The organism is Streptomyces sp. NPDC002795, from assembly GCF_042888725.1.
Lineage (GTDB): Bacteria > Actinomycetota > Actinomycetes > Streptomycetales > Streptomycetaceae > Streptomyces.
This window is the reverse complement of the sequence record NZ_JBIAQB010000015.1, coordinates 57672-167623: the sequence shown is the minus strand read 5'-3', so window position 1 is coordinate 167623 and position 109952 is coordinate 57672. Positions and strand designations below refer to the sequence as shown.

109 protein-coding genes and 3 tRNA genes (2 of these 112 cut by a window edge) are annotated in these 109952 nt (G+C 70.0%); 35 read left to right on the top strand and 77 right to left on the bottom strand.

Translation table 11 applies throughout. The annotated features are described in order from the left end of the window. From ACFYWS_RS35720 to ACFYWS_RS35705, 4 genes are all read right to left on the bottom strand, one after another. On the bottom strand, window positions 1-780 hold the start of the coding sequence (locus ACFYWS_RS35720) for an AMP-binding protein (RefSeq protein ID WP_389283408.1). 891 nt of this gene lie to the left of the window's left edge; the window shows 780 of its 1671 coding nt (coding positions 1-780); the start codon lies at window positions 778-780; its stop codon lies off the left edge, out of view. 174 nt (window positions 781-954) lie between these two features. Further along, window positions 955-1566, bottom strand: coding sequence for a lytic polysaccharide monooxygenase (locus ACFYWS_RS35715; RefSeq protein ID WP_389283406.1), 612 nt, complete (start codon window positions 1564-1566; stop codon window positions 955-957). Between the two features lie 152 nt (window positions 1567-1718). Next, window positions 1719-2837: an SPFH domain-containing protein gene (locus ACFYWS_RS35710; RefSeq protein ID WP_389283404.1), complete on the bottom strand. Its 1119-nt coding sequence runs from the start codon at window positions 2835-2837 to the stop codon at window positions 1719-1721. Window positions 2838-2857: 20 nt separating this feature from the next. Next, window positions 2858-4150, bottom strand: a complete 1293-nt coding sequence (locus tag ACFYWS_RS35705) for a peptidoglycan-binding protein (RefSeq protein WP_389283469.1) — start codon at window positions 4148-4150, stop codon at window positions 2858-2860. A gap of 234 nt (window positions 4151-4384) precedes the next feature. Here ACFYWS_RS35705 and ACFYWS_RS35700 point away from each other — a divergent pair. The 3 genes from ACFYWS_RS35700 (at window position 4385) to ACFYWS_RS35690 (ending at window position 8845) form a co-directional block, all read left to right on the top strand. Next, window positions 4385-4458 (top strand) — tRNA-Lys (locus ACFYWS_RS35700). Between the two features lie 482 nt (window positions 4459-4940). Continuing rightward, complete coding sequence (locus tag ACFYWS_RS35695; protein ID WP_389283402.1) at window positions 4941-6911, top strand: glycosyltransferase family 2 protein; 1971 nt, start codon at window positions 4941-4943, stop codon at window positions 6909-6911. After that, on the top strand, window positions 6908-8845 hold the full coding sequence (locus ACFYWS_RS35690) for a galactose oxidase-like domain-containing protein (protein WP_389283401.1): 1938 nt from the start codon (window positions 6908-6910) through the stop codon (window positions 8843-8845). The genes ACFYWS_RS35695 and ACFYWS_RS35690 overlap by 4 nt, the downstream gene beginning before the upstream one ends. A 55-nt stretch (window positions 8846-8900) precedes the next feature. On the opposite strand, the gene ACFYWS_RS35685 is transcribed toward ACFYWS_RS35690, so the two are convergent. The 3 genes from ACFYWS_RS35685 to ACFYWS_RS35675 form a co-directional block, all read right to left on the bottom strand. Beyond that, window positions 8901-9914 carry a glycoside hydrolase family 6 protein gene (locus tag ACFYWS_RS35685; protein WP_389283400.1) on the bottom strand — a complete coding sequence of 338 codons (1014 nt, stop codon included), beginning with the start codon at window positions 9912-9914 and terminating at the stop codon, window positions 8901-8903. A 403-nt stretch (window positions 9915-10317) separates the two neighbouring features. Then, window positions 10318-10989 (bottom strand): class F sortase, encoded by a 672-nt coding sequence (locus ACFYWS_RS35680; RefSeq protein WP_389283398.1) that lies wholly within the window; start codon window positions 10987-10989, stop codon window positions 10318-10320. Window positions 10990-10996: 7 nt separating this feature from the next. Continuing rightward, window positions 10997-11584: a hypothetical protein gene (locus tag ACFYWS_RS35675; protein WP_389283396.1), complete on the bottom strand. Its 588-nt coding sequence runs from the start codon at window positions 11582-11584 to the stop codon at window positions 10997-10999. A 135-nt stretch (window positions 11585-11719) separates the two neighbouring features. Here ACFYWS_RS35675 and ACFYWS_RS35670 point away from each other — a divergent pair, with 135 nt between their 5' ends. Next, window positions 11720-12499 (top strand): HAD-IIA family hydrolase, encoded by a 780-nt coding sequence (locus ACFYWS_RS35670; protein ID WP_389283394.1) that lies wholly within the window; start codon window positions 11720-11722, stop codon window positions 12497-12499. A gap of 6 nt (window positions 12500-12505) precedes the next feature. Here ACFYWS_RS35670 and ACFYWS_RS35665 read toward each other — a convergent pair whose 3' ends face one another. The 7 genes from ACFYWS_RS35665 to ACFYWS_RS35635 all read right to left on the bottom strand — a co-directional run bounded on the left by ACFYWS_RS35665 (window position 12506) and on the right by ACFYWS_RS35635 (window position 19869). Beyond that, window positions 12506-13567 carry a 2-aminoethylphosphonate ABC transporter substrate-binding protein gene (locus tag ACFYWS_RS35665; RefSeq protein ID WP_389283392.1) on the bottom strand — a complete coding sequence of 354 codons (1062 nt, stop codon included), beginning with the start codon at window positions 13565-13567 and terminating at the stop codon, window positions 12506-12508. Window positions 13568-13610: 43 nt separating this feature from the next. After that, window positions 13611-14408 carry an ABC transporter permease gene (locus ACFYWS_RS35660; RefSeq protein ID WP_389283390.1) on the bottom strand — a complete coding sequence of 266 codons (798 nt, stop codon included), beginning with the start codon at window positions 14406-14408 and terminating at the stop codon, window positions 13611-13613. Between the two features lie 98 nt (window positions 14409-14506). Beyond that, on the bottom strand, window positions 14507-15379 hold the full coding sequence (locus ACFYWS_RS35655; protein ID WP_389283388.1) for a 2-aminoethylphosphonate ABC transporter permease subunit: 873 nt from the start codon (window positions 15377-15379) through the stop codon (window positions 14507-14509). Further along, complete coding sequence (locus tag ACFYWS_RS35650) at window positions 15372-16469, bottom strand: ABC transporter ATP-binding protein (protein ID WP_389283386.1); 1098 nt, start codon at window positions 16467-16469, stop codon at window positions 15372-15374. Before ACFYWS_RS35650 ends, ACFYWS_RS35655 begins: the two co-directional genes overlap by 8 nt. 147 nt (window positions 16470-16616) lie before the next feature. Continuing rightward, entirely contained in the window at window positions 16617-17381 is a 765-nt protein-coding gene (locus ACFYWS_RS35645) for a GntR family transcriptional regulator (RefSeq protein WP_389283384.1), read from the bottom strand. 135 nt (window positions 17382-17516) lie between these two features. After that, entirely contained in the window at window positions 17517-18224 is a 708-nt protein-coding gene (locus ACFYWS_RS35640; RefSeq protein ID WP_389283382.1) for a hypothetical protein, read from the bottom strand. Between the two features lie 541 nt (window positions 18225-18765). Beyond that, window positions 18766-19869, bottom strand: coding sequence for an ROK family protein (locus ACFYWS_RS35635; protein WP_389283381.1), 1104 nt, complete (start codon window positions 19867-19869; stop codon window positions 18766-18768). Window positions 19870-20003: 134 nt separating this feature from the next. On the opposite strand from ACFYWS_RS35635, the gene ACFYWS_RS35630 reads away from it, so the two are divergent. Next, window positions 20004-21086, top strand: coding sequence for a Gfo/Idh/MocA family oxidoreductase (locus tag ACFYWS_RS35630; RefSeq protein ID WP_389283379.1), 1083 nt, complete (start codon window positions 20004-20006; stop codon window positions 21084-21086). Window positions 21087-21097: 11 nt separating this feature from the next. Then, on the top strand, window positions 21098-21577 hold the full coding sequence (locus ACFYWS_RS35625) for a heme-degrading domain-containing protein (RefSeq protein ID WP_389283377.1): 480 nt from the start codon (window positions 21098-21100) through the stop codon (window positions 21575-21577). Window positions 21578-21589: 12 nt separating this feature from the next. On the opposite strand, the gene ACFYWS_RS35620 is transcribed toward ACFYWS_RS35625, so the two are convergent. From ACFYWS_RS35620 to ACFYWS_RS35595, 6 genes are all read right to left on the bottom strand, one after another. Further along, window positions 21590-22447: a fumarylacetoacetate hydrolase family protein gene (locus ACFYWS_RS35620; RefSeq protein WP_389283375.1), complete on the bottom strand. Its 858-nt coding sequence runs from the start codon at window positions 22445-22447 to the stop codon at window positions 21590-21592. A gap of 143 nt (window positions 22448-22590) precedes the next feature. Next, a complete protein-coding gene (locus ACFYWS_RS35615) occupies window positions 22591-23358 on the bottom strand; it encodes a YidC/Oxa1 family membrane protein insertase (protein ID WP_389283373.1) in 768 nt (255 codons plus the stop codon). Between the two features lie 87 nt (window positions 23359-23445). Next, window positions 23446-23760, bottom strand: a complete 315-nt coding sequence (locus ACFYWS_RS35610) for a DUF6412 domain-containing protein (RefSeq protein ID WP_389283371.1) — start codon at window positions 23758-23760, stop codon at window positions 23446-23448. Window positions 23761-23896: 136 nt separating this feature from the next. Then, a complete protein-coding gene (locus ACFYWS_RS35605) occupies window positions 23897-25348 on the bottom strand; it encodes a sodium:solute symporter (RefSeq protein ID WP_389283467.1) in 1452 nt (483 codons plus the stop codon). Window positions 25349-25386: 38 nt separating this feature from the next. After that, window positions 25387-25590, bottom strand: a complete 204-nt coding sequence (locus ACFYWS_RS35600) for a DUF3311 domain-containing protein (protein WP_389283369.1) — start codon at window positions 25588-25590, stop codon at window positions 25387-25389. A gap of 55 nt (window positions 25591-25645) precedes the next feature. After that, entirely contained in the window at window positions 25646-26464 is an 819-nt protein-coding gene (locus ACFYWS_RS35595) for a class E sortase (protein WP_389283367.1), read from the bottom strand. A gap of 199 nt (window positions 26465-26663) precedes the next feature. Here ACFYWS_RS35595 and ACFYWS_RS35590 point away from each other — a divergent pair, with 199 nt between their 5' ends. The 3 genes from ACFYWS_RS35590 to ACFYWS_RS35580 all read left to right on the top strand — a co-directional run bounded on the left by ACFYWS_RS35590 (window position 26664) and on the right by ACFYWS_RS35580 (window position 29309). Further along, a complete protein-coding gene (locus ACFYWS_RS35590) occupies window positions 26664-27701 on the top strand; it encodes an SEC-C metal-binding domain-containing protein (protein WP_389283366.1) in 1038 nt (345 codons plus the stop codon). An 87-nt stretch (window positions 27702-27788) separates the two neighbouring features. After that, on the top strand, window positions 27789-28805 hold the full coding sequence (locus ACFYWS_RS35585; RefSeq protein ID WP_389283365.1) for a NaeI family type II restriction endonuclease: 1017 nt from the start codon (window positions 27789-27791) through the stop codon (window positions 28803-28805). 27 nt (window positions 28806-28832) lie between these two features. Beyond that, window positions 28833-29309 (top strand): very short patch repair endonuclease, encoded by a 477-nt coding sequence (locus ACFYWS_RS35580; RefSeq protein WP_389283363.1) that lies wholly within the window; start codon window positions 28833-28835, stop codon window positions 29307-29309. Here ACFYWS_RS35580 and ACFYWS_RS35575 read toward each other — a convergent pair. Continuing rightward, window positions 29306-30439, bottom strand: a complete 1134-nt coding sequence (locus ACFYWS_RS35575; protein WP_389283361.1) for a DNA cytosine methyltransferase — start codon at window positions 30437-30439, stop codon at window positions 29306-29308. The two genes, ACFYWS_RS35580 and ACFYWS_RS35575, sit on opposite strands and share 4 nt — an antisense overlap. Window positions 30440-30611: 172 nt before the next feature. Here ACFYWS_RS35575 and ACFYWS_RS35570 point away from each other — a divergent pair, with 172 nt between their 5' ends. After that, a complete protein-coding gene (locus tag ACFYWS_RS35570) occupies window positions 30612-31355 on the top strand; it encodes an HNH endonuclease (protein WP_389283360.1) in 744 nt (247 codons plus the stop codon). 43 nt (window positions 31356-31398) lie between these two features. Here ACFYWS_RS35570 and ACFYWS_RS35565 read toward each other — a convergent pair whose 3' ends face one another. Both ACFYWS_RS35565 and ACFYWS_RS35560 read right to left on the bottom strand, forming a co-directional pair. Further along, the gene (locus ACFYWS_RS35565) at window positions 31399-31629 is read right to left on the bottom strand and encodes a hypothetical protein (protein ID WP_389283358.1); all 231 of its coding nucleotides are present in this window, start codon (window positions 31627-31629) and stop codon (window positions 31399-31401) included. Window positions 31630-31736: 107 nt separating this feature from the next. Beyond that, window positions 31737-32366 carry an ATP-binding protein gene (locus ACFYWS_RS35560; protein WP_389283356.1) on the bottom strand — a complete coding sequence of 210 codons (630 nt, stop codon included), beginning with the start codon at window positions 32364-32366 and terminating at the stop codon, window positions 31737-31739. 215 nt (window positions 32367-32581) lie between these two features. Between ACFYWS_RS35560 and ACFYWS_RS35555 the strand changes: the two genes are divergently transcribed. Together ACFYWS_RS35555 and ACFYWS_RS35550 are read left to right on the top strand one after the other, a co-directional pair. Next, complete coding sequence (locus ACFYWS_RS35555; protein ID WP_389283354.1) at window positions 32582-33430, top strand: helix-turn-helix domain-containing protein; 849 nt, start codon at window positions 32582-32584, stop codon at window positions 33428-33430. Then, complete coding sequence (locus tag ACFYWS_RS35550) at window positions 33430-33657, top strand: DUF397 domain-containing protein (RefSeq protein WP_389283352.1); 228 nt, start codon at window positions 33430-33432, stop codon at window positions 33655-33657. The genes ACFYWS_RS35555 and ACFYWS_RS35550 overlap by 1 nt, the downstream gene beginning before the upstream one ends. Here ACFYWS_RS35550 and ACFYWS_RS35545 read toward each other — a convergent pair. Next, window positions 33575-34678, bottom strand: a complete 1104-nt coding sequence (locus ACFYWS_RS35545; RefSeq protein WP_389283350.1) for a hypothetical protein — start codon at window positions 34676-34678, stop codon at window positions 33575-33577. The genes ACFYWS_RS35550 and ACFYWS_RS35545 overlap by 83 nt on opposite strands. A 244-nt stretch (window positions 34679-34922) precedes the next feature. On the opposite strand from ACFYWS_RS35545, the gene ACFYWS_RS35540 reads away from it, so the two are divergent. Continuing rightward, window positions 34923-35396 (top strand): carboxymuconolactone decarboxylase family protein, encoded by a 474-nt coding sequence (locus ACFYWS_RS35540; protein ID WP_389283348.1) that lies wholly within the window; start codon window positions 34923-34925, stop codon window positions 35394-35396. Window positions 35397-35510: 114 nt separating this feature from the next. Continuing rightward, window positions 35511-35819: a hypothetical protein gene (locus tag ACFYWS_RS35535; protein WP_389283346.1), complete on the top strand. Its 309-nt coding sequence runs from the start codon at window positions 35511-35513 to the stop codon at window positions 35817-35819. A 4-nt stretch (window positions 35820-35823) separates the two neighbouring features. Here the strand turns inward: ACFYWS_RS35535 and ACFYWS_RS35530 are convergent, their stop codons facing one another. From ACFYWS_RS35530 to ACFYWS_RS35520, 3 genes are all read right to left on the bottom strand, one after another. Next, a complete protein-coding gene (locus tag ACFYWS_RS35530; RefSeq protein ID WP_389283344.1) occupies window positions 35824-36219 on the bottom strand; it encodes a VOC family protein in 396 nt (131 codons plus the stop codon). A gap of 39 nt (window positions 36220-36258) precedes the next feature. Continuing rightward, entirely contained in the window at window positions 36259-37248 is a 990-nt protein-coding gene (locus ACFYWS_RS35525; protein WP_389283342.1) for a GlxA family transcriptional regulator, read from the bottom strand. 106 nt (window positions 37249-37354) lie between these two features. Then, window positions 37355-38821, bottom strand: a complete 1467-nt coding sequence (locus ACFYWS_RS35520) for a DUF445 domain-containing protein (protein ID WP_389283340.1) — start codon at window positions 38819-38821, stop codon at window positions 37355-37357. Window positions 38822-39072: 251 nt separating this feature from the next. On the opposite strand from ACFYWS_RS35520, the gene ACFYWS_RS35515 reads away from it, so the two are divergent. Then, window positions 39073-40392 carry an SGNH/GDSL hydrolase family protein gene (locus tag ACFYWS_RS35515; protein WP_389283338.1) on the top strand — a complete coding sequence of 440 codons (1320 nt, stop codon included), beginning with the start codon at window positions 39073-39075 and terminating at the stop codon, window positions 40390-40392. Between the two features lie 68 nt (window positions 40393-40460). On the opposite strand, the gene ACFYWS_RS35510 is transcribed toward ACFYWS_RS35515, so the two are convergent. The 3 genes from ACFYWS_RS35510 to bcp form a co-directional block, all read right to left on the bottom strand. Next, window positions 40461-40544 (bottom strand) — tRNA-Leu (locus ACFYWS_RS35510). A gap of 180 nt (window positions 40545-40724) precedes the next feature. After that, a complete protein-coding gene (gene proP / locus ACFYWS_RS35505) occupies window positions 40725-42227 on the bottom strand; it encodes a glycine betaine/L-proline transporter ProP (RefSeq protein ID WP_389283336.1) in 1503 nt (500 codons plus the stop codon). Window positions 42228-42400: 173 nt separating this feature from the next. Next, a complete protein-coding gene (bcp, locus tag ACFYWS_RS35500; RefSeq protein ID WP_266710760.1) occupies window positions 42401-42868 on the bottom strand; it encodes a thioredoxin-dependent thiol peroxidase in 468 nt (155 codons plus the stop codon). A 135-nt stretch (window positions 42869-43003) separates the two neighbouring features. Between bcp and ACFYWS_RS35495 the strand changes: the two genes are divergently transcribed. Both ACFYWS_RS35495 and ACFYWS_RS35490 read left to right on the top strand, forming a co-directional pair. Further along, on the top strand, window positions 43004-43351 hold the full coding sequence (locus ACFYWS_RS35495; protein WP_389283335.1) for a DUF3618 domain-containing protein: 348 nt from the start codon (window positions 43004-43006) through the stop codon (window positions 43349-43351). 101 nt (window positions 43352-43452) lie between these two features. Next, window positions 43453-43755 (top strand): co-chaperone GroES, encoded by a 303-nt coding sequence (locus ACFYWS_RS35490; RefSeq protein WP_326015685.1) that lies wholly within the window; start codon window positions 43453-43455, stop codon window positions 43753-43755. Window positions 43756-43781: 26 nt separating this feature from the next. Here ACFYWS_RS35490 and ACFYWS_RS35485 read toward each other — a convergent pair whose 3' ends face one another. Further along, complete coding sequence (locus tag ACFYWS_RS35485; RefSeq protein ID WP_389283333.1) at window positions 43782-46046, bottom strand: transglycosylase domain-containing protein; 2265 nt, start codon at window positions 46044-46046, stop codon at window positions 43782-43784. Window positions 46047-46201: 155 nt separating this feature from the next. On the opposite strand from ACFYWS_RS35485, the gene ACFYWS_RS35480 reads away from it, so the two are divergent. From ACFYWS_RS35480 to ACFYWS_RS35465, 4 genes are read left to right on the top strand one after another with little or no spacing between them, the layout of a single operon-like run. Then, window positions 46202-47005 carry an ABC transporter permease gene (locus ACFYWS_RS35480; RefSeq protein WP_389283331.1) on the top strand — a complete coding sequence of 268 codons (804 nt, stop codon included), beginning with the start codon at window positions 46202-46204 and terminating at the stop codon, window positions 47003-47005. Between the two features lie 49 nt (window positions 47006-47054). Further along, window positions 47055-47819 (top strand): ABC transporter permease, encoded by a 765-nt coding sequence (locus ACFYWS_RS35475; RefSeq protein WP_389283465.1) that lies wholly within the window; start codon window positions 47055-47057, stop codon window positions 47817-47819. A gap of 17 nt (window positions 47820-47836) precedes the next feature. Next, complete coding sequence (locus ACFYWS_RS35470) at window positions 47837-48814, top strand: ATP-binding cassette domain-containing protein (protein WP_389283329.1); 978 nt, start codon at window positions 47837-47839, stop codon at window positions 48812-48814. Between the two features lie 26 nt (window positions 48815-48840). Continuing rightward, on the top strand, window positions 48841-49554 hold the full coding sequence (locus ACFYWS_RS35465; RefSeq protein WP_389283328.1) for a DUF1707 domain-containing protein: 714 nt from the start codon (window positions 48841-48843) through the stop codon (window positions 49552-49554). Between the two features lie 143 nt (window positions 49555-49697). On the opposite strand, the gene rdgB is transcribed toward ACFYWS_RS35465, so the two are convergent. The 4 genes from rdgB to ACFYWS_RS35445 all read right to left on the bottom strand — a co-directional run bounded on the left by rdgB (window position 49698) and on the right by ACFYWS_RS35445 (window position 51922). Then, window positions 49698-50303, bottom strand: coding sequence for an RdgB/HAM1 family non-canonical purine NTP pyrophosphatase (gene rdgB / locus ACFYWS_RS35460; RefSeq protein ID WP_389283326.1), 606 nt, complete (start codon window positions 50301-50303; stop codon window positions 49698-49700). Between the two features lie 25 nt (window positions 50304-50328). Further along, the gene (locus ACFYWS_RS35455; protein ID WP_389283324.1) at window positions 50329-50718 is read right to left on the bottom strand and encodes a hypothetical protein; all 390 of its coding nucleotides are present in this window, start codon (window positions 50716-50718) and stop codon (window positions 50329-50331) included. Between the two features lie 154 nt (window positions 50719-50872). Beyond that, window positions 50873-51607, bottom strand: coding sequence for a ribonuclease PH (gene rph, locus ACFYWS_RS35450; protein WP_389283322.1), 735 nt, complete (start codon window positions 51605-51607; stop codon window positions 50873-50875). A gap of 81 nt (window positions 51608-51688) precedes the next feature. After that, entirely contained in the window at window positions 51689-51922 is a 234-nt protein-coding gene (locus ACFYWS_RS35445; protein WP_389283320.1) for a glucose PTS transporter subunit EIIB, read from the bottom strand. A 190-nt stretch (window positions 51923-52112) separates the two neighbouring features. Between ACFYWS_RS35445 and ACFYWS_RS35440 the strand changes: the two genes are divergently transcribed. Both ACFYWS_RS35440 and ACFYWS_RS35435 read left to right on the top strand, forming a co-directional pair. After that, complete coding sequence (locus tag ACFYWS_RS35440; RefSeq protein WP_389283318.1) at window positions 52113-53399, top strand: PTS transporter subunit EIIC; 1287 nt, start codon at window positions 52113-52115, stop codon at window positions 53397-53399. Window positions 53400-53565: 166 nt separating this feature from the next. Further along, window positions 53566-54816: a PTS transporter subunit EIIC gene (locus tag ACFYWS_RS35435; RefSeq protein ID WP_389283316.1), complete on the top strand. Its 1251-nt coding sequence runs from the start codon at window positions 53566-53568 to the stop codon at window positions 54814-54816. Window positions 54817-54905: 89 nt separating this feature from the next. On the opposite strand, the gene ACFYWS_RS35430 is transcribed toward ACFYWS_RS35435, so the two are convergent. After that, window positions 54906-55658, bottom strand: coding sequence for an MBL fold metallo-hydrolase (locus ACFYWS_RS35430; protein WP_389283314.1), 753 nt, complete (start codon window positions 55656-55658; stop codon window positions 54906-54908). Between the two features lie 213 nt (window positions 55659-55871). Between ACFYWS_RS35430 and ACFYWS_RS35425 the strand changes: the two genes are divergently transcribed. Further along, complete coding sequence (locus ACFYWS_RS35425; RefSeq protein WP_389283312.1) at window positions 55872-56315, top strand: type II toxin-antitoxin system PemK/MazF family toxin; 444 nt, start codon at window positions 55872-55874, stop codon at window positions 56313-56315. A gap of 94 nt (window positions 56316-56409) precedes the next feature. Here the strand turns inward: ACFYWS_RS35425 and ACFYWS_RS35420 are convergent, their stop codons facing one another. From ACFYWS_RS35420 to clpS, 7 genes are all read right to left on the bottom strand, one after another. Continuing rightward, window positions 56410-57360: a PLP-dependent cysteine synthase family protein gene (locus ACFYWS_RS35420; RefSeq protein WP_389283310.1), complete on the bottom strand. Its 951-nt coding sequence runs from the start codon at window positions 57358-57360 to the stop codon at window positions 56410-56412. A gap of 8 nt (window positions 57361-57368) precedes the next feature. Next, window positions 57369-57647 (bottom strand): MoaD/ThiS family protein, encoded by a 279-nt coding sequence (locus tag ACFYWS_RS35415; protein ID WP_389283308.1) that lies wholly within the window; start codon window positions 57645-57647, stop codon window positions 57369-57371. Between the two features lie 124 nt (window positions 57648-57771). After that, on the bottom strand, window positions 57772-57873 hold the full coding sequence (locus ACFYWS_RS35410) for a putative leader peptide (RefSeq protein ID WP_018531834.1): 102 nt from the start codon (window positions 57871-57873) through the stop codon (window positions 57772-57774). 103 nt (window positions 57874-57976) lie between these two features. Further along, window positions 57977-58393: a Mov34/MPN/PAD-1 family protein gene (locus ACFYWS_RS35405; RefSeq protein ID WP_389283305.1), complete on the bottom strand. Its 417-nt coding sequence runs from the start codon at window positions 58391-58393 to the stop codon at window positions 57977-57979. An 88-nt stretch (window positions 58394-58481) separates the two neighbouring features. Beyond that, complete coding sequence (locus tag ACFYWS_RS35400; RefSeq protein ID WP_389283304.1) at window positions 58482-59918, bottom strand: amino acid permease; 1437 nt, start codon at window positions 59916-59918, stop codon at window positions 58482-58484. Between the two features lie 333 nt (window positions 59919-60251). Further along, window positions 60252-60857, bottom strand: coding sequence for a DUF2017 domain-containing protein (locus ACFYWS_RS35395; RefSeq protein ID WP_389283302.1), 606 nt, complete (start codon window positions 60855-60857; stop codon window positions 60252-60254). 10 nt (window positions 60858-60867) lie between these two features. Continuing rightward, window positions 60868-61185, bottom strand: coding sequence for an ATP-dependent Clp protease adapter ClpS (gene clpS, locus ACFYWS_RS35390; protein ID WP_326015606.1), 318 nt, complete (start codon window positions 61183-61185; stop codon window positions 60868-60870). 164 nt (window positions 61186-61349) lie between these two features. Here clpS and ACFYWS_RS35385 point away from each other — a divergent pair, with 164 nt between their 5' ends. Both ACFYWS_RS35385 and ACFYWS_RS35380 read left to right on the top strand, forming a co-directional pair. Continuing rightward, window positions 61350-62678 (top strand): nicotinate phosphoribosyltransferase, encoded by a 1329-nt coding sequence (locus ACFYWS_RS35385; RefSeq protein ID WP_389283300.1) that lies wholly within the window; start codon window positions 61350-61352, stop codon window positions 62676-62678. 92 nt (window positions 62679-62770) lie between these two features. Beyond that, window positions 62771-63361 (top strand): isochorismatase family protein, encoded by a 591-nt coding sequence (locus ACFYWS_RS35380; RefSeq protein ID WP_389283298.1) that lies wholly within the window; start codon window positions 62771-62773, stop codon window positions 63359-63361. A gap of 259 nt (window positions 63362-63620) precedes the next feature. Here ACFYWS_RS35380 and ACFYWS_RS35375 read toward each other — a convergent pair whose 3' ends face one another. Beyond that, on the bottom strand, window positions 63621-63947 hold the full coding sequence (locus ACFYWS_RS35375; RefSeq protein ID WP_389283296.1) for a hypothetical protein: 327 nt from the start codon (window positions 63945-63947) through the stop codon (window positions 63621-63623). 124 nt (window positions 63948-64071) lie between these two features. Then, entirely contained in the window at window positions 64072-66480 is a 2409-nt protein-coding gene (locus ACFYWS_RS35370; RefSeq protein ID WP_389283295.1) for an immune inhibitor A domain-containing protein, read from the bottom strand. Between the two features lie 315 nt (window positions 66481-66795). Here ACFYWS_RS35370 and ACFYWS_RS35365 point away from each other — a divergent pair, with 315 nt between their 5' ends. Next, window positions 66796-67086 carry a hypothetical protein gene (locus tag ACFYWS_RS35365; RefSeq protein ID WP_389283293.1) on the top strand — a complete coding sequence of 97 codons (291 nt, stop codon included), beginning with the start codon at window positions 66796-66798 and terminating at the stop codon, window positions 67084-67086. A 36-nt stretch (window positions 67087-67122) separates the two neighbouring features. On the opposite strand, the gene ACFYWS_RS35360 is transcribed toward ACFYWS_RS35365, so the two are convergent. Further along, on the bottom strand, window positions 67123-67773 hold the full coding sequence (locus ACFYWS_RS35360; RefSeq protein ID WP_389283291.1) for an RDD family protein: 651 nt from the start codon (window positions 67771-67773) through the stop codon (window positions 67123-67125). A 66-nt stretch (window positions 67774-67839) separates the two neighbouring features. After that, window positions 67840-69270, bottom strand: coding sequence for an RDD family protein (locus ACFYWS_RS35355; protein WP_389283290.1), 1431 nt, complete (start codon window positions 69268-69270; stop codon window positions 67840-67842). Window positions 69271-69502: 232 nt separating this feature from the next. On the opposite strand from ACFYWS_RS35355, the gene ACFYWS_RS35350 reads away from it, so the two are divergent. Next, window positions 69503-69982, top strand: coding sequence for an SsgA family sporulation/cell division regulator (locus tag ACFYWS_RS35350; protein ID WP_389283288.1), 480 nt, complete (start codon window positions 69503-69505; stop codon window positions 69980-69982). A 22-nt stretch (window positions 69983-70004) separates the two neighbouring features. Here the strand turns inward: ACFYWS_RS35350 and ACFYWS_RS35345 are convergent, their stop codons facing one another. The 6 genes from ACFYWS_RS35345 to hppD all read right to left on the bottom strand — a co-directional run bounded on the left by ACFYWS_RS35345 (window position 70005) and on the right by hppD (window position 74218). Beyond that, complete coding sequence (locus tag ACFYWS_RS35345) at window positions 70005-70202, bottom strand: hypothetical protein (RefSeq protein WP_389283287.1); 198 nt, start codon at window positions 70200-70202, stop codon at window positions 70005-70007. Between the two features lie 150 nt (window positions 70203-70352). Then, the gene (locus tag ACFYWS_RS35340) at window positions 70353-71723 is read right to left on the bottom strand and encodes an FAD-binding oxidoreductase (RefSeq protein ID WP_389283285.1); all 1371 of its coding nucleotides are present in this window, start codon (window positions 71721-71723) and stop codon (window positions 70353-70355) included. A gap of 173 nt (window positions 71724-71896) precedes the next feature. Next, window positions 71897-72484 carry a nitrile hydratase subunit alpha gene (gene nthA, locus ACFYWS_RS35335; protein ID WP_389283283.1) on the bottom strand — a complete coding sequence of 196 codons (588 nt, stop codon included), beginning with the start codon at window positions 72482-72484 and terminating at the stop codon, window positions 71897-71899. After that, the gene (locus ACFYWS_RS35330; protein WP_389283282.1) at window positions 72474-72773 is read right to left on the bottom strand and encodes an SH3-like domain-containing protein; all 300 of its coding nucleotides are present in this window, start codon (window positions 72771-72773) and stop codon (window positions 72474-72476) included. The genes nthA and ACFYWS_RS35330 overlap by 11 nt, the downstream gene beginning before the upstream one ends. Then, window positions 72766-73050: a hypothetical protein gene (locus ACFYWS_RS35325; protein ID WP_389283280.1), complete on the bottom strand. Its 285-nt coding sequence runs from the start codon at window positions 73048-73050 to the stop codon at window positions 72766-72768. The genes ACFYWS_RS35330 and ACFYWS_RS35325 overlap by 8 nt, the downstream gene beginning before the upstream one ends. Before the next feature lie 22 nt (window positions 73051-73072). Then, window positions 73073-74218 (bottom strand): 4-hydroxyphenylpyruvate dioxygenase, encoded by a 1146-nt coding sequence (gene hppD / locus ACFYWS_RS35320; protein ID WP_389283278.1) that lies wholly within the window; start codon window positions 74216-74218, stop codon window positions 73073-73075. A 141-nt stretch (window positions 74219-74359) separates the two neighbouring features. Between hppD and ACFYWS_RS35315 the strand changes: the two genes are divergently transcribed. Genes ACFYWS_RS35315 through ACFYWS_RS35295 form a run of 5 tightly spaced genes read left to right on the top strand, consistent with a single transcriptional unit; the run spans window position 74360 to window position 78622 of the window. Next, window positions 74360-74830, top strand: coding sequence for an Lrp/AsnC family transcriptional regulator (locus tag ACFYWS_RS35315; RefSeq protein ID WP_389283276.1), 471 nt, complete (start codon window positions 74360-74362; stop codon window positions 74828-74830). A gap of 34 nt (window positions 74831-74864) precedes the next feature. Then, entirely contained in the window at window positions 74865-75512 is a 648-nt protein-coding gene (locus tag ACFYWS_RS35310; RefSeq protein WP_389283274.1) for an ABC transporter permease, read from the top strand. Then, window positions 75505-76770 carry a betaine/proline/choline family ABC transporter ATP-binding protein gene (locus tag ACFYWS_RS35305; RefSeq protein ID WP_389283272.1) on the top strand — a complete coding sequence of 422 codons (1266 nt, stop codon included), beginning with the start codon at window positions 75505-75507 and terminating at the stop codon, window positions 76768-76770. Before ACFYWS_RS35310 ends, ACFYWS_RS35305 begins: the two co-directional genes overlap by 8 nt. Next, entirely contained in the window at window positions 76767-77645 is an 879-nt protein-coding gene (locus ACFYWS_RS35300; protein WP_389283271.1) for an ABC transporter permease, read from the top strand. The genes ACFYWS_RS35305 and ACFYWS_RS35300 overlap by 4 nt, the downstream gene beginning before the upstream one ends. Further along, entirely contained in the window at window positions 77642-78622 is a 981-nt protein-coding gene (locus tag ACFYWS_RS35295; protein WP_389283269.1) for a glycine betaine ABC transporter substrate-binding protein, read from the top strand. The genes ACFYWS_RS35300 and ACFYWS_RS35295 overlap by 4 nt, the downstream gene beginning before the upstream one ends. 10 nt (window positions 78623-78632) lie before the next feature. Here the strand turns inward: ACFYWS_RS35295 and ACFYWS_RS35290 are convergent, their stop codons facing one another. The 4 genes from ACFYWS_RS35290 to ACFYWS_RS35275 form a co-directional block, all read right to left on the bottom strand. Next, window positions 78633-79424 (bottom strand): PDZ domain-containing protein, encoded by a 792-nt coding sequence (locus ACFYWS_RS35290; RefSeq protein ID WP_389283267.1) that lies wholly within the window; start codon window positions 79422-79424, stop codon window positions 78633-78635. Window positions 79425-79558: 134 nt separating this feature from the next. Further along, window positions 79559-80200, bottom strand: a complete 642-nt coding sequence (locus tag ACFYWS_RS35285) for an IclR family transcriptional regulator (RefSeq protein ID WP_389283265.1) — start codon at window positions 80198-80200, stop codon at window positions 79559-79561. Between the two features lie 282 nt (window positions 80201-80482). Beyond that, window positions 80483-82285 (bottom strand): DEAD/DEAH box helicase, encoded by a 1803-nt coding sequence (locus ACFYWS_RS35280; protein WP_389283264.1) that lies wholly within the window; start codon window positions 82283-82285, stop codon window positions 80483-80485. A gap of 162 nt (window positions 82286-82447) precedes the next feature. Beyond that, window positions 82448-83887, bottom strand: coding sequence for an MFS transporter (locus ACFYWS_RS35275; RefSeq protein WP_389283262.1), 1440 nt, complete (start codon window positions 83885-83887; stop codon window positions 82448-82450). 90 nt (window positions 83888-83977) lie between these two features. On the opposite strand from ACFYWS_RS35275, the gene ACFYWS_RS35270 reads away from it, so the two are divergent. Beyond that, window positions 83978-84077 (top strand) — tRNA-OTHER (locus ACFYWS_RS35270). A 62-nt stretch (window positions 84078-84139) separates the two neighbouring features. Here the strand turns inward: ACFYWS_RS35270 and ACFYWS_RS35265 are convergent. The 6 genes from ACFYWS_RS35265 to ACFYWS_RS35240 all read right to left on the bottom strand — a co-directional run bounded on the left by ACFYWS_RS35265 (window position 84140) and on the right by ACFYWS_RS35240 (window position 91965). Further along, the gene (locus ACFYWS_RS35265) at window positions 84140-86449 is read right to left on the bottom strand and encodes a xanthine dehydrogenase family protein molybdopterin-binding subunit (protein WP_389283261.1); all 2310 of its coding nucleotides are present in this window, start codon (window positions 86447-86449) and stop codon (window positions 84140-84142) included. Continuing rightward, on the bottom strand, window positions 86446-87138 hold the full coding sequence (locus tag ACFYWS_RS35260) for a (2Fe-2S)-binding protein (RefSeq protein WP_389283259.1): 693 nt from the start codon (window positions 87136-87138) through the stop codon (window positions 86446-86448). Before ACFYWS_RS35260 ends, ACFYWS_RS35265 begins: the two co-directional genes overlap by 4 nt. A 962-nt stretch (window positions 87139-88100) precedes the next feature. Then, a complete protein-coding gene (locus ACFYWS_RS35255) occupies window positions 88101-89000 on the bottom strand; it encodes an FAD binding domain-containing protein (protein ID WP_389283257.1) in 900 nt (299 codons plus the stop codon). A gap of 310 nt (window positions 89001-89310) precedes the next feature. Continuing rightward, window positions 89311-90924 carry a beta-N-acetylhexosaminidase gene (locus ACFYWS_RS35250; protein ID WP_389283256.1) on the bottom strand — a complete coding sequence of 538 codons (1614 nt, stop codon included), beginning with the start codon at window positions 90922-90924 and terminating at the stop codon, window positions 89311-89313. 120 nt (window positions 90925-91044) lie between these two features. Then, window positions 91045-91353 carry a DUF3039 domain-containing protein gene (locus ACFYWS_RS35245; RefSeq protein ID WP_389283254.1) on the bottom strand — a complete coding sequence of 103 codons (309 nt, stop codon included), beginning with the start codon at window positions 91351-91353 and terminating at the stop codon, window positions 91045-91047. Between the two features lie 42 nt (window positions 91354-91395). Further along, window positions 91396-91965: a YqgE/AlgH family protein gene (locus ACFYWS_RS35240; RefSeq protein ID WP_389283253.1), complete on the bottom strand. Its 570-nt coding sequence runs from the start codon at window positions 91963-91965 to the stop codon at window positions 91396-91398. Window positions 91966-92215: 250 nt separating this feature from the next. Between ACFYWS_RS35240 and murA the strand changes: the two genes are divergently transcribed. Beyond that, on the top strand, window positions 92216-93556 hold the full coding sequence (murA, locus tag ACFYWS_RS35235) for a UDP-N-acetylglucosamine 1-carboxyvinyltransferase (RefSeq protein ID WP_389283252.1): 1341 nt from the start codon (window positions 92216-92218) through the stop codon (window positions 93554-93556). A gap of 147 nt (window positions 93557-93703) precedes the next feature. On the opposite strand, the gene ACFYWS_RS35230 is transcribed toward murA, so the two are convergent. From ACFYWS_RS35230 to ACFYWS_RS35165, 14 genes are all read right to left on the bottom strand, one after another. Continuing rightward, window positions 93704-93985, bottom strand: coding sequence for an HU family DNA-binding protein (locus ACFYWS_RS35230; RefSeq protein ID WP_016645140.1), 282 nt, complete (start codon window positions 93983-93985; stop codon window positions 93704-93706). 297 nt (window positions 93986-94282) lie between these two features. Further along, window positions 94283-95716, bottom strand: coding sequence for an NAD-dependent malic enzyme (locus tag ACFYWS_RS35225; protein ID WP_389283250.1), 1434 nt, complete (start codon window positions 95714-95716; stop codon window positions 94283-94285). Between the two features lie 337 nt (window positions 95717-96053). Next, complete coding sequence (locus ACFYWS_RS35220; protein ID WP_389283248.1) at window positions 96054-98471, bottom strand: HelD family protein; 2418 nt, start codon at window positions 98469-98471, stop codon at window positions 96054-96056. Between the two features lie 81 nt (window positions 98472-98552). Continuing rightward, window positions 98553-99371, bottom strand: coding sequence for a zf-HC2 domain-containing protein (locus ACFYWS_RS35215; RefSeq protein ID WP_389283247.1), 819 nt, complete (start codon window positions 99369-99371; stop codon window positions 98553-98555). Further along, a complete protein-coding gene (locus tag ACFYWS_RS35210; protein WP_266710860.1) occupies window positions 99368-99973 on the bottom strand; it encodes a sigma-70 family RNA polymerase sigma factor in 606 nt (201 codons plus the stop codon). The genes ACFYWS_RS35215 and ACFYWS_RS35210 overlap by 4 nt, the downstream gene beginning before the upstream one ends. A 74-nt stretch (window positions 99974-100047) precedes the next feature. Beyond that, window positions 100048-100656: a CGNR zinc finger domain-containing protein gene (locus ACFYWS_RS35205; RefSeq protein WP_389283244.1), complete on the bottom strand. Its 609-nt coding sequence runs from the start codon at window positions 100654-100656 to the stop codon at window positions 100048-100050. A 65-nt stretch (window positions 100657-100721) separates the two neighbouring features. Then, the gene (locus ACFYWS_RS35200; RefSeq protein WP_389283242.1) at window positions 100722-101264 is read right to left on the bottom strand and encodes a GNAT family N-acetyltransferase; all 543 of its coding nucleotides are present in this window, start codon (window positions 101262-101264) and stop codon (window positions 100722-100724) included. Between the two features lie 135 nt (window positions 101265-101399). Next, window positions 101400-102566, bottom strand: coding sequence for a uroporphyrinogen-III synthase (locus ACFYWS_RS35195; protein WP_389283240.1), 1167 nt, complete (start codon window positions 102564-102566; stop codon window positions 101400-101402). A 125-nt stretch (window positions 102567-102691) separates the two neighbouring features. Continuing rightward, complete coding sequence (locus ACFYWS_RS35190) at window positions 102692-104062, bottom strand: nitrate/nitrite transporter (RefSeq protein ID WP_389283238.1); 1371 nt, start codon at window positions 104060-104062, stop codon at window positions 102692-102694. Window positions 104063-104202: 140 nt separating this feature from the next. After that, window positions 104203-104886: an MHYT domain-containing protein gene (locus ACFYWS_RS35185; RefSeq protein ID WP_389283236.1), complete on the bottom strand. Its 684-nt coding sequence runs from the start codon at window positions 104884-104886 to the stop codon at window positions 104203-104205. Between the two features lie 197 nt (window positions 104887-105083). After that, window positions 105084-106316, bottom strand: a complete 1233-nt coding sequence (locus ACFYWS_RS35180; protein WP_389283234.1) for an acyltransferase — start codon at window positions 106314-106316, stop codon at window positions 105084-105086. After that, window positions 106313-108502, bottom strand: coding sequence for a glycosyltransferase (locus ACFYWS_RS35175; protein WP_389283232.1), 2190 nt, complete (start codon window positions 108500-108502; stop codon window positions 106313-106315). Before ACFYWS_RS35175 ends, ACFYWS_RS35180 begins: the two co-directional genes overlap by 4 nt. Next, the gene (locus ACFYWS_RS35170) at window positions 108503-109303 is read right to left on the bottom strand and encodes a hypothetical protein (RefSeq protein WP_389283230.1); all 801 of its coding nucleotides are present in this window, start codon (window positions 109301-109303) and stop codon (window positions 108503-108505) included. It lies immediately after the preceding gene. A 159-nt stretch (window positions 109304-109462) separates the two neighbouring features. Continuing rightward, on the bottom strand, window positions 109463-109952 hold the final stretch of the coding sequence (locus tag ACFYWS_RS35165) for a LysR family transcriptional regulator (RefSeq protein WP_389283229.1). 491 nt of this gene lie beyond the right edge of the window; the window shows 490 of its 981 coding nt (coding positions 492-981); its start codon lies off the right edge, out of view; the stop codon is at window positions 109463-109465.

Sequence of the window (109952 nt, the reverse complement as noted above, 5' to 3'; positions counted from 1 at the left end):
CAGGATGTACTGGACGGCCCGGCCCACGTAGGTGAAGTACGTGGCGCCGTAGGTACGTACGTCGGCCAGGAACCGGGACGCCGAGAAGCGGCGGCGGAGCGCGACCCCGGCGCCCGCCGCGACGGCCGGCGCCCAGTCCGCGATGACCGCGTTGCCGTGGAAGAGGGGCATGCAGATGTAGTGCACGTCGTCCGCGCGGACCCCGAAGTTCGACACCAGGGACTGCCCCGCCGCCGCGAGCCGCCCCTGCGTGCACAGCGCCGCCTTCGGTGCCCCGGTCGACCCGGAGGTGAAGTAGAGCAGCATGCGAGTGTCGGGGCCGACCCGCTCGTCGGCCTCCGGCTTCGCCCCTTCGTACGGCGTGAGCAGCTCCTCGTACGCGCCGGTGTCGGTCACCAGGATCCGGATGCCCGGCAGGTCGAGGCCGTCGAGCAGCGGGAGGTGGGCCCGCTCGGTGACCAGGACGCGGCATTCGGTGTGCGTGATGTCTCGGGCGAGTTCGGCGCCGCGCCGGGTCGGGTTGAGGCCCGCGACGGCGGCGCCGGAGAGCGCGGCCGCGCCCAGCCACTGGGGGAATTCGGGAGTGTTGTCGAGGAGCAGGCCGATGTGGGGGTCCGCGGCCCGCGGCAGCAGCTCACCGAGGAGCGCCGCGCGGGTCGCCGCCCCGGCCGCGACCTGGTGGTGGCTGAGCACCTGGTCCTCGTACGCGAGTCCGGGCCTGTGGTCGCCCCAGCGCGCCTGGATGAGCTCCGCGAAGGTGTGCGTCGTCATGGATCCCATGCGGGTGCACGGTAATTGACGCCCCGTCAGATGTGGAGAGCGCCGACACCGTATCAAGCCAATCAAGCCCCGCCGGCGATTGAGGCGCGGGGTCCGGGGCGGAGCCCCGAGGCGTGGGGCCCCGGCGACCGGAGCCCCCGGCGCGCCATGGGGCAGCGCGCCGGGGGCACTGGCTCAGAACGTGACGTCCGAGCACGCATAGAAAGCGTTCGCCGTGTCCGCGACGGTCCACACCGCGAGGATCACGTGATGCCCGGACTTCCCGGAGGGCAACGTGCCGGAGTGCGAGAGCGTCGCCGGCGGCTGCCCGCTGAACGGGACGGTGAGGAACGGCGCGGTCTGCAGCGCCGACCGGGTCAGCGGCTTGCTCTGGTCCCAGCCGTCCTTGGTGATGTAGTAACGGAAGTCCGTGGTGGAGTGCCGCGCGGTGAACTGCCAGCGGAACGTCTGGCTCTGACCGCCCGTCACCTTCGTGGCCGGCCAGGCGTTCCCGTTCGGTTGCTTGGCGGCGTCGAGCGAGCTGAAGCTGCCGTGCCCGGCCGAACAGATCTTGCCGTCGGCGGGGCCTGCCGCCGGGAAGCCCTTCGCGCCCTCGACGCTCTGCGGCTCCCACTGGATGCTGCCGCAGCCGCTGACGCCGCTGTTGGCGCAGAGCTTCTGCCTGCTGACGGGCAGGTCGGTGTAGCCGTGGCCGCTGGCGCCGCCCGCGGAGAGCGCGAACGCTCCCGCGGTCGTCAGGCCGAGCAGGGCCGCGTACGCCTTCGTACGCTTCGAGGTTTTTCGCATGCTGCCGCTCCTGGGGGGTGTTGGGGGTGCCGGAAGCCGTGCGCACAGCGATAGTTCAGGTCTAGACCAACGCACAATGTAGGACCGCGAGTTGGGCATGTCCAGACCAATCGCAATTCCCGGCCCGAGCACCTCCGCTCACCCCCAGGCGCTTACTCCCCCCGACCCGTGTAGAACGCGACCGTCAGATCCTTCACGAGCAGCTTGCGCTCGTAGTCGTCGAGATCCACGAGCCCCCGCGCGGTCAGCCGCGTCACCGTGTCCTCCACCGAGTCCACGACCGTGGTGAGGACGCTGTCCCGGCGCCGCGCGTCGAGGGCCGCGATCCGGCGGCGCCGCATCGCCGCGGCCACCTCCGGCTCGTACTCGATCCGCGTGGGCTGCGCCGAGAACACCTCGATGCCGACCGGTTCCGCGTCCTCGGCGAGGCGACGGGTGAGCAGATCACCGAGGGCCTCCGCGTTGCGCAGCACCGGCGCGTCCCGGTCGCCGACCACGGCGGGCAGCCGCGACAGCACCCTCGCGAGGCCCGCCTCCACGCACTCGCGCAGATACGCCTCGTGGTCCTCGGTCCCGAGCGTCGCCCGCGCCGTGTCCTTGATCCGCCAGGCGACGAGCACGACGACGCGCAGCGCCTCGCCATTGGTGTCGACCGCCGGCATCGGCTCGCTGCGCCAGTGCCGCAGCCGCAGGTCGACCCGGCGGCGCACGAGCAGCGGGTTGAGCCACAGCAGCCCCGCCCTGCGCACACTCCCCCGGTAGCGGCCGAAGCGCGTGAGCACCCAGGCCCCGCCCGTCCGCCCGCGCGCGAGCCCGCCGACGCCGAACAGGGCGAGCGCGCCGGACCCGGCGAGCGCCGCCCACTGCGCGGGCCCGAACCCGGCGCCCGCGTATCCGTCGAGGCCCGCGAGGTCGGTCATGATCCGGGGCAGCGCGCCCGCCCAGCCGAGCGAGGCCGCGGTCCCGGCCGCGCCCACCGCCCCGCCGAACACTCCGAGGGCGCCGGGCAGCGCCCGCCAGGACCGCTCCTCCAGGCCGGGGTCGACGGAGGGGACGGGCCTGCGCGGGGTGCGGGCCGGAGCGGGGCGGGATGTCCGGCCCATGGGCGTCGCGGTGGTGCGCTCGACCTGGGCCTTGGTGACCACCGCGGGCCGCAGCGGCACGGCCATCGGGTCCGGGTCGTCGCGGAAGAGGAGGTGGACCGGGATCTCGGTGGTGGACTCGTTGCGGATGAGCCGCGCGGCGCGCGTCCCTCCGTCGGTTTCGCTCATGGAACCCTCCGCGTTGCGCGTCAAGAGAACAGCCGGCGCCAGGTCTCGGGGCCGGGGTAGCCGTCGGCGGCCTTGCCCCGCCAGCCCTGGGCCCGCTGGAAGGCCTCGACATTGCGCCGGTCCGCCTCGCTCCAGCGCGGCCCGGGGCCCTGGCGGTAGAACTTGCCGAATCCTTTCTTCACGAGCTGCTTGCCGAGCCGCGTGACGTCGGAGTTCTCCGCGCCGGGCCGGAACTTCGCCTTGCCGGGGAAACCGGAGGGGGACGGGGCCCGCTCGCCGCCGCCGCTGCCGGCGGACGGGATGCTCCGCCCTTGCCCCGTCGACAGATACGACCAGGTCGTGGGCCCCGGGATGCCGTCCGCCGCCTTGCCGCGCCAGCCCTGCGCACGCTGGAACGCGCGCGTGGCCTTACGGTCGGCCTCGCTCCACTTCGGCCCCGGCCCGACCCGGTAGAACCGCTTGCCGCCCCGCTCGACGAGCATCTTGCCGAGCCGTGTGACGTACGCGTTGTTCTTGCCGGGGCCGAAGTACTTGGCGCCGGGGAACTTCGTCGACGACGCGCTCGAACCGGAACTGCCGTCGGTGACCGCCCTGTAGCGGTACGCGAGGTACTTGCTGGAGTGGCTCCAGTACGCGTACGGGGTGGCCTGCACGCGCGCGCCCGGCTTGGTCTGCTCGTACGCGATGTACCGGGTGCGGGACGCGTCCGTCCAGCCGCCGAAGATCGTGACGTGCGAGCCCTTCTCCGGGTTGGCCGGGTTGTGGAAGAGCAGCATGTCGCCGGGCTGGAGCTGCGACTTGGTGATCCGGGTGCCGTACTGGGAGAGGCTGCCGGTCCACTCGTTGCCCGGCAGGCCCCACGCCATGGAGACGAAGCCGGAGCAGTCCTGGCGGTAGCCGTCCTTCCAGTACTTGTTCATGTTGTACGGGACCTTGGCCTCGACCCACGTCCTGGCGCGGTCGAGGATCGCGGCCCGGGAGGTCTTGCGCAGGGCCGCGGACTGGACCAGTGACACGGACCCCGCGGCCTGGCCCGGCGATCCGTGCAGCGGACCCGACCCGCCCTGCGGTGTCGTGCCTCCCGCATCGACCGGGGGCGGGGTCAGTGGCCTGGCCTCGTGGTGTTCGGCCGCGGCCGCCGGGGTGGTCTGGAGGCCGCCGACGACGGTGCCCGCGGCGGCGGCGAGGACGAGGGCGTGCCGGGCGCCCACCTTGGTGCGCACCGGGTGCGGCACCGCGCGCCGCCACTCGGCGCAGCCCGCGCAGCCGCAGTCCTCCGCCGGGTCCACGTCCTCGAAGACCGGGACGCCCATCGGCTCCGCCGTGTCCCCGCGCTCCATCCGCTCCATGCGATTCCCCTCACACTCCGGTGCCGGATTTTGGAATAACGAGCCTCGATTCCGCACGCAGGAAGCGTCTCAACTGTCATGACAAATCGCATGTTGACGGTCCAAAAGATTGAAATACCCAGAATTCACCCCTCGCCCCGGCGTGTCGAGTGGTCAGAAGCACCACCGAGGGTCGGGTAAAGTTCTGTTGGTCGACAGGCGCCATTAGCTCAGTTGGTTAGAGCAGCGGACTCTTAATCCGCGTGTCCGGGGTTCGAGTCCCTGATGGCGCACAAGACACAAGGCCTCCCGCAACAGCGGGGGGCCTTCGTCGTGCGTTGAGCTCGGGTGGGCAAGATCAAGCCCCTGCGGCGATTGAGCAGCGGGGTCCGGGGCAGCGCCCCGCGGCCGCAACCCCGGAGCGGTGCAACCCTCATTAAGGCCGGTAAACACCACGTATCGGCCTTGCGATCATGAACCGGGTCACAGCACTCTGTCATGGAGCCATTGGCTCCCAAGATGCTTACGGTACAAGGCACTTGAAATGGGCACCGTGTCACGCCGGGCCCGAGCCGGTTGCCGAGCGCGCGGGGAGGGGGCCCCGCTCATGAAGCGATGTCGAGGGGGGCATCATGCAACCGGAAGGCCGCCGTACCAGTCTTAGGTAAGGGTGGGACGGTGGCCCGCCAGTGATACGTCCGGGGGCACGGTCAGGGGGCCCGTTCCCGGGCGCAGGACCGACGACCACGCGGTGACGCGTGCGGGGGGATGACTCATGACGTCGACGCCGACGGGCGCCCGGCCGGAATTCGACCCGTCCGAGACGACCCAGCTGCGAGTGCCACCGCACCGCACTGGCGGTTTCCGGCGCATCAGGAAATCGTTGCCGCGCTACGACTACGAGCACTACAGCCGGCTCGCCGGGCCACTGACCCAGCCCGATCCGGACAAGCCGTACAAGGTGCGCTACCGCTCACTGCTCTCACAGGAACCGCACAGGCTCCGGGCCGCGCTGATGCTGGGCGCCGCCCCGCTGCTCTCGCTCGTCCTGCTGTTCTGGCTGATGCAGCCCACGCACTGGACCGAACGGGACTACCCCGCCTACGACTTCCTGCCCGCTCTCGACATCGTGATGCTCGTGGCGATCGGGCTCATCGAGTTCTTCCGCTGCATGAACGTGCTGTCGAACGCGCACGCAACGCTGGTCGCGAGAGACCCGGTCCCGGTCGTGCCCGAGACCGGGACGCGCGTCGCGTTCCTCACCTCGTTCGTACCCGGCAAGGAACCGCTGGGGATGGTGACGAAGACCCTGGAGGCGGCCGTGAAGCTGCGCCACCGGGGCCTGCTGCACGTCTGGCTGCTCGACGAGGGCGACGACCCCGAGGTCAAGGAGGTCTGCGAGCGGCTCGGCGTGCACCACTTCTCCCGCAAGGGCGTCGCGAAGTGGAACCAGCCGAAGGGCCCGCACCGCGCCAAGACCAAGCACGGCAACTACAACGCCTGGCTGGACGCGCACGGGAGCGAGTACGACTTCTTCGCCTCCGTCGACACCGACCACGTCCCGCTGCCCAACTACCTGGAGCGGATGCTCGGCTTCTTCCGCGACCCCGACGTGGGGTTCGTGATCGGCCCTCAGGTCTACGGCAACTACGACAACTTCATCACCAAGGCCGCCGAGTCGCAGCAGTTCCTCTTCCACGCGCTGATCCAGCGCGCGGGCAACCGCTACGGCTCGCCCATGTTCGTCGGCACGTCCAACGCCGTGCGCATCAGCGCGCTCAAGCAGATCGGCGGCCTGTACGACTCCATCACGGAGGACATGGCGACCGGCTTCGAGATCCACCGGCACCGCAACCCCGCCACCGGCAAGAAGTGGCGCTCCGTGTACACGCCGGACGTGCTCGCGGTCGGTGAGGGCCCCAGCGCCTGGACGGACTTCTTCACCCAGCAGATGCGCTGGTCGCGCGGTACGTACGAGACGATCCTCAAGCAGTACTGGAAGGGCTTCTTCACGCTCCCGCCGAGCAAGCTCTTCAACTACACGATGATGATCATCTTCTACCCGATGGCGGCGATGAACTGGATCCTGGCGGCGCTGAGTTGTGCGCTGTTCCTGGGTCTCGGCGCCTCGGGTGTGAACATCGACCCGACGATCTGGCTGATGCTGTACGGCAACGCGTCGGCGCTGCAGATCGGCCTCTACGTCTGGAACCGCCGGCACAACGTCTCGCCGCACGAGCCGGAGGGCTCCGGCGGTGTGGCCGGCATGGTGATGTCCGCGCTGTCGGCGCCGCTGTACGCGAAGGCGCTCTTCGACGCCGTGCTGCGCCGCAAGAGCAAGTTCGTGGTGACACCCAAGGGCGATTCGGCAAGCCCCGACCGCTGGTTCGGGACCTTCCGCTACCACTGGTACTTCATCCTCATCTTCGGCGGCTCGATCGGCGCGGGCTTCTACTTCGGCCACTCCCACCCGGCGATGATCACGTGGGCCTGCTTCGCGCTGCTGATCACCGCGGCCCCGATGTTCGCGTGGCGCTACATGCTCCGCCAGGACAAGAAAAAGCCGAAGCCGCCCGCGCAGGCCCCGCAGCCTGAGCGTCCGGAGCAGCCGGCTCCAGCGCCGCGGGCGCACACCGCGCCCCAGCAGAAGCCGAGTTGGGCCGCGCAGCCGAGCGGCAGGAACGACGTGGTCAAGTGGGGCAATGACCAGACCGCGCAGATATCCCTGGGGGGACATAACAAGTGAAAGACGGTGCGAGCCGCCGCCGTGCCCGGCGCATAGTCATCGGCACGGTGGTGGTCCTGGCGCTGGCCGGGATGAACGGGCCCTGGCTGTATCGCTTCGGGTCGGCCAAGTATCACGAGTACAAGATCAACAAACCGGAGTACAAGGCCGAGAACGGGCACTGGGACGTCATCGATTTCCCCCAGAACATGCGCCTGAACACGATTCACGCGGCGCTGTTGCACACCGGGAAGATCCTGCTCGTCGCCGGGTCGGGGAACAACCAGAAGAACTTCGACGCCAAGAAGTTCGACACCCGGCTCTACGACCCGGTGAAGAAGACCATCAAGAAGATTCCCACGCCGACGGACCTGTTCTGCACGGGACATACGCAGCTGGCGAACGGGAATCTGCTGATCGCGGGCGGCACCAAGCGCTACGAGAAGCTGAAGGGCGATGTCACCAAGGCCGGCGGCCTGATGATCGTGCACAACGAGGACCCGGACGCGCCCAAGACCATCAAGGCAGGCACGGTCTTCACCGGCAAGGAGAACGGCAAGTCGTTCGTCGCCAAGGACAACATCACGGTCGAGCGCGCCAAGAAGGTCTTCGACAAGGCGACCGGCAGGTTCCTGCGCAATGAGCCGGGCCTCGGCCGGGTGTACGTCGAGGCGCAGCGCCGCGGCGCCAAGTACGAGACCGGTACGCAGGACAACTACCGATTGCAGGGCCTGACCGGCCAGGACGCGCGCAATCTGTACGGCATCGCGCAGAAGCTCGCCCTGGACAAGAAGGACTTCCAGGGGATCAGGGACAGTTACGAGTTCGATCCGGTCGCCGAGAAGTACATCAAGGTCGACCCGATGAACGAGGCGCGCTGGTATCCGACGCTGACCACGCTCTCCGACGGCAAGGTCCTCTCCGTTTCCGGGCTCGACGAGATCGGGCAGCTGGTACCGGGCAAGAACGAGGTGTACGACCCGAAGACGAAGAAGTGGACGTATCTGAAGGACGTCCGCCAGTTCCCGACGTATCCCGCGCTGTTCCAGATGGAGAACGGGAAGATCTTCTACTCGGGCGCGAATGCCGGTTACGGGCCCGACAACGTCGGCCGTAAGCCCGGTATTTGGGATCTGACGGACAACAAGTTCCAGAAGATTCCCGGGCTTTCCGACCCGGACATGCTGGAGACGGCCAACACCGTCGAACTGCCGCCCGCGCAGAACCAGAAGTACATGGTGGTCGGCGGCGGTGGCGTCGGCGAGTCCAAGCTCGCCAGCGAGAAGACCCGGCTCGTCGACCTGGAGGACAAGAACCCGAGGTTCGTCGACGGTCCGAAGCTGGACAAGGGGACGCGTTATCCGCAGGCCTCGATCCTGCCCGACGACTCGATCCTCGTCTCCGGCGGCTCGGAGGACTACCGCGGGCGCGGCGACACGAACATCCTTGAGGCGCGGCTCTACGACACGAAGAAGAACTCGTTCAAGCGGGTCGCCGATCCGAACGTGGGCCGCAACTACCACTCGGGCTCGCTGCTCCTGCCCGACGGGCGCGTGCTGTTCTTCGGCTCGGACTCGCTCTACGCCGACAAGGCCAACACCAAGCCGGGCACGTTCGAGCAGCGCATCGAGATGTACACGCCGCCGTATCTGTACCGGGACTCGCGGCCGACCCTGGAGGGCGGCAAGAAGACGATCCGGCGCGGCGGTTCGGCGACGTACAAGACGGAGCACGCGTCGTCCATCAAGACGGCGCGGCTGATCCGGCCGAGCGCCTCGACGCATGTGACGGACGTGGATCAGACGTCCATCGCGCTCGACCTGAAGAAGTCGGCCGACTCGGTGTCGGTGACCGTGCCGAGGAGCCGGTCGCTGGTGGAGTCGGGCTGGTACATGCTGTTCGTGACGGACGATCAGGGGACGCCCAGCAAGGCGCAGTGGGTTCAGGTCCCGTAACCGGCGAAGGCGTGGCAGGTGAGAGGGCGGGAGGGGAACCTCCCGCCCTCTTGGGCTACTTGGCCCCCGCCAGCTTCATGGCGTACTCGCCCCACCACTCGCCGGCCTTCGGGCCGCCCTTGCACGTGCCGTCGGACTCTCCCGGCCGCTTGACCCACAGGTAGGCCTTCACCTGCTCGTCGCCGGTCTTGGTGGTCGGCTCCTCGCCGAGGGCCCGGCCCGGCGGGTTGCACCAGCGCTCGTCCGCGGCGCCGCCCGTGTACGGCCCGTTCCCGTTCCGGCTCGTGTCGACCACGAACGGCTTGTTGCCGACCTTCGCCGAGAGTTCCTTGCCGTACTTGACCGACTCCTCGGTCGTGTAGAAGTTCGACACGTTGACCGAGAACCCGTCGGCCTGGTCGATGCCCGACCACTTCAGCGGCTCGTAGATCTGGTCGGGCTTGCCCCAGCCCGCGTTGCCCGCGTCGAGGTAGACCTTCGTGTCCTTCAGGGACTTGAACTTCGCGATGGCGCCCTTGAGCAGGTCGTAGCGCTCCTCGTGGAACTGCTCCGGCGTGCAGTTGTCCACCATGTGCTGCACCGCGTCGGGCTCCAGGATCACCGTCGCGGGGCGGTCTTCGATGCCCGCGGCGACCTGGTCGATGAACTCCCGGTACGCGTTGCCGTCCGCGGCGCCGCCGCCCGAGTACTGGCCGCAGTCGCGGTGCGGGATGTTGTAGACGACGAGCAGCGCGTCCCGGTCCGCCTTCTGTGCGGCCTCGGTGTAGCCGCGCGCCTGCTCCCTGGCGTTCTCCGGCAGGAGCCATTCGCCGCTGGGCTGTTCGGCGATCTTGCGGACCTTCGCGGCCTCGTCGTCCTTGCCGTCCTTCTCAAGGCTCGCGACGGCTTTCGCCGCCTTGCTCTCGGGGTTGACCCAGAACGGGTCCGCGCCCTTGGGCTGCTGCTTCACAGGCCCCGTCGACTCGCCCCCCTCGTCCTTGTCCCCACCGCCGGAAGAGCACGACGAACACGCCGCCGCGAGCAGCGCCGCCCCCACGACGACCGCTCCAGCCCTCAGTTTCCGGTACATCCACTCCCCCTTGGGTGCACTGCCTGGCTCTCAATCGTGGCATACGCCCCTGCCGTGCCACGAGCGCGTACGCCGCTTGTCAAGGACCTGTTACAGCGTGCGCGGCCCGGGTGGGCGGCGACCACGTCGCGTACGCGGGGATCCGCCGGCCCCTGCCCGACGGGCGGGTGCGGTCGAACCCCTCGTGAACTCTCGACCACACTCTGTGCTGTTCCGCCCAAGCGTTCTAAAGTCGTGATGAGTGGCCCAAGACCCCGGCCGATCCGATCCAACGGACCATCCATGAAGCCTCCCGTGCCCGGGCCGGGCCCTCCCGCAGCCCGCAGCCCGCGCGGTCGAGGACCAGTCCGGCCGGCGGCTCCGGGGGGAGCGGGCCGCCGGCCGGACCAGGTGGCTCGCACGCTCAACTCGCCTTCTGGGGCGCGCTGTCCACGTCCGTCAGGTACGCGGACACGACGACGTTCGCGGAGTACGTGCCCGAGGCCTTGTCGAAGTCGCCTCCGCAGGTGATCAGGCGGAGTTCGGCGCGCTCGGAGCGGTGCGGCCCGTACGCCTTGGCCGGGTCGAAGTTCTCGCGGGAGAACACCCGGACGTCGTCCACGGTGAATGCGGCGACGGAGCCGTCGGCCCGCGTCACGCGCACCGTGTCGCCGGGCTCGGCCTCGCTGAGGTGGTAGAAGACGGCGGGCCTGCTCTCGGTGTCGAGGTGCCCGACGAACAGGGAGGTGCCGCGCTCCCCCGGCCGCACCCCGTCGCCGTACCAGCCGACGACTCCGGCCCGCGCGTACGGCGGCGGGTCGATGGCGCCGCCCGCGTCCAGGCCGCGGGCCACGACGGGGGCCTGGACGCGCAGCGCCGCGATGTCGACGCGCCGCGGGTCCGCGCCCTGGACCGGCTGGTGAGCGGCCGGCAGGTCGACGTCCGCGGGGCGGCCGACGGCGGCCGCGTCCCCGGTCGTCGGCGAGGACAGGTTCAGGTCGGTGGCGCCGTGGCCCCACAGCCACAGGCCGAGCAGCAGCACCACCCAGGCGACCCCCGTGAGGAGCCGCCCGGCCCCTTGTGACCGGTTGTTCATGGCGGGCTCAGCGCCTCGTCGGTGAATCGGGTGCCCTGCGGCGGCGCACGCTGCGGACGGCCACGGCGACGGCGGCGATCGCGGCGAGGCCCAGGCCGATGAGGGCGTGCCGGGTGCCGGGGCCCTCGCTGGGGGCGGCTTCCGGGGCGCGGTGGACGGCGAGCGCCTGCCGTTCGGCGGTGCCGCCGCCGCCCGCGTGCACGGCGGCGGTCGGGGACGCGGCGGGTGAGGCGCCGGCGGCGGATCCCTCGACGACCCGGAGGGTGCCGGTGACCTTGCCTTCCACTCCGTCGCAGGTCACCGAGACCGGGTAGGCGTCGGGCGCGGCGGATGACTTCACGCGGGCCTCGGCGAACAGGGTGGGGTCGTCGGCGGAGGGCGCGAGCCGGGCCGGGGATACGAAGGCGGCGGAAGCGGCGCTGCCCGTGGCGCCGTCGCAGCCGGTCACCCGCAGGTCGACGTCGGTGCCCGCGGGCGCGGCACGCGGGGTGACGGTGATCGCCGCGCCGCCTTCGGCCGCCGCGGCGGGGGTGGCCGGTGCGGTCACCAGGACGGCCACCCCCGCGACACCGACAGCAAGCAGTCCTGCACGCATCGTGAACCTCCTCTAGGCAGGGTCACGCTTTCTGCCGCTGTCCGCATCCCGAGAGGCTCCCGTGCCACGTCACACCTGCCGGGGCAGGTGAATACGATGGCAGTCAGTCGATCCTGAGCCGAGGAGTCCGCACACATGGCAGAGCCCAAGCCCATCGAATCGTGGCTGACCGACATGGACGGGGTCCTCATGCACGAGGGGGTGCCGATCCCGGGCGCGGACGCGTTCATCAAGAAGCTTCGGGACTCCGGCAAGCCGTTCCTCGTCCTGACGAACAATTCCATGTACACGGCCCGTGACCTGCACGCCCGCCTGAACCGGATCGGTCTGGAGGTCCCGGTCGAGAACATCTGGACCTCCGCCCTCGCCACCGCCCGGTTCGTCGACAGCCAGCGGCCGAACGGCACGGCGTACGTGATCGGCGAGGCGGGTCTGACGACGGCGCTGCACGAGGTCGGTTACATCCTCAGCGACTCGGACCCCGACTTCGTGATCCTCGGGGAGACCCGTACGTATTCGTTCGAGGCGCTCACCAAGGCGATCCGGCTGATCAACAACGGGGCCCGGTTCATCGCCACCAACCCCGACAACACGGGTCCCTCCACGGAGGGCGTGCTGCCCGCGACGGGCTCGGTGGCGGCGCTGATCACCAAGGCGACCGGCAAGGACCCGTACTTCGTCGGGAAGCCGAATCCGCTGATGATGCGGACCGGGCTCAATGCCATCGGGGCGCACTCGGAGTCCAGCGCGATGATCGGCGACCGGATGGACACGGACGTGCTCGCGGGTCTGGAGGCCGGGATGACGACGTATCTCGTGCTGACCGGGCTGACCAGCAAGTCGGACATCGACCGCTTCCCGTTCCGGCCGACCACGGTGACCGACTCGATCGCGGATCTCGTCGACCTGGTCTGAGGCCCGTCAGCTGTCGGTCGCCGTCTTCCAGTCGTCCACGTACGTCTGGAGGTTCTTGGCGATGTCGTTCCAGTCCGGCTCGAAGATCTGCACACCGTCCATGATCTTGGCGAGTTCGACGGCGTTGTCGTCGGTGGCCTTCACGTCGGCGCGCGGCGAGAAGCCGCCGCCGACGGAGCTGACCTGCTTCTGCTGCTTCGCGGCGAGCATGAAGTCCAGGAGCTTCTTGCCGTTGGCGGTGTGCGGGGCGTCCTTCACGAGGCCGCCCGCGTACGGCAGGGCGAAGGAGGTCGGCTTCCCCGAGCCCTTCTTCGGGAACCAGATGCCGAGGTTCGGCATGTCCTTGGACTGGGCGTAGTTCATCTGCACGTCCCCGTTGGCGACGAGGAGTTCGCCCTTGTCGACCTTGGGGGCGAGCTTGCCGGTGGAGGCGGACGGGCCGACGTTGTTGGCCTGCAGCTTCTTCAGGTAGGCCATGGCCTGTTCCTTGCCGCCGAAGTCGTGCATGGCCTTGACGAGCAGGGCGGTGCCGTCGCCCGCGATGCCGGGCGTGGAGTACTGGAGCTTGTTCTTGTACTTGGCGTCGAGGAGCTGCTCCCAGGTGGTGGGCGGGGTCTTCAGCTCCTTCGTGTTGTGGAGGAAGCCGAAGTAGTTGTTGACGACGGAGGTCCAGGTGCCGTTCGCCGCCTTGTCGGCGCCGTCGACCTGGTCCGAGCCCTTGGGCTTGTACTTCGCCAACAGGCCCTTGCTGTCGGCCTGCTGGATGAACGGGGGCAGCGTGACGAGGACGTCGGCCTGGGTGTTGACCTTCTCGCGGGCGGCGCGCTGCACCATTTCGCCGGAGCCGCCCTCCACGTAGTTGACCTTGATGCCGGTCTTCTTGGTGAAGTCCTTGAAGACCTTGTCGTACCAGCCGTCGCCGTTCTCGCCCTTGAGGCCGTCGGCGCTGTAGACGGTGACGGTCTTCTTGTCGGAGGCGGCGGAGCTGCCGCCGCAGCCGGTGAGGGTCGCGGCGAGGGCGAGAGCGCCGGTGGCGGCGGCGACGGTGGTGAGCGTGTTCTTGCGCATGGCGTGGTGAACTCCCGTAGTACGTAAGCGTTTTGAGGGGTCTTCAGCGGTACGCGGCCTTGGTGCGGATCCGCGAGACGGCGAGCAGGACGAGCAGCGTGGCGGCCATCAGGACCACCGCGATCGCGGAGCCGGTGAAGAGGGAGCCGCGGTCGGTGGTGGCGTAGATCTGCACCGGGAGCGGCATCCAGTCCGGCGGGTACAGCATCATCGTGGCGCTCAACTCACCCATGGACAGGGCGAAGCAGAGGCCGGCGGCGGCGTTCAGGGAGGGCAGGAGCAGTGGCAGCTTCACCTTCCACAGGACGTACGCGGGGCGGGCCCCGAGGGAGGCCGCGGCCTGTTCGTACGCCGGGTCGAGGCGCTGGAGGGCGGCCGAGACGGACTGGTAGGCGAACGCGGTGACCAGGATCGTGTGGGCGATGATCACGATCCAGCGGGTGCCGTTGAGCAGCATCGGCGGTTTGCTGAACGCCACGAGGACGGCGAGGCCGACGACCACGGACGGCACGGCGACCGGCAGCATGAACAGCGCGTCCATGACGCGGCGCCCGCGCTTCTTCTGCGCGGCGGCGGCGAGCGCGGCCCACCCGCCGACGACCAGCGCGAGCACGCTCGCGGTGACGGCCGTGACCAGGCTGGTGGTCAGGGCGGTGAGGGAGTCGCCGCTGGTGGCAGCGGAGTAGTGCCCGCCGGTGACGCCGGACGGCAGGGCGCCGGACCAGTTCGTGGCGAAGGACGCGGCGAGGACGACGAGGAGCGGAAGGGCGAAGAGCGGCAGGAAGAGGACGAAGAAGACCGTCCAGGCGGCCCACCGGCCCGGCTTGCTATGCACCAGCACGAGGATTCGCCTCCCGGTGGAGAGCGCGCCCGAGGGGCGCGGGACTGTGTCGATCGGGGGTCGCGCGGCCGTGGGGCGCGGCCTCCGAAGCGGAGCGCCTACGCACGAGCACGGCGGCTCACCACCCGGTACAGGCCGTAGAGGCTCACGGAGACAAGGACGTTGACGACCGCGACGACGCACGCGCCCGGGTAGTCGGATTCGAGGATCGCCTTGCTGTAGACGAGGGTCGGCAGCGTCGTAACGCCCTTGGCGCCGGTGAACAGGACGATCCCGAACTCGTTGAGGCACAGGACGAGGACCAGCGAACCGCCGGCGGCGAGCGCGGGGAGTGCCTCGGGGAGGATCACCTGCCGCACGATCCGCGCGGGCCGCGCCCCGAGCGACGCGGCGACCTCCAGCTGACCCGTGTCGACCTGCGAGAACGCGGCGAGCAGCGGGCGCATCACGAACGGCGTGAAGTAGGTGATCTCGGCGAGCAGCACGCCCCACGGCGTGGCCAGGAAGTCGAAGGGCCCGGTGGCGGCGCCCGTGACGTCCGTCCACAGCCCGTTGGCCATGCCCACCTGCCCGTACACGAACAGCAGGGCGAGCGTGATCAGGAAGGACGGGAAGGACAGGAACACGTCGATGAAGCGGGCGACCGCCTTCGCGCCGGGGAACGGCACGAACGCGACGATCAGCGCGAGCGCGAACCCGAGGACGAGGCAGCCGACCGTGGACCCGACGGCGAGCCACACCGTCGTGCCGAGCGCCTCGCGGAACGCGGAGGACGAGAAGACGTCGGCGTACGGCTTGAGGGAGGTGCCGCCGGTGTCGGGGGTGAGCGACTGCTGGACGACGAGGAAGAGCGGGTAGAGGAAGACGACAGCGAGGGCGGCGACGGGCGGCAGGGCCCATATCCAACCGCCGTTGCGCCTACGGGACTTGGCGACGCCCTGGCGGGGCGCGGCGAGCGTGGCGCTAGCCATGAGCACCCACCTCCGACGAGACCCCGGCGCCGAGCAGGACCGCGTCCTCGGGCGCGAAGTGCACCGTGATCCGCTCCCCGAGGGACGGCGGCTCGCGCAGTTCGCGCAGGTCGGCCTTGACGCGATGGCCTTCGACGTCGACGTAGAGGCGGTGCGTGGAGCCCCGCCACTGGACCTCGGCGACCTCTCCCGTAAGGGAGTTGGGGCCTTCGCCGAGGCCGACGAGGTGCGGGCGGACGCACAGCGTGGCCGTGGCTCCCGCCGCCGCGTCGCCCTGTGCCGGGACCTTCAGTTCGGTCGAGCCGAAGGAGACGGTGTCCCGGCCGGCCGCGCCCACCCGCACCGGCAGGAGGTTCGCGTTGCCGACGAAGGAGGCGGTGAACTCGGTGCGCGGGCGCCGGTACAGCTCCTGCGGTGTGCCGACGTCCTGGAGGCGGGCCTTGTCCATGACGGCTATTCGGTCGGCGAGGGTGAGCGCCTCGACCTGGTCGTGGGTGACGTACAGGATCGATACGTCGGGCAACTCGCGGTGCAGCCTGGCCAGTTCGGCGAGCATTCCGGAGCGGAGCGTCGCGTCGAGCGCGGACAGCGGCTCGTCGAGCAGCAGCACACCGGGCCGGACGGCGAGTGCGCGCGCGATGGCGACGCGCTGCTGCTGGCCGCCGGAGAGTTCGCGCGGGTAGCGCTTGGCGTAGGAGGCCATGCCGGTCAGTTCGAGCGCTTCGGCGACGCGGGCGGGGATCTCGCCCTTCGGCACCTTCTGCGCCCGCATCCCGAAGGCGACGTTGTCCTCGACGCGCAGATGCGGGAAGAGCGCGTAACTCTGCACGACCATGCCGATGCCGCGCCGGTGCGGCGGCAGGTCGGTGACATCGCGCCCGCCGAGGAACACTCTCCCGGACGCGGGCCGCACGAACCCGGCGACGGCGCGCAGCGCGGTGGTCTTCCCCGAGCCCGAGGGGCCGAGCAGGGCCATCACCTCGCCGGGCTCGACGGTCAGGTCGAGGGAGTCGAGAACGGTGGCGGCGCCGTACGCGACCGACACCCGGTCGAACCGGATGCCGCTCAGCTTCTGGTCGTTGTCTCTCACGGCGGCAACGCTGCTGGCGTCGGGTGTCCCGCACGGAGCGGTCCGGCAACGGGACGGTGAACGGGCACCCAAGCTTGGACCAGACCCGTTATGGTTCTGTTATGCGAGCGAGGCATGTGGGGTCAACTCCCGGCGGACTGCGGCGTGTTACCAGCCGTCCGAGCCCAAACGCGCGGTGAACGAGAAGCGGTCCCCCCGGTAAAGCGTCCGCACCCGCTCCGTGGCGCGGCCCCCCGTGTCGTACGAGATCCGGTGGATCAGCAGCATCGGCAGCGCGGGCGGCGTGCCGATGAGCAGGGCCTCGCGCGGGGTCGCGAGCACCGTCTCGATGCGCTCGTCGGCCGAGCCGAACTCGATGCCGAGGCGGTGGACGTAGGAGTAGAACGAGGAGTCCGGGTCGAACTCGGCGTCCAGGCGCGGCACCCGGGCCACGGACACGTAGGTCGACTCCAGGCCGACGCGCTCGTCGTCGGCGAGCAGCACGCGCTCCATGTGCCAGACGGGTTCGCCGCGTTCGAGGCCGATCTCGGCGGCGAGCGCGGGCGGGCACGGGAAGCGTTCGAGGCCGATGAGGGCGCGCCCCGGGCGCCGGCCCTGTCTGCGCACGCCCTCCGTGTACGAGGCGAGGGACAGCGGCTGCGCCAGCTTCGGGCCCGCGACGACGGTGCCCCTGCCGTGGCGCCGCAGCCGCCCTTCGAGCAGCAGCTCGCGCAGCGCCTGCCGCACGGTCTCGCGCGCCACTTCGTAGCGCAGGGCGAGTTCGCGCTCGGCGGGAAGGGGTTCGCCTTCGGTCAACTCGTCGAGCAGCGCGGCGATCTGGGCCTTCACGGCGTAGTACTTCGGTATGCGCCCGTGCTCGGGGATGCCGTCGCGCACGGGGGCGCCGGGGGCCTGGTCGTTCGGGTAGTCCACGCGGGGATGGTCGCAGATGTGGGTGAACATCTGCCGTACGTCCCCTGCCTTACGTCCCCTGCCCCGCGTTCCCTGGGGCCCGGCCGCCGCGCTTGTTCGGCTGGGGCGGCGGCCGGGCCGGTGGTGGGGCGGGGCTCAGCGTCCGCCGACGCGGAGCCGCCGGGCTCCCACCACGAGGGTCGTGCCGGCCAGGAGGAGGGTGCCGGCCGCGACCCCCAGTCCGAGCAGGGCGCGCGGGCCGGTCCGGGCGAGCTCGTCCGCGAGCGTCGGGCCCGCGGCCTCTTCGATGGAGAACGGGTAGTCGCCGGACTCGCCCACCCAGTCGCCGTCGTCGTCCTTGCGGCGGACGAGCGCGGCGGTGGCGACGACGTCGTCGGGACCGGTGCCGTCGGCGAACGCGAGGCGGACGTCGACGGTGACCTTGTCGCCCGCGCCGACCGAGAATCCGGGGAAGCCGTCGAAGACGCCGATGTTCTCGTCCCGGGCCGTCCGCTCGACCGTCACGGGGCGCCAGCGGCCCCCGTCGCGGAACTCCAGCGCGATGCGCTTCGGCGTCAGCTTCCGGGTCTTGTCGACCAGTACGAGGACGGGGTGGAGGTCGGCGCAGCGGGTGGCGGTGGTGTTGGTGAGGTCGAGCGAGAAGTGCCGGGGGGCGTCGCCGGGGTGGTAGGTGGCGGGGCCGTCGTCGATGCGGGTGTCGATCGGGAAGTCGCCGCGCTTGTCGGCGGCGCAGGCCCGGGTGCCGGGGTCGGCGGCGGCGGTCGCGTGCGTGGGGCCGAGCGAGGTGAGGGCGGAGGCGGCGATGGCCGTGGCGGCGAGGGCGAGTGGGCGGCGCGGTCGCATGAAGGCCCTTCACTGGTCGCGGAGTTGACGACAGTCGTGGGCCAGTACTTTTCCATTGCGGTTCGGTGGGGCGGGGATTGCGCGTCGCGGCGCGCGTGCGAATCCCCCGATCGGCCGAGCGGAGTGTTTCGGCGGCACCGGCGTTACGGCCTCGGGGCTCCGCCCCGGACCCCGCGCCTCAAGCGCCGGCGGGGCTGATCTTGCCGAACCGGCGTTGCGGTCTCGGGGCTCCGCCCCGGACCCCGCGCCTCAAACGCCGGCGGGGCTGATCTTGCCGAACCGGCGTTGCGGTCTCGGGGCTCCGCCCCGGACCCCGCTGCTCAAACGCCGCAGGGGCTTGATGTGCCGGACCCCCGCGTCTCAAACGCCGCAGGGGCTTGATTTACCCCGCCCATCTCCCACCACCCGCCCCCTCCGGGGGCGTCGGCCTCGCGGGGTGCCGTCGCCCCGCCTTGGGCAATCTGCCGCCTTGGGCGGCAGGGTGGGCAAGGCGGCGCCCCGGTGCCGCGCGCCCAGGACGGCGGCCCCGGCCACGGGAGCGTTACGACGTGGCCTCCCGGCCGAAGAGGGGGGCCAGGATCATGTGGGCCGCGCCCTCGACGGCCTGGGTATCGCCGCCGGGTGCTGCCCGGACGGGGATCGTGGGGCCGCCGCCCTCGCGGCGGGCGCGGGCCGCGACGACCCGTTCCACCCCGCGTACGAAACGCCGCTCGTGCGCCGCCACCGTGCGCCCGCCGAGCAGCACCGCGTCGATGTCGAGCAGGCTCACCAGGTTCGCCGCCCCCTCGCCGAGCACCCGCGCCGCCTCGTCCAGGCCCCGGTCCGTGCCGGAGGCCACCGCCGCGAGGCAGAGCGCCTCGATGCAGCCCCGGTTGCCGCAGCCGCACCGCGGACCGTCCAGCTGGATCACCTGGTGGCCGAATTCGCCCGCGCCGGTGCGCGCGCCGCGGTAGAGCGCACCGTCGAGGACGAGGCCCGCGCCGAGCCCGGTGCCGAGGTGGAGGTAGGCGAAGGAGCGTTCCCCCTCGCCCTCCAGTGCGAGGCCGAGCGCCGCCGCGTTCGTGTCCTTGTCCACGACCACCGGGAGACCGAGTCGCTCCGCGAGCGCGTCGCGCAGCGGGAAGCCGTCCCACTGCGGGAAGCCGGTGACCCGGTGCAGCACCCCGTCGGTGTGGTCGAGCGGCCCCGGCACGGCGACGCCGACGCCGAGGACCCGCCGGCCGCCGTCCGCGTCGAGCAGCGCGTCGACCTCGCAGGCGGCGGCCGCGAGCACCGCGTCGGAGCCCGCGCCGAGGTCGAGCGGGGCGCGCCGGGCCGCGACGACCGCGCCCGACAGATCGGCGAGCACGGTGCGCAGCTCGTCGCGGTCCAGGTGCAGGCCGACCGCGTGCGCGGCGCCCGCGAGCAGTCGCAGCACGGTGCGCGGCTTGCCCCCGGTGGAGGCCCGGCGGCCGGCCTCGACGGCGAGGCCTTCACCCCTGAGCCGCCCCGTGATCTTGCTGACGGCCTGCGGGGTGAGCCCGGTGCGCTCGGCGAGCTCCAGGCGGCTTATGCCCGCCTCCCCCGCCGTACGCAGCAGATCGAGCACGAGCGCCGCGTTGTGCCCGCGCAGGGCGCTCAGGTTCGCGCCCACCGTCGCCGCCATGGTCCTCCTCACATCTATTGCCACCAGCCCATTGTCCCTCGCGCTTGCACTTTGGCAACACCGTTGCTTAAGTGGGACGCATGGATGCGCCTGGATCGCCTGGATCGCATGGAACGTATGGAAGGTTGGAACGTATGACCGGTACAAGTGTCCCCCTGCGCGTGGGCCTGGTCGGCTACGGCCTGGCGGGCTCCGTCTTCCACGCCCCGCTGATCGCCGCGACCGAGGGCCTCACCCTGGACACGGTCGTCACCTCGAACCCCGAGCGGCAGGCCCAGGCGCGCGCCGAGCACGGCGACGACCTGCGCTTCGTGGCCTCCCCCGACGAGCTGTGGCAGCACGCGGACGAGCTCGACCTGATCGTCATCGCGTCGCCGAACAAGACCCACGTATCGCTCGCGAAGGCCGCCATCGCCGCGGGCCTCCCGGTCGTCGTCGACAAGCCGGTCGCGGGCACCGCCGCCGAGGCGCGTGAGCTCGCGGAGCTGGCCGAGAAGCAGGGCGTCCTCCTGGCGGTCTTCCAGAACCGCCGCTGGGACAACGACTTCCTGACCCTCCAAAAGCTGCTCGCGGACGGCGAGTTGGGCGACGTCTGGCGCTTCGAGTCCCGCTTCGAGCGCTGGCGCCCGCACCCCAAGGGCGGCTGGCGCGAGTCCGGCGACCCGGAGGAGATCGGCGGCCTGCTGTACGACCTCGGCAGCCACGTCGTCGACCAGGCCCTGGTCCTGTTCGGCCCGGCCGTCTCCGTCTACGCCGAGTCGGACGTGCGCCGCCCCGGCGCCGAGGCCGACGACGACACGTTCATCGCGATCACCCACGCGAACGGGGTGCGCTCGCACCTGTACGTCTCCGCCACCACCGCCCAGCTCGGCCCGCGCTTCCGCGTGCTCGGCTCGCAGGCGGGCTACGTGAAATACGGGCTCGACCCGCAGGAGGCCGCGCTGCGCGACGGCAAGCGCCCGACGGCCGGTGAGCCGTGGGGTGTGGAGGGCGAGTCGCTGTGGGGCCGCGTCGGCTCCGGCGAGTCCCCGCTGACGGGTGGCGGCCGACCGCTCGCGACGGTCGACGGCGACTACCCGGCGTACTACGCCGCCATCGCCGCGGCGCTGCGCGACGGCACCCCGAACCCGGTCCCCGCCACGCAGGCCGCCGAAGCGCTCGACGTCCTGGAGGCGGCGCGCGTCTCCGCCCGCGACGGAGTGACGGTGACCCTGTGACGGACATGGTGATGGCAAACCCCGAAAACGCCCCGCAGATCCCCGAGTTGGAGGACCAGGAGCGCCGTCTCGTCCTGGACTCCTTCACGTACGACGACGCCTGGGCTCTCGGGAACCTGCTCGTGGACCTCGCGCGCGAGCGCCGTGCGCCGGTCGCGATCGACATCACGCGCGGCGGCCAGCAGCTGTTCCACGCGGCGCTGCCGGGTTCGGCCCCGGACAACGACGCGTGGATCGCCCGCAAGCGCCGCGTCGTGGAGCGCTACCACGCCTCGTCCTACCTGGTCGGCAGCCGCTTCCGGGCCAAGGGCACGACGTTCGAGAACGCCTCGCGCCTCGACCCGGACACGTACGCGGCACATGGCGGCGCGTTTCCACTGACCGTTCGGGGAGCGGGAGTCGTGGGTGCGGTCGTGGTGTCCGGCCTCCCCCAGATCGAGGACCACGAGCTGGTGGTCGAGGCCCTGGAGCGGTTCAGCTCCGCGGCGTGACCACCAGAGCACCTACGCCCCCTTGAGCTCCTGCCGCTGGCGGCCGAGGCCGTCGATCTCCAGCTCGACCACGTCGCCCGCCCGCAGGTACGGCTTCGGTTCGGGCTGGCCCATGGCGACGCCCGCCGGTGTGCCGGTGTTGATGATGTCGCCGGGGTACAGGGTCATGAACTGGCTTACGTAGCGGACGACTTCGGCGACCGGGAAGATCTGGTCGGCGGTGGAGCCGTCCTGCTTGAGTTCGCCGTTCACCCACAGGCGCAGGCCGAGCGCCTGCGGGTCGGGGACCTCGTCGGCGGTCACGAGCCACGGGCCGAGCGGGTTGAACGTCTCGCAGTTCTTGCCCTTGTCCCAGGTGCCGCCGCGCTCGATCTGGAACTCGCGCTCGGACACGTCGTGCGCGACCGCGTACCCGGCGACGCACGCGAGAGCGGCCTCGTGGGACTCGACGTAGCGGGCGGTACGGCCGATGACGATGGCCAGCTCCACCTCCCAGTCGGTCTTCACGGAGCCCCGCGGTACGAGGACCGTGTCGTCGGGCCCGACGACCGTGTCGGCCGCCTTGAAGAACACGACCGGCTCGGCGGGCGGCTGGGCGCCGGTCTCCGCCGCGTGGTCGTGGTAGTTCAGCCCGATGCACACGACCTTGCCGATGCGGGCCACCGGCGGGCCGATCCGCAGCCCCGACGCGTCGAGGACGGGCAGGTCCCCGGCCGCGGCCGCGGCCCGTACGCGCTCGATCGCGGCGTCTTCGGCGAGCAGCGCCCCGTCGACGTCCGTGACGAGTTCCGACAGGTCGCGCAGGGTTCCCCCGGCGTCGAGCAGCGCGGGGCGCTCGGCTCCGGCGGGACCGACTCGCAGCAGCTTCATGGTGTAACTCCCTCTGCAGTAGGAGGAGCCTCCACGGCCCGGTGCGGCGTGCGACCGTCGGAGGACTGGTCGATCCTCCAAGGTGAACGTCCAGTCCGCAATACCTCGTTCACGGACTGGACCCGCACCGCCGCCGAGAGGGTTCAGAGCGCCGGCGCGGCCGCCGCCCCTCCCGCGTACGGCATGTCCCGGTAGAGCACCGCCCGCTCGATCGAACTCCACGTCGTCGACGTGACGACGTACAGCGCGGCGGCGAGCGGCACGAAGGCCACCGTGAAGAGGGTGAAGAAGGACATCAGCGGCATGAACCTGCCCATCGCCGCCATGCCCGGCACCGGCTGACCCGCATCGGCCCCCGGCTTCGGGGCCTGCGCCATCTGCTGCTTCGTACGCCGGTAGTTGAAGCTCGCGACGGCGGCGACGAGCGCGAACAGCGCCACGTAGACGAGTCCCTGCTCCCCGAAGAGTCCGCCGTGCGCGAGCGCGTCGTGGAACCGGCCGCCGAGCGGCGCCGCGCCGAGGGTGTGGCCGAGCAGCGCGTTGGGCTCGCCGCCGATGCTCTGGTTGGAGAACAGGTGGTAGAGCAGGAAGAACGCCGGCATCTGGAAGAGCATCGGCAGGCAGCCGGTCAGCGGGGAGACCTTCTCCTCGCGGTGCAGCTCCATGATCGCCTTCTGCGTCGCCTCGGGGCTGTTCTTGTGCTTCTTGCGCAGTTCCGCGATACGCGGCTGGAGCTTGGCCCGTTCACGCTGCCCACGGGCCGCGGCCCGCGACAGGGGGTGGACGAGGAGGCGTACGAACGCGGTGAACAGGACGATCGCCGCGGCCGTGGCGGAGGCGTGCAGCAGCGGCTGGAGAAGGTCGGCCAGATGCTCGACCAGACTGGCGAAAACGGACATGAACGACGACATGGGTGAGCCCTCCGGGGGGTCTCGTCGTGCCTGACATCAAGGAGATCGGGAGATGTGTCGGCGTGACGGACCGCTGACCGGAAGAGGTCAGCAGGCCGTCGGGACGAGGCGTCCGGGAGCTCGGGGCCTGGGTCGGCCGGAGGCGTCGGGATCGCGCTGCGGCAGGAACGCGGTGCGCCGCTCACGGTCGCGGATGGCGGTGCGGACGCGGGTACGCGCCACGGTGGGCACGGAGCGCGCGGTCAGGACGGCGCAGGCGGCGAGCGCGGAGCCCGCGGCCGCGGTGGCGAGCGCGACGGCGCCGACGAGGCTGCCGGTGTCGGCGAGCGCCGCACCGAGGAGGACGAAGAGCAGCAGGGCGACGGGTCGCAGCGTCACGGACCCGTTGGTCGTGCGTGCCATGCGCCTGCCTCCTCTCCCGCTCCCGGGTCTTTCCGATTCGGGGCTCCCCGCCAGTTATACAGGCTCGGTCACGACCGGCCGGTGGTGACGTACGCGTTCCCGTCCGACCGGACCGGCGGCCGGGCGCCCGGAGGCGCTACGCCGCCGCCCCGACCGGATCCCGGGCCAGCACGTCCTCGTCCGCCCGCTCGTCCCGGTCCGCCGGGAACGCGTACGTCACCACCAGCGTCACCACGAGATTGACGGCGAGCGCGACGATCCCGGCGTTCACCCCGAACACCGGATCGTGCCCGCTGAACACGAGCCCGCACACGACGCCCACCCCCACCACGAGCCCGCTCAACGCCCCGACGAGACTCAGCCTCCGCCACACCAGGCCGACCAGCAGCATCGGCACGAGCTGCGCCATCCCCTCGTACGAGATGAGGGAGAGCCGTACGAGGGTGTTGGGCGCGGCATACGTGAGGACGAGCGCGAGCGACCCGGCCACCACGACGACGACCTGCGCCCCGGCCTTCTGGGCCCGGGACGAACCCCGCCACCGCGGCACGAGCGACATCACGCTGCTCCCCCACATCGTGCCGATGACCAGCATGAAGACGGCCATCGGCACGATCGACGACAGCGCGGCCGCGACCCCGACGATCCCCACGATCCACGCGGGAAGGGAGTCGACGACGAGCTTGAAGAGCGCGAGGTTCGAGTCGGCCCCGGTGAGCCCGGGAACGACGAACAGGGCCGCCATCCCGAGCAGCATCGGCACGAACAGCAGGACGTTGTAGGCGGGCAGCCACATGGCATTGCGCCGCAACGCGTCGGCGCTGCGGGCGCCCAGATACCCGGCGACGGTGGTCGGGAAGATGACGACGGTGAGCGCGTTCAGGAAGGTGGTGGTCGCGAACCACCCACCCCCGTAAGGCGATCCCCCGTTCCCCGGCAACGTCAGCCACTCGCTCTTCTCCTCGACAAGCCGGCCGAGGAACGGCCCGTAGCCGTCGAAGTAATGCAGCGGCACATAGAAGGCGAGAAAAGCGAGCGTCACGATGACGAGCAGGTCTTTCATCACCGACACCCAGGCGCTCCCCCGCAGCCCGCTCACCACGACGAAGAGCGTGGTGACGGCGAAGCCGATGAAATAGGCCCAGTTGAGGCTGACGGCACCGTAGGAGATCGTCGAGACGACGACGCCCATCCCCGTGATCTGCAACTGGATGTACGGGAGCAGGAACACGGTGACGAGGATCGCGACGGCGGCACCCAGCCAGGGCCGCCCGAACCGGTGCGCGACCATGTCGGTGATGCTCACGAGCCCGTGCTGCCGCGCGTACGACCAGAGCATCGGCCCGACGACGTACCCGATGGCGTACCCGCAGGACATGTAGGCGACGACGTACAGCACAGGCGCGCCGTAGTTGTACCCCCACCCGGCAGCACCGAGATAGCTGAAGCTGGTGTAGCCCTCCCCCGCCATCAGCACCCACACGAACACGGCCCCCAGCGACCGCCCGCCCACCGACCACTCGGCGAGCCCGCCGCCGCTGCCCTTTCCGCGTACGGCGAGCAGTCCGAGAGCGACGGTGGCGACCATGAAGACGCCGAAGAGGGTGGTGGCGACGGCGGCATCGCTCACTTCGAGGCCTCGCGCATCCTGCGGTCCCCGCGCCAGGTGAGCCAGGTGGCGACGGGAGTGAGCAGCGTCGCGCCGAGCAGCCACGCGAACAGGAACGGCAGCCCGAACACGACGGGTTCGACGCGGTTCACGAAGGGCAGCGCGCCGATGTAGAGCACGAACGGGACGAGGAGCCAGAGCAGATGGGGCCGTTTGATCACGAAACGGCAGCCTATCGGTGGCGCACTCGCTCACTCGCATCCCTCGCGTACTCGCCTACCTCGGACGCATGGCGCTGAGCTTCCCCCACACCACGAGTCGGTACTTGGAGGTGAATTCGGGGGTGCAGGTGGTGAGGGTGATGTAGTACCCGGGATCGCGATACCCGGCGCCCGGAACCACCCGGCTCCGCGGCACGGGATTGATCACGCCCCCGTCACCGGCCGAGGTCTGCGCGAGCGTCTTGTCGACGATGTACGTGTACGAGGCGGTCTTCGTCCGGACGGTGAGGGTGTCGCCGCTGCGCAGCCGATTGATGTACCGGAACGGTTCCCCGTGCGTGTTCCGGTGCCCCGCGAGCGCGAAGTTCCCGGCGCCGCCGGGCTGGGCGGTGCCCGGATAGTGGCCTACGTACCCCTGGTTCAGGACGCCGGACTTGCTGATGCCCTGGGCGACGGGGGCGCGCAGGCCGAGGCGGGGGATGCCGAGGATGGCGTAGGCCTGGTCCCAGTTCGGCCGAGGTGCGGGCTTGGCGCGAGTGTCGTCAGGGGTGACGGAGGGATCGTCGCCCGGGGTGCCGGTCGGAGTGTCGGTGGGCTCGGCGGTCCCGGCGGCGGGCTCGGTGCCTTCGGAGGTCCCTGCGGCCGGACCACCCTGCCACTGCCGCTCAAGGGCCTGCACCTCCCGGTCGGCGCCGGCCCTGGCCTGCCGATTGGTCCACCACAACTGGTGCACGACGAGCAGCAGCACGACGAGGCCGAGGGTGACGGCGACCTCGGCGCCGTTCCACAGCACACGCAGGGCGGTAGACCTGCGGGACCGTCCTTGAGTGACGACAGCAGGCCGATGGGTCCGCCTACGTTGCCTACGTCGCATACGTTGCCTACCTTGCATACGTTGCAGCAGCACGCGCGCAAGATAGATCGCGGGGCGCGAAGTCACCAGAGGCAGGGCGAGGCGGTGGCGATAGCATTGGCGATGGCGATGGCGATGGCGATGGCGATGGCGGGCAACGGGTGCAACGGCCCCCCTCGGGCGGGTCCCCTGTCAAGGTTCCGGCAGTACGGTGTCCCCCATGCGCCCCGACACCCCTGCCACGCCCGCCGAGACCGACCGTGCGAACCATGTCGCGGAAGCCGAGCGCCTGGAGCGCACGGCGGCGATGTACCCGGAGGACGCGGAGCACCTGCTCCTCCAGGCCGCGGCCCACTACGAACTGGCCGAGGCCCGCGACCGCGCGACGACCCTCTACGACGGCCTGCTGTCCGCCGAGGCCCCCCAGTCCCCCGCCCTCATCCGCGCGCTCAAGGCCGCGAACCTGTGGGAGTACGGCCACGAGGCGGAGGCCCGGGCCATCATCACGGGCGTCCGCACGGCGGCCCCGCGGGACCCGGCCCCGTGGGTGATCGTGGCGGAATCCCTCGAAGCCCACGACGAGCTGGAAGAGGCCCACGCCACCTTCACGGAGGGCCTGGAACTCCTGGTCCCGGACTCGGAACGGGAGGCCGGGGTCCCACTCCCGAAACACCCCTTGCTCCTGGGCCGCCACCGCGTGCGCCGCATGCTCGGATCGGAACACGACGCGTGGGACGCCCTCGCCGACCAGGCCAACCGCACGCCCGTCTCCCTCGACGAACTCCACGACCCCAAGCGCACCTGGGCGCTCGGCTCGGAGAACCCGGTGGAACTCCAGGCGGAGATCTCCCGCATCCGGGCGGAGTTGGGCACGTACAGGGAGGCCCTGTCGCGCCCGTTCCCGGTGGCGGTCCTCCACTGGCCGTCGTCCGAATACACGGAACTCCTGTCGGCGTATCCGTCCCTGTCCGCCGAATACCCGTCGTACGAGGCCCACTTGGCCGCCACGGAGGCCTCCCTGAGGGAACTGTCGTCATCCGGCACAGCCAACCTCGGCATCGTCACGGGTACGGTCCCCTCCTACGAGGCGTTCGCGGCGTCGGAGGGCTCGTCACCGGAGGACGTGTCGCTCTTGCCGCAGTACGCGACGACGTTGGCGGCGCGGGGGCGGGCGGTGGGGTGGCCTCCGGCGGTGGACGCGGAGTGCTGGTGTGGGTCGGGGGTGGCGTATGGGGCGTGCCACGGGGGCGCCGCGTGACACCGCGGAACAGGCACTCGACGCCGAACTGGTGCGGATTCGCCTGCCTGGCAACCCCATAACCAACTCGCTGAACAGGAACGACTCTTGCTCCCCTTCGAAAGAGACAGAGCTGCGGCCTCCTGGGTAGTCAGCCAGGAGCTCATCAAGCAGGACCCGGAACTAGTAGCTGTCGCCGAACACATCTGGTCCCTTGACCCTTCAGGAAAGCGCTTCGCCCGCGTACTCCGCGAAACCATCGACCAATTACTCAATGGTGAATCAACAGGACGCTACGCATGGAAGTCCCTGTACAAGACAGAAAAGACCCATGCCGGGACGCTAGTTGAAATTAATCTACAGCGCGAGTTTAAATTCGAGGACGGCCGCGACCTTGCGGGCGGCCACCCCATGGACTACCAGATCCAGGGGATCGACGTCGACTGCAAATTCTCGCAAGAATTCGGGGGCTGGATGATCCCCCCGGAGGCCGTTGGCCACCTCTGCCTAGTCGTATGGGCCGATGACTATCAAAGCCAATGGAGTGCCGGGCTACTGCGCGCCCGAGAGGAGTGGCTAAACACTGGCGGAAATCGCGACAAGAAACTGACGGTGAAAGCTGAACACAGAAAAGACAAAATCCTGTGGCTGTGGCGCAACTCCCCTCTCCCCGAGAACGTACTGCTTCACATTCCCGAGGAGCTACGGAAAAAAATCCTCCTCGAAGGGCCCCGAAAGGGTCAGCGTCGCGTGATCGAACTCTTCCGCAGGGTGCAGAATCGCCCAATCGGTCGCGGCGCCGTAAGGACTGCCGCCAGGCAGCTCGACTACATGGCACGACTGCGAGAAGGAAAAGGGCGCGCAAGAACCGTACTTCGCGAGGAAGGTTTACTGATCGTAGGACCCTACAGAAAACACCAGGAAATCGCACGCCTGCTTGGCGCTGAAGTCCCCCGCCGCGGCGAGTTCGTAAGCTTTCGAGTCGCCAAGGTGAAAGCACACCACGGCGATCAGCCGCAAGTCGAGCTTGACGGAAACTCCTGGGTTTTAGCCGAACAAACCGACCCCGTTGAAATAGCTCCTCGGCTACCCAAGGTATCCAACGAAGAGCAAGAAGTAGACTAGACCGAAGCGAGTGAGAGAGAACGGGGAATGCGTGATAACGGAAACGCCTGGGTTCCCCCCGCAGGCTCCTGGGCATCCTCCGCAGCCCGCCGCCGCAACATGCAGGCGATCCGCAACCGCGACACCACACCTGAGCGCTCAATCCGGCACCTCGTTCATGCGCAAGGTTTGCGGTACCGCATCGCGGCCCGCCCACTTCCCAACCTCCGACGCACCGCCGACCTAGTCTTCCGCCCGACCAAAATCGCAGTATTCATCGATGGCTGCTACTGGCATGGCTGCCCGGAGCACTACGTGCCGCCGAAGACCAACTCAGGCTACTGGTCCGACAAAGTGGCCCGAAACATGGCGCGCGATCGAGACACTGGCCAGCACCTCGAAAAAGCCGGATGGCTCGTACTCCGGTTCTGGGAGCACGAACCACCCGCCGAATGCGCGGAACAGATTGCAGCTGCTGTCAGACAACGGCGAGATGCACTCGGTCGCAAGAATGAGCCAGGTTAACCCTTAGATTTATCCCGCTCGCGAGCCGCCGCCAGAACGTCGATGATCGACTTCCCGATGGCCGCCGCGACCGGAGGCGGGAACGCATTACCCACCTGTCGGTAGCTCGCGGTCTTCCCGCCTGTGAACTCCCAGTACTCCGGGAATCCCTGGATGGTGGCAGCCTGCCGAACGGTTAGCATCGGACCGTCCTCGCCGAATAGATCCCGGTCTTCGGTGCTCTTCACCCGGCACACCTCAGGATCGTTGGCGACACCCATGCCGGAAACACCCAGCGCTCGCCAAGCCTTCTTCGCGCGGCTCGGGCCGAGGTCGGCACCTCCATGCTTCTTCGAACCACCGACGAGCGTCGGCGCTACCCCCCTGGCCGCATCGCGCGACCACTCATCAAGAATGCGCTTGGCCTCGGCTGCACGGGGCCCATTGAGGAAAGGCTTGAAACGTTCCTCCATCGACTCCCCTAGCGCATCGAATACTGTACGCACCTCAGTCTCTGGCACTGGCTCCTCGTACTTCAGGTCCTGGAGCACATCGGTCCGGAACGCAACGAGAATCGACCGTGGCCGAAGCTGAGGCACCGAGAAGTCGGCAGCCTCGAAGACCTTCCACACCTCGACCTTGTACCCGGGCAGCCCGTCAGCGTCCGGCTTCATTTTCTCCAGGGAGGTCTGAATCTTTTCGCGGTAGGCCTCGAACTTTGCATCCATGAGGCCGCGCACGTTCTCGATCATCACGGCCTTGGGTCGGATCCGCTCCGCCAGCTCCAGGATGCGCGGGAAGAGATCGCGCTCGTCGTCCGCCCCGAGCTGTTTGCCCGCATGGGAGAACGGCGGGCACGGAACACCGCCAGCGAGCAAATCCAGCTCGCCCTTGCGGTAGACCCCCTTGCTCTTCTTCAGGTTCTCTTCGGGCTCGAAGTCGTTTACGTCCATGGGCAGCACATCACAGTGCTTGTGCTCCCACTCCCATTTCGGGTGGACATCGATGTTGCTACTCAACGTAGCCGCCGCGTACCTGTCGATCTCGACAAGTGCGAGATGCCGGAAGCCGGCTGCATGCAGGCCAATTGCCTGACCGCCCGCACCCGCGCAGATCTCGATCGACGTGAACTCCCGGTCAGTGCCGGTCATGGACCCTCCTCTTACACGAACCCTGCTGACGCCCCGTACCGCCAGCCATTACAGAGGGTGACAGACGCCACTGACATCGCGACTGACTTCGCGGTCTACCCCAGTTTGCGCCATCACTTACCCGACTCCAGCCACTCCCGACACGCCATCGAATACCCGTACGATATCGCTCGTGGCGAGGACACCCTGGAGTCAAGACGAACTGCTGCTGGCCTGCGCGCTCGTTGCACAGAACGGCTGGCATGAACTGCGTCAGACCGACGAGCGAGTACATGAGCTGTCCGGCCTGCTCCGCTCGCTCCCGACCCGTCGTGATGCGGCTGCTAGCGACCCCCGCTTCCGCTCGGTGAACAGCGTCAGCCGGAAGACCACTGACATCGCTACAGCTCACCCTGACTACCGGGGCACTCGCACTCGCGGCGGCCAGCCGACCCAAGCCGTGGTGAACGACTTCTTGGAGCGCCCGGCCGAGATGGCGGATCTCGCTGAAGCCATTCGCATCGGCATGGGCTCCGGGGAGCTCCACGATCTGCCACCGCTGGGTGAGGGTGCTGACGAAGGCGAGGAAACCGTCGGCCGCGAGGGGCAGCTCATCCCGCGACTGGTTCGCCGGCGGGAACGGGACCCCAAGCTGCGTCGCCTCAAGATTGAACAGGCTCGCCGACGCAGGCAGGCGATCCGATGCGAGGTGTGCCTCTTCGATTTCCACACGGCGTACGGCCAGCTCGGCAGTGGATACATCGAGGTGCATCACCGGCTCCCTCTCCACATATCCGGCCGCACCGAGACTAGGCTCGACGACCTGGCCTTCCTGTGTGCCAACTGCCACCGCATGTGCCACAAGAGCTTCCGCAACAAATCCTGGCGCACTCCCGACGAGGTGAAGGCCGAGATAGCGAACTCCACCGACGGCTGATCTCTGCCGGGCCCTGAAACATACGCATTTCACGGGCCCCGCCTTAGACCGCCGCGCCGACCACATGTTCGTCCAAGTCGACTCCGAAATCGGCAGCCAGGGTCAGCGACACGCGCCGGTGCGCCTGTACCTCACATCCGCACCGTTCCTCGACCGCGGCCAGATACGGCCGAACCAGCGCGTTCTCCTCACCTTTGATCGGCGTCTCGAAACCGTACGGAGAACGATGCGACGGCAGGCTCAGCAGCCGACTCGGTGCCGACTTCACCGCCACCGGGACGCCCTCAGAGCCTGACACCCCGCCTCTCACCGACCGCCTACGTCCCACCCCTGGCCCGACCAGGCCCCTCACCCGCCGGAAGAGCCCCCGAACCCGACCCATCACGCGGCCTCCCCCTCATACCGCACCACAGCCTGGTCCAGCAGATCGTCCGGATCGCACCCTCGCGCCGCAGCCCAGTGCAACAAGTCGGCGATCAGCTCGACGGCAGGTTGCGCGAGCCCCGTCGGAGCCTTCACCGCGAACAGAAGCGGGCGCCCTCGACGTTCCTGATAGGTCTGCAGCACGTCGTTAGCGCGCCGCACGCCGGAGGTGAACTGGTAGCCCGGGAGGGCCAGTTCACACCACACCGCCTTACCCGAAGACGTGAGCAGGGTCCCCCACTCCGCCACAAGCGCGGCGATCAGATGGAGCCCCCGACCGCACTCCGCACCACAGCCCGCTTCTGTCGCCAGTGGGATCGCGTAGCTCTGGTCATGGACCTCGACACGGAAGCGGCCGCCCCGCAGTTCCAGAATCAGCGTGGCCGCCGCGCCCAATCCCACATGGTGCAGGACGTTCGTCGCGAGTTCCGTCACGACGAGCTGGACCTCCTCCACGAGAGGCATTAGCTCCCAGCGTTCAAGCAGGCCGACGACCTCCTGGCGCAGGCGCCGCATTTCTCTCGGGGCCGCCTCAAAGAGCAGCACGTAACGGAGTTGGAGTTCAGAAGAGACGTCGTAGTCGGCCATGGCCGCACTCCCTCCCAGGCCACACAGCGCTGCGCCCGCCGCATCCGTACGGCTGCACTGCGTAGCGGTTCGCTCACGAGAATGGCACAGAGAAGTCTCGCTGTGTAACTTCTCACGAGAATCCATCGAGTGAATCCGCTGGTACGCCAACTCCCGCCATGCCTAGCCTGTTTGGGATCTCCGGGAACTTCCCGGCCCACACGGGGAGGAACCCCATGCCCGCCGTCCGGACCACCACGCGCCGTCGCCAGCTCGGCGCCACGATGCGGAAGCTCCGTGCCCGCAAAGGGCTCACTCTTGAGGAAGCCGGGAATCTGGCCGGCGTCTCCAAGGCGACCGTCAGTCGGTACGAGACCCAGTCGGGCCCCGTGAAGTGGATCGTGGTGGATGCCCTTTGCCGCGCCTACGAGGCAACTGAGTCTGAACGGGACGCGGTTGTCGGGCTGGCCAAGGATGCCAAGCAGCAGGGCTGGTGGAGTTCCTTCACCGACTCCATCCCGGAGAGCATGAACCTGCTGCTCACGCTGGAGGACGAGGCCGTACGCGAGGACCACTTCTGCTCGGTCTACGTTCCTGGGCTGCTCCAGACCCGCGAGTACAGCACCGCCCTCCAGAAGGCCAACGAAGTGCGGCTCGCCCAGCCCGAGATCGAACGGCTCGTGGACATCCGCATGAAGCGGCAGGCCATCCTGGACCGCCCGACGCCTCCGCACCTGTGGGCCGTCCTGGACGAGTCCGTGATCCGCCGCGTCGTCGGCTCGCCCAGAATCATGAAGGCGCAGCTCGACCGGCTCCTCGAAGCGAGTGAATCGGCGCACATCACGCTGCAGATCCTGCCGTTCGCCAAAGGGGCGCACGGGGCGGCTCTGGGAAGCTTCGTGATCCTGGGGGCCGCCGAGACAGCCCTCGACGTCGTGTACGTAGACCTCCATAGCGGCTCGCTCTTCCTGGAGAAGGAGGAGGAACTCGCGCGCTACCGGCTTGCGTTCGAATACCTTCGCGCACAAGCGTTGGACATGGAGGCATCCGCCGCTGTGATCCAGAACGTACGCAAGGAGCTCTAATGCAAGGTGGGCCCGCGCTTCCAGCGGCTCAGAAATGGTTCAAGTCGTCGTACAGCGGCGCCAATACGACTGAGTGCGTGGAAGCCTGCCCCGTCACCGGCGGAATGGCGATACGTGACTCCAAGGCCCCCGACGGGAACGTCGCTACGTTCGGCGCCCGCCCCTGGGGCGACTTCCTGCTCTCCCTTCGGGCCGCAGGCCCCCGCGGCCCTCTGGGCGTGAGGTAGAACTCGCGCCCCGCGGCGGCGGGTTGACGAGAAGTGGTGGCGCCGGACGGCGGCGCGCCGCGGCCAACGCCCCCCGAATCTCCCCCGCCACCCCCTCCGCCCGCCACCGCAGGTCCTCCGCCGTGACGGCCAGGACCGGGAGGCCCGCGTGGGCGAGGCGGTTGCGTTGGGAGAGGGTGCGGCGCCAGGAGGCCGGGTCCAGGTGGTACTCACGGGAGTCGACCTCCAGGGCCAGGCCCTCCGCCGCCCAGTACGCGTCCGGGCGGGCCAGAAACATGCCGGTCACAGGGTCGTGGAGGTTCGGGTTCCACAGGGGTTCCGGGAGGTCGTAGGCGTGGACCACCGTACGGGCGTCCGCCTCCAACGCTGAGTGCACGCCCGCCACCAGGTGGCCCTTCGCCCTCGCCACGTACGGGGCGTAGCCGCGATGGGACGCGCCGAGTTCGGCCATGAGCGCCTCCGGTGTGCAGAAGCCGCGCTGCACCGCCTCCGCCAGGACCGCCGTCACATCGCGTTCGCAGGCGAGTGCGGGCACCGCGTCCGCCACCGCCCGCACGACGGCCGCGGCCCCGAGCCCCGCCACCGGGAAGTCCTCCGGCATACGGCGCGTGCGGTGCACCCTCACGTACGACGAGGACGCACCACGCGCGCCCACGCCCTCGTACGGGACCAGCACATCGACGTAGCGCAGCCGCTCCGGGCGCGGCGCCGCCCGGAAGTTGTGCAGGGACAGTGCCGCGAGTCCCGTGAGCAGCGCGCACTCACCCGCGTACAGGAGTGCCGCGCGCATGCGTTGGCGCGGGGTCGGCGTGCCGGAGTGGAGGAGGTGCACCCGCGGCAGCACCCGCTGCCAGGGGCCGCTGGGGCGGCAACGGTGGCTGGTGGTCGAATCCGCGCAGCCGAGCGCCATCAGTTGGGCGCGGGTGAGGAGTTGGTCCTGGGTGAGGGCCAGTGGGTGGCGCGTCAGTGCCGCCATGGAGGGGGCGGATGAGGTGCGCTGTGTGTGGGGCTGGGTTTTCATGGGGTTCTTCTGCCCCTCTCAGCCGGGTTGTTACTCTCCGTAGTGGAAGCGTCTTGGGCTGTGACGCTCAGCCACGATCTCTTCGTAGTTTCGCGTCACGGACCCCCTCTCCCGTGAGACCCACATCACGCTTCCCCATGTCACACCCCCACCCCCCGCTCCGTCACATCTACGTAGCCGCAAGCGCGGCGCCGCACCGAGCGCGCCACACCAACCGCCCCACCCACCACCACAGGAGCCCGCCATGGAAGCCCGTATCAACCCCTTCACCAGCCCCATCGCCGGGAAGGTCATCAAGCACATCAACTCCGCCGGGAAGGTCGTCGCCGACTCCACCCTCCCCGCCGCGACGCAGGAGCTCGTGAAGATCCGGGCCAGCCAGATCAACGGCTGCGGGTTCTGCACCGACATGCACACCAAGGACGCCGCGCACGCCGGCGAGACCGTGCAGCGGCTGCACCTCGTCGCGGCCTGGCGCGAGGCCACCGTGTTCACCGACGCCGAGCGCGCCGCGCTCGAACTGACCGAGCAGGGCACGCGGATCGCCGACGCCGCCGGCGGCGTTCCGGACGAGGTGTGGGCGAACGCCGCGAAGTACTACGACGAGGAGCAGCTCACCGCCCTCGTCTCGCTGATCGCCATCATCAACCTCTACAACCGCGTGAACGTCATCGCGCAGATGCCCGCCGGTTCCTACCAGCCCGGCCAGTTCGGCTGAGCCGCCCTCCCCGCGCGGGCGCGGCCCTCACCCCCGAGGGCCGCGCCCGTACCGCCGGGCGTAACCTCACAAAAGAGACGCACCCCGAGACATCAGACGCCGGAGGTTCACCCCATGGCCCGCGCCCTCCCCACCGCCCCGATAGCCGCAGCCGGACTCGTCGGGGGCTACGCCACCGCCCGTTTCACCAAGAAGCGGCCGCTGGGCGGGGCCGTGCTCGCCGTGGCCGGGGCCGCCGCCGCGACGCAGTGGACGAAGACGCGGGGCGGGAAGGTCGCGGGGGCGCTGACGGGCGCGTACGTCGCCGCGTTCGCCGGGTCGCACCCGCTGGCCAAGAAGGTGGGGGCCTGGCCTGCGGTGTTCGGGGTCGCGGGGGCTGTCGCCGCCGCCTCCTACGTACTCGTGGACCGCAAGGCCGGCTGAGGCCCTACGGCCGGGCGTGCGTCAGGACGTTCACGACCTTTCCCTGCGGGTCCCGTACGAAGAAGCGGCGCACGCCCCACTCCTCGTCCCGCAGGTCGTGGACGATGTCGGCGCCAGCCGCGCGCATCGCCGCGTACACCGCGTCGACGTCGTCGACCTCCACGCTGATGTCCGGCACCACCGGAGCCGTCGCCTCGTGCGTGAAGAACTGGATCTGTGCGGTGGGGTCGGAGGGTGAGACCAGGGTCATGATCCAGCCCATGTTCATCGCCTCACGGAAGCCGAGTGCCCCGTAGAAGGTGCGGTTCGTCGCCATCGCCGCCTCGTCGGGCACCGTGACGTTCGGGACTGCTCTGCGGATGTGCGCGGGCGCGTGCGCGTGCGCGTCGTCGGTTGCCATGCCGCTCATGGTCGCTCAGAGTCGCTGATGGTCGCTCGCTCACCGTCCCCGGAACGTCGTCCTGTACGTCCCCGGCGACACCCCCAGCAGCGCCTGGAAGTGCTGGCGCAGCGACGTTCCGGAGCCGAAGCCCGTCTCCGCCGCGACCCGGTCCACCGTGTGGTCCGTCTGTTCCAGCAACTCCCTTGCCCGGTCCACCCGTTGGCGGTTCAGCCAGGTCATCGGGGTCAGGCCCGTCTCCTCGCGGAAGCGGCGGTTGTAGGTGCGGATCGACATGGCGTCGCGGGACGCCAGTTGCGCGAGGGACAAGGGCTCCGCCAGTCGTCCCAGCGCCCACTCCCGCGAGCGGGACGTCGACGCCGGGCCGCCCGTGCCCTCCGACGGAACCGGGCGCTGGATGTACTGCGCCTGGCCGCCCTCCCGGTGCGGGGGCACCACCGTGCGGCGAGCCAGCTCCGTCGCCACCGCCGCGCCGTGGTCCTCGCGGATCATGTGCAGGCACAGGTCGATGCCCGCGGCCTCCCCCGCCGAGGTCAGCACCCGGCCCTCGTCGACGTAGAGGACGTCCGCGTCGACCGTCACGGAGGGGAACGTACGGGCGAACCGGTCCGAGGACATCCAGTGCGTCGTCGCCCGGCGGCCGTCCAGGAGGCCCGCCGCCGCCAGGACGAACGAACCCGTACAGATGGATGCGACCCGGCCGCGGACCGCCGACAGCGACTCCTCCAATTCGGCGTCCAGATCCCCCTTCCGGAGTTCCTCGTCCGTCTCGTGCGACGCCGGGACCAGCACCGTGTCCGCCGCCGCCACCGCCTCCAGGCCGTGCTCGGCGTAGACCGGGAAGTCGGCGTCCGTGCGGATGCGGCCGGGGCGGGGAGCGCACGTCGTCACCTTGTAGAGGCGCTCGCCCGTGGAGGGATCCCGGGCCGTACCGAAGAGCTGATGGACCAGGCCCAGCTCCATGGGCAGGACACCGTCCCGTACGAGGACCGCCACCGGCGTCGGGCCATGCGCACGTCGCGTACTCATGGCCAGATTCTTTCACTACGCGGTCGTCCGGCCAGCCGGGTGGCCAGGTGCGCGTCTCGCGTCTGGGGCGGCGCGAGGGCCGTACCGGGCCCCCGTACAGAGAGCGCTACGCTCCCAGCGCCCGCGACACCGTAAAGATCAGCAGGCCCGCCAGCGAACCCACCACCGTGCCGTTGATCCGGATGAACTGCAGGTCACGGCCGATGTGCGCCTCGATCTTGCGGGTCGTGTGCTCGGCGTCCCAGCCCGCGACCGTGTCCGTGATGAGGGACGTGATCTCCGCGCGGTACGTCGTCACGACATACACCGCCGCGCCCTCCACCCAGCCGTCGACCTTGGAGCTCACATCCGGCTCCGTCGACATCCGGCGGCCGAGCGAGAGCAGCGAGGCCCGCACCCGAAGACGCAGCTCACTGCGCTCGTCCTCGGCCGCAGCGACGATCATCCGGCGGACCGCGGACCAGGCCGAGGCGATGATGTCCTGCACCTCGGAACGGCCCAGGATCTCCGACTTCAGACGCTCCACCCGGTCCCGCGTGTCGGAGTCGGACTGAAGGTCGGCGGCGAAGTCGGCGAGGAAACGGTCGAGCGCGCCGCGCGCCGGGTGGTCCGGCATGTCGCGCATCTCCGTGACGAAGCGCAGCAGCTCCTTGTAGACGCGCTCGCCCACCCGCTTGTCGACGAAACGGGGCGTCCAGCCGGGGGCGCCGCCCTCCACCGCGTCCATCACCGAGTCGGAGTGCAGCACCAGCCAGTCGTGGGCGCGGGCGCACACCAGGTCGACGATCCGCTTGTGGCCGCCGTCGCCCACGACCTTCTCCAGCATCTTGCCGAGCCCCGGCGCGATCTCCGCGTTGTCCGCCCGACGCGTGATGGCCTCGCCGACGATCGCCTGCACGTCGGAGTCGCGCAGCACCGTCAGGGCGCCCCGCAGCGCCGTCGCCAGCTCCGCCGTCACCCGATCGGCGTGATCCGGCTCCGCGAGCCACGCACCGAGGCGGCTGCCGATGCCGACCGCGCGCAACCGCTCCCGTACGACATCGCCCGACAGGAAGTTCTCGCCGACGAACTCGCCCAGCGAGACCCCCAGCTGGTCCTTCTTGGTCGGGATGATCGCCGTATGCGGAATGCGCAGGCCCAGCGGGTGGCGGAACAGGGCGGTGACCGCGAACCAGTCGGCCAGCGCACCGACCATGCCGGCCTCCGCGGCCGCCGCGACGTAACCCGTCCAGGCGCCCGCGCCCGCGTGCCCCGCCCACGTGGCCAGTACGTAGACGAGCGCGACGAAGACCAGCAGCCCGACCGCCGTCAGCTTCATCCGGCGCACGCCGCGCCGCTTCTCCTCGTCCGCCGCCGTGAACTCGGCGACGAAGCGGCGGGCGGGGTGGGTGGGGTGAGCGGGGTGAGCGGGCCGGGATTGGCCCGTTGTGGCGCGGGAATGCTCCTCGGTGTCCGCTTCAGCCGCTTCGACCCCTTCAACCTCTTCGGCTGCTTCAGCTGCTTTGTCCCCTGTGCCGTAAGCCCCCTGGCGCCCCTGGGGCCCCTGCGCCCCGCGCTTCACGTCGCCGTCCACTCAGCCCACTCCGCATCGGTCATCGGCCCGACTGTCACCGGCCATCACTCCCGACTCTCGTCGGCTTCGACTTCGGCTGTCATTCGCCTCACACATTGTCCCTTCATGACCTACTCCCGGAACGAACCAAAGGTTCCCGGCGTCTGAATGTCCGGAGGGGGGCAGTGTCGGCCCCCTCCCGTCCCATGACGCATCATGGGTTCATCGCATCGGAGCCTCGGGCTCCCCCTGCCCGAGGAGACACACACCGCATGACCAAGCGTCACGGTTATGCCTTGTTGACCGCGCTCGTCGCGGTCGTCGTGACGATCTCTGCCGCCATCTACGTGGGCTTCTCCGGAGTCCTGGGCGGCGACGACGACATACAGGCCGGCGGCGCACACCCGCGCAGCTCCGCCGCCCCCGCCTCCACCGGCACCTGGGCCGGCAGCTGGTCCGCCTCCCCCGCCGGCGGAGAGCCCGGCACGGAGACGAACGGGTTCTACGGCCACTCCATCCGCAACATCGTGCACACCAGCGTGGGCGGCAGCGCCGCGCGCATCACCCTGTCGAACCTGTACGGACAGTCACCGCTGCGCATCACGCACGCCTCTATCGCCGTGGCCTCGGCGCCCAACAACCCGACGGCCCTGTCCGACACGATGCGGCGCCTGACGTTCTCCGGAAACTCCTCGGTCGTCATCCAGCCCGGCCAGCAGGCCGTCAGCGACGCGCTGCGGATCACCGTGCCGAGCGACTCGGACATGCTGGTCACCACGTACTCGCCGACACCGTCCGGGCCGGTCACGTACCACCCGCAGGCCCGCCAGATGTCGTACGTCGCCCGGGGCGACCGCACCGAGGAGTCCAGCGGCACGCTCTACAACCAGCAGAGCCCGTACTGGCGCTACCTCAGCGCCCTCGACGTGCTCAGCAACGAGGCGCAGGGCACCGTCGTCGTCATCGGCGACTCCCTCACCGACGGCATAACCTCCACCATGGGCGCCAACCGCCGGTGGACGGACATACTCGCCGAGCGACTGCGCACGGAGTCGGGCGCCCCGCGCTACGGCGTCGTCAACCAGGGCATCAGCGGCAACCGGATACTGGCCGACGGCTTCGGCCGCCCCGCCAACAACCCCAGCGGCCTCTCCCGCTTCGAACGTGACGCGCTCAGCCGCTCCGGCGCCCGCGCCGTCATCATCGACCTCGGTATCAACGACATCCTGCGCACGCCGCAGCAGACCGACCCCGCGAAGATCGTCGACGGTCTGCGCGAGATGACCCGGCAGGCGCACACGCGCGGCCTGCGGGTCGTCGGCGCGACGCTCATGCCGTTCCAGGGCCACCCCGGCTACCGCCCGAACCTGGAGGCGGTCCGCCAGTCCGTGAACGAGCAGATCCGCGCCGGCAAGGTCTTCGACAGCCACGTCGACTTCGACCGCGCCCTGCGCGACCCGTACAACCCGCGCCGCCTCCTCGACCAGTACGACTCCGGCGACCACCTCCACCCCAGCGACGCGGGCTACCGCAAGATGGCGGAGTCCTTGAACCTGTCGTCGCTGCGGGGGTCGACGGGGGCGGAGCTGTAAGGCGTGTCCGGCTGAGTCCGGCGACATACGAAAGGGCGCCCCGCTACCGGGGCGCCCTTTCGTATGTGTGCGGTCGAAGGGACTCGAACCCTCACGGGATTTCTCCCACCGGGACCTAAACCCGACACGTCTGCCAATTCCGTCACGACCGCATCAAAACGGGCAGATCACCTTCCGGGCCTGTTCCGCCTCGTCAGTGTACGACGGTGCTCCCCGACCGAGAGGCTTACCTGCCGACCGGGCATCAAGTCCTGGCCAGTGCATGGCAGTTGAGGCAGAGACGAACCGCCCCGCGCCACAGGGCAACGGAGCGGTTCGACGAGCAGGGCGAGTCAGAACTTCGGTGTCGGGGCCTGGGATTCGACCATTTCCGCGGCCTCCTCGTCCGTCTCCACCGAGGGCGGGGAGCCGGCCAGGGGCTTCTGGGCCGTTTCCTTCATGCAGGCGACCGCGATGACGCCGACGAGTGCCGCGGCCATCGAGTAGTACGCGGGCATCATGTCGGAGCCGGTCAGGCCGATCAGGGCGGTGATGACCAGGGGGGTCGTGCCGCCGAAGATCGAGGCCGAGAGGTTGTAGCCGACCGAGAGGGAGCCGTAGCGGACCTGCGTCGGGAAGAGTGCCGGGAGGGCCGCCGACATGGTGCCGAGGAGGCAGACCAGGGAGAGGCCGAGCAGCAGCATGCCGAGCGAGACCGCCCACAGGGCGCCGTTCTTGACCAGGAGGAAGGACGGGATCGAGAGGACGAAGAAGCTGAGCATGCCGGTCATGAGGAGCGGCTTGCGGCCGAAGCGGTCGGAGAGCTTGCCGACCTGGCTGATGATGCACATCAGGACGACCATCGTGATGATCAGGATCAGCAGGCCGTGCGTCTCCGAGTAGCCCATCTCGTCCGACAGGTACGTCGGCATGTACGAGAGAAGCATGTAGTCGGTGATGTTGTACGCGCCGACGAGGCAGATGCAGAGGATCAGCGTCGGCCAGTGGTCGCGGAAGATCTTGGCCAGGTCGCCCTTGGCCGTCGTCTCCACGGAGGAGGCGGCGTCGGAGGCGCGGTGCGAGGACTCGTCCTCCAGCTTCTGGAACGCGGGGGTCTCGTCGAGGCGGAGCCGGAGGTAGAGGCCGACCAGGCCGATGGGGCCCGCCACCAGGAACGGGATGCGCCAGCCCCAGGACTCCATGCCGTCGCTGCCGAGCACGGACGTCAGGATCGTGACGAGGCCGGCCGCGCCGACGTAGCCGGCGAGGGTGCCGAATTCGAGGAAGCTGCCGAAGTAACCGCGGCGCTTGTCGGGGGCGTACTCGGCGATGAAGGTGGAGGCACCGCCGTACTCACCGCCGGTGGAGAAGCCCTGGACGAGGCGGAAGAAGATCAGCAGGACCGGCGCCCAGAAGCCGATCGTCGCGTAGGACGGGATCAGGCCGATCGCGAAGGTGCCGATGGCCATGAGGATCATGGTCAGCGCGAGGACCTTCTTGCGGCCGACCTTGTCACCCATGGGGCCGAAGACCATGCCGCCGATCGGGCGCACGAGGAACGAGACCGCGAAGGTCGCGAACGACGAGATCAGCTGGACCGTGTCGTTCCCGGAGGGGAAGAAGACGTGGCCGATGGTGACGGCCAGGTACGAGTAGATCCCGAAGTCGAACCATTCCATGGCGTTACCGAGCGACGCCGCCTTCACCGCCCGCTTCACAGCGGAGTCGTCGGTGACGGTGATGTCGGTGCGGCGCAGCGGCGGGTTCTTGCGCCGCTTGACTGCGCGGAACAAGGCGCGGTGACGCTTGACCGCCTCCGGGTCGGGCACCAGCCCTTCCTCGGTGTCGGTGGTCATGGGGTGGATCCCTTCTCTGACTGCAAAGCGCTTCCAGGTTCCACCTGCTCACGGACGTTCGTTGCAAACGAAAGTCCCAAGCTTTCGGGACTTTCGTCACAACCTTTCGTCCCTAACTTCCGCCAATGCCCGAACTTTCGCACGTGGAGGCGGTCCAGGAGGTGCGGGAATTCTCAGATGCCGAGATCCTTGATGATCTTCGCTACGTGGCCGGTCGCCTTCACGTTGTAGAGGGCGCGCTCGACCTTTCCTTCCTCGTCGACGACCACCGTGGAGCGGATGACTCCGGTGACGACCTTCCCGTACAGCTTCTTCTCGCCGAAGGCGCCGTAGGCCTCCAGGACCTTCTTCTCGGGGTCGCCCACCAGGGTGACCTTGAGGTTCTCCTTCTCGCGGAACTTGGCGAGCTTCTCCGGCTTGTCGGGGGAAACGCCGATGACGTCGTAGCCGGCCTCGGCGAGGACGTCGAGGTTGTCGGTGAAGTCGCAGGCCTGCTTGGTGCAGCCCGGGGTGAGGGCAGCGGGGTAGAAGTAGACGATCGTCTTGCGGCCCTTGTGGTCGGCGAGGGAGACCTCGTTGCCGTCGGCGTCGGGCAGGGTGAAGGCGGGCGCGGTGTCGCCGGGCTGCAGTCGCTCGCTCATGGGGGCCTCCTGGGGCGTCGTGACAAGTGGACTCGGTTGAGCGTAATGGGGGTGCCGGGGGGTGGTGTGGGCGGTGAACTGACAGACTGTCCATTACTCATACGCAGTGAGAGCAGCGACCTTGGAGGCAGCGCGGTGTCGCACACGTCCAGTACGCCGGATACCCCGGACACGCGGACCCCGGCCCAGATCGAGGCGGACATCAAGCGCCGTCGCGAGACCCTGGCCGAGACGCTCGACGAGATCGGGATCCGGGTCCACCCGAAGACGATCGTCGGCGACGCGAAGGCCAAGGTCGCCTCGCAGGTCGACCACACGCTCGGTCGGGCATACGTCGGGGCGAACCGGCTGGTCTCCGAGGTGAAGGGGCAGTTGGTCTCGGAGGAGGGCGCGCCACGTCTGGAGCGGATCGTGCCGGTCGCGCTCGTGGTGGTGGGTGTCGTGGGGCTCGTCACGGTGCGTTCGCGGCGCCGTAAGCGCTGACCCGGCGGCCCACAAGTGCGCGTGGGGCAGGTAGGTTCGTCGGCGTGAGCGCCAATCCCGATAAGCACAGCACCCGCCATGACGACAAGCTGCCCATCCGCATGCTGCACGACCGTGTGCTCGTGCGGCAGGACACCTCCGAGGGTGAGCGGCGCAGTGGTGGCGGCATCCTGATTCCCGCGACGGCGGCCGTCGGCAAGCGACTTGCCTGGGCCGAGGTCGTCGCGGTCGGGCAGAACGTGCGGGCCGTGGAGCCGGGTGACCGGGTGCTGTTCGATCCGGAGGACCGGGCGGAGGTCGAGGTGCGGGGTGTCGCGTACGTGCTGATGCGCGAGCGGGATCTGCACGCGGTGGCGGCCGACCGGTTCGAGGGTTCCGAGGATTCGACGGGCCTGTACCTGTAGCCGTTCGGCCGGGTGGGCCCGCGGGCTCACGGTGACTTCGGGGCGCTGAGGGGGTTCAGGCCCGAGTCGCCGGGGCTCGGGGAATCGGTGGGCTCATCTTCGCCGCCCGTCGGGTCCTGCGAGGGAGGTGTCTCGCTCGACGGTTCGTCGGACGGGGTCTCCTCGTCCGAGGGTGTCGCGGAGGCGGTGTCCGAGGGGGATTCGGTCGCGGATTCCGATGCGGATTCCGAGGTCGAGGGCAGCGGTTCCTGTTCGGCTCCGCTCTGGAGGTCCAGGTCGAAGTCGCTCGCCGGAGTGCCGGAGAGGGCCGCCTGCGTGAACTGGGCCCAGATCTGTGCCGGGTACCCGCCGCCGTTGATCCGGGCGAGGCCCGTCGCCCCGTACAGCGGGGTCTGCGCGCCGGAGACCGGGTCCTGGCCCATCACCGAGACGACGGTCGCGAGGTCGGGGGTGTAGCCCGCGAACCATGCCGCCTTGTCCTCCTCCGCGGTGCCGGTCTTGCCGGCGGCGGGGCGTCCCGCGGCCTTGGCGGCGGTGCCGGTGCCGCCGTCGACGACCGACTTGAGGATCGACGTGGTGGTGTCGGCGGCCGCGCGGGGGACGGCCTGCCGGGTCTCCTTCTTGGGGAGCGTGACGTCCTCGCCGTTCTTGGTGACCGCGTCGAGCAGCGTGTACGTGCCGTGTTCGCCGTGGTTGGCGAGCGTCGCGTACGCCTCGGTCATGTCGAGGACGGAGGCGGTGGAGGGGCCGAGCGCGATCGACGGGGAGGCGGTCAGGTCCGGGGTGTCGGAGGGGATGCCGAGGTCGAGGGCGGTCTGCTTGACCTTGTCGGAGCCGACGTCGACGGCCATCTGCGCGTACACCGCGTTGACGGACTTGTCGGTGGCCTCGCTGACCGTGATGTTGCCGTAGGAGCGGTCGTCCTCGTTGGCGGGGGCGTACCGGCCGCCGTCCCAGCCCTGTACGGCGCGCTTGTTGGTGCCGTCGTAGATGGTGCTGGGGGTGATCCTGCGGCCGTCCTGCGTGGTCGAGGCGTTCTCGACGGCGGACGTGAACACGAACGGCTTGAACGTGGAGCCGACCTGGTAGTCGCGGCGCGTGGCGTTGTTGACGTACTGCTTGGTGTAGTCGACGCCGCCGTACATGGCGCGCACCTTGCCGTTCGACGGGTCGATGGCGGCGCCGCCCGCGCGGACGTTCTTGTCGATGTCCCGGGCGTCCTTGTCGAGTTTCGACATCAGCTGGTCGTCGACGGCCTTCTCGAAGGCGCTCTGCTTCTTCTTTTGCAGCGTGGTCGTGATCCGGTAGCCGCCGCCTGCGAGGGTGTCCTCGTCGAGGATCTTGTTGTCGGTGATGTAGTCCTTCACGGCCTGCACGAGGTAGCCGCGCTGTCCGGAGAGGCCCGACGGTGCCTTCGCCTGGTCGGGCGGGGGGAACTTCATGTTCTTGCGGTCGGAGGCGTCGAGCCAGCCCTCCTTGACCATGCCGTCGAGCACGTAGTTCCAGCGGGCGGTCGCGGCCGTCTTGTTCTCGGGGTGTGCGGCCACGTCGTACGCGCTCGGGGCGTTCACGAGGGCCGCGAGATAGGCGCCCTGAGCGGTCGACAGGTCCTGGACGTCCTCGCCGTAGTACGCCTGGGCGGCGGCCTGGATGCCGTACGCGTTGCGCCCGAAGTAGCTGGTGTTGAGGTAGCCCTCAAGGATGTCGTCCTTGGACTTCTCGCGGTCCAGCTTGATGGAGATGAAGAACTCCTTGGCCTTCCGGGTGACCGTCTGCTCCTGGCCCAGGTAGTAGTTCTTCACGTACTGCTGGGTGATCGTGGAGCCGCCCTGTTTGCCCTTGCCGGTGAGCGTGGACCAGGCGGCGCGGAGCATGGCCTGCGGGTCGACGGCGGATTCGGAGTAGAAGTCGCGGTCCTCGGCGGCGAGCACCGCGTGCTGCACCGACTTGGGGATCTGGGTGAGGCTCACGTTCTCCCGGTTGACCTCGCCGTCGCGGGCGATCTGGCTGCCGTCCGCGTACAGGTACACGTTGCTCTGCGCGGTCGCCGCCGAGTTGGCGGCGGGGATGTCCACGAGGAAGTAGCCGAGGGCGAACAGGCCGACGCACAGCAGGATGAAGCCGACGAGGCCGCCGAGCAGCATCCGCCAGGTGGGGATCAGGCGGCGCCAGCCGGTGCGCCTGGGCCGCTTGGCCTTGCCGGTGGCGGCGGGCGTGGCGCCTGCGTCGGGCGTGCCCGGCTCCTGGGGCCGCGTCGGCTGCTCGGGCTGCTCCGGCTCGTCGCTGCTCATGTCCTGTGGAACTCCTGATCCGCGTCGTACATCACGTACGCCCTGTATGACACATATGACCTCCAAGACTGCTACATGGAGCCGAAAATCTGTGGCAGGCGACGCGCGGGGGCCCTAAGCTCCTGCGCTTCGGCCTGTTTTCGGGAGGGGGATCGGTGGGAGCAGTGCGGCTGTACGCGACCGTCGCCGCAGGAGGTTTCCGCAGATACGCCACCTATCGCGGCGCGACGCTCGCCGGGGTCTTCACGAACACCGTGTTCGGCCTGATCATCGCCTGCACCTATATCGCGCTGTGGGACGAGCGGCCGCGGCTCGGCGGATACGACCAGGCGCAGGCGCTGACGTTCGTGTGGGTCGGGCAGGCGATGTTCGCGGTGATGGTGCTGCAGATCGGCGGTGGCTTCGAGACCGATCTGATGGAGCGGATCCGCAGCGGGGACATCGCCGTCGACCTGTACCGGCCGGTGGATCTGCAGTGCTGGTGGCTGGCGCAGGATCTCGGCCGGGCGGCCTTCCAGTTCCTGGGGCGCGGTGTCGTACCGATGGCGGTGGGGTCACTGATCTTCCAACTCGCGCTGCCCACCGACCCGTTGAGGTGGCTGGCATTCCTGCTGACGCTGCTGGCCGGGGCGGCGGTGAGTTTCGCGATCCGCTATCTGGTGGCACTGTCGGCGTTCTGGCTGCTGGACGGCAGCGGGATCGTGCAGATGTCGGGGCTCGTGTCGACGTTCCTCTCGGGGATGCTGCTGCCGCTGAACGTGTTCCCGGGCGCCTTCGGCGAGGTCGCCCGCGCCCTGCCGTGGTCGGCGCTCCTCCAGGTTCCGGCGGATGTGCTGCTCGGTGAGCGGGGCGTGGGCGGGGCGCTGCTGTTCCAGGGGGCGTGGGCGGTGGTGCTGCTCGGCGCCGGGCGGCTGTTGCAGTCCGCCGCGACACGGAGGGTGGTGGTGCAGGGTGGCTGAGCGGAACGCTCTCGGGGAGGCGGCGCGGACGTACCGGCTGGTGGGCGGGATGTGGATCCGGTCCACGATGACGTACCGGGCGTCGTTCCTGATGACGGTCTTCGGGAACTTCGCGGTGACAGGCCTTGAGTTCGTCGGGATCCTGCTGATGTTCTCGCAGGTGGACCGGCTCGGCGGGTACGGCCTCGCGGAGATCGCCTTCCTGTACGGGGCGGCGGGCACGTCCTTCGGGCTCGCGGACCTGGCGTTCGGGTCGGTGGGGCGGCTCGGGCAGCGGGTGCGGGACGGCACGCTCGACACGTTCCTGGTGCGGCCCGCGCCGGTGCTCGCGCAGGTCGCGGCGGACCGGTTCGCGCTGCGCAGGCTGGGGCGGGTCACGCAGGGCGTGGTGGTGCTCGGGTACGGCCTCACCGCGATCGACGTGGCGTGGACGCCGCTGAAGGTGCTGCTCGTCCCGGCCCTCGTGATCAGCGGCGGCGCCATCTTCACGGCCGTGTTCATCGCGGGCGCGGCCTTCCAGATCGTCGCGCAGGACGCCTCCGAGGTGCAGAACGCGGCGACGTTCGGCGGCAACGCCATGCTCAGCTACCCGCCCACGGTTTTCGGTGACACTTTGCTGAAAAGTGTCACGTTCGTTCTGCCCCTCGCCTTCGTGAACTGGCTGCCCGGCCTCTACATCCTGGGCCGCCCCTATCCGCTCGACCTGCCGCGGTGGGTGGCGTTCGCGCCGCCGCTGGTGGCGGCCGCCTGTCTGGCCCTCGCGCTGTCCGCCTGGCGGGCGGCGCTTCGTACGTACCGCAGCACGGGGAGTTGACGTTGGAAGTGGGGCCTATGGGAGACGAGTTCATCCGGCTCGACGAGGTCGAGAAGGTCTTCGACGTACGGCGCAAGACGGGCTTCATGCGGCGGGAGCGGCGTGAGGTGCGGGCCGTGGACTCGCTGAGCTTCACGGTGCGGCGCGGCGAGATGGTCGGCTACATCGGGCCGAACGGCGCGGGGAAGTCGACGACGATCAAGATGCTGACGGGCATCCTCACCCCGAGCGGCGGCCGGCTCCGGGTCGCGGGCATCGACCCCTCCCGCGAGCGGGCCCGCCTGGCGCAGCGGATGGGCGTGGTCTTCGGGCAGCGGACGACACTGTGGTGGGACCTGCCACTGATCGACTCGTACCGCCTGATGCGGCGCATGTACCGCATCGAGGAGAGCCGCTACGAGCAGAACCTGGCACGCTGCGTAGAACTCCTCGAACTGGGCGACCTGTTGGACGTCCCCGTACGCCAGCTCTCACTCGGTCAGCGGATGCGCGGGGACATCACGGCGGCGCTCCTCCATGACCCCGAGGTGCTGTACCTGGACGAGCCGACGATCGGCCTGGATGTCGTATCGAAGGTCAAAGTACGCGGATTCCTCAGGGACTTGAACGCCGAGCACGGCACGACGGTACTGCTCACGACGCACGACCTCACCGACATCGAGCAGCTGTGCCGCCGTGTGATGGTCATCGACCACGGGAAGCTCATGTACGACGGTGAGCTGGAGGGCCTGCACGCGACGGGCGGCGCGGCGGCCGAGCGGACGCTCGTCGTGGACCTGGAGCGTGAACTGCCGCCGCTGGACGTGGAGTTCGCGCGAGTGGTGAAGGTGGAGGGGGCGCGGCAGTGGCTGGCGTTCCCGGCCGGGCAGTCGGCGGCGCCGCTCGTGGCGCGGATCGCCGAGCGGTATCCGATGGTCGACCTGTCGGTGCGCGAGCCGGACATCGAGGCGGTCATCGCGCGGATGTACGCGAGGGACACATCCGTAGCGCCTTGACGTGAGTCGTCCGTACGCTGACACCCATGACGGACGAATCCGGCCGACCCAGGCCCTCCGCTGGCACCCCCGAACTACGCGCGTCCGACGCCGATCGCGAGCTCGTCGCCGAGCGCCTGCGGGACGCGCTCGCGGAGGGACGCCTCGACATGGAGGAGTTCGGCGAGCGGCTCGACGCGACGTATCAGGCGCGTACGTACGGGGAGCTGGCGCCGCTGACGAAGGACCTGCCGGTCGGGGCGGGGGCTTCGGGGGCCGTGAGTTTCGTGAAGGAGCCGCTGCCGGAGGGGGCCGTCGACTGGGCTTCGCGGATCCGGGGCGAGGCGAGTTCCACGTGGGGCGTCGGGATCATGTCCGGGTTCCAGCGCAAGGGGCGGTGGACGGCGCCGCGGCGGTTCAACTGTTTCGCGTTCTGGGGCGGCGGTGAGATCGATCTGCGCGAGGCGGACTTCGAGGCGCGCGAGGTCGTGATCAACTGCGTGGCGGTCATGGGCGGGATGAACGTGGTCGTGCCGCCGGGCGTGGAGGTCGTGGTGCGCGGCATCGGCATCATGGGCGGCTTCGACCACAGCGAGGAAGGTGTGCCGGGTGACGCGGGCGCGCCGCGCGTGGTGGTCACCGGTTTCGCGTTCTGGGGCGGAGTCGGCGTAGAACGCAAGGTCACCCGCGCGGAACGCCAACGCCTCAAGGAGGCCCGCCGCCGCGCCAAGCGGCGGGGCCTTGACCGGGGGGACGGCTGACGCCCACCAGCGGTTCACCGTCACGGGGCTCCGCCCCGGACCCCGCTGCTCAATCGCCGCAGGGGCTTGAAATACCCACATCAAGCCCCGCCGGCGATTGAGGCGCGGGGTCCGGGGCGGAGCCCCGTGGCCGCAACGCCGGTTCAGCCCAACAGCTCCCGCACCACCGGCACCAACGCCCGAAACGCCTTCCCCCGGTGGGAAATCGCGTTCTTCTCGTCCGCCGTGAGCTCCGCCGCCGTCCGCCCATCCCCCTCGACCTGCAGAATCGGGTCGTACCCGAACCCACCCGCCCCCGCAGGCGCATGCCGCAGCACTCCACGCATCTGCCCCTCGACCACCCGCTCCGTACCATCCGGAAGCGCGAGCGCCGCCGCGCAGGCGAAATGCGCCGTACGGTGCCGGTCGTCGTCGATGTCACCGAGCTGCGCGAGCAGCAGCTCCAGGTTCGCCCGGTCGTCACCGTGCTTGCCGGCCCAGCGCGCCGAGAAGATGCCGGGTGCGCCGCCGAGTACGTCGACGCAGAGGCCGGAGTCGTCGGCGACGGCGGGCAGACCGGTGGCCTGGGCGAGGGCGTGGGCCTTGAGGAGCGCGTTCTCGGCGAACGTCACGCCGGTCTCGCGGACGTCCGGGACCTCGGGGTAGGCGTCGGCGCCGACCAGCTCGTGGGGCAGGCCGGCGTCGGCGAGGATGGAGCGGAGCTCGACGATCTTGCCGTTGTTACGGGTGGCGAGAATGAGGCGGGTCATGCCTCCAGTATCCAGGCCGCCCGAGCTACGAGGTGCAGACCTTGGTCAGCTCGCCCGCGGAGTCGGTGACCGGGGTGACGTCCGGGGCCGCGTCACCGTTCTTGATCGACGTACGGACGTTGTCCACCGCCTTGTTGAGGTCGTCGACGGCCTTCGAGACATCGGCGTTGTCGGTCTTGTCGCCGATGTCGTCGAGGTTCTTGTCGATCTTGTCGAGGGACTCGCCGGCCTGCGTCGGGTCGTTGGACGCGTTCTCCACGGCCTGCTGGAGGTCGGTCACGCTGTCGGCGATGGAGTCGGCCGTGCGGGCACAGTCGAGTGCCTTGTCGACGGCCGAGCAGCCGACGGTGGCCGGAATCGCGACGAGTGCCGCGGTGGCGGCCAGTATGGCGAGACGTCGGTGGCGCGCGGGCATGGAAGGGTCCTCCCCTGAAGTACGGACGGCTGGACGGCAGTTGGTGTCGTGCGCCGTCCACCCACCCGTAGTGACGCAGTCGATGGCTGTGCGGTTGCTGTGCCCTGCCACCCTACTTGGGGAGTTCTTTACCTGGTCACGGACTTGGTGAGGCCTAGGAGAGGGTCTCTTCCAGGGCCTTGCGCTGGATCACGGCGAGCTCGTCGCAGCCCGCGACGGCCAGGTCCAGAAGGGCGTTGAGCTCGTCGCGGGCGAAGGGCTCGGCCTCGGCGGTGCCCTGGATCTCGACGAAGCGGCCGTCGCCGGTGCAGACGACGTTCATGTCGGTGTCGGCGCGCACATCCTCCTCGTAGGGGAGGTCGAGCATCGGGACGCCGTCGATGATGCCGACGGAGACGGCGCTCACGGTGCCGGTCAGCGGCTTGCGGCCGGCCTTGATGAGCTTCTTGCCCTGGGCCCAGGAGATGGCGTCGGCGAGCGCCACGTACGCGCCGGTGATGGCGGCCGTGCGGGTGCCGCCGTCGGCCTGGAGGACGTCGCAGTCGAGCACGATGGTGTTCTCGCCGAGGGCCTTGTAGTCGATGACGGCGCGCAGCGAGCGGCCGATCAGGCGGCTGATCTCGTGCGTGCGCCCGCCGATCTTCCCGCGGACGGCCTCGCGGTCGCCGCGGGTGTTCGTGGAGCGCGGGAGCATCGAGTACTCGGCGGTGACCCAGCCCTCTCCGCTGCCCTTGCGCCAGCGCGGGACGCCCTCGGTGAAGGAGGCGGTGCAGAAGACCTTGGTGTCTCCGAAGGAGACGAGGACGGAGCCTTCGGCGTGCTTGCTCCAGCCGCGTTCGATGGTGATCGGGCGGAGCTGTTCGGGGGTGCGGCCGTCGATGCGAGACATAGGGAGGAGCGTATCGGGTGCGGCGAAGGCCCCACCCTCCGCGTGGGAGTGTGGGGCCTTCGCGCGCGCGGCCTCAGCGGCTCACATCATGTCTTCGATGTCCGCGGCAATGGGGTCCGCGTCGGTGCCGATGACGACCTGGATCGCGGTGCCCATCTTGACGACGCCGTGGGCGCCGGCGGCCTTGAGCGCGGCCTCGTCGACCAGGGCCGGGTCCTTGACCTCGGTACGCAGGCGGGTGATGCAGCCCTCGACCTCTTCGATGTTGTCGAGTCCGCCGAGGCCGGCGACGATCTTCTCTGCCTTCGTGGCCATTTCGTTCTCCCTGTGTTCTCCGGGCCCGCCTATGGGCCGCTTTGTCACGGTAACCCACGGTTGGCCCAACTTCGCGAGCGGTGACCCCACCCGTGACGAAAGATGACGAGCACGGACCGACCCGTCCCCGCAACTGGTCTACACCAGTATCCAACGACCGCCAAACGTGGCTTGTTCCGGGAGGACGCCCATGAGCGCCAACGCTGCCGCCGCACCGCGACCGAGCCCCTGGAGCAACTTCTTCCAGGGGCTCCAGAAGATGGGGCGCAGCCTTCAACTGCCCATCGCCGTGCTCCCGGCGGCGGGCATCGTCAACCGTCTCGGCCAGCCCGACGTCTTCGGCGAGGACGGGCTCGGCTGGACCAATGTCGCCAAGGTCTTCTCGGGCGCGGGCGGCGCACTGCTCGACGCCGACCTCGGTCTGCCGCTGCTCTTCTGCATCGGTGTCGCGATCGGCATGGCGAAGAAGGCGGACGGTTCGACGGCTCTCGCGGCGGTCGCGGGTTTCCTCGTCTACCGGGGCGTACTGCACCAGTTCCCGATCGACTGCGAGGGCGGCGCGAAGGCGGTGGCGACGGGCTGTCAGGCGGCGGACGGTGCCGTGGCGGCCTTCACGTACCAGAACCCGGGTGTGTTCGGCGGCATCATCATGGGCTTCCTGGCCTCGTTCTTCTGGGTCCGCTACCACCGCACCAAGCTGGTCTCCTGGCTCGGCTTCTTCAACGGCCGCCGGCTCGTCCCGATCATCATGGCCTTCGTCGGCATCGTCTTCGCGGCGCTGTGCCTGTGGATCTGGCCCGCGATCGGCAGCGGCCTGGAGAGCTTCTCGAACTGGCTGGAGAGCCTGGGCGCGATCGGCTCCGGGATCTTCGGTGTCGCCAACCGCGCGCTGCTCGTGATCGGCCTGCACCAGTTCCTCAACGTCCCGCTGTGGTTCCAGTTCGGCTCGTACACGAAGCCCGACGGCACGACCGTGCACGGCGACATCAACATGTTCCTGAGCGGCGACCCGACCGCGGGCATCTACCAGTCGGGCTTCTTCCCGATCATGATGTTCGCGCTCCCGGCGGCCTGTCTGGCGATCGTCCACTGCGCACGGCCCGAGCGGCGCAAGGTGGTCGCGGGCATGATGCTGTCGCTCGCGCTGACCTCGTTCGTCACCGGTATCACCGAGCCGATCGAGTACTCCTTCGTCTTCATCGCGCCGGCGCTGTACGCGGTGCACGCGGTGCTGACCGGTGTGTCGATGGCGGTGACCTGGGCGCTCGGCGTCAAGGACGGCTTCAGCTTCTCCGCGGGTCTGATCGACTACCTGATCAACTGGAACCTGGCCACCAAGCCATGGCTGATCATTCCGATCGGCCTCGCCTTCGCCGTCCTCTATTACGTGATCTTCCGGTTCGCGATCACGAAGTGGGACATCAAGACGCCGGGCCGTGAGCCCGAGGAAGAAGTCGAGGACATCACCAAGGCATAACGCTTTCGGCGCCGCCGCGAGCGCCTGCGGCAATGGGCCCCCGGACCACTTGGTCCGGGGGCCCATTGCTGCGGGAATCGAGGGTTCCTTATCCCGCCTTCACCGTGCTACAACAGGTCTACACCACTGAGTGGTGTAGACCATCTGCTTTTCATGGAGGAAGTTGATGAGCACCGCCAGCGCTACGGCGGCCCCCGCAAAGAAGCGGGGTTCCGGCCTTTTCCAGGGCCTCCAAAAGGTGGGCCGCAGCCTGCAGTTGCCGATCGCGGTGCTTCCTGCCGCCGGCATCATGGTGCGGCTCGGCCAGGACGACATCTTCGGCAAGGACGGCCTCGGCTGGGACAAGGTCGCCGCGGTCTTCAACAACGCGGGCGGCGCCCTCACCGGCAGCCTTCCCCTTCTGTTCTGCATAGGCGTCGCCATCGGCTTCGCCAAGAAGTCCGATGGCTCGACGGCGCTCGCCGCCGTCGTCGGATTCCTCGTCTACAGCAAGGTCCTCGAGGCCTTCCCGGTCACCGAGGCGGTGGTCAAGAAGGGCGAGGACGCCGCGGCGACGTACAACGACCCGGGTGTCCTCGGCGGCATCATCATGGGTCTGCTCGCCGCCGTCCTGTGGCAGCGCTTCTACCGCACCAAGCTGGTGGACTGGCTCGGCTTCTTCAACGGCCGCCGGCTCGTCCCGATCATCATGGCCTTCGTCGGCATCGTCGTCGGCGTCTTCTTCGGCCTGGTCTGGGAGCCCATCGGCAGCGGCATCTCCAGCTTCGGCGAGTGGATGACGGGCCTCGGCGCCGGTGGCGCGGGCCTGTTCGGCGCCGTGAACCGTGCGCTGATCCCGATCGGCATGCACCAGTTCGTGAACACCGTCGCCTGGTTCCAGCTCGGTGACTTCACCAACGCCGCGGGCGACGTCGTGCACGGCGACATCCCGCGCTTCCTGGCCGGTGACCCCTCGGCCGGCATGTTCCAGTCCGGCTTCTTCCCGATCATGATGTTCGGCCTGCCGGCCGCCGCGATCGCGATGGCGCACTGCGCACGCCCCGAGCGCCGCAAGGCCGTGATGGGCATGATGGTCTCGCTCGCGCTGACCTCGTTCGTCACCGGTGTGACCGAGCCGATCGAGTTCTCGTTCATGTTCATCGCGCCGGTCCTGTACGTGCTGCACGCGGTGCTCACCGCCGTCTCGATGGCGGTCACCTGGGCCCTCGGTGTGCACGCCGGCTTCAACTTCTCGGCCGGGTTCATCGATTACGCGCTGAACTGGACCCATGCCACCAAGCCATGGATGATCATCCCGGTCGGCCTGGTCTTCGCGGTGATCTACTACGTGACCTTCCGGTTCGCGATCATCAAGTTCAACCTCACCACCCCGGGCCGCGAGCCCGAGGAGGAGGTCGAGGACCTCACCAAGGCGTGAGCGACTCCCCCGTGTGACCGTACGAGCGTGTGCCCGTACGAGGAAGGCCCCGGAACCGCTGAGGTTCCGGGGCCTTCCTCGTACCGCTCTCAGACCGTGTACGACACTCCCGGCGCCGCCAGCTCCACCGGCCCGTCGTACACCGCGCGCGCGTCCGCGAGGTTCACCTGCGGGTCCGTCCACGGCGGGATGTGCGTCAGGACGAGCTTGCGGGTGCCGGAGCGCTGCGCCACCTCCCCCGCCTCCCGGCCGTTGAGGTGCAGCGCCGGGATGTTCTCCTTGCCGTGCGTGAACGCGGCCTCGCACAGGAACAGATCGCTGTCCTGGGCCAGTTCGTCCAGCGCGGCGCACGGCCCGGTGTCCCCGGAGTACGTCAGGGAGCGCCCGCCGTGCTCGACCCGGATCGCGTACGACTCCACCGGGTGGCACACCTTCTCCATGCGGACGGAGAAGGGCCCGATCTCGTACGAGCCCGGCTTCACGGTGTGGAAGTCGAAGACCTCGCTGAACGCGGAGGCCGAGGGCGTGTCGGCGTGCGCGGTGGTCAGGCGCTGCTCGGTGCCCTCGGGGCCGTAGACGGGCATGGGACCGCAACGGCCGCCGTCGTGGCGGTAGTAGCGCACGACGAAGTACGCGCACATGTCGATGCAGTGGTCCGCGTGCAGATGCGAGAGGAAGATCGCGTCGAGGTCGTAGAGACCGACATGGCGCTGCAGCTCGCCCAGGGCGCCATTGCCCATGTCGAGGAGCAGCCGGTAGCCGTCGGCCTCGACGAGGTAGCTCGAGCAGGCCGAATCCGCGGACGGGAACGACCCCGAGCAGCCGACGACGGTGAGCTTCATAAGAGCCTTCAACCTCCGCGCTGGCGGTCGGAAATGCGGGGTGGAGTCATGGGCCACAGGGCCCCAAGGGGGTCTGTCGAGCGTAAGGCGCAAAAGGGCGGGTGGCTCCTCCGTCACGGGCCGTTGTGGGCGAACTCACCTGCACTGTCACCGGTTCGGAGGGCTCCGGGGCCGCGGAAGCACCCCGCGCGCCTCACCGGTACCGTCATGCCTATGGACACGTCCTGGTGGCTCGCGCTCGCTGCCGTCGTACTGCTCGCGCTCGTCGCGACGCTGGTCGACGGGTGGGGGCGCGGCACGCGGCACCGCCGCCGGGAGCGGCATGTGCCGCGGGACGGGCACGCCCGCGGGCCCGAGCCGGGGGACATCTGGTGGGCGCTCGTGCCGTACGAGGACGGGCCCGGCGGGAAGGACCGGCCGTGCCTGGTCCTTTCGGTGCGGCGGGGCGTGGCCACGGTCGCCAAGATCACCAGTCGGTATCACGACGAGCGGCCTGGCGTGATCGCGTTGCCGCCGGGGACCGTGGGGGATGCGCGCGGGCGGGCGAGCTTTTTGGAGACGGATGAGCTCCGTACGGTGCCGGTGAGTGATTTCCGGCGGCGGGCGGGGATCATCGACCCCGGGCTGTGGGACCAGGTGCGACACCTGGGGCACTGAAAAGCCCCTCCGGCGTTGCGGTCCCGGGGCTCTGCCCCGGACCCCGCTCCTCAAACGCCGGAGGGGCTGAAGATGAACGGCTCGAACTGAAGCGTCACGCCCAGAGCTGGCCGTGCAGGACCTCGATGGCCTCTTCCGTGGTCGCGGCCGTGTAGACCCCCGTCGACAGGTACTTCCACCCGCCGTCGGCGACGACGAACACGATGTCGGCGGACTCCCCCGACTTCACCGCCTTCTTGCCCACGCCGATCGCGGCATGCAGCGCCGCCCCCGTGGAGACGCCCGCGAAGATGCCCTCCTGCTGGAGGAGCTCACGCGTGCGGGTCACCGCGTCGGCCGAGCCGACGGAGAACCGGGTGGTGAGGACGGACGCGTCATAGAGCTCCGGGACGAAGCCCTCGTCGAGGTTGCGCAGCCCGTAGACGAGGTCGTCGTAGCGCGGCTCGGCCGCGACGATCTTGACGTCGGGCTTGTGCTCGCGCAGGTAGCGGCCGACGCCCATGAGCGTGCCGGTGGTGCCGAGCCCCGCCACGAAGTGCGTGACGGACGGGAGGTCGGTGAGGATCTCCGGGCCGGTCGTGGCGTAGTGCGCGCCCGCGTTGTCCGGGTTGCCGTACTGGTAGAGCATCACCCAGTCCGGGTGCTGCTCGGCCAGCTCCTTGGCGATGCGGACCGCCGTGTTGGAGCCGCCCGCGGCCGGCGAGGGGATGATCTCCGCGCCCCACATGGCGAGCAGGTCGCGACGCTCCTGCGAGGTGTTCTCCGGCATGACGCAGACGATGTTGTAGCCCTTGAGGCGGGCGGCCATCGCGAGCGAGATGCCGGTGTTGCCGGAGGTGGGTTCGAGGATGGTGTCCCCGGCCTTGATCCGGCCTTCCTTCTCGGCCTGTTCGATCATGTGGAGCGCGGGGCGGTCCTTGATCGAGCCGGTCGGGTTGCGGTCCTCCAGCTTCGCCCAGATCCGCACGTCGTCGGAGGGCGAGAGCCGCGGCAGGCGCACCAGGGGGGTGTTGCCCACCGCGGCCAGCGGACTGTCGTAGCGCATGAGCCCGCTCAGCGCATTCCGCCGGCCACGGCCGGCAGGATCGTGATGCTGTCGCCGTCGGCGAGCTTGGTGCTGATGCCGTCGAGGAAGCGGACGTCCTCGTCGTTCAGGTAGACGTTCACGAAGCGGCGCAGCTGGCCGTTGTCCACGATGCGGTCGGCGATGCCCGTGTGCCGGGTGTCCAGGTCGGCGAAGAGTTCGCTGAGGTTGTCCCCGGCGCCTTCGACGGCCTTCGCGCCGTCGGTGTAGGTGCGGAGGATGGTCGGGATGCGGACCTCGATGGCCATGCTGGGCTCCTGTCGGGAGTCGGAAGTCGTGTGGGTGAGCGCGCCGGGGCGCGGGCGTTTCCGGTCAGGTGCGTGGGTGGCGGGAGCCGCGGGCCCTCGGTCGAGGGGCGCCCGGCGATCCGGCTCAGCGCGGACAGATGGCGCTGGCGAGGCGGCACAGGTCGACGTGCAGCCGCGCCACGAGCAGCGTGCCCGGCGTCTTTTCGCTCACGTCGTGGGAAACCATGGGCTCATCGTATCGATTCCCGGTCCGGATCCCGGAATGTGATCTCACCATGCGGTCGAAATGCGTCCGGTGACTGAGAACCGCGTGGTCGGGAGTGTGCCGTTCAGGCGGTGATCTCGACCTCTTCCTCGGTGATCTCGCCCTCGACGATGCGGTACGAGCGGAACTGGAAGGGGCCCGCGTCGTCGGCGTCGGCGGTGGAGACCAGGACGTAGTGGGCGTTCGGCTCGTTCGCGTACGTGACGTCGGTGCGCGAGGGGTACGCCTCGGTGGCCGTGTGCGAGTGGTAGATGACCACCGGCTCTTCGTCGCGGTCGTCCATCTCGCGGTAGAGCTTCAGCAGGTCACCGGAGTCGAACTCGTAGAACGTGGGCGAGCGGGCGGCGTTCAGCATCGGGATGAAGCGCTCGGGGCGGCCCTCGCCGACCGGGCCCGCGACGACGCCGCAGGCCTCGTCGGGGTGGTCCTTGCGGGCATGCTCGACGATCTGGTCGACCAGGGTCTGGGAAATCTTCAACATGCGGCCAGCATAAGCAAATGGGCCCTGCCGTACCGGAGTGCGGTACAGCGGGGCCCACTTGGTGAGACGTGGCGTGAGACGTGGTGCGTCAGTTGCGCTTCGCGAAGGAGGCGCTGTCCGGGTTCCGCTTCTTCAGGAAGAAGTACGAGACACCCAGGACCGCGGCCCAGACCGGAGCGGCGTACAGGGAGACGCGCGCGTCGGGGTCGATGCCCATCAGGACGATGACCATGAAGATGAACGCCAGCGCGAGGCCGCTGACCCAGACGCCCCACGGCGCGCGGAACTCGGACTTCGGGAGCTCGCCGCGGTCGGACTTGAGGCGGTAGCGGATCTGGCAGATCAGGATGATGATCCAGGCCCACATGCCGGAGATGGTGGCGAAGGAGACGACGTAGTTGAACGCCTCGCCGGGCCACTGGTAGTTGATCCAGACGCCGACCATCATCATCGCGGCGGAGAACGTGGTGCCGACGACCGGCAGACCGTTCTTGCTCAGCTTGGTGAAGAACTGCGGGCCCTGGCCGTTCTGCGCGAGGTCGCGCAGCATGCGGCCGGTGGAGTACATGCCCGAGTTGCAGGAGGACAGCGCGGCGGTCAGCACGACGAAGTTGACGATGGCGGCGCCGACGCCGAGGCCCATCTTGTCGAAGGCGTGGACGAACGGGCTCTCGCCGGCCTTGAAGGACGTCCACGGCACGACGGAGAGGATCATGATCAGGGCGCCGACGTAGAAGACGGCGATGCGCCACGGCACGGTGTTGATGGCCTTCGGCAGGACCTTCTTGGCGTCCTTGGCCTCGCCCGCGGTGACGCCGACGAGCTCGACCGCGAGGAACGCGAACATCACCATCTGGAGGGTCATCAGCGTCGAGCCGATGCCGTTCTCGCCGGCGAAGAAGCCGCCGATGTCCCACAGGTGCGAGATGGAGGCGGTGTCACCGGCGTCGGAGAAGCCGATGGTGAGGATGCCGGCGCAGATCAGGATCATGCCGATGATGGCGGTGACCTTGACGGTGGAGAACCAGAACTCCAGCTCACCGAAGAGCTTCACGGAGATCAGGTTGGCGCCGTAGAGGATGACGGTGAAGACGAGTGCGGACACCCATTGCGGGATGTCCCACCAGAACGTCATATAGGTGGCCGCCGCGGTGACCTCGGTCATTCCGGTGATGACCCAGAACAGCCAGTACGTCCAGCCGGTCGCGAAGCCCGCGAAGGGGCCGATGAACTCGCGCGCGTACTCCGAGAAGGAGCCGGACACGGGGCGGTACATGAGGAGCTCGCCGAGAGCTCGCATGATGCAGAAGATGACCACGCCGGCGACCGCGTACGCCAGGATCAGGCTGGGCCCCGCCTTGGAGATGCCCTTGCCCGCGCCGAGAAAGAGGCCGGTCCCGATGGCGCCGCCGATGGCGATCATCTGGATCTGCCGGGCCCCGAGTCCCCGCTTGTAACCCTCGTCGGTCTCGGCCTGCGCGGCCTCATTGCCGTCGTGCTGCTCGTCGACCTGCACTGAGGTCATGGTGTGCGCCTTTCTCCATGCCGATCCGTGCCGTACTCGGCTCGGATCGACTGTGACGATCCTTCGGGGTCTGGGCCCCTGGATGGATGGAGCTTGTGCCTACCGGCGGTCGGCCGGTCGGGGCGCCCTCCGACAGGACAGGGGTGGCGTCCTTCGGGTGGTCGTGAAGATTTATCACGGCGTTCACCGGGGTCGGCCGAGGCGCGTGTGGCGTACGCCACGAGCAAAACGGGACAAAACAAATCACCGCGCCGCAAGCTGGGTGGGCGCGGTGACGGGATCGTTATACGGATTTGAGGGCCCGCTGAGCGAACAGGCCAACCTGACCGGCGGTCAGGCCGTCAGGGTCTCGACGAGGGTCTCCTGGAGCCCGCCGAGCCACAGGTACGCCATCACCATCGGCTTGCGCGCGTCGTCGTCCGGGAGCCGGTAGAGGAGGTCCGTGTCCTCCTCGTCGGTGATGTCGAGGCGGGTGCCGATCGCGAGGCGCAGATCGTTGAGCGCCCGCATCCACTGGATGGACTCGCCCTGAGACAGCTTGAGGACCGCTCCCCCGTCTCCCGCCGGGCTGAGCGTGTCGAGCGTGCGGATCACCGCGAGGGCGTCCTCGCGCTTGCCGGCCCGCAGGTCGTTCTCGGTGAAGCGGCGGAACTCCGAGGAGTGGGCGCGCAGTTCGTCGGCGCCCTCGGGGGTCTCGTCCTCGGTGCCCGGGCCGCCGTACGCGTCGGGGAAGAGGCGGCGCAGCACCGCGTCGGAGGGCGGTTCGCTCGGTCCGTCGGCGAAGAGCTCCGCGAGCGGGTCGTCGCTCACCTCGCCGCCGGGGCCCGGCCCGATCAGCTCGAGGAGCTGGACCGCGAGCGAGCGGATGATGGAGATCTCGACGTCGTCGAGGGCGACGGCCGCGCCGCCGCCGGGGATCGGTTCGAAATGTCCTGGCATCGGGATGCTGCTACTTCCGATCCTGTTGAAGCGTGGCCCACAGGCCGTACCCGTGCATCGCCTGCACGTCGCGTTCCATCTCCTCGCGGCTGCCCGCGGAGACGACGGCCCGGCCCTTCTGGTGCACGTCCATCATGAGCTTGGTGGCCTTGTCCTTCGAGTACCCGAAGTACGCCTGGAAGACATACGTCACGTAACTCATGAGGTTCACCGGATCGTTGTGGACGAGCGTGATCCAGGGGACGTCCGGCTCAGGGACGACGGATACCTCCTCCGTCGTCTCGGGCCTTTCGATCTCAAGGGGTGTTGGCGCCGTCACAGGGCCCATGCTGCCACCACCACCCGGCCCACGCACAAACGGGCGCAGAAATCGTCACCCTGACGTTAATCGGGGGTAGCATCCATTCCATGCTCCAGCTTCCGGGGGACAACCCCCGGACCCCCGGCCGACAATCGGCGTCGGCCCCGACGATGCATGCGAGGTAGACCGCTGTGAACGTAGCGGACCTGGGCCTGCCGGTGGACGTTCCGTCGACTGCGCTCTTCACCGACCACTATGAGCTGACGATGCTGCAGGCGGCCCTCCGCGGCGGCACCGCCGACCGGCACTCCGTCTTCGAGGTCTTCACCCGGCGCCTGCCCGAGGGGCGCCGCTACGGCGTCGTCGCGGGCACCGGGCGCGTCCTGGACGCGGTGGAGAACTTCCGCTTCGACACGGACGTGCTCGACTTCCTGCGCGAGCGCGACGTCGTCGACGAGCCGACGCTCCAGTGGCTCGCGGACTACCGCTTCTCCGGCGACATCTGGGGCTACCCCGAGGGCGAGGTCTACTTCCCCGGCTCCCCCGTGCTGCGCGTCGAGGGCTCCTTCGCCGAGTGCGTGCTCCTGGAGACGGTGATCCTCTCGATCCTCAACCACGACTCGGCGATCGCCGCCGCGGCGTCCCGGATGTCGTCGGCCGCGGGCGAGCGGCCGCTGATCGAGATGGGCGCGCGCCGCACGCACGAGCTGGCCGCCGTGGCCGCCTCGCGCGCCGCGTACGTGGGCGGCTTCGCGACGACCTCGGACCTGGCCGCGGGGTTCCGGTACGGGATCCCGACCGTCGGCACCAGCGCGCACGCCTTCACGCTGATCCACGACACCGAGCGGGACGCCTTCCGCGCCCAGGTCGACTCCCTGGGCAAGGGGACGACGCTGTTGGTGGACACGTACGACGTACAGGAGGCGGTCGCGACGGCCGTCGAGATCGCGGGGCCCGAGCTCGGCGCCGTCCGGATCGACTCCGGCGACCTGCTGCTCGTCGCGCACCGGGTGCGCCAGCAGCTGGACGATCTCGGCGCCACGAACACCAAGATCGTCGTCACCTCCGACCTCGACGAGTACGCCATCGCCTCGCTCGCCGCCTCACCCGTGGACGCGTACGGGGTGGGTACGCAGCTGGTGACCGGGTCCGGGCACCCCACCTGCTCGATGGTCTACAAGCTGGTCGCGCGCGCCGAGTCCGCCGACCCGAAGGCGCCGCTGGTGCCCGTGGCGAAGAAGTCGGCGGGCGGGAAGACGTCGATCGGCGGCCGCAAGTGGGCCGCGCGCCGGCCGGACGCGGACGGGGTCGCGGAGGCCGAGGTCGTCGGCACGGGGGCCGTCCCGGCGGAGCTCGCAGACCGGCAGCTCCTCGTCGAGCTGGTCAAGGGCGGCGAGGTGGTCTCCCGTGAGCCGCTCGACGCGGTGCGCGAGCGGCACATCGCGGCGCGCGATCTGCTGCCGCTGTCGGCCACGCAGCTGTCCAGGGGCGAGCCGGTCATCCCGACCGAGTACGTCTGAGGGCGGCCGCCGCACGACTGCGCCCCATGCCCTCTCCCGCAACGCACTTGAAGCTTCTACGCTCGTAGTCTCCAAGCAGAAGGACAGCAATCATGCGTCGCGCCCTGATCGTCGTGGATGTGCAGAACGACTTCTGCGAGGGCGGCAGCCTCGCGGTGGCGGGGGGTGCCGATGTCGCTGCCGCGATCACCGATCTCGTCGGGCAGACCGGGGGCGGGTGCTACCAGCACGTCGTCGCCACGCGTGACCATCACGTCGACCCCGGTGAGCACTTCTCGGAGGCGCCGGACTTCGTGCGCAGCTGGCCGCGGCACTGTGTCGCCGGGACCGAGGGGGTGGGGTTCCATCCGAACTTCGCCCCCGCGGTCGCCTCCGGCGCGGTCGATGCCGTGTTCGACAAGGGGGCGTACTCGGCGGCGTACAGCGGGTTCGAGGGGGCGGACGAGAACGGGGTGCCGTTGGCGGAGTGGCTCCGTGCGCGGGAGGTGTCCGAGGTGGATGTGGTCGGGATCGCGACGGATCACTGCGTTCGCGCTACCGCGCTCGACTCGGCTCGGGACGGGTTCCGTACGAAGGTGTTGCTTGACCTGACGGCCGGGGTTGCGGCGGCCTCCACCGAGGCGGCGCTGGATGAGCTGCGCTCGGCTGGGGTCGAGCTGAGTGGTAAGCCCGTCGTGGCTTGACGCCGCGGGGCGCTGCCCCGGACCCCGCGCCTCAATCGCCGGCGGGGCTTGATTGGCTCGACTGCCGCAGGGCTTGAGCGGCTCAATCGCCGCAGGGGCTTGAGCAGCTCTATCACCGCAGGGGCTTGATCTGCTCAATCGCCGCAGGGGCTTGAGCAGCTCTATCACCGCAGGGGCTTGATCTGCTCAATCGCCGCAGGGGCTTCAGCGGCTCTGTCGCCGCAGGGCTTGATGGGCTTGATCGTCGGTGGGGCTCCGGTTAGACGCCTGACGGGCTCGCTCTGCCCGGGAGGAGGGCGCGTATCGGGTGCCACAGTTCGCCCGATCTCGTGTCCGGGGCCGTGCGCCAGATGAGGCCGTCCGGGTGGTGGAGGACCGCTGTTATCTCGTCCGGGGTCGGCGGCTGGGCGTTGCCCCGGAGGTAGACCGCGCGCAGGCCCAGGTTGCGCAGGCGGGTCAGCGCCCGGGGGCGGGTCGCGGCGTGCACCAGGACCCGCACGGCGCCGTCGGCGGAGCCGGGCGCGGGCAGGGTCAGAGCGACCACCACGGTGCCTCCCGGCAGCTTGCAGAACCCTCCTGCGGACATGACTGTCACACCCCCGTGAGACGTAGTGTCAATAAGGAACTCACAGGACGCACCTAAACACGACCGGCCGCGACCCCGCTAGAGGGTCGCGGCCGATACGTTTCTGACCTGCGGTTTTACCGGGCTACTTGGTCGAGGGGCCCACCTTGACCGTCATCGAGGAGCCGTCGAGCGGCTGCTTCACGATGCTGATCTTGGTGTTGGTGTCAGTTGTGCGCACGCTCCCCGTGGGGTTCTCCTCGTACCAGTACGTGCCCTTGTGATCGTCGAAGACGGGCGTCCCCGACTGCGCCGGGATCTTCGTTTCGACGCCCAGCTTGTGGAGCTTCATGCCGGGGACCGGGTAGCGGCCGAAGGCGGCGTCGTACGGCGTGATCTTGTTGGTGATCAGCTTGCCGTCGGACCACTTCAGCGGCTTCGCGTGCGCGTCGACCGGGAGGATCAGACCCTTGCCGGGGTGCTGGCCGACGTTGTTGTTGCGCTGCGAGGTGTCCCACTGCCAGATCATGAGGCCGGGGCGGTACGCGTAGTGCTCGACCCAGTTCTGCTTGGCCCCGCCGTCGCGCCAGCCGAAGTTGTACGGTCCGACCTTGAGGGTCTTGTCGTACGACACGTACTGGCGGTTCTCCGCGATGTAGAACTGCGGGTAGTCGCCGGAGATGGACGCTCCCACGCGGGAGAAGCCGCGCGTGGTCCAACCCGCCTGCTCCGTCTCGGCGTTGTCGGAGAAGAGCGTCGCGCCGTCCGCCTTGACCGTGAAGTCGTCGAAGGCGAAGCCCATTTGGGCCACTCCGCCGTCGGTCTTGTAGCGGAAGCGGACGTCGATCTTCTGGCCGGCGAAGGCGTCGAGCGAGTAACTCAGCTGCTGGAACGTGCCGTTGGTGCCCGTGAGGGCCGGCTTGTCGCCGCCGTCGCGCGGGATCGGGGAGCCGTCGGCGGTGCCGTCGATCGTCTTCCAGCTCGCGCCGCCGTCGGTGGACACCTGCGTGTACAGGTAGTCGTAGTCCTTCTCGATGTCGTACCAGCCGTCGAGTTCGAGGGCCGCCGACGTCTTGCCGGTCAGGTCGACCGTGCGCGAGAGCGTGTTGTCGAGGTCGTCGCCGTAGTCCGACCACCACTGCTTCGTGCCCTCGGCGGGCTTCACGATGTCCGTGGTGACGTTCTTCTTCGGCAGTTCGACGACGAGCGCCTGCTTGAGCTTGGTGTTGTACTCCGCGACACCCAGCTTGTGCGTCGACCTGGTGGCGGCCTTCGCCTTGTCGTAGTTCAGCCAGCCGAGCTGGAGCTTGTCCCAGGCGGTCATGTCGCCCGGCATGTCGCCGATCGAGTCCTTGCCGGTGCCGAGCCAGGAGCCCGCCGACATCAGCGACCAGAAGCCCACCGAGTTCTCGCCGGAGTACGTCGTGTCGTACAGGTCGGGCAGGCCCAGGTCGTGGCCGTACTCGTGGGCGAAGACGCCGAGGCCGCCGTTCTCCGGCTGCATCGTGTAGTCGCCGACCCAGATGCCGGTGTCGCCGATCGGGGTGCCGCCCGCCTTGAAGCCGGACGGGCCCGTGTCGCCGTCGTCACGGGAGAAGGCGTAACCGCGGTGCGCCCAGAGGGAGTCGCCGCCCTGCGCGCCGCCGCCGGCCGAGCCGTCCTCGCCCGCGTGCACGATCTGGAAGTGGTCGATGTAGCCGTCGGCCTCGTTGAAGTCCCCGTCGTTGTCGTGGTCCGTGCGGTCCCACTGGTCGTACTGGGCCATGTCGGCCTTGATGTCGGCGTCCGACTTGCCGGCCGCCTTCTGCTGCGCGACCCAGGCGTTGACGCCGTCGCGGACCAGGTCCTCGACGTTCGGGCAGTTGTCGGCGCCGCAGTAGTTGGAGCCGTAGCGGGCCTCGTTCCAGTCGACCTTGACCCAGTCGGAGACCTCGCCCTCGACCGAGTAGCGGCCCGAGGAGGTCTTCTCGTAATAGGTCTTGAGGGACTCGGCGCCCTTGCCCGACGCGGTCTTGCCGGACCCGAAGTAGAGGTCCTTGTAGTGCTGGGAGTTGTAGTCCTTCTGCCAGGCCGTGCTGTTGTCCTTCGCACGGTCCGGCTCGGCTATCTGGTTGTGCAGCGGGCCCGGCGTGCCGCCGTACTTGGGCTTCAGATCGGGGGTGTCGTCGTCCGCGCGGTCGACGAGCGTCGTGTTGTCGACCTTGTCGCCGAACTCGGCCAGGATCGTGAAGATCTTGTCCGTGCGCTCGCGGCCCAGCTCGACGTACTTGCCCTTCGCCAGCTCCACGACCTTGGAGCCGTGCTTCTCCTGGACCTTCGACGTGCCCTGGAGGACCTGCTGAAGCGCGGCCTGCCGCTGCTTCTCCTGCTGCTTGCTGAACGGGCCGTCGAAGACGTGCCCCTTACCGCCGTACGTCTTTCCGTCGGCGGTCGCACTCGTAGCGGCCGGAGTGTCGGCCTGGGCGGTGGTCGCCGCGAGCGAGCCCGTGGCCGCGGTGGCGGCGAGGGTCGCGAACACGGCGACCGATCTCAACGCCCGTCTCTTGGTGGTCACTTGAGAGATCCCCTCCTCCGTGGCATGAGCGCCACGCGTCACAAGTGACGTCATTCGACCGGAAGTGGAGGAGAAATAACAGACCTTGACTGGGACATTCAATTGGCACTATGCAGAGCGTCCGGTTCGGAATGCGGACGCGTCGGCCGAGGCCGCGACCACGAGCAACAGGCGCACCCTGACGTCCCCTTGGCAGCCCCGGTGACTCCGTGCGCCCCCCATGCTCCGGCGGCATTGCTTAGGGCATGCTTACCGAGTGCTCTGCTCGGGCACAGGTCCGAATAGTCCCCCGATGTCACGAGGACGGATCTCACCATGCCTCGCCCGACTGTCGCTCAGCTCGCCTACGGTTCGGCCACCGTCGTCTGCTCCACCATCGCCATGGTCCTGCTGTCCCGGACGGAGTCGGGCCCAGGCATCCCCGTCATCGCCGTCTCGGCGCTCATCCTGGGCCTGTTCGTGGCGATGTCGGTGCCGACCCGCAAGCGAGGGACCGCCGCCGCGAAGGAGCGGGTGCCGGCGCAGCGTCTCAGCACCACGGTCCCCTCCCCTTCCGCCCCGACCTCGGCCGAGGCCGCACGCGCACGCGAACCGGCGGGCCCGTGAGACACGGGCCCGCCGGTTGTCCGGTGTGGGGTTCGGTCAGGCGGCGCTGACCACCACGGTTTTCGCCGCCTTGTCGTGCAGACCCTGCTTGTAGGGCTTGTCGAAGAAGCTCCAGCCGCCGCAGATGGCTGTCCAGATGCAGGCGCAGCAGAACACTGCGGGCACCCACAGGACGGCCGCGCGCAACAAGTTGGTCTGCATGCTGGGCGTCGCGCCGTCACTCAGGTTGGCGACGCGCAGCTTCAGCAACTTCTTGCCGAGCGTCTGCCCGGTCTTCGCCGTCATGATCGTGTCGTAGCCGATGTAGAGAATGGCTCCGATCAGCGACTGGGCGAGCCGCTTGCCCGCGTCCATCTCGTCGGTGTCGATGTTGTACTGGCCGACCCCGAAGAGCCACGACAGCAGGCCCACGACGATCGTGATGATGATGATGTCGATGATCCGCGCGAGGACGCGCTTGCCGCTGTCGGCCAGCGGCGGCATCCCCGAGAGCGGGTCGGCGGCGCCGTAGCCACCACCGTAGGGATCACCGCCGTACGGGGGCGGTGGCGGTGGGGGCGCCGAGCCGTAGGGGTTCTGGGGGTTGTCGTACGGCGAGCCGCCGCCCTGGTCGGTGGGCGGCGGCTTACGGAACGGGTCGTCGTCCGGCGGCTGGCCGGACCCGGAGGGCGGCGGTTCGGTGCTCATGGCCCGAGTCGAACGCGAACCCGGCCGCCCTGCACGTGGCGGGCCGCCGTCCGGATGACCCGGCCGTCACTCGGCCGCCACGAACGTGCGCGCCACCTTGTCGTGCAGGCACTGGCGCCACGGGCGGTCGAAGGCGCCCCACAGGACTCCGAGGACGCCCACCCCGAGGAGGCCGGGCACGCTGTAGGCGAGCCAGCGCTTGAGGGCCGAGACGAACGTCGGGGCCTCGTGCTCCTCGATGTCACGGACCGTCAGGCCGAGCAGCTTCTTGCCGAGGGTGTGGCCCCACTTCGACGTCGGCAGCGCCTCGTAGAGCGTGCCGACCACGAGCAGCACCGCGAGCACGATGCCGAGGTACGTGCCGGTCGTGCCGTCGAGCAGCCAGACCGTGACCTGGCGCCCCGACTCCTTCGCCTCGTCGATCTTGCCGTTGATGTGGTCGGCGGCCTTGGTGCCGAGCGGCACTGCGGCGATCGCGGTGATCCCGCCGACGACGACCGAGTCGATGAGCCGGGCCGCGAACCGCTTGCCGAGACCTGCCGGGCGGGCTGCCGCTGCGGCCTGCGCCGCGGCGAGGAACGGGTCGCTGGCCACCGGCTTGAACGGGGCCACCGGACCGTTCGGATCGGCCGCGGGTGCGGGTGCCTGGCCCTGCATCGGAGCCTGTCCCTGGCCCGCCAGCTGGTGCACCTGCTGCGGCCACGAAGGGGAGCCGCCGCCGGGCCCCTGCGTCATGGGGCTCTGGAGATGCGCCTGCGCCTGGGGCGGCTGGTGGTGCTGCTGTTGCTGCGGCTGCTGGGGCTGGTGCTGCTGCGGCTGCTGTTGCGGGACGTTCGGCTGGGCCGGGGCGGCCGGCGCCTGCGGTGCGGGCTGCGGGTTGAGCCCCGCGCGGGCCTGCGCCTGGGACTGCCCCGGGGTGGCCGCCCCACTCTGCCCGCTCTGCCCGTCCTGCTTCGGCAGCGCGCGGAACGCCATCGTGCCGTCGGCGGGGGCCGGCTGCCCGGCTCCCGGCTGCTGCATGGCGCGGAGCTTGACCGTGCCGTCCGTGCGCTCCGGCGGCGCGGACGCCTCCGGGGAGGCCTGCTCGGGGGTCTCCGCGCCCGGCTCCGAGCCCCAGGAGACCCGATGGGCCTGTTCGGCGCCGAAGCCCGTCTGCCGGGCGGTGTTGGCCTGCCAGGCGGACGCGGGCTCGGGCGCCGCGGGTGCAGGTGCGGCGTGCTCCGAGGGCCCCATCTCCGTACGTACGGAGGGCTCCTCGTCGAGGAAGACGGGGCCCGTCTCCTCCGCGGGAGGGGGTTCGGACACCGAGGTGGGGGCGGGGGCGGCGCCCGCTCCGGGCCGCACCGGAAGGGAGGTTCCGTCGGAGGGGGCGGGGCGACTGGTGCCCGGAACCCACGCAGCCCCGTTCCAGTACCGGACATATCCGGGAATGGACGGATCGGGGTAGTAGCCTTCGCGGGGCCTGTCGTCGCCGGGGGCCGGGGTTGGCGCACTCATGTCCGTCGTCCCGTATCTGCTCGGGGGTCTTGTTGTGGGTTCCACATCTATCAGACCGCCGCACCCGCCCGTGCCGCTCCGCCGTTACGGACCACTTTCCGGGGAACGTGGGGCCCCTGCCGCAACACGGAGAAATATCTTCGTCGAACTCGCGTAATGATCCCGGCAGATCGTGCTCTCACCTTCCAACGGGCCCGCTCCGGGCCCGTACGACGGAGAGGAAACGCACGACATGCACACCGTGGTGGAACGCGAACTGGAACTGAAGCTCGTGCTCTCGCCGGAGCGGAGCATCCCCGTCCCGGCCCGACTGGCCTACCGAACCGACGACCCCTACGCCGTCCACGTCACGTTCCACATCGGCTCGCATCACCCGGTCAACTGGACGTTCGCCCGCGAGCTGCTCGTGGAGGGCGTGTTCCGGCCGTGCGGGCACGGGGACGTGCGGGTGTGGCCGACGAAGGTGGGCGGGCGCAGCGTGGTTCTGGTGGCGCTGAGTTCGCCGGACGGGGACGCGCTGCTCGAAATGCCGACCGCGCAGGTCTCCGCCTGGCTGGAGCGGACGCTCCGGGCGGTGCCGCCCGGCACGGAGACGGAGCAGCTCGGCATCGACGACGCCCTGGCCGCCCTGCTCACCCCGACGCCGGCCGCCGACGACCTGTACCTGTGCGACCCGTGGCCGGGGGACGAGTCGTCCTCCGAGGACCTGTGAGGGCCCTCGCGCGGGGGCGGGGTCACGCGGAAGGTGCGCCCGGGTCCGGCGTGCCGGTGAGCGAGGGGGCCGCGGGCGCGGGGCCCGGGTCGGCGACCGCGGCGCCGACCCCGAGGCCGACGGAGGAGAGCGCGATGGCGCCGACCAGTACGGCGGCGGTCGTCCTGCGGCGGCGGGCGGACTTGTCGTGGTTACGGCTGGCGTTGCTGGTGGTGCTCATCGGCGGGACCTCATCGGGATGCAGGATGCCGGCCGGCGCCCTGACGGCCGGCCGTGCGACCCCTTCAGGATCCCGCCGCAGGGCCCCTCGCCACATGAGGCTTTCGTCCTTTATGCGGGCCGTACGTCACCGGGGCCGCACTCCCCGCGATCAGAACAGCTTGCCGGGGTTGAGCAGGCCGTGCGGGTCGAAGGCCGCCTTCACCGACTGCTGCATCTCGACGCCGACCGGGCCGAGCTCGCGGGCCAGCCACTCCTTCTTCAGCACTCCGACGCCGTGCTCGCCGGTGATGGTGCCGCCGAGTTCGAGGCCGAGCGCCATGATCTCGTCGAAGGACTCGCGGGCTCGGCGCCCCTCGTCGGCGTCCTGTGCGTCGAAGCAGACGGTGGGGTGCGTGTTGCCGTCGCCCGCGTGCGCGCAGACGCCGATGGTCAGGGCGTACTTGTCGGCGATCCGCTCGACGCCTTCGAGCAGCTCGCCGAGCTTGGAGCGCGGCACGCACACGTCGTCGATCATCGTGGTGCCCTTGACCGCTTCGAGGGCGGTGAGCGACAGGCGCCTTGCCTGGAGCAGCAGTTCGGACTCGGCGGCGTCCTCGGCGGGCACGACCTGGGTGGCGCCCGCGGCCTCGCACAGCGCGCCGACGGCCGCGAGGTCCGCGGTGGGGTCCGGGGTGTCGAAGGCGGCGAGGAGCAGCGCCTCCGTGGTCTCCGGCAGGCCCATGTTGGCCATGTCGTTGACGGCCTTCACCGTCGTACGGTCCATGAGTTCGAGCAGGGACGGAACGTGCCCGCCCTCCATGATCCGGCAGACCGCATCGCACGCGGCCTCCGCCGAGGCGAACTCGGCTGCCAGTACCAGCTGTTGGGGCGGCTGCGGCTTCAGCGCGAGCGTCGCCTTCACCACGATACCGAGGCTGCCCTCGGAGCCGACGAAGAGCCGCGTCAGGTCGTAGCCGGCGACGCCCTTCGCGGTGCGCCTGCCCGTCTGCAAGAGCCGTCCGTCGGAGAGGACGACGTCGAGCCCGAGGACGTACTCCGCCGTTACTCCGTACTTCACGCAGCACAGGCCGCCGGAGGCCGTGCCGATGTTGCCGCCGATGGTGCACATCTCCCAGCTGGAGGGGTCCGGCGGGTAGTAGAGCCCCCGCTCGTTGACCGCGCGGGAGAGCGTGGCGTTGATGACACCCGGTTCGACGACGGCGATCCGGTCGACCGGGTTGATCTCCAGGATGCGGTCCATCTTGACGAGCGAGAGGACGATGCAGCCCTCGCTCGCGTTGGCCCCGCCCGACAGGCCCGTGCGGGCGCCCTGCGGGACGACCGGGACGCGCAGCGCGGTCGCCGTGCGCATCACGTGCTGGACCTCTTCGACGGTGCGCGGCAGCACGACGACGGCGGGGGTGCCCGCGTCGCAGAAGCTCGCCATGTCGTGGGCGTACGAGGCGGTGACGTCGGCGTCGACGATGATCGCTTCCGCGGGCAGGCCCGTGCGGAGCTCTTCCATGAGGGTGCGGCTCATGATCACACCTTTGCACTCCGTGCCACCGGTGTGAACCCCCAACCATGCGACTCCCTTCAGCCCGGTGCAGCCACATCAAGCCCCTGCGGCGATTGAGCAGCAGGGTCCGGGGCAGAGCCCCGAGGCCGCAACACCGAAGCCGCCTGCTCAAGCGCCGCAGGGGCTTGAAGGCGTCACACCAGCGCCGTGCCGATCAGGCCGTTGCGGGTGACCAGGGAGGCCAAATCCGCCTCGCTCAACCCACCCGTCCCGGCGGGACGCCGTGGCAGCACCATGTAGCGGGTCTCCGCGCTGGAGTCCCAGACCGTGACCTCGACGTCGTCCGGGAGCGTCACCCCGAACTCGCCCAGTACCGCCCGGGGTTCACGCACCACGCGCGAGCGATACGCCTCGCTCTTGTACCAGCCGGGGGACGGGCCGAGGAGCCGCAGCGGGTAGCAGGAGCAGAGCGTGCACACGATCATGTTGTGCACGTCCTCCGTGTTCTCGGCGACCCGCAGCCGCTGGGGCTGAACTCCCCCGGAGGAGAAGCCGAGTTCGGCCACCGCCGCCGAGCCGTCCGCGAGCAGCCGCTCCTTGAACGCCGGGTCGGTCCAGGCGCGGGCCACCACCTTCGCGCCGTTGACCGGAGACGCGCCCGCGAGGAAGCCGTCGATGACCTCGTCGACCGTCTCGCCGCCGACGATGCCCTTGTCCTCCAACAGGCTTTCCAGGAGGCGTACTTGGCGGGAGATCACCGCGTCGTCGTGGTTACCGGACATCGGCGCCGACCTCCTCGAAAGGCTCCAGATAGCTCTCGGACAGATCGAGGACGACGTCGTGCTCGCCCTCGCCCCACAGCTCGCGCGCCGCGAACCGCACCGCGTAGATCATCTCGACGGGGGCGTCCTCGCGCCCCTGCGCGCGCACGTCGGCGAGCGGCGCCCGGCCCTCCGGCTCGACGACGACGCCGAGCTTGCCGCGGGCGTAGCGCGGCAGGCGGGTGTGGTGCGGCGGGTCGTGCCGGTAGGTGCGGACCACGTCGCCGGGTGCGTAACGGAGTTCAGGCACCGTCCAGCGCCCCTTCCTCGATGACGCCCTTGCGTTCGAGGAGCGTGCGGATCGCGTGGAACCAGCGCTCGTAGTACGAGGCCGCCAGGTACTCCTGGGGCGGCATCGTCTCGATCGCGTCCCGGAACTCGTCGAGGTTGAAGACCTTCCGCACGAGCAGCGCGCGCTGGAGCGCGAAGACCCGCGCCTCCCAGTCCGCGTGGAAGGGTTCGGCGTCATCGCTGGTGTCGATGGCGCCGAACCCTGTCGTTCCGCCCACGTCGTTCATTCTGGCCATACGGCCAGCTTAGGAGCCCGCGTCAGAGATTTCCGCGCTTCTCCTGCTCCCGCTCGATCGCCTGGAACAGCGCCTTGAAGTTGCCCTTGCCGAAGCCCATGGAGCCGTGCCGCTCGATCATCTCGAAGAAGACGGTCGGCTTGTCCTGGACCGGCTTGGTGAAGATCTGCAGCAGGTAGCCGTCCTCGTCGCGGTCGACGAGGATCTTCAGCTCGCGCAGCGTCTCGACGGGCACGCGGGTCTCGCCCGCCCACTCGCCGAGGGTGTCGTAGTACGAGTCCGGGGTGTCCAGGAACTGAACTCCGGCCGCCCGCATGGTCCGTACGGACGCGACGATGTCGTTCGTGGCGAGCGCGATGTGCTGGACGCCGGCGCCGCCGTAGAACTCCAGGTACTCGTCGATCTGCGACTTCTTCTTCGCGACCGCCGGCTCGTTGATCGGGAACTTCACCTTGAGGGTGCCGTCCGCGACCACCTTCGACATCAGCGCGCTGTACTCGGTCGCGATGTCGTCGCCCACGAACTCCTTCATGTTCGTGAAGCCCATGACCTTGTTGTAGAACGCGACCCACTCGTTCATCTTGCCGAGTTCGACGTTGCCGACGCAGTGGTCGATGGCCTGGAAGGTGCGCTTGGCCGGGGGCTCGACGATCGGGGCGGTGGCGACATAGCCGGGCAGGTACGGGCCGTCGTAACCGGAGCGCTCCACCAGGGTGTGGCGGGTCTTGCCGTACGTGGCGATGGCGGCGCGCACGACGGTGCCGTGCTCGTCCTTCGCCTCGTGCGGCTCCTCGATGCCGCGGGCGCCGTGCTGCGTCGCGTAGGCGTACGCGGCGCGCACGTCCGGGACCTCGATGGCGAGGTCGACGACGCCGTCGCCGTGCGCCGCGACGTGGTCCTGGAGGAAGGTGCCCCACTCGGTGGCGGCCTTGATGACCGACGTGAAGACGAAGCGGGCCGAGCCGTTGGTGAGGACGTAGGAGGCCGTCTCGCGGCTGCCGTTCTCCGGTCCGGAGTAGGCGACGAGCTTCATGCCGAAGGCGGTCGAGTAGTAGTGCGCGGCCTGCTTGGCGTTGCCCACGGCGAAGACGACCGCGTCCATGCCCTTGACCGGGAAGGGGTCTGCCTGCCGTGCGGTGTCGGGGGTGTGGTGTGTGGTCTGCGTCATACCGTGAGGTTCCCGCCGGTCCGCAAGGTGCGCAATAGTTTGCGTTTTCGCTGGGCAATGTGACCAGTGCGGGGCCCGTTTCTGCGGGCTTCTTGTACAGGGTGACCACCCGGAGACGGGGCGGCGGACACGGAGGCGTACATGGCGATCGACGATCTGGACGGGCGGCTCATCGTGCTGCTCGCGCGCGAACCGAGGATCGGGGTCCTGGAGATGTCCCGCCGGCTCGGCGTCGCGCGCGGCACCGTGCAGGCCCGCCTCGACCGGCTTACCTCGAACGGAGTCATCCGCGGGTTCGGCCCCCAGGTGGACCCGGCGGCGCTCGGCTACCCGGTCACCGCGTTCGCGACGCTGCAGATCAGGCAGGGGCAAGGCGCCGACGTCAGGACCCATTTGGGCGGCGTCCCCGAGGTTCTTGAGCTGCATACGACGACCGGCAGCGGGGACATGCTGTGCCGGCTCGTGGCCCGCTCGAACGCGGATCTCCAACGTGTGATCGACCGGGTTGTCGGTTTTGATGGCATCGTCCGGGCTTCCACGGCGATCGTCATGGAAAATCCTGTTCCGCTGCGGTTCATCCCGCTCGTGGAGCAGGCGTCAGGAGATTCCTGACGGCTATCCGAGCACCGCCCGGGAGTGAGGTGCGATGAACTTCTGGGACTACCTGGGCGCCCGGCACCAGCAGCTGCTCGCCGACGCCTATCAACACGCGAGCGCCGTCTTCCAGTGCATGGTCCTCGCGACCTTGATCGGCATCGTCATCGGCATCTTCTCGTACCGCAGCGAATGGGCCGGGAACCTGGCGACGACCGCCACCTCGACCATTCTGACCATCCCCTCCCTCGCCATGATCGGTCTGCTGATCCCGATCGTGGGCCTCGGCGTCGCGCCGACCGTCATCGCGCTCACCCTGTACGGGCTGCTGCCGATCGTGCGGAACGCGATCGTGGGCCTGCGCGGCGTCGACCCCGCCCTCATCGACGCGGCGAAGGGCATCGGGATGTCGCGGACCGCCCGGCTGTTCAAGGTGGAACTGCCGCTCGCCTGGCCGCCCATCCTCACCGGGATCCGGGTCTCCACGCAGATGCTGATGGGCATCGCGGCCATCGCCGCGTTCGCCTCGGGCCCCGGGCTCGGCAACGAGATCTTCCGCGGCATCGCCTCCCTGGGCAGCGCCAACGCGCTCAACCAGGTGCTCGCCGGAACGCTCGGCATCATCATCCTCGCCCTGCTCTTCGACGCCGCGTACGTCCTCATCGGACGGCTGACCATCCCGAGGGGGATCCGTGCCTGACACCACCACGACCGAAGCCCCCGAGGCGTCCGGGGCCAGCATCGAGCTGGAGAACCTCACCAAGCGCTACCCGGGCTCCAGCGACCCCGCCGTGGACAGCGTCAACATGGAGATCAAGGCGGGCGAGCTGATCATCTTCGTCGGCCCTTCGGGCTGCGGAAAGTCCACGACGCTGAAGATGATCAACCGCCTGATCGAGCCGACCGGCGGGCGCATCCGCATCGGCGGCGAGGACGTCACCGACATGGACCCGGTGAAGCTGCGCCGGAAGGTCGGCTACGCGATCCAGTCCTCCGGGCTCTTCCCGCACATGACGGTCGCCCAGAACATCGCGCTCGTGCCGAAGATGATCGGCTGGTCCAAGTCGAAGATCAAGGCGCGGGTGGAGGAGATGCTCGACCTGGTCGGCCTCGACGCCGCCGAGTACCACGGCCGCTACCCGCGCCAGCTCTCCGGCGGGCAGCAGCAACGCGTGGGAGTGGCAAGGGCATTGGCGGCCGACCCGCCCGTCCTGCTGATGGACGAGCCGTTCGGCGCCGTCGACCCGATCACCCGCGACCACCTCCAGGACGAGCTGATCCGGCTCCAGCACGAGCTGCACAAGACGATCGTCTTCGTCACGCACGACTTCGACGAGGCGATCAAGCTCGGCGACCGGATCGCGGTGCTCCGCGAGAAGTCGCACATCGCGCAGTTCGACACCCCCGAGGCGATCCTCACCAACCCGGCGGACGACTTCGTCTCCGGGTTCGTGGGCGCGGGCGCCGCACTCAAGCGCCTCAACCTGACCCGCGTACGCGACGTGGAGGTCACCGACTACCCGACGGTGGGCGTCGACGACCCGCTGCAGGAGATCTTCAACAAGCTGCGGGCGGCCGGCACGAACGAGCTGCTGCTGCTCGACAAGCGCGGCCGGCCCTACAAGTGGCTGCGCCGCGGCGACCTGATGCGCGCCAAGGGCTCCCTCGCCCGCGCGGGCACCCTCGTGCACGACACCGTCACCTGGGACGCCACCCTGCGCGACGCCCTCGAAGCGGTCCTCACCGACAACGCGGGCCGCGTCGCGGTGACCGGGCGGCGCGGCCAGTACGAGGGCGTCGTCGACATGGAGACGCTGATGAACTCCGTACAGGAACTCCTGGAGGCCGACCGTCTCGAAGCGGTCGAGCACCAGCACGAGCTGGAGGAGAAGCGCGCCGAGCAGACACATCACGAGCAGGAGGGCTCCCAGGGCGCCGGCGGGGGTGTGAAGGCGTGAGCACACCGTCCCGAAAATCGCCTCCGAAGGGCGCGCGCCCCGAGGGCGAGCACGAGGTCAAGGGCCTCGCGTTCCGCGACGAGGGCCAGGGCGAGCAGGAGGCACCGCCGCCCTCCCCGCCCACCCGGAAGCGGCCGTCCCGCATCACCTGGAAGAAGCTGACGTTCCTTCCGGTGTTCCTGATCCTCGTCCTGCTGATCACCTGGCTCTGGTTCCGCAACGCCGACCTCGACACGATCTCCGAGAACGCCATCTCGGACGGCAAGGTGTGGAAGGCGCTGCGTCAGCACATCAGCCTGACGGTGATCTCGACGTTCTTCGTGCTGATCATCGCGATCCCGCTGGGGATCGTGCTGACCCGCAAGATGTTCCGCAAGGCGACCCCGTTCGCCCTGGCGATCGCCAACATGGGCCAGGCGACCCCGGCCATCGGCCTGCTCGCCCTGCTCGTCATCTGGCTGGGCATCGGCGAGAAGTCGGCCCTCATCGGCATCATCATCTACGCGATCCTGCCGGTGCTCTCCAACACCATCGCGGGCCTGAAGGCCAACGACCCGACGCTCCTCGAAGCGGCGAAGGGCATCGGCATGTCGCCGATGGGCGTGCTGAGCAAGGTCGAACTCCCCCTCGCGGTCCCGCTGATCCTCGCGGGCGTGCGCACGGCGCTCGTCCTCAACGTCGGCACGGCGACGCTGGCCACCTTCGGCGGTGGCGGCGGCCTCGGCGTCCTCATCACCACCGGAATCACCAACCAGCGCATGCCGGTCCTGATGCTCGGCTCGATCCTGACGATCGCACTGGCCCTGCTCGTCGACTGGCTGGCCTCGCTGGCCGAACTGATGCTGCGCCCGCGCGGGTTGGAGGTGCGCACATGAAGCCCACGAAGTACCGCGTACGTGTGGCCGTCGCGGCGAGCTGCGGGATCGCGCTCCTCGCGAGCGGCTGCGGACTGACCAGTGGCAGCCCGCTGGTCGACGACGTGCAGCCCGGCTCCGTCGGCAAGGGCAAGCCGCTGGAGGGCGCGTCCCTCACCGTCACGTCCAAGGAGTTCACCGAGCAGCTGGTACTCGGCGCGATCATGGGCATCGCGTTCAAGGCGGCCGGCGCGGACGTCCTCGACCGGACCGGCATCCAGGGCTCCATCGGCGCCCGCGAGGCCATCAAGTCCGGTGACGCCGACGCCATGTACGAGTACACGGGCACGGCCTGGATCACGTACCTCGGCAACTCGGACCCGATCACCGATCCGCAGAAGCAGTACGAGGCCGTGGCCAAGGCCGACAAGAAGAACGGCATCACCTGGCTGCCACAGGCCGAGCTCAACAACACCTACGCGCTCGCCATGAACGACGCCAACTTCAAGAAGTACGGCACCACGACGCTCTCCGAGGTCGCCGCCCTCGCCAAGAAGAACCAGAAGGCCGTCACGCTCTGCGTGGAGAGCGAGTTCGCCAACCGGGCCGACGGACTTCCCGGTATGCAGAAGGCGTACGGGATGAAGCTGCCGCCCGCCAACATCACGCAGATGGACAGCGGCATCATCTACACCCAGGCGTCCAAGGGCAGTTGCACCTACGGCGAGGTCTACACGACCGACGGCCGGATCAAGGCGATGAAGCTGAACGTCATGGAGGACGACAAGAAGTTCTTCCCGAACTACAACGCGGCGCCCTCGATCAACAGCGAGGCGCTCAAGAAGTACCCGGAGATGGCGGACATCCTGGAGCCGATCACGAAGAAGCTCAACAACACCGTCGCCCGGGACCTCAACGCGAAGGTGGACGTCGACGGGGAGGACCCGCACGCCGTGGCGAAGGACTGGCTGGTCAAGGAGGGCTTCGTCAAGGAGTGAGCCCGCCCGCTCAGCAGGTGGGGACCGCGCCCGAGCCCTTCTCCATGTTCGTCAGCGCGGTCATCGTGCCCTTGAGCGTGCTCACCGAGATCAGCTTCATCGACTTCGGCGCGGACGCCTTCGCGTCCGAGCACTCCGCCTTCGGTACGAGGAAGACCGTGGCGCCGTCCCGGTCGGCGGCCTGCACCTTCAGCGATACGCCGCCGACCGGGCCGACCTTGCCCTCGGCGTCGATGGTGCCGGTGCCGGCGATGGACTTCCCGCCGGTGAGGTCGCCGCCGCTGCCGTCGCCGTCCAGCATGTCGATGATGCCGAGGGAGAAGAGCAGGCCCGCGCTCGGGCCGCCGACGTCGCCGAGCTGGAGGTCGACCTCGATGTCCTTCGAGGGCTTGCCGAGATAGGACAGGGCGGCCTCGGTGGCGGCGTCCTGCGAGCCCTTCATCTCCTGCTTGTTGTGCTGCTCGACCTCCTTCGTCGAGTCGCCCGAGGGGTACACCGCGTCGCGCGGCATGACCGCCCGGTCCTCGGCGAACCAGCCGTCGAGCACGTCACCGAGGTGCACGGAGGCGTCGGGCCCGGTCGCCACGATGGTCACCGCGCGCAGCTTGCCCTCCGTGGGGCGGGTGGGCGCGCCGCTGATGTCGATGACGGGTTCGCCGTCCGACTTCCCCAGGACGTTCGTCGTGGGCCCCGGCTGCGCGACCGAGAACGGCAGCGGAGCGAAACCCGCGACCGCGAGCAGGGCGACGACGGGGGCGGCGCAGAGGGCGAGGGCGGTGGGGCGGCTGAGGCGATTGAGCACGGGTTGACTCTAACGTGACGTGTCGTTTCAGCGGCGACGGTGTTGCGGTCGCGGGGCGCTGCCCCGGACCCCGCTGCTCAATCGCCGCAGGGGCTTGAAATGCGCGCCTCAAACGCCGGCGGGGCTGGAAATGACTACCTGAGCGCGTCCGCCACCTCGCGGGCCGCATCAAGCACCCTCGGGCCGACCCGTTCCGGGACGGAGTCCGAGAGCATGACGACGCCCACGCTGCCCTCAAGCCCGGTCACCCCCAGCAGCGGCGCGGCCGCCCCGCTCGCGCCGGCCTCCAGTTCGCCGTGCGTGAGGGTGTAGCCGGTCTCGGGGAGCACGCCCTGCCTCGCGCCGAGGATGGCGCGGCCCGCGGCGCCCCGGTCGAGCGGGTGGCGGAAGCCCGTGCGGTACGCCACGTGGTAGTCGGTCCAGGTCGGCTCGACGACGGCCACGGCGAGGGCCTCCGTACCGTCCACCAGCGTCAGGTGCGCCGTCGCCCCGATGTCCTCGGCGAGTGAGCGGAGGGCCGGAAGGGCGGCCTCGCGGACCAGGGGGTGGACCTGGCGGCCGAGGCGCAGGACGCCGAGGCCGACGCGGGCGCGGCCGCCCAGGTCGCGGCGGACGAGGGCGTGCTGTTCGAGGGTGGCGAGCAGGCGGTAGACGACGGTCCGGTTGACGCCGAGCTTGTTGGAGAGCTCGGTGACGGTCAGGCCGTGGTCGGTGTCGGCGAGCAGTTTGAGGACGCGCAGTCCCCGGTCGAGCGTCTGGGAGGTCTCCGCGGTCACGACGCCCACTCCTTAGTGGTGAGGGACGGTGGCCTGCTGCGCGGGGGTCGCGTCACCTGTCCCGTGGGCGACGCGCGTCAGTGGCCGCCGGTCGGTGATCAGGCGCTGGGCTGCTTACGGCTGTCTTTTGGCGCACCGGCTGCGCTCCGCGGCGGCTCTGCCACGGGGCGTGTGCGTTGCCCGGAATGTAGCGAGGTCGTCCCGCTGAGCGGAAGACTCCGTCCAGAATCCGGTCAGTCAACGGCCCCAGATGTGCGCGATTGCCCGCACTTGATCCCCATGTCACTTCATGCGGGTGGCCCATTCCTGCACCTTGGCGATGCGCTGGCGCAGCTGTCCGCCGGTCGCCTCCGCGCTCGGCGGGCCGCCGCAGACCCTGCGCAGCTCGGTGTGGACGACACCGTGCGGCTTCCCGCTCTGATGCACGTACGCGCCGACGATCGTGTTCAGCTTCTTGCGCAGCTCCATCATCTCCTTGTGGGAGACGACGGGGCGGCGGTCCGCGGGCAGTTCGAGGAGGTCGGCCTCGCTGTCGGGCTTCTTCTTGCTGTGCGAGATCTGCCGCGCCTGCCGCTTCTGGAGCAGCATCTGCACCTGGTCGGGTTCGAGGAGGCCGGGGATGCCTAGGTAGTCCTGCTCCTCCTCGCTGCCCGGGTGCGCCTGCATGCCGAACTCGGCGCCGTTGTACATGACCCGGTCGAAGGTGGCCTCGGACTCAAGAGCCTCGAAGGAGAACTGCTCCTGCTCTCCGGTGTCCTCGTCCTCCTCCTTGTTCGCCTCGTCCATCTCCTTCTCGGACTCGGCGTAGGGGTCCTCCTCCTCGTCCTTCTTCGGCTTGTCGAGGACGTGGTCGCGCTCGACCTCCAACTCGTTGGCGAAGCCGAGCAGGTCAGGGATGGTGGGCAGGAAGACGGAGGCCGTCTCGCCGCGCCTGCGGGACCGTACGAAGCGGCCGACGGCCTGCGCGAAGAAGAGCGGGGTGGAGATCGTGGTGGCGTACACACCGACCGCCAGGCGCGGGACGTCGACGCCTTCGGACACCATGCGGACGGCGACCATCCACCGGTCGTCGCTCGCCGCGAAGTCGTCGATCCGCTTCGAGGAACCGGTGTCGTCCGAGAGCACGACGGTGGCCCTGCTGCCCGTGATCTCCCGGATCAGCTTCGCGTACGCGCGGGCCGAGTCCTGGTCGGCGGCGATGACGAGGCCGCCCGCGTCCGGGATGCCCTTCCTGACCTCGGTGAGGCGGGCGTCGGCGGCGCGCAGCACGCTCGGCATCCACTCGCCGCGCGGGTCGAGGGCGGTGCGCCAGGCCTGGCTGACGGCGTCCTTGGTCATCGGCTCGCCGAGCCGGGCCGCGATCTCGTCACCGGCCTTCGTGCGCCAGCGCATGTTGCCGCTGTACGAGAGGAAGATGACCGGCCGCACGACGTTGTCGGCGAGCGCCTGGCCGTAGCCGTACGTGTAGTCGGCGGCCGAGCGCCGGATGCCGTCCCTGCCCTCCTCGTACGCGACGAAGGGGATCGGGTTGGTGTCGGAGCGGAACGGCGTACCGGTGAGCGCGAGGCGGCGGGTGGCCGGCTCGAAGGCCTCCAGGCAGGCCTCGCCCCACGACTTCGAGTCACCGGCGTGGTGGATCTCGTCGAGGATGACGAGCGTCTTGCGCTGCTCGCTGCGGTTGCGGTGCAGCATCGGCCGCACGCCCACACCCGCGTACGTGACGGCGACGCCCTGGTACTCCTTGCTGAGCGGGCCCGCGCTGTACTCCGGGTCCAGCTTGATGCCTATCCGCGCGGCGGCCTCGGCCCACTGCTTCTTCAGGTGCTCGGTCGGCGCGACCACGGTCACCTGCTGCACGACGTGGTGGTGCAGCATCCAGGACGCGAGGGTGAGCGCGAACGTGGTCTTACCTGCGCCCGGGGTGGCGACCGCGAGGAAGTCGCGGGGCTGCTCCTGGATGTACCTGTCCATCGCACCCTGCTGCCAGGCACGCAGCTTGTTGGCCGTGCCCCAGGGGGCGCGGCCGGGGAAGGCGGGTGACAGGTGGGCGGACGAGGCTGAAGGAGTGGTGGATGTAGTAGTCACGGTCTCCGGTTACTCAAAGCTGGACGGCACGGCTACGTATGACAACCGGGCCACCCTACCGGTGACACGGTTGACGGGCGCGCCCGGCGAGGCCGCGAGCGCTCCGGTTGGGACGCGCGTCACAGATCAACTGGTGGATCTCTACGGGGAGTCAGGGGTACGTCACCGGTGCACACGCAGCCGCGATGCCACCCACACGCCCACCAGCGCGACGGCCGCCATCGGCAGGAACACGGCGACGAACGCGGCGGGGTGAGAGCCCCCGGCCCCCTGCGCGACACCGTGCCCCACCGCTCCCCCGCCGAGCGCCGCGAAGGCGGCGCCGCCCGCGGCGAGCAGCAGCGCGTTGGAGAGCCCGTCGGAGATCTGGAGCGCGGCGGAGTTCGTCCCGGCCTCCTCGGGCGCGGACAGTTGCAGCAGCAACACCGACGTGGACGAGATCACGAGCCCCATCCCCAGGCAGCCGAAGGCCCAGGCGACGGCCACGGTCCATACGGGCACGGCCGGGATCAGCACGCTCGGCGCGACGGCGACGGCCGCGGCGACCAGCACCATCCCCGCGGCGACGAGCCGCTCCCGGTACGGCTCGACCCGCGGCCGGGACTGCAGCCACGAGCCGAGCGCCCAGGTCCCGCCGCCCGCGGCGAGCGAGAACCCGGCGAGCGTGGGGCTGAGGCCCCGCTGGGTCACCAGCATCAGCGGCACGAAGGACTCGGCCGCGATGAACGACCCCGCCGAGATCCCGCGCAGCAGCACCACGGACGGCAGCCCGCGCGCGGCCCGGTACGTGCCGCGGGGCAGCAGCCCGAGCACGGACGGCACGAGGAGGGCGATGCCGACGGCGGCGGGCAGCAGGGACAGCGGCCGCAGGTCCTGGGCGGCGTACTGGAGCAGTCCCGCGCCGAGCGAGATGCCGAGGGCGAGCCGGATCCTGCGCCGGTCGAAGGCGGCGGACGCGGCGCCGCCGGGCGGCCCTCCGGCCCGGCGTCGCACCTCGGGAAGGGCGAGCGCGAGCGGCAGCACGACGAGCACGGGGATCCCGAGGAACACCCACCGCCAGCCGAGATGCTCGGTCACGGCCCCGGACGCGAGCGGGCCGACGATCGACGGCACGACCCAGCTCGCCGCGAACGCCGCCATGATCGCGGGCCGCAGCCGCTCCGGGTAGGCCCGGCTGACCACTACGTAGAGCCCGACGATCACCAGGCCGCCGCCGAGCCCCTGCACGGCCCGTCCGGCGATGAACATCCACATGGTGCCCGCGGTCCCGGCGAGCAGCAGCCCCGCGGCGAAGGTTCCGATCCCCGCGGTGACGGGCCCGAGCGGCCCGCTCCGGTCGGCCCACTGTCCGGCGAGCACCATTCCGAACAAGCTGGTCGTGAAGAAGCCGGAGAACGCGAAGGCGTACAGCGACACCCCGTCCAACTCCCGTGCCGCTACCGGCATCGCGGTCCCGACCGCGGTGGCCTCGAAGGCGATGAGCAGCACGACGGTGACGATGCCGATGCTGAGCGCGCGATAGGTGCGGCCGAGGACGCCTTCGGTCTCGGAGAGGACGGGGCGGACGGGGGCGTCGTCGGTGACGTCTTCGAGGGCGGACATGCGGTTCAGAGTAAGGGGCTTGCTGGACCTTGACGCCTGTCCGGAGGACGGTCCGTGGGTGGTCCGTTGGTCGTAGGTCCGGGGCTGCTCGGCCGTGTGCCCGAGTGGCTGAGGGATTCGCCTGCGCTGCATCCATCAGCGGGCTCCGCCCGCGGGAAGCACGCCGGTTCGATTCCGGTCACGGCCTCCACGCACGACGAAGGGGCGCCCCGCTTTCCGCGGGGCGCCCCTTCGTCGTGCGTGGGGTGTCGCTCAGCCGGTCGGCTCCGCCACCGCCGCCTGCGGCCTGATCGGCAGCCGGTTGACCGGGCGGCCCGTCGCCGCGCGGACCGCGGAGGCGACCGCCGCCGGGGACGCGACCACCGGTGCCGCGCTCGCGGACTTCGCGCCGAAGGGGGCGATCACGTCGTGCTCCTCGACCAGGTTGACGATGTGGATCTCGGGGGCGTCGAGCGAGGTGGGCAGGGCGTAGCCGGTCAGGTCGGGGCGGCGGACGATGCCCTTCGGGGTACGGAGGTTCTCCGTGAGGGCCGCGCCCACGCCCTGGGTGACGCCCGCTTCGATGCGGGCCGCGAGCTGGGCGGGGTTGAGGATGCGGCCGACGTCCTGGGCGACCGCGAGTTCGACCACGCGCACCGAGCCGAGCTCCACGTCCACGTCCACCACCGCGCGGATCGCGCAGAAGGCCATGCCGACGAAGGCGTCGCCCTGACCCGAGGCGTCGAGCGGCTCCGTGGGGTGCGGGCGGCACTGCGCCGTGGCCCACAACTCCTTGCCCTCCATGGCCTCTTCGACGGTCGTCGAGAGCACGCCGTCGTACGACGTGATCTTGCCGTCCGCGATCTGGAGCAGCTCCGTGGACATGCCGAACTTGTGCGCCAGGGGCTGGAGGAGCTGGGTGCGGACCATCTTGGCCGCCCGCTCGACCGCTCCGCCCGACACCCATGTGTGGCGGCCCCGGCAGCCGGGACCGGCCGGCGGCTGGTCCGTGTCGACCGGCGCCACGTGGACTTCCTCGACGCCGAGCGTCTCCTGGACGATCTGGCGGGCGAGCGTGGCGAAGCCCTGGCCCGTCTCCACGGCGGCGCAGATGACCGTCGCGACGCCGCCCTGGACCTTCACCGTGGCCGTCGAGACCTCGTCCGTGCCCTCGGCGCCGAGCATGTGCACCATGCCGATGCCGTAGCCGACGCCGCGGCGGATCGCGCCCGGCTCACCGACGCCCTCGGGCCCGCCGGGGAGCAGCCAGTCCTCCTCCGGGGTGTCCTTGGGGAGCGGCGGCAGCGGGAAGTCCCTTACGGAGGACAGCAGTTCGGCCACGGGCGCCGGGCACGTCACCGTCTGCCCCGTCGGGAGGATGTCGCCGGTCGCCAGGACGTTGCGCAGGCGCAGTTCGGCCGGGTCGACGCCCAGCTTCTTCGCGAGCTTGTCCATCTGCGCCTCGTACGCGGCGCAGACCTGCAGCGCGCCCTCTCCGCGTACGTGTCCCGAGGGCGGGTTGTTCGTCCGTACCGCCCAGCCCTCGATGGAGGCGTGCGGCACTACGTAGGGGCCGCAGGCGAAGGACACCGCCGCCGCGAGCGCGTCGGACGACGTGTCCGCGTACGCGCCCGCGTCCAGCAGGATCTGGGCCTCCACCTTGACCAACCGGCCGTCGGCGTCCGCGTGGTGGCGGTAGCGCAGGAGGGTGGGGTGGCGGTGCGGGTGGCCGAGGAAGGACTCCTCGCGGGACGCCGCCAGCTTGACCGGGCAGCCGGTGTGCAGGGCGAGCAGGCCCAGCGGGAGGTGGAAGCTGGGGTCCTCCCGGTCGGCCGTCGCGCCGGGCACGCCGGTGACGACGACCTTCACGCGCTCGCGCTCCAGGCCGTAGCGGGCCGCCGCGAGGTCGCGGTCGCCGTGCGGGTCGGTGGACGCGATGTACAGCTCGACGCCGCCGTCGGGGCGGGGCACCGCGAGTCCGGCCTCCGCGCCGATCGGCGCCGGGTCCTGGCGGCCGATGCGGTAGAGGCCCTCGACGATGACCTCGCCCGTCGCCTCGGCGTCGCCGTGCTGGAGCGGGATGTGGCGGATCAGGTTGCCGTCGGGGTGCACTGGCTCCGCCCCGAAGGACTGCTCGGGGTCCGTGACCGGGTCCAGGACCTCGTACTCGACGGTGATCGCGGCCGCGGCCATGCGCGCCGTGTCCGGGTGGTCGGCCGCCACGGCGGCGAGCGCCTCTCCGTGGTGACGCACCACTTCGGAGGCGAACATCGGGCGGTCCGACGCGCGGTGTCCCGACAACGGGCCGCCGGGGACGTCCTCGTGCGTGACGACCGCGAGGACGCCGGGCATCTCGCGCGCGTGGCTGGTGTCGATGCTCACTACGCGCGCGTGCGCGTGCGGGGAGCGCAGGATCGACGCCCAGAGCAGTCCTTCGGCCCACAGGTCGGCGGCGTACGGGAACGTGCCCTCCGCCTTGGCGTGCGCCTCCTCCGAGGGGAGCGACATGCCGAGGCCGTGCGGGAAGCTCTCCGCTTCCGGAGCAGCTGGGGCCACGGACGGCGTGGCCGTATCGTTCGTCATGCCTGGCCTCCGTCCTGGAAGTCCTGCGGGTTCTGGATGTCCTCGGTCGACAACGGGCCCGCCTGGCGCGGGATGTGCGGCTCTTCCGCGCTGCCCTCGGCCGACGATGCCTCTGCCGGGGCATCCGCCGCCGCCCGCCGCTCGTCGGCCACCTGGCGCACCGCGTCCACGACGCCCCGGTATCCGGAGCAGCGGCACAGGTTGCCGCACAGCGCCTGGCGGGTCTCCAGGGCGGTCGGGTTCGGGTTGCCCTCCAGGAGGTCGTGCGCCGTCATCGCCATACCGGGTACGCAGAAGCCGCACTGCACCGAGCCGCACGCGGCCAGCGCCCGCTGCACGTCCGAGGGGCGGCCGTCGGCGGCGAGGCCCTCGACCGTACGGACCTCGCTGCCCGCGGTGGTCGCCGCCGGCACCAGGCAGGAGGCCACGAGGCGGCCGTCCACCTGCACGTTGCACGCGCCGCACTCGCCCTGCGAGCAGCCGTCCTTGGCACCCGCGAGCCCAAGACGCTCCCGCAGCACGTACAGCAGCGACTCCCCGATCCAGGCGTCCGTGACGGGCCGGTCCACACCGTTGACCCGCAGGACGTAACTGGCCAGGGGGTGGTCGTCGTGAAGCGGGAGAGCAGCGGCCGGCCCGTCCGCCGAGGCCTCGACCTCGGGAGCCTCCGCGGCCTCATCAGGCTCCACGGGCGACTCGTGCGCAGGTTCCGGCATTTCAAGCCCGGCCGACGATTGAGACGCGGGGTCCACATCAAGCCCCGCCGACGATTGAGGCGCAGGGTGCACATCAAGCCCCGCCGACGATTGAAGCGCAGGGCCCACATCAAGCCCCGCCGACGATTGAGACGCGGGGTCCACATCAAACCCGGCCGACGATTGAGACGCGGGGCCCACACCAAGCCCCGCCGACGATTGAAGCGCAGGGCCCACACCAAGCCCCGCCGACGATTGAGACGCGGGGCCCACACCAAGCCCCGCCGACGATTGAGACGCAGGGCCCACACCAAGCCCCGCCGACGATTGAGACGCAGGGCCCACACCAAGCCCCGCCGACGATTGAGACGCAGGGCCCACATCAAGCCCCGCCGACGATTGAGACGCGGGGTCCACATCAAGCCCCGCCGACGATTGAGGCGCGGGGTCCGGGGCGGAGCCCCGCGGCGTAGGCTCGGTCGGCTGCTCCGGGCGGCCGACCGAACGCTCCGGGACCTCCGGCCTCGCCCACGGCGCAACCGCACCGCCCGGCAACGTCGCAGGCGGCGCGTGGCCACCCCACTGCTGCCCCGCCACCACGGAGGCCGTGAACTCACCCGATTCGTCCGGAAGTTCCCCTTCGGCCAACGGCACGGACCACTGCCCGGTCTGCCCCTGGTGAGGCGCCTGCTCCACAGGTTCGGCCGCCACGGACTCCACCGCACCGCCGGAGGCAACAGGCAGCACCCACACACCGGTCGCCGCGGGGTCGGTCGCCGCGGCGCCCGTGGCCGGGCCCACCGTTATCGGCGGCGGCACGTAGCCGTGGCCCGGCGCCTCGAGCGGCGCCGCGTCCGGGAAGCCCTCGGGGGGCAGCTGCACGAAGGCCGTGGCGTCGGAGTCGTACTCGCCCTGGGGCAGCGGCTCCCAGCCGTCGGGACCGGGGTACTCGTTCGTCACGACAGCGCCCTCCCAAGTGCACGTCGGGCCAGCACGGCGACGGTGCGCCGCAGATGCAGTACGGCGGGCGGCAGCTGCTCCTGCGTGCCGTCCGGAGCGGGGGCCGGGTCGGGGACGCAGGCCGCGGCGACGTATTCGCCGAAGGCGTGCACGGCCTCCGGTACGAGGGCGCCGCGTTCGCCGTCCCAGTCGATGAGCGAGGCCACCCACTGCTCGGCCTCCAGGGGCCGCAGCGGCATCGGCGCGATGGCCCCGACGGCGCAGCGCACCCCGCGCCGCGCCGGGTCGAGGACGAGCGCGACGGAGGCCATGGCGCGGCCGGGGCCGGTGCGCCCGGTCGCCTTCAGGAAGACCTGCGGCGCGTGCAGCAGCGGCACGCGCACGTAGCCGATCAGCTCACCGGGGGCGAGCATCTCCATGCCGGCCAGCAGGTGCGAGACCGGCACTTCGCGTCTCGCGCCGCCCGGCCCCGCGATGACCAACGTGGCTTCCAGCGCGGCCAGTACGGGCAAGGTGTCGTTGGTGGGGGCGGCCGAGGCGATGTTGCCGCCGAGGGTGCCCGCGTTGCGGATCTGGGGCGGGCCCGCGACCCGCGCGGCGGCGGCGAGGCCGGGGATCAGCGCGGCGAAGTCGGGGCGGCCGATGCGCGCGTGGGTGAGGCCCGCGCCGAGCAGCGCGTTCCCGTCCTGGTACTGCCAGCCGCGGATCTCGCTGATCCGGCCGAGTCCGACGAGGGCGGCGGGGCGGAGCCCGCCCGCGTTGACCTGGGCCATGAGGTCAGTGCCTCCGGCCACCGGTACGGCGGCGGGCATGGCGGCGAGCGCCGCGACTGCCTCGTCCAGCGAACCCGGAAGTACCGCGGCCTGTGTCGTCGCCTGCGGTGCGTGCGTGGTCAAACCGGCTGCCCCTTCCCGATGTCCGGCCGCGTGCCTGGCAACGGCGCCGGTCCCCGCATGGTCCGCGCGTGACCGCCGTTCCCGCCGTTACGCCTGTTCCGCCGTACGGTACGTGCTGACAGGCCGGACGTGGCAACTCTGGCACATCTTCCTCCCGGCCCGGAGAGGGGGTCCGGTAGGAGGCATTCGCCCCTTCCACCTCACAGATGACCGATATCGCACCAGATCACCTGTGGGAGCGAATTGGCACTCTGCGCCTACGTATGAGGTGAGGTGCGCGGTGACGTGTGGTTCTCGCCGCCGCAGAAGCTCACACGTTCGGGGGTGCCCCTTCGAAGGGACGTCCGAGCACACCCGGTCGCCGCTGCCAGGGCAACGGGCCGCCCGGCGGCCGGTAGTCGACGCCCAGCGCGTCAAGTCGCCGGTAGTGCGCGGTCATTCGGCGCTCGAAGTCCGCGAAGTCACGCGCACCGGGTGCGGGCAGTTCGCTCCACGCGACCTCACTGAAGGCGGAAAGCCGCGGATACACCTGGTAGTCGAGGCGCTGCTCGTTCTCCGTCACCTCGGTCCACACGTTGGCCTGCGTGCCGATGACGTGCCGCGCCTCCCGCTCGCTCAGCTGCGGGGGCACCGGTTCGAAGCGGTAGACGTCCTCCAGGGTGCGCACGTAGCCGATGGGGACCGGTTCCTCGTCGCCCGGGGCCTGGCGGTAGTTCAAGTAGACCTGCTGCTCGGGGCACATGACGACGTCGTGGCCCGCCCTCGCCGCGGTGATGCCGCCCTCGTAGCCGCGCCAGGAGGAGACCGTGGCGCCGGGCGCGAGGCCGCCTTCGAGGATCTCGTCCCAGCCGATGAGGCGCCGGCCGCGCGCACCGAGCCAAGTGTCGAAGTGCCGGATGAACCAGGACTGGAGCTCGTCCTCGTCGGCCAACCCCAGTTCCTTGATGCGGGCCTGGGCGGTGGGCGACTGCTTCCACTGGTCCTTGGGGCACTCGTCGCCGCCTACGTGGACGAAAGTCGACGGGAACAGCTCAAGCAGCTCCTCGAAGACGCCCTCGTAGAAGCGGAGGGTGTTGTCAGTGGGGGCGAGTACGTTCGGATTGACGCCCCAGGTGTCCCAGACGGGGAGGGAAGACGTGTCGACGACATCACTGTTGCCGAGTTCCGGATACGCGTGGATGGCGGCCTGCGAGTGGCCCGGCAGGTCGATCTCGGGGACGACCGCGATATGCAGCGCGTCGGCGTAGGCGACGATCTCGCGGATGTCGTCCTGGGTGTAGAAGCCGCCGTGCGGCTTGTCCTCCCACAACTCCGAGGCGCGGTGGCCGAATTTCGTCCGTGACCGCCAGGAGCCGGACTCCGTCAGCTTCGGATGGCGCTTGATCTCGACGCGCCAGCCCTGGTCGTCGGTGAGGTGGAAGTGCAGGACGTTGAGCTTGTGGGCGGCCATCAGGTCGAGTTGGCGCAGCACCCCGGCCTTCGGAGTGAAGTGGCGGGCGACGTCGAGCATCATGCCGCGCCAGCGGAAGCGGGGAGCGTCGTCGACGGTGACGTACGGGACGGTCCAGGTGCGCCCGGGGAGCGGGGCCCGGCGATACGCGTCGGGGCCGAGGAGTTGACGCAGCGTCTGGGCGCCCCAGAAGACGCCTGCCGCGGATCCGCCCTCGATCGTGATGCCCGCGTCCGTCACGCGCAGCCGGTAGCCCTCCGGTTCGAGGGAGAGGTCGACGCGCAGGGCGACGACGTCACCATCGTCCGCGTCCTTGGGCGGCAGGGCGAGACCGGTCGCCGCGCCGAGTGTCGCGCGCAGCCAGCGCGCGGCGCCCTGGGTCCCCTCCCCCGCGGCGATGCCGGTGCGGTCGCCGAGCGCGCGGCGTCCGTCCCCCGAGCGCGTCAGCCGGCCGGGTGCGGGGATGAGATCCATGACGGGAGGCTAAGAGGACTGGACCAATTCGCGCAATGGTGGGGCGGACGCGCGAAACCCCGGGCATGCGTCACCGCACGACCGGGGTCCACCGGGAAAGAAGAGGAGAGGAAGGGCTGCCTACTTGCCCTTGCCGCCGCCGCCCTTGCCGTCCTTGCCGCCCTTGTCCTTGTCGCCGCCGGCGCCCATGGACTCGTAGATCTCCTTGCACATGGGACACACGGGGTACTTCTTCGGGTCACGGCCCGGCACCCACACCTTGCCGCAGAGCGCGACGACGGGCGTGCCGTCCAGCGCGCTCGCCATGATCTTGTCCTTCTGGACATAGTGGGCGTAGCGCTCGTGATCGCCGTCGCCACTCGACGTCTGTGGCGTCGGCTCTACGAGGGTCCCCGTACCTGTCCCGCGCTCGGGCTCAAGAGTGCTCATAACCGCCAAGGGTACTTAAGCCCGCCCGGTCCCGGAACGAGGTCAGTTGAGCGAGGGATCGTCCGGATATGTGGCCACCATCGCCAGTTCGCCGCGCTGGCGCCGCAGGACCGCGCGCCACAGGCCCTCGGGGCGGGTCGCCGAAACGTCGCCCGGCTCCGACTCGACGACGTACCAGGCGCCCTCGGTCAGTTCGTCCTCCAGCTGCCCCGGGCCCCAGCCCGAGTAGCCGGCGAAGATCCGCAGGGAGCCGAGCGCCGCCGCGAGCAGCTCCGGCGGGGCCTCCAGGTCGACGAGGCCGATCGCGCCGTGCACCCGGCGCCAGCCCAGGGGTGCCTCCCGCTCGTCGTCCCCCGGGATGACCGCGACGCCGAGCGCCGAGTCGAGCGAGACCGGGCCGCCCTGGAACACGACCCCCGGCTCGCCGGCCAGATCGCCCCAGCCCTCCAGGATGTCCCCGACGTCCACCGGTGTCGGCCGGTTCAGCACCACGCCGAGCGAGCCCTCCTCGTCGTGGTCGAGGAGCAGCACGACCGCCCGGTCGAAATTCGGGTCCGCGAGGGCGGGTGTGGCCACGAGCAGCCGCCCTGTGAGCGAGGACACCTCGGTCATGCCTGACATGATCCCGCATCTGCGCGCCGCGGGGGGAGCCAAGCGCAACACCCGCGTGAACGCAGCTCAGCGCGCGGGGAAGTGGAATACGCACACTTCACAAAACCGTCACGCCTTGTGCTCTGCCAGGCGCGCTTCGTGTTGTAGCGAACTCATGACGCTCCCCGGGGCCCACGGGCATACGAATAAGGGGCGTGCGGCCCTTACCCTTGAGCCTGGTCCCTGCCCTTCTCTTCGGAACGCGAGATTCATGACCGTCACCGACGATGTCCTCCTTGTCCACGGCGGAACCCCGCTGGAGGGCGAGATCCGTGTCCGCGGCGCGAAGAACCTCGTGCCCAAGGCCATGGTCGCCGCGATCCTCGGCAGTGCGCCGAGTCGGCTGCGCAATGTCCCGGACATCCGCGACGTGCGCGTCGTACGCGGCCTGCTGCAGCTGCACGGCGTGACGGTCGGCCCCGGTGAGGAACCGGGCGAGCTGGTGATGGACCCCTCGCACGTGGAGTCGGCGAACGTGGCCGACATCGACGCGCACGCGGGCTCCTCCCGCATCCCGATCCTGCTGTGCGGCCCGCTGCTGCACCGCATCGGCCACGCCTTCATCCCGGGTCTCGGCGGCTGCGACATCGGCGGCCGTCCTGTCGACTTCCACTTCGAGGTGCTCCGCCAGTTCGGCGCGACGATCGAGAAGCGCGCGGACGGCCAGTACCTGGAGGCCCCGCAGCGCCTGCGCGGCACGAAGATCCGCCTCCCCTACCCCTCCGTGGGCGCCACCGAGCAGGTCCTGCTCACGGCCGTCCTCGCCGAGGGCGTCACGGAGCTCTCGAACGCGGCCGTGGAGCCGGAGATCGAGGACCTGATCTGCGTCCTGCAGAAAATGGGCGCGATCATCGCGATGGACACCGACCGCACGATCCGCGTCACCGGCGTGGACAAGCTCGGCGGCTACACGCACCGCGCCCTCTCGGACCGCCTGGAGGCGGCCTCCTGGGCGTCGGCGGCGCTCGCCACGCACGGCGACATCTACGTCCGCGGCGCGCAGCAGCGTTCGATGATGACGTTCCTGAACACGTACCGGAAGGTCGGCGGCGCCTTCGAGATCGACGACGACGGCATCCGCTTCTGGCACCCCGGCGGCCAGCTGAAGTCGATCGCGCTGGAGACGGACGTCCACCCGGGCTTCCAGACGGACTGGCAGCAGCCGCTCGTCGTGGCGCTCACGCAGGCCACGGGCCTCTCGATCGTCCACGAGACGGTCTACGAGTCGCGCCTGGGCTTCACGTCCGCGCTGAACCAGATGGGCGCGCACATCCAGCTCTACCGCGAGTGCCTCGGCGGCTCCAGCTGCCGCTTCGGGCAGCGCAACTTCCTGCACTCGGCGGTCGTCTCCGGGCCGACGAAGCTGGAGGGCGCCGACCTGGTCATCCCCGACCTGCGCGGCGGCTTCTCGTACCTGATCGCGGCGCTGGCGGCCCAGGGCACGAGCCGTGTCCACGGGATCGACCTGATCAACCGCGGCTACGAGAACTTCATGGAGAAGCTCGTCGAGCTCGGCGCGAAGGTCGAGCTGCCCGGCAAGGCGCTCGGCTAGCGGTTCGCTCCGCGTAGCCACCAGGGCCGCCCTCCGGTCTACCGGGGGGCGGCCCTGGTTTTTGCTTTTAGGGGCGCGCAGTTCCCCGCGCCCCTAAAAAAGGCGGCCCCCCGGAGGAATCCGGGGGGCCGTCCTTGCGCCTAGGAACTACTTACCCTTGGCGGCTTCCTTGAGCTTCGAGCCCGCGGAGACCTTCACGCTGTAGCCGGCCGGGATGTTGATCGGCTCGCCGGTCTGCGGGTTCCGGGCGGTACGAGCGGCACGGTGGGTGCGCTCGAAGGTCAGGAAGCCGGGGATGGTGACCTTCTCGTCGCCCTTGGCAACGATCTCGCCGACGGTCTCGGCGAACGCGGCCAGCACAGCGTCGGCGTCCTTGCGGGTCACCTCGGCGCGGTCGGCCAGCGCGGCCACCAGCTCACTGCGGTTCATGTTTGTACTCCCGTGTTCTTCTTGCCGTTGAGGCGTGCCACGCGGCCAGGCCGCGTGTTGGGCAACAGCAAAGTTGATGCTGCCAGGGTCTCGGTCAGGCCCAGGACCCGGGTCCGTCTTCCAGACCCTTGCGCCTGAAGAGGCATCCTGCCCCTACCCACGGCGGTAAAGCCAATCCGGCACCCCTTGGGGTCACACGGAAAGAGCCACCGCACCGGTTGCAGGGGCGGGCCGGGGGCCTGTTTCCCGGCCAGCCTATGGGGCCCGCGGGCCCCGTAAACCGCGACGCGCCGGTAATCAGGCGGTCGTGGCCCCCGTCACAGCCACTCCGGCCGCCTTCGCGGCGTCGCGCACCGCTCCGGCGACCGCTCCCGCGACCTTGTCGTTGAAGACGCTCGGAATGATGTAGTTCGGGTTGAGCTCGTCCTCGGTGACCACGTCGGCCAGGGCCTTCGCGGCCGCCAGCATCATCTCCGTGTTGACCGTGCGCGACTGGGCATCGAGCAGGCCGCGGAAGACGCCGGGGAAGACCAGCACGTTGTTGATCTGGTTCGGGAAGTCGGAGCGGCCGGTGGCCACCACGGCGGCCGTCTGGCGGGCGATCGCCGGGTCGACCTCCGGGTCCGGGTTCGCGAGCGCGAACACGATGGCGCCTTCGGCCATCGCGGCCACGTCGTCACCGTTCAGCACGTTCGGGGCCGAGACGCCGATGAACACGTCCGCGCCCGCGACCGCCTCCTTCAGCGTGCCGGTCAGGCCCTCGGGGTTGGTGTTGTCGGCGATCCAGCGCAGCGGCGAGTCGCTGTCGGCGTCCTTCAGGTCCTCGCGGCCCGCGTGCACGACACCGTGGATGTCGGCCACGACGGCGTTCTTGACGCCCGCCGCGAGCAGCAGCTTCAGGATGGCCGTACCGGCGGCGCCCGCACCCGACATGACGACGCGGATGTCGCCCATGTCCTTGCCGGCCACCCGCAGCGCGTTGGTCAGCGCGGCGAGCACCACGATCGCGGTGCCGTGCTGGTCGTCGTGGAAGACCGGGATGTCCAGGGCCTCGCGCAGCCGGGCCTCGATCTCGAAGCAGCGGGGCGCCGAGATGTCCTCGAGGTTGATGCCCGCGAAGCCGGGGGCGATGGCCTTGACGATCTCGACGATGGCGTCGGTGTCCTGGGTGTCCAGGCAGATCGGCCAGGCGTCGATGTCGGCGAAGCGCTTGAAGAGGGCCGCCTTGCCCTCCATGACCGGCATGGCGGCCATCGGGCCGATGTTGCCGAGGCCGAGCACCGCGGAGCCGTCGGTGACGACCGCGACGGTGTTGCGCTTGATGGTCAGACGCCGGGCGTCCTCGGGGTTCTCCGCGATCGCCATGCACACGCGGGCCACGCCCGGCGTGTAGACCATGGACAGGTCGTCACGGTTGCGGATGGGGTGCTTCGACTGCATCTCGATCTTGCCGCCGAGGTGCATCAGGAACGTACGGTCGGAGACCTTCCCGAGCGTGACGCCCTCGATGCCGCGGAGCTCTTCGACGATCTCGTCCGCGTGGGACGTCGACGTGGCCGCGATCGTGACGTCGATCCGGAGCTTCTCGTGACCGGAAGCGGTGACGTCGAGGCCGGTCACCGAGCCTCCGGAGGACTCCACGGCGGTGGTCAGCTGCGAGACGGCGTTACCGCCCGCGGGGACCTCCAACCGGACCGTCATCGAGTAGGAGACGCTGGGCGCCGTTGCCATGGCCGACTTCCTCTGCTTTCACCGTGTAGCTGTTGCCGTCCGATGGTCCCACCTACCGGTGAGTACGTGGTAGTCGCATCGGGTTTTGAAGCTAACGTTCATTCATCTTTTGGAAAGTAGTTTCCACCATACGAGAAGTCGGGGGAAACGGGAAGAGGGAACAGAACGAGGCCCACGTCACGGAAGTGACGTGGGCCTCGCCTCACATTCATGACACCGACCCGCCATGCTCGCCTCGCGGCAAGTGGTCCCTCTAAGGGACGATGGTTGGGCCCGGGGGCTTGGATCGAGCCGGTGCCGTCATCAACGGTAACACCGGAGACTGCGGGGGCAAGGGTCAGTCACGGAGCAGGTCCGGCACCCCGTTCGCGTCCGGTTCGTCGCGTTCGCCGGAGACCACCGTGAGCTGCTGCGTGGCGCGGGTCAGGGCGACGTACAGGACGCGCAGGCCCGCAGGGGACTCGTCGGCGATCTCGGCCGGGGAGACCACGATCGTGGCGTCGTACTCCAGGCCCTTGGCCTCCAGGGAGCCGAGCGCCACGACGCGCTCGCCGAGCCCGGAGAGCCAGCGGGCCGCCTCGTCCCTGCGGTTCATCGCCACGACGACGCCGACGGTGCCGTCGACCTGTTCCAGGAGCCGGGCGGCCTCGGCCCTGACGATGTCCGCGGCCTTGCCCCGTACGACTTCGCCGTGTCCTTTGTTCGTTGTCACAAAACGCGGCTGAACACCCGTCGAGCGGACCGCCGAAGGGGACTCGGAGCCGGGCATCGCGAGCGCGAGGACCTTCGCGGCCAGGTCGGCGATCTCGGACGGATTGCGATAGTTCACGGTCAGCGTGAAGCGGCGGCGGGGCCGGGAGCCGAGGGCCTCGTCACGGGCGGCGCCCGCCTCGTCCGGGTCGGACCAGGAGGACTGGGCGGGGTCCCCGACGATCGTCCACGTCGCGTGCCGGCCGCGGCGGCCGACCATCCGCCACTGCATCGGCGTGAGGTCCTGCGCCTCGTCGACGATGACGTGCGCGTACTCGGTGCGTTCCTGGGCGAGGCGCTCGGCGCGCTCGCGCTGGGACTCCTCGCGCTGCGGCATCAGCTCTTCCAGGCCGGTGAGCTGGTCGAGCGGGTCGTACGCGCGCTTCTTCTTCGGGCGGGCCGGGGCGCCGAGGACGGCGGTCAGCTCGTCGAGCAGCGCGACGTCGTGGACCGAGAGGGCGTCGCGGCGCAGCGACCTGGCGAGCCTGCGGGTCTCGCCGGGGTTGAGGATGCGGCGGGCCCAGCGGCCGAGGCGCCGCTCGTCGGACATGGCGGACAGGACGGCACGGGGCGTCAGCTCGGGCCACCACGCGTCGAGGAAGCGGAGGAACTCGTCCTCGCTCGTGACGTCCTCGTCGAAGGAGGAGCGCAGCTCGGCCGAGAGCTCCGGGTCGGAGTGCCGGCTCCCGGCGCCCGACTGGTCCCACAGCGCGTCGAGGAGGAGCTTGCGGGCGCGCGGGCGCAGGTGGTTGACGGGGGCCGTGCCGCCGAGGGCCGCCTGCCGGATCCGGTTCAGCCGGTCCGCGTCCAGTTCCAGGCGGCGGCCGAAGGCGACGACGCGCAGCCGTGTCGGGGTCTCCGCGGGACCGGCCTCGGGTTCGTCGTCGTCGCCGAACGCGAGCTGCTCCTGGGCGGCGGGCCGTCCAGGGCGCCCCGACTCCAGTGCGCCGCGCGCCGCCTTCCGCAGGACGCTCTGCATCCGCGAGGAGCCCTTGATCCGGGCCACCGCCGGGGAGTCGTAGACCGTGGCCTCCGCCCCGTCGACCAGCGAGCCGACCGCGCGGATCGCGACCTGGCCCTCCTCGCCGAGCGAGGGCAGCACGCCCTCGGTGTAGGCGACCAGGAGTGGCGTCGGGGAGACGATCAGGATGCCGCCCGAGTAGCGGCGCCTGTCCTGGTACAGGAGGTACGCGGCGCGGTGCAGCGCCACCGCCGTCTTGCCGGTGCCAGGGCCGCCCTCGACGTACGTCACGGATGCGGCGGGGGCCCGGATGACCTGGTCCTGTTCGGCCTGGATGGAGGCGACGATGTCGCGCATCGAGTGGCTGCGGGCCTGGCCGAGGGCGGCCATCAGCGCGCCGTCGCCGATGGCGGGCAGCCGCTCGCCGTCCAGGTACGCGGCCAGCTCCGGGCGCATTAGGTCGTCCTCCACGCCGAGCACCTTGCGGCCCTTGGAGCGGATGACGCGGCGGCGCACCACGCGGCCGGGGTCGACCGGCGTGGAGCGGTAGAAGGGAGCGGCGGCCGGGGCGCGCCAGTCGATGACGAGCGGCGAGTAGTCCGCGTCGAGCACGCCGATGCGGCCGATGTGCAGCGTCTCGGCGATGTCGGCCGTGTTGTCCTCGCGGACGGCGCCGTCGGCCGGCTCGACCGATGTGTACGCGCCGTCCGGGCCCTTCTTGCCGTCCTTGCCCTGGAGCAGGTCGATACGGCCGAAGAGGAAGTCCTCGAACTCGTTGTTGAGGCGGTTGAGGTGGATGCCCGCGCGGAAGACCTGCGCGTCGCGCTCGGCGAGCGCGCCGGGCGTGCCGACCTGGCCTCGTTTGGTGGCGTCCTCCATCAGGAACTCGGCCTCGTGGATCTTCTCCTCAAGGCGTCGGTAGACGGCGTCGAGATGGTTCTGTTCGACGCCGAGCTCGCGGTCGCGGACCGTGTCCGCGGCCTCGTCCCCACCTGGATTCGTATCCGATTTCACCGCTGAATCGTGCGGAGCCTGAGCGGCCACCGGGCCCCCTTCTGACGTGCTGGGCAGCCGTCAAAGGTACGCGAAAGGGGCCCCGTAGGGCTACGTGCGGCGCCCGTACGTTCAGGCGTTCACCTCCACGAGCCGTTTTCCGTCGAGCGTCTCGACCTCGAAGTGGTCGATCTGGCCCCGGTCGAAGGCCGCGCCTCCGTGCACGTACAGGGGGTGCTTCGCGTTCGCGTTCGTGCTGTTGTCGATGCCGTAGCCCCATTTCGGGACGGCCCAGGTGGTGACGGTCTCGCGCTCGCCGTTCTTGCCGACCGCGACGAGGGAGCACTTCAGCGGGCCCTTGACGTTCTTCAGTTCCAGGACGGTGTGGGTGCCCCAGGCCTTCTTCTCCATGCCGATCGTCGCGGTGACGTTCGTCCTGGCGTCCGTGGCCTTCACCTTCTCGGGCATGTGGTGGAAGAACGCGTCCTCCGCGGGGCTCGTGGGGTGCGGATCGGCGAGGGTGCTGCCGACGCGGCCGTCGTCCGTCACCGCCATGACCGTCAGCGGGCCGCCGATGATCAGGGCCGCGGCGGCCGCGACGAGAAAGAGGCCGCGCCTGCGCTTGCGCGCGCGGCGGCGCCCCAGTTCGTCGGCGAGGGACTCCGCGAGGCGGGCGCTCGGGCGGGCCGCGAGGGAGTCTCCGACCTGCGGGGTCGGCTCGCGCGGTGCGCCGCGCTCGGGCGGCAGGTCGGCGAGGGCGGCGAGCATCGGCTCCATGCCCGCGAACTCCTCCAGCTCCCGCGCGCACCGCTCGCACGTCGCCAGGTGTGCCTCGAACGCGCTCGCCTCGATGTCGTCCAGGATGCCCAACGCGTAGGCGCCCACGGTCTCGTGCACGTCACCCACCGGCTCGTGGCCGAAGGGACCGTACGATCCGTGCCCCGTCGTCATGCCGTCACCCCCCGCTCCTCCAGCGCCAGCTTCATCGAGCGCAGCGCGTAGAAGACCCGCGAGCGCACCGTGCCGCTGGGGATGCCGAGCGTCTCGGCCGCCTCGTTGACCGTACGTCCTTTGAAGTACGTCTCCACGAGCACTTCCCGGTGGGCCGGGGTCAAGTCCTCCAGCGCGTCGGAAAGGGTCATCAGCCACAGCGCCTTGTCGATCTCGTCCTCCGCGGGGATGACCTCCAGCGGCGACGGATCGACCTCCTGCGGCCGGGCCTGCCGGCTGCGGTGGCCGTCGATGACGATGCGCCGGGCGACCGTCACCAGCCAGGGGCGTACCGAACCGGTCGCTCGGTTGAGCTGGCCGGCGTTCTTCCAGGCGCGGATGAGCGTCTCCTGTACGACATCCTCCGCACGCTGCCGGTCGCCCGCCACCAGGCGGAGCACATAGGCCAGAAGCGGCCGTGCGTGCTCGGCGTAGAGCGCGCGCATCAGCTCCTCGTCCGGCTCGGGGGGCCGGGGAGCGCGATGTCGGGCCCGGGGCGGGCGTTCATCGGCCACGGCGGAATCCTTGCGCACGCCTACCTCCGGTGTCCCCTGTTCGGCCATGTCTCTCGGCTGGGCTCACGGGAGGGATACGCAGACGAACTCACGTATGTTCAACGGGAGTTACGGAGCCGCCTTCACGCCCTGGCCAGAGCCGCCGCCCTCCGCCGATGCCTCGCCACCCGCTCCCTGTTCCCGCACACCTCACTGGAGCACCAACGGCGCCTGCGGCCACGCGACATGTCGAGGTAGATGATGGGGCAGTTGTCGCCCTCGCACTGGCGCAGGGCGTCGCGCACGGTCGGGTCCGTGAGGAGGTCGATGGCGTCTCGTGCGACGGCCGCGAGCAGGGCCGGGCAGCCGGGTTCGAGGTCCAGGGAGCGTACGAGGGTGCCGTCGGCGGCGCGTACGGCGCGGGGTGCGGGCGGGGCCGCGCGGGCGAGCAGGTTGACCCGTTCCAGGGCGGCGGGGACCGGGCGGCCGGAGAGTTCGCCGCGCACCAACTGGGTGATGTGGCCGCGCAGTTCACGGAACGCGACGAGCCAGGCGGGCGCGCGGTCCGCCAGCGCGGCGGCGTCCGGGACGAGCCCCGCCCCGATCAGCCAGGCGCACAGCGGGTCGAGGCTCGTGAGGCGTTCGTCGGGATGCGCGGTCGCGACGAGGTCCAGGCAGAGACGCCCGGAGTCGAAGCGCAACTCGTAGGGGGCAGGGGCAGGCGGGTGGGGCCCAGTGGGTACTGCTGCCATGCCCTCTACAGTGCCCGCCCACGGGCACGGCCGGAACCCCTGCTGCCGGAACGGGAGTTGGCGGACTACGGGCGACCGTACGCCGGCGGTTCGTCGTGCAGGATCCGCTGGAAGAGGACGTGGTCGCGCCACTCCCCGTTGATGTGCAGGAACTTGGGCGCGAGCCCGTACCGGACGAAGCCGCACTTGGCGAGCACGCGCTGGGACGCCTCGTTGTCGGTGAGCGTGCCCGCCTCGACGCGATGCAGGCCCAGTTCGTCGCGGGCGGCGCGGCAGACCTCCTCGACGGTGGCGGGGATCAGGCCGCGGCCCCGGTAGTCGGCGTCGACCCAGTAGCCGAGGTTGGCGCTGCACAGGGGGCCGAGGTGGATTCCGTTGAGCGCGGCGCGGCCGACCACGCGGTCGCCTGCGGCGCGGTCGAACAGCAGCCACATGGCTCCGCCGGGCTCGGCGATCCGCTCGGCCTGCTCCCGCACCGTGTAGTACTCCTCGGGGCGGTACGGCTCCCAGGGCGTCATGAACTCCCGGTTGCGGACGACGGCCTCGGCGAGTCGCTCCGCGTCCTCGGGGACGGCGCGGCGAAGTTCCATGTCGGGACTGATCAGCATCGTCGTACGGTAACCATTCAAAGCCCCTGCGGCGATTGAGCAGCGGGGTCCGGGGCGGAGCCCCGAGGCCGTGCGCCGGACGGGGCGACAGATTGGGGCTCTGCCCATACCCCGCTGCTCGATCGCCGCAGGGGCTTATTCGGCGTCCGCGTACTTCGCGTCTGACGCCGGGTCGAGGGCCAACCGGTACCCCCGCTTGACCACCGTCTGGATCAGTTTGGGTGCGCCCAGGGACGACCTGAGGCGGGCCATCGCCGTCTCCACCGCGTGCTCGTCGCGGCCAGCGCCCGGCAGCGCGCGCAGCAGCTCCGCGCGGGACACCACCCACCCGGGCCGCCGCGCGAGCGCCCGCAGCAGTGACATGCCCGCGGGCGGCACCGGGCGCAGCTCGTCGTCCACCACCACGGCCTGCCCGCGGATCTGCATCTGGTGGCCCGCGATCGGCAACGTACGCGCACGCGTCGGCAGTTCCTTGCACAGCAGCTGCACCAGGGGGCCCAGCCGGAAGCGCTCCGGCTGCACCGTGTCCACGCCGTGCGCCTGCAACGGCACCGCCGTGACCGGGCCGACGCACGCCGCGAGCACGTCGTGGTGCAGGGCCGCGAGCAGTTCCGCCGTGAGGCCCCGCTCCTGCGCGCGGCGCAGCAGCGCCGTCGCCGCGGGCGCCGAGGTGAACGTCAGCGCGTCCACGCCGCGCGACACCGTGGCGTCGAGGAGGCGGTCGACCGGGGCGATGTCCTGCGGCGGGAGCCAGCGGTAGACGGGGACGCCGACCACTTCGGCGCCCGCCTCGCGCAGCGCCTCGACGAAGCCGGGGAGCGGCTCGCCGTGCAGCTGCACCGCGACGCGGCGCCCCTGGACACCCTCGTCGAGCAGCCGCTCCAGGACCTCGGCCATCGACTCGGACGAGGGCGACCACTCCTCGGTGAGGCCGGCCGCGCGCACCGCGCCCTTCACCTTCGGGCCGCGCGCGAGGAGCTCGACGCCGCGCAGGCGCCCGAGCAGGTCCTCGCCCAGGCCCCAGCCGTCGGCGGCCTCGACCCAGCCGCGGAAGCCGATGGCGGTGGTGGCGATCACGACGTCCGGCGCGTGCTCGATCAACTCCTTGGTGGCGACGAGGAGTTCACTGTCGTCCGCGAGCGGCACGATGCGCAGGGCGGGCGCGTGCTGCACCTGGGCGCCGCGCCGCTGGAGCAGCGCGCCCAGTTCGTCGGCGCGGCGCGCCGCGGTCACGCCCACGGTGAAGCCCGCGAGCGGCCCGTGGGCCTGCTCCGGCGTCGTGGCCTGCTGTTCCTCGTCCATGCTGGTTCTCGCCCCGCTCGACGTTTCTTCCGTGCACCGGGTCCACCGGTGCGTCGTCCGAGCCTGTCAACGCTCCGTGTCGGACCCGGATCAACGCTATTGCGTACGTGTTACGGGGCCAAATGTCACACCTCCGCGTAGCTGAGCTGCGGCTTCGTCTCCGCCGTGGAGCTCGCGACGGTGCGCGACGCCGAGCGGCGAAGGTATACGGCCCAGGTCACGGCGAAGCACACGGCGTAGAAGGCGAGGAAGGCGACGAAGGCGCCTGTGCCGGTGCCCGCCGTCTGGAAGGACTGCCGGAACGCCAGGTTGATGCCGAGCCCGCCGAGCGCGCCGACCGCGCCGATCAGGCCCATGGAGGCGCCGGAGAGCCGCCGCCCGTACGCGGCCGCCTCCTCGCCCGTGAGCCCCTTGGCCTGCGCCTTCGCCTGGAAGATGCCAGGGATCATCTTGTACGTGGACCCGTTGCCGAGCCCGCTCAGTACGAACAGGGCGATGAACGCGACGGTGAACAGGGTGAGCGACTTCTCGACCGAGGCCAGGATCACGACGGCCGTGGCGAGGGCCATGCCGACGAAGTTCCACAGCGTGATGCGCGCGCCGCCGTAACGGTCGGCGAGCTTGCCGCCGACGGGCCGGATGAGCGAGCCGAGCAGCGGGCCGATGAAGGTGACGCCGGCCGCCTGGAGCGGCGTACGGCCGAACTGGGTCTGGAGGACGAGGCCGAAGGCGAACGAGTAGCCGATGAAGGAGCCGAAAGTGCCGACATACAGGAACGACATGATCCAGGTGTGGGCGTCGCGCGCGGCGTCCTTCGCGGCGCCGGTGTCGTTCTTGACGGTCGCCAGGTTGTCCATGAACAGCGCGGAGCAGACGGTCGCGACGACGATCAGCGGGATGTAGATGCCGAGCAGGACGCGCGGTCCGCCGCTCGCGCCGATCACGGCGAGCGCGACGAGCTGGATGACGGGGACGCCGATGTTGCCGCCGCCCGCGTTCAGGCCGAGCGCCCAGCCCTTCTTCCGCAGCGGGAAGAAGGAGTTGATGTTGGTCATGGAGGAGGCGAAGTTGCCGCCGCCGACGCCGGTGAGCGCCGCGCACCACATGAAGGTGGTGTACGAGGTGTCCGGCTCCATGACCAGGAACGCGGCGACGGACGGCACGAGCAGCATGCTCGCCGAGACGATCGTCCAGTTGCGGCCGCCGAAGACGGCGACGGCGAATGTGTAGGGCACGCGCGCGAAGGCGCCCACCAGCGTCGCCATCGACACGAGGAAGAACTTCCCCGCCGGGTCGATCCCGTACTCGGGCCCCATGAACAGGACCATGACCGACCACAGGGTCCAGATGGAGAACCCGATGTGCTCGGACAGGATGGAGAAGGCGAGGTTGCGCCGGGCGACCCTGGCCCCCGTCTCCTTCCAGAACACTTCGTCCTCGGGATCCCACCGCTCGATCCAACTCCGGCTCCGGGGCTGTTCCTTGGGGCCAGGCATCTCACGCCTCCAGGTCACGGTTCGCAGCTGACGTGACCGAACGTAGAGAGGCGGGATTTCCGGCCTGTGGCGTGGAGTGACCGGCGGGGAACGTTGCTCTCACCCGGCCGGTGGGCAGGTGGTGAGGCTCGGGCGGAGCTTCAGGAGCGCGCCGCCGGGTCGCCCTCCAGCATTTGCGGGTCGAAGAGCAGCACGGCGCCGGCGAAGAACAGCGTGAGGAACGGGCCGATGAGATACGGGACCAGGACCGTGAACACCGCGGAGCTCGTGCCGCTGGACGGCGCCATCAGCTCGACGGTGAGCGCCTCCATGCCCAGGTAGTGCATGGCGCAGACGGCCACGCCCATGAGCAGGCTGGCGCCGAGGCTGACGAGGAACCCGCGTACGTTCATGATCAGCCACAGGGCGGCGGTGGCCGCCACCACGGCCACGCCCACCGAGGCGGCCACCACGGGCGCGCTGTAGTGGAGGGACCCGGCGAACTCCATGGCGGCCATGCCCAGGTAGTGCATGGCCGCGACGCCGAGCCCCATGAAGAGCCCCGCGCCGAGCAGGACCGGCGTGCGCTGCGCGCCGTAGCCGGCGGCGAAGACCCCCACGCCGACCACGAGAATGGCGACGGCGAGGCTCAGGAAGGTGAGCCGGGCGTCGTAGTCGATGTGCGCGCCGTGGACCTGGAAGCCCATCATCGCGATGAAGTGCATGGACCAGATGCCGACGCCCAGCGAAAGCGCGCTGTACGTCAGCCACTTGGGGCGTCCCGTGTCGAGCTGCCGCGCCCGCACGGTGCAGCGCAGGCCGATTCCCCCTCCCAGACTGGCCACTAAGAACGCTGCCACTGGGGTCACCGCCCCATAGCCGAACCCGTCCACCGTCGCCTGCACGTCACACCTTCACCTGGTCGCCCCGTCGGCCCTCGTCCGTCGCGAGCGCCCCGGAACCACGCTACCGAGCCCCTCCATCACTTGAATGCCGAAAATCCACATCGCCATCACATCGTGACCCGGCGGCCCGGCGGCCGTCAGGAGTGCCGCGCCTGCTTCCGGCCCTTCCGCGACCCGTCCGGCCACAGGCGCGGTCTGCGCTTCGCGGCCAGGTCCTCGACCCAGCCGGTGGCGACGATCGCGAGGCCGATGAGCGGCCAGACGAGGACGAACGCCCAGAGCATGTACGTCGTGTCCAGCGCGGAGCTCAACCGGTCGTCCATGAACGGCAGTTGGTAGAGCAGGTCGATCAGCGGGAACGTCGCCATGATGAGCAGGTTGTGCCAGAGGTAGATCGTGACGGCCCGGTTGTTGGCCAGCGTCACCAGGCGGTCCCAGCGCGCGAGGCGGCCCGGCAGCTTCTGCCAGGAAGGCGCGTACTGGAGCAGGATGACGACGAACCCGAGGGACCATGCCGCCTGCGCCAACGGGATCTCGTTCAGGTCCCAGCCCTCCTCGGAGAGGTGGCCCGAGGCCCACCACAGGCCGAAGCCCATGAGCAGCGCGGCGCAGGACACCACGGCGTAGCGCGGCACCTTCTGGAGCACGCCCTCCTGGTGCGCGAAGCCGAGGACCCAGCAACTTCCGTACACGGCGAAGTCGGTGACGGCCTCCCCGGTGCGGCCGGGGATCTCCACCAGGCCCGTGCCGATCACGGCCGTGAGGGCGAGCGGCGCGCACAGCGTCGCCCAGGGGAGCTTGCGGAACGCCTTGAGCAGCAGCGGCGACGCGAGCACGAACCACAGGTACGCGCGCAGGTACCAGAGCGGGCCGATGCCCTGCTCGGCCCACGTGGTCTCCAGGAAGCCGGGCGGGTTGGCGATCTCCCACGGGTAGGAGGGGGACGCGAACGGGATCACGTAGTCGACGAGGTCGAGCCAGCCCCAGGTGCCGCCGCCGGTGTCCGGGTCGCTGCCCGGGTTCCAGCCGCTTACGAAGAGCAGCGGAAGGACCAGCGCGCTGAACACCCACATCGGCGGAAGCAGCCGCCGCAGCCGTCCCCGTATGACGCTCAGCGCGGGCCTGCTCAGGGAGCGCGCCATCAGCGATCCGGCGAGCGCGAACATCACGCCCATGGAGGGGAAGAGGATCGAGAGCCAGACCCAGCCGAACAGGTGGTAGGCGATGACCCGGACGAGCGCGATGGACCGCAGCAGGTCGAGGTAGCGGTCCCGGCCGGGCCGCTGGGGCGCGACGGCCTGTTCCGTGGGCGTCGGCTGTGTGGGCAACGCGCGCGTGGGGTCGCCCTGTTCGGGCACCAAGTGCGTCATGCCACCGGCCTCCGCTCGTCACCGGAGACGGAGCTCGTCCGCTGGTGCGGCACCCGGCCGCCGGGTCCCGCGCCCACTACGCCGGTGCGGCGCAGCTTCTGCCAGCGCAGGCGGCCACCGGTGAGCGCGGTGATCCAGGACTGGAGCAGCACGACGTACATCAGCTGCCGGTACAGGAGTTGCTGGAGCGGGAGGGATATGAGGTGCGTCATGCGTTCCTTGTCGAGCCGGAAGGCGTACGCCGCGCAGACCGCCTGGATCGCGAGCACGCCGAACCAGGCGCCGACCGTCTTCTCCGTGGGGCCGAACACGAGTCCGTAGAGGAGGAAGATGTCGATCAGCGGCGCGAGGAGCGGGGCCAGCACCATGAAGAGCGAGACCAGCGGGAGGCCGACCCGGCCGAAGCGGCCCGAGGGCCCCTTGTCGACGAGGGCCCTGCGGTGCTTCCAGATGGCCTGCATCGTGCCGTACGACCAGCGGTAGCGCTGCGACCACAGCTGCTGGACGGTCTCCGGGGCCTCGGTCCAGGCGCGCGCCTTCTCGGCGTAGACGACGCGCCAGCCGTCGCGGTGCAGCGCCATCGTGACGTCGGTGTCCTCGGCGAGCGTGTCGTCGCTCATCCCGCCGACGCGCTCCAGGGCGCTGCGGCGGAAGGCACCGACCGCGCCAGGGATCGTCGGCATGCAGCGCAGGATGTCGTACATGCGGCGGTCGAGGTTGAAGCCCATCACGTACTCGATGTGCTGCCAGGCGCCGATCAGCGAGTCCCGGTTGCCCACCTTCGCGTTGCCCGCGACGGCGCCGACGTTCGGGTCGCCGAACGGCTGGACCAGCTCGCGCACGGTGGCCGGTTCGAAGACCGTGTCGCCGTCCATCATCACGACGAGGTCGAACCGGGCGTTGGCCATGCCTCTGTTGAGGGCCGCGGGCTTGCCCGCGTTGTGCTGCCGGACGACGCGGACGCCGGGCAGCCGCATGTTCTCCACGATGCGCGCGGTGCCGTCCGTCGACCCGTCGTCGATCACGACGACCTCGACGGGATGTTCGCTCTGCATCAGCGAACGGACCGTGTTCTCAATGCACTTGGCCTCGTTGAAGGCCGGCACGAGGACGGACACCGGTTCCGTGACCGGCGGCCCCCACGCGAAGCCCTTGCGGCGCACCCTGCGCGCGTGCACCCCGGACAGGATCAGCATCAGGCCGAAGCGGGACATGACGAGGACGCCGATGACGGCGAGGCCGACGACGAGGACGCCCGTGATGTTGTCCGAGGCCTCCACCGCGTAGACCCACGCCTTGCCCTTCCACAGCTCGACGCCGCTGACGGGCGTGTGCGCGCCGGGCATGCCGAGGGCCTCGGTCAGGTTCGCGAACTTGTAGCCGGTGCCCTGGAGTTCGGGCAGGAAGCGGTCGAGCGCGGCGACGGTCTGCGAGCGGTTGCCACCGGAGTCGTGCATCAGGACGATCGCGCCCTCGCCGCCCTTGGGCGTGGCACGCCGGATGATCTCGTCGACACCGGGGCGCTTCCAGTCCTCGCTGTCCGTGTTGTTGACGACCGTGATGTAGCCGCGCGAGCCGATGTACTTGGTCACCGGCCACGACGCGTCGTCCATGGCGTCGGCGAACGAGGAGTACGGCGGCCGGAACAGGGAGGTGCGCACACCGGCCGCGCCTTCGAGCGCCAGCTGGTTCTGCGACAGCTCCCAGTCGATGCGCTTCTTCGACTGGTACGAGAGGTCGGGGTGGTTGAAGGTGTGCAGGCCGATCTCGTGCCCCTCGTCCACCATGCGGCGCACCAGGTCGGGGTAGCGGGAGGCCATGGTGCCGGTGACGAAGAAGACGGCGTGCGCGTCGTGCTTCTTGAGCACGTCGAGGACCTTCGGGGTCCACTCGGGGTCGGGGCCGTCGTCGAAGGTGAGCACCAGTTGGTGCTTGCCTATGGAGTGGCTGGTCTCCCGGCCGCTCCTGGTGTCGATGACGGGTCCGCCGTCGAGGATCCTCTCCGGCACCTTGTCGGTGGCCGCCCCGGGGCGGATGCGGTGATCGGCGAGGATCTCGCTGTGGACGTAGCCGCGCAGCATCAGCATCGCGATCACGGCGACGAGCAGCAGCGAGGGCAGCAGGTAGCGCAGCGGAAGGCGGCGCCTGCGGGCCGCGGCCGGTGCACGGTGTGAGCGGTCGGACATCTACAGGACGCTGCTTTCCAGGGGCGGGACAGGCTGGACAAGGGGCGCCACGAGCAGGTGTACGAGGCCGCTGACGGCGAGGGTGCCCGTGCCGTCGGCCCCGGACCCTTCCGCGGGACCGCTCGGCTGGCCGCCGGGGTCCGTCGGCGGGTCGACGGAGCCGCCTCCGGACGGCTCGGTCGTCGGCGGGTCGCTGTCGTCCGGCTTCGTGGGCTTCGTGCTCGGCGACGTGTCACCATCCGTGGGCCCGCTGGACGGCGAGGTCCCGGTGGACGGCTTCCCGGACGTGCCGGCCCCGGCCGACGGCGGCGCGCTGGCGCCGGGCGCCGCGGGGGCGCTCGGGAGAACGCTGCCGGAGGCGCTGGGCTGCGGGGTGGCGCCCGGTGACCCGGACGACGAGACGGACGGCGTGGGCTCGGACGGCTCGGTGCCCACCTTGCTCGCGCGCTTGCCCTCGGCGGGCAGCGGCAGCCACGGCGCGTCGGAGTTCCCGGAGAAGACGGTGACCACGATGACGACCGCGTAGACCGCGATGGCCAGCCCTGCGGCCACGCCGAAACGGCGGAAGTTGCGGCCGCGCCGCCCCGAGTCGTCGACGAAGACGGGGAGTTCCTTGTCCTCGGCGTCGCCGGCGACCGCTCCGCCCGCCCGACCCTCACCGTCGCCCGCGTCGCTCCCGGCCGCACCCGGTCTCGCGCCGGGCAGACCGCCCAACTGGCGGCCTGTGAAGTCGAGTTGGACCGTCACCTCGTGCGGGTCATGGGTCGGCCCGGACAGGCCGTCTTCTCGCGGATCTTCCACCGTACGCACATCCCCCCAAGGACACATTCACGGGTGCGCGGGCGATGTCGCGGGCCTTCACAGACCGGACCGGACCCCCACCCGATCCGAGCGCCCCCACTATCACATCGCACCCAAGTCCAGAATGTAGCGCACACCAGTGACACCCACGCACACACCTCATTCACGACTCAACATAATCTGCACATCTGCGGCTGGAATCCACGCCTCCGCAGGCCTTTCCAGCCACCCGCTCTCCTCCGCGAGAGCGGCCGCGGCGGCCCGAAGTGCCGTGATTCCGGGGTGTTTACGTCCCTTTCGCCACACGAGTGACACGGGCGACAGCGGCACCGGGTCGACGAGCGGGCGCAGCACCGACCCCGGCATGGCCGGAAAATCCACCCCGGTGAGAACCGGATTCCGGTACTTGTCCATGATCCGGCGGAACTCCTCCTTGCCGACGGCGAGCGGCGCGGGCGGCGCGACGCGGATGCCCCGGCCCTCGAACAACAGCCGGGCCAGATCGGTCCATTCGGGCGTGCGGGGGTTGCCGGCGCCCGCGTAGACCGTCTCACCGGCAAGCCGGCCCAGGGGCACGGCGTCGAGCGCCACCAGCGGATGGTCCTCGGGCAGCATGATCGCCATCGGTTCGTAGCGCACGGGCTGCTGG

Excerpts from the sequence above, each read along its gene's own strand:
- ACFYWS_RS35715 (WP_389283406.1), bottom strand. The coding sequence starts at position 1,566 with ATGCGAAAAACCTCGAAGCGTACGAAGGCGTACGCGGCCCTGCTCGGC.
- ACFYWS_RS35710 (WP_389283404.1), bottom strand. The coding sequence starts at position 2,837 with ATGAGCGAAACCGACGGAGGGACGCGCGCCGCGCGGCTCATCCGCAAC.
- ACFYWS_RS35705 (WP_389283469.1), bottom strand. The coding sequence starts at position 4,150 with ATGGGCGTCCCGGTCTTCGAGGACGTGGACCCGGCGGAGGACTGCGGC.
- ACFYWS_RS35695 (WP_389283402.1), top strand. The coding sequence starts at position 4,941 with ATGACGTCGACGCCGACGGGCGCCCGGCCGGAATTCGACCCGTCCGAG.
- ACFYWS_RS35685 (WP_389283400.1), bottom strand. The coding sequence starts at position 9,914 with ATGTACCGGAAACTGAGGGCTGGAGCGGTCGTCGTGGGGGCGGCGCTG.
- ACFYWS_RS35680 (WP_389283398.1), bottom strand. The coding sequence starts at position 10,989 with ATGAACAACCGGTCACAAGGGGCCGGGCGGCTCCTCACGGGGGTCGCC.
- ACFYWS_RS35675 (WP_389283396.1), bottom strand. The coding sequence starts at position 11,584 with ATGCGTGCAGGACTGCTTGCTGTCGGTGTCGCGGGGGTGGCCGTCCTG.
- ACFYWS_RS35670 (WP_389283394.1), top strand. The coding sequence starts at position 11,720 with ATGGCAGAGCCCAAGCCCATCGAATCGTGGCTGACCGACATGGACGGG.
- ACFYWS_RS35665 (WP_389283392.1), bottom strand. The coding sequence starts at position 13,567 with ATGCGCAAGAACACGCTCACCACCGTCGCCGCCGCCACCGGCGCTCTC.
- ACFYWS_RS35655 (WP_389283388.1), bottom strand. The coding sequence starts at position 15,379 with ATGGCTAGCGCCACGCTCGCCGCGCCCCGCCAGGGCGTCGCCAAGTCC.
- ACFYWS_RS35640 (WP_389283382.1), bottom strand. The coding sequence starts at position 18,224 with ATGCGACCGCGCCGCCCACTCGCCCTCGCCGCCACGGCCATCGCCGCC.
- ACFYWS_RS35635 (WP_389283381.1), bottom strand. The coding sequence starts at position 19,869 with ATGGCGGCGACGGTGGGCGCGAACCTGAGCGCCCTGCGCGGGCACAAC.
- ACFYWS_RS35630 (WP_389283379.1), top strand. The coding sequence starts at position 20,004 with ATGACCGGTACAAGTGTCCCCCTGCGCGTGGGCCTGGTCGGCTACGGC.
- ACFYWS_RS35625 (WP_389283377.1), top strand. The coding sequence starts at position 21,098 with ATGGCAAACCCCGAAAACGCCCCGCAGATCCCCGAGTTGGAGGACCAG.
- ACFYWS_RS35620 (WP_389283375.1), bottom strand. The coding sequence starts at position 22,447 with ATGAAGCTGCTGCGAGTCGGTCCCGCCGGAGCCGAGCGCCCCGCGCTG.
- ACFYWS_RS35615 (WP_389283373.1), bottom strand. The coding sequence starts at position 23,358 with ATGTCGTCGTTCATGTCCGTTTTCGCCAGTCTGGTCGAGCATCTGGCC.
- ACFYWS_RS35610 (WP_389283371.1), bottom strand. The coding sequence starts at position 23,760 with ATGGCACGCACGACCAACGGGTCCGTGACGCTGCGACCCGTCGCCCTG.
- ACFYWS_RS35605 (WP_389283467.1), bottom strand. The coding sequence starts at position 25,348 with ATGGTCGCCACCGTCGCTCTCGGACTGCTCGCCGTACGCGGAAAGGGC.
- ACFYWS_RS35595 (WP_389283367.1), bottom strand. The coding sequence starts at position 26,464 with ATGCGACGTAGGCAACGTAGGCGGACCCATCGGCCTGCTGTCGTCACT.
- ACFYWS_RS35590 (WP_389283366.1), top strand. The coding sequence starts at position 26,664 with ATGCGCCCCGACACCCCTGCCACGCCCGCCGAGACCGACCGTGCGAAC.
- ACFYWS_RS35580 (WP_389283363.1), top strand. The coding sequence starts at position 28,833 with ATGCGTGATAACGGAAACGCCTGGGTTCCCCCCGCAGGCTCCTGGGCA.
- ACFYWS_RS35575 (WP_389283361.1), bottom strand. The coding sequence starts at position 30,439 with ATGACCGGCACTGACCGGGAGTTCACGTCGATCGAGATCTGCGCGGGT.
- ACFYWS_RS35560 (WP_389283356.1), bottom strand. The coding sequence starts at position 32,366 with ATGGCCGACTACGACGTCTCTTCTGAACTCCAACTCCGTTACGTGCTG.
- ACFYWS_RS35555 (WP_389283354.1), top strand. The coding sequence starts at position 32,582 with ATGCCCGCCGTCCGGACCACCACGCGCCGTCGCCAGCTCGGCGCCACG.
- ACFYWS_RS35550 (WP_389283352.1), top strand. The coding sequence starts at position 33,430 with ATGCAAGGTGGGCCCGCGCTTCCAGCGGCTCAGAAATGGTTCAAGTCG.
- ACFYWS_RS35545 (WP_389283350.1), bottom strand. The coding sequence starts at position 34,678 with ATGAAAACCCAGCCCCACACACAGCGCACCTCATCCGCCCCCTCCATG.
- ACFYWS_RS35540 (WP_389283348.1), top strand. The coding sequence starts at position 34,923 with ATGGAAGCCCGTATCAACCCCTTCACCAGCCCCATCGCCGGGAAGGTC.
- ACFYWS_RS35535 (WP_389283346.1), top strand. The coding sequence starts at position 35,511 with ATGGCCCGCGCCCTCCCCACCGCCCCGATAGCCGCAGCCGGACTCGTC.
- ACFYWS_RS35530 (WP_389283344.1), bottom strand. The coding sequence starts at position 36,219 with ATGGCAACCGACGACGCGCACGCGCACGCGCCCGCGCACATCCGCAGA.
- ACFYWS_RS35525 (WP_389283342.1), bottom strand. The coding sequence starts at position 37,248 with ATGAGTACGCGACGTGCGCATGGCCCGACGCCGGTGGCGGTCCTCGTA.
- ACFYWS_RS35515 (WP_389283338.1), top strand. The coding sequence starts at position 39,073 with ATGACCAAGCGTCACGGTTATGCCTTGTTGACCGCGCTCGTCGCGGTC.
- proP (WP_389283336.1), bottom strand. The coding sequence starts at position 42,227 with ATGACCACCGACACCGAGGAAGGGCTGGTGCCCGACCCGGAGGCGGTC.
- bcp (WP_266710760.1), bottom strand. The coding sequence starts at position 42,868 with ATGAGCGAGCGACTGCAGCCCGGCGACACCGCGCCCGCCTTCACCCTG.
- ACFYWS_RS35490 (WP_326015685.1), top strand. The coding sequence starts at position 43,453 with ATGCTGCACGACCGTGTGCTCGTGCGGCAGGACACCTCCGAGGGTGAG.
- ACFYWS_RS35485 (WP_389283333.1), bottom strand. The coding sequence starts at position 46,046 with ATGAGCAGCGACGAGCCGGAGCAGCCCGAGCAGCCGACGCGGCCCCAG.
- ACFYWS_RS35475 (WP_389283465.1), top strand. The coding sequence starts at position 47,055 with ATGTGGATCCGGTCCACGATGACGTACCGGGCGTCGTTCCTGATGACG.
- ACFYWS_RS35470 (WP_389283329.1), top strand. The coding sequence starts at position 47,837 with ATGGGAGACGAGTTCATCCGGCTCGACGAGGTCGAGAAGGTCTTCGAC.
- ACFYWS_RS35465 (WP_389283328.1), top strand. The coding sequence starts at position 48,841 with ATGACGGACGAATCCGGCCGACCCAGGCCCTCCGCTGGCACCCCCGAA.
- rdgB (WP_389283326.1), bottom strand. The coding sequence starts at position 50,303 with ATGACCCGCCTCATTCTCGCCACCCGTAACAACGGCAAGATCGTCGAG.
- ACFYWS_RS35455 (WP_389283324.1), bottom strand. The coding sequence starts at position 50,718 with ATGCCCGCGCGCCACCGACGTCTCGCCATACTGGCCGCCACCGCGGCA.
- rph (WP_389283322.1), bottom strand. The coding sequence starts at position 51,607 with ATGTCTCGCATCGACGGCCGCACCCCCGAACAGCTCCGCCCGATCACC.
- ACFYWS_RS35445 (WP_389283320.1), bottom strand. The coding sequence starts at position 51,922 with ATGGCCACGAAGGCAGAGAAGATCGTCGCCGGCCTCGGCGGACTCGAC.
- ACFYWS_RS35440 (WP_389283318.1), top strand. The coding sequence starts at position 52,113 with ATGAGCGCCAACGCTGCCGCCGCACCGCGACCGAGCCCCTGGAGCAAC.
- ACFYWS_RS35435 (WP_389283316.1), top strand. The coding sequence starts at position 53,566 with ATGAGCACCGCCAGCGCTACGGCGGCCCCCGCAAAGAAGCGGGGTTCC.
- ACFYWS_RS35430 (WP_389283314.1), bottom strand. The coding sequence starts at position 55,658 with ATGAAGCTCACCGTCGTCGGCTGCTCGGGGTCGTTCCCGTCCGCGGAT.
- ACFYWS_RS35425 (WP_389283312.1), top strand. The coding sequence starts at position 55,872 with ATGGACACGTCCTGGTGGCTCGCGCTCGCTGCCGTCGTACTGCTCGCG.
- ACFYWS_RS35420 (WP_389283310.1), bottom strand. The coding sequence starts at position 57,360 with ATGCGCTACGACAGTCCGCTGGCCGCGGTGGGCAACACCCCCCTGGTG.
- ACFYWS_RS35415 (WP_389283308.1), bottom strand. The coding sequence starts at position 57,647 with ATGGCCATCGAGGTCCGCATCCCGACCATCCTCCGCACCTACACCGAC.
- ACFYWS_RS35410 (WP_018531834.1), bottom strand. The coding sequence starts at position 57,873 with ATGGTTTCCCACGACGTGAGCGAAAAGACGCCGGGCACGCTGCTCGTG.
- ACFYWS_RS35405 (WP_389283305.1), bottom strand. The coding sequence starts at position 58,393 with ATGTTGAAGATTTCCCAGACCCTGGTCGACCAGATCGTCGAGCATGCC.
- ACFYWS_RS35400 (WP_389283304.1), bottom strand. The coding sequence starts at position 59,918 with ATGACCTCAGTGCAGGTCGACGAGCAGCACGACGGCAATGAGGCCGCG.
- ACFYWS_RS35395 (WP_389283302.1), bottom strand. The coding sequence starts at position 60,857 with ATGCCAGGACATTTCGAACCGATCCCCGGCGGCGGCGCGGCCGTCGCC.
- clpS (WP_326015606.1), bottom strand. The coding sequence starts at position 61,185 with ATGGGCCCTGTGACGGCGCCAACACCCCTTGAGATCGAAAGGCCCGAG.
- ACFYWS_RS35380 (WP_389283298.1), top strand. The coding sequence starts at position 62,771 with ATGCGTCGCGCCCTGATCGTCGTGGATGTGCAGAACGACTTCTGCGAG.
- ACFYWS_RS35375 (WP_389283296.1), bottom strand. The coding sequence starts at position 63,947 with ATGTCCGCAGGAGGGTTCTGCAAGCTGCCGGGAGGCACCGTGGTGGTC.
- ACFYWS_RS35365 (WP_389283293.1), top strand. The coding sequence starts at position 66,796 with ATGCCTCGCCCGACTGTCGCTCAGCTCGCCTACGGTTCGGCCACCGTC.
- ACFYWS_RS35360 (WP_389283291.1), bottom strand. The coding sequence starts at position 67,773 with ATGAGCACCGAACCGCCGCCCTCCGGGTCCGGCCAGCCGCCGGACGAC.
- ACFYWS_RS35355 (WP_389283290.1), bottom strand. The coding sequence starts at position 69,270 with ATGAGTGCGCCAACCCCGGCCCCCGGCGACGACAGGCCCCGCGAAGGC.
- ACFYWS_RS35350 (WP_389283288.1), top strand. The coding sequence starts at position 69,503 with ATGCACACCGTGGTGGAACGCGAACTGGAACTGAAGCTCGTGCTCTCG.
- ACFYWS_RS35345 (WP_389283287.1), bottom strand. The coding sequence starts at position 70,202 with ATGAGCACCACCAGCAACGCCAGCCGTAACCACGACAAGTCCGCCCGC.
- ACFYWS_RS35340 (WP_389283285.1), bottom strand. The coding sequence starts at position 71,723 with ATGAGCCGCACCCTCATGGAAGAGCTCCGCACGGGCCTGCCCGCGGAA.
- nthA (WP_389283283.1), bottom strand. The coding sequence starts at position 72,484 with ATGTCCGGTAACCACGACGACGCGGTGATCTCCCGCCAAGTACGCCTC.
- ACFYWS_RS35325 (WP_389283280.1), bottom strand. The coding sequence starts at position 73,050 with ATGGCCAGAATGAACGACGTGGGCGGAACGACAGGGTTCGGCGCCATC.
- hppD (WP_389283278.1), bottom strand. The coding sequence starts at position 74,218 with ATGACGCAGACCACACACCACACCCCCGACACCGCACGGCAGGCAGAC.
- ACFYWS_RS35315 (WP_389283276.1), top strand. The coding sequence starts at position 74,360 with ATGGCGATCGACGATCTGGACGGGCGGCTCATCGTGCTGCTCGCGCGC.
- ACFYWS_RS35310 (WP_389283274.1), top strand. The coding sequence starts at position 74,865 with ATGAACTTCTGGGACTACCTGGGCGCCCGGCACCAGCAGCTGCTCGCC.
- ACFYWS_RS35295 (WP_389283269.1), top strand. The coding sequence starts at position 77,642 with ATGAAGCCCACGAAGTACCGCGTACGTGTGGCCGTCGCGGCGAGCTGC.
- ACFYWS_RS35275 (WP_389283262.1), bottom strand. The coding sequence starts at position 83,887 with ATGTCCGCCCTCGAAGACGTCACCGACGACGCCCCCGTCCGCCCCGTC.
- ACFYWS_RS35265 (WP_389283261.1), bottom strand. The coding sequence starts at position 86,449 with ATGACGAACGATACGGCCACGCCGTCCGTGGCCCCAGCTGCTCCGGAA.
- ACFYWS_RS35250 (WP_389283256.1), bottom strand. The coding sequence starts at position 90,924 with ATGGATCTCATCCCCGCACCCGGCCGGCTGACGCGCTCGGGGGACGGA.
- ACFYWS_RS35245 (WP_389283254.1), bottom strand. The coding sequence starts at position 91,353 with ATGAGCACTCTTGAGCCCGAGCGCGGGACAGGTACGGGGACCCTCGTA.
- ACFYWS_RS35240 (WP_389283253.1), bottom strand. The coding sequence starts at position 91,965 with ATGACCGAGGTGTCCTCGCTCACAGGGCGGCTGCTCGTGGCCACACCC.
- murA (WP_389283252.1), top strand. The coding sequence starts at position 92,216 with ATGACCGTCACCGACGATGTCCTCCTTGTCCACGGCGGAACCCCGCTG.
- ACFYWS_RS35230 (WP_016645140.1), bottom strand. The coding sequence starts at position 93,985 with ATGAACCGCAGTGAGCTGGTGGCCGCGCTGGCCGACCGCGCCGAGGTG.
- ACFYWS_RS35225 (WP_389283250.1), bottom strand. The coding sequence starts at position 95,716 with ATGGCAACGGCGCCCAGCGTCTCCTACTCGATGACGGTCCGGTTGGAG.
- ACFYWS_RS35215 (WP_389283247.1), bottom strand. The coding sequence starts at position 99,371 with ATGACGACGGGGCACGGATCGTACGGTCCCTTCGGCCACGAGCCGGTG.
- ACFYWS_RS35210 (WP_266710860.1), bottom strand. The coding sequence starts at position 99,973 with ATGGCCGAACAGGGGACACCGGAGGTAGGCGTGCGCAAGGATTCCGCC.
- ACFYWS_RS35205 (WP_389283244.1), bottom strand. The coding sequence starts at position 100,656 with ATGGCAGCAGTACCCACTGGGCCCCACCCGCCTGCCCCTGCCCCCTAC.
- ACFYWS_RS35200 (WP_389283242.1), bottom strand. The coding sequence starts at position 101,264 with ATGCTGATCAGTCCCGACATGGAACTTCGCCGCGCCGTCCCCGAGGAC.
- ACFYWS_RS35195 (WP_389283240.1), bottom strand. The coding sequence starts at position 102,566 with ATGGACGAGGAACAGCAGGCCACGACGCCGGAGCAGGCCCACGGGCCG.
- ACFYWS_RS35190 (WP_389283238.1), bottom strand. The coding sequence starts at position 104,062 with ATGCCTGGCCCCAAGGAACAGCCCCGGAGCCGGAGTTGGATCGAGCGG.
- ACFYWS_RS35180 (WP_389283234.1), bottom strand. The coding sequence starts at position 106,316 with ATGACGCACTTGGTGCCCGAACAGGGCGACCCCACGCGCGCGTTGCCC.
- ACFYWS_RS35175 (WP_389283232.1), bottom strand. The coding sequence starts at position 108,502 with ATGTCCGACCGCTCACACCGTGCACCGGCCGCGGCCCGCAGGCGCCGC.